Below are 113,578 nucleotides of genomic sequence, written 5' to 3'. Positions count from 1 at the left end.
TCGGTGTCCTGAAGTGCCACTTTCCAGGGCACGGGCCCGTGGTTGGCCATGGCGAACCATCCGTCATGATAGATGGAGCGGCGTCCGAACACCTCGAAGTACTGTGTATTGTGCCGTTCGGCAGCTTTGGGCGCATCGAACGTATAGCGAAGGCTCACGCCGTTCATCGGCTTTTGCGCAATGCCATCCACGCTCTTCGGCGCCTCGATTCCAACGATGTCGAGAAGCGTCGGGACCACATCGTTGATGTGCCCGAACTGACTGCGAAGCCCGCCTTTGTCCTTGATGCCGTTGGGCCAGGTAATGACCATCGGATTGCGAATGGCGCCAAGATGCCCCGCCATCGACTTACCCCACGGAAACGGTGTGTCCGTGGCCCAGGCCCAGGCTGCATTGACATGGGCATAGGCATTGCGCGTGCCGATATCTTCCAGCCGGGCATCGGTGACCGGCGGTGCGGGGAACCCGATCAGGCCGCGCAGATAGCTGAGCGATCCCGCCGTGCCCCCCTCCATGCTCGCGCCGTTGTCGCCCACGAGATAGACGATGACGGTGTTGTCGTACTGACCGCTGTCCTTCAATGCCTGAACCACCTTGCCGACTTGCGCGTCGGTATGGGCAAGATAGGCGGCATAGGCTTCCATCAACCGTGAGGAGAACGCCTTCTCCTCGGCGCTGAGGCTGTCCCATGCCGGAAGTTCGGCAGGACGCGGCGTCAGCCTGGCGTCTTTCGGAATGACGCCAAGACGCTTTTCGCGCGCGAAGATTTCCTCGCGCAGCTTGTCCCAGCCTTGATCGAACTGACCGCGATAACGATCGATCCATGGCTTCGGTACCTGGATCGGGGCATGAATGCCGCCCGTCGCCAGATAGAGGAAGAAGGGCTTGTCGGGCGTCACCGAATGCTCGCGGCGCAACCAGTCGATGGAATGCGCGGCGAGGTCTTCGCTCAGGTGATAGCCCGTGCCGGCCGGACGCATGGTGGGCGTCGTCCCGTTGAACAGCGTCGGCTCGAACTCGTTCGTCTCACCCCCGATGAAGCCATAGAAGGATTCGAATCCCTCGCCGGTCGGCCAGCGGTCGAACGGGCCCGAGGGTGACATTTCCCAGTCCGGCGTCTGGTGCCACTTGCCGAATGCCGCCGTACTGTAGCCGTTCTCGCGGAGGATTTCGGCGATCGTCGCGGTGTCCTTGCCATGATAGCCGCTATAGCCCGGCCGCCCGTCGGCCGTATTCATGACCGCGCCGATGCCTGTGGCATGGGGGTTTCGCCCCGTCAGCAGCGCTGCGCGGCTCGGCGAACAGATGCCTGCGGTATGGAAGCGATTGAACCGCAGGCCGTCGTGCGCAAGCGCATCGAGCGCAGCAGTCTGCGCCGGCCCGCCAAATGTCGAGGCCGCTCCGAATCCGACATCGTCCAGCAGCACAATCAGGATATTGGGCGCGCCCTTTGGTGCCGGCTTCTGGACAAGCGTCGGGGCTGTGACCGGAACAGACGAAGCAGGCACGGGCGTACCGGGAATTGGAGACGGCGCGGATTGCGCCCAGGCACCCGTCACGGGTGTCAGGCCCGCCACGGTTAGCGAAGCGGTTAGCAAGAGGCGGCGGCGAAGGATCATGGTTGCTCCCCTGAAGGCGTTCGCGGGTCCGGTGCGTGCCAAGGGCGCAAGCGACTACGGCTCACGCCGAGGCGCGGCCAAGCGCGACCGGATGCCAGACGAATGGCCGGATGCTGGAATGCGAGAAAAGGCGAACGCGTCTCCGGTGGACCGGTGTGCGGTGCCCCACAACTAGCAGAGCGGGATTCAATTTCTAATGCATAAGGAATGCCAAATTGATAACCCATGGTAATGGATATCGATCTGACCAAACTGCGCCATGTGATTGCCGTTGCCGATTGCCTCAGCTTTTCCAAGGCCGCCCGGGCATTGCGGCTGACGCAGCCTGCGCTCAGCCGCAGCATCGCCCGCACCGAGCAGCAATTCGGAGTGACGATATTCGAACGCGGGCGCAGCGGCGTATCGATAACCGGCCAGGGCACAACCATCCTTGCCGAGATGCGGGAGCTGATCGCGCATGCACGCGAATTGGAAAACAATCTTCGGATTTACGGGCGCGGCGAGGCAGGCAGGGTCAAGCTCGGCGTCGGCCCGCAGCCTGCCAGTATCTTTCTTGCGAAGCTGGCGGCATCTGTCCTGAATTCCCGGCCTCGGCTGGATTTACAGGTCGAGATCCGCTCATCCGAACAACTGCTGGAAGATGTCCGCGCCGATCGCGTGGACGCGGCGCTGATTACCGATTTCAACATGGATGCCGCCGACCTGATGGTGGAATCGTTGTGCAATCTTGATCGCGGCATCCTGGTGCGACGGGACCATCCATTGGCCAGGCAAGCGCTATGCGCTGAAGATATCTACCGCTTCACGGTTGCCTGTGGCTCGCGCATTCCCATGCCGTCCGGCCACGCAGGCCTGTTCGTCTGCAACAACGACCATATCGTCGGCGAAGTGGTAAAGCAGACGGACCTCGTCTGGTTCGCCTCACCCAAAGTTGTCGAAAGCGAAATCGCGCAAGGCCATATCGTCGCGCTCGAACTGGACGAGCAGGCGCACGAGCCTCTCTCGGCCGTACTCGTGCGGCGCAGTTATGGGGCCCCCTCACCTGCCCTCACGTTCGTGATTGGTGAAATCAAGCGCCTGTTCGAGACGGTCAAACCTGAGATCGCCACCAGTTGACGAAGATCCGACGAAGACAACTAGCCGCGCCGCCACACCCACATCGGTCCGTTCATTCAGCTTTTTTCAGCGAAATCACGCGATCAACAACAATCTCATTCCTGAACAATCCGAATTGGCCATACGCCCCCGGATACATGGTTTTTCGCCCAACGAACTCAATAAGCATTTCTCGGCGGCCATTTCTGTAGTCATGCCCAATTCCTGCATGCTCGACATCAATCCAGATCGAGGAGGCACGAACTCGCTCAAATTTCTCACGCCAACCTGGCGTCTCCGGGCCGGAACCCGGCCATTCGGGCGCTTTCTCCCCTTCTGGAATAAACGCCTGACCTTCAAATTCATCAATCCAAACGCCTCGATATCGGCGCGGCGCTTCCATCTTGAAGCATTGGTCGACCGGCAAGAGACCTATCGTCGAATCATCAATATGATAGGCACAAGGCGCTTCTCGAACTAAGCGATCGCTGGAACGGTAGCATCCGTGTCCGACATCGGCCTCTGTGCAAGGCGTACCCAACAATCTTGCGCGCTCCTGATCCTCTGGACGGGCAAACACTTCAGGACTCGGTGGATCGAGTGGTCCCGCTTTGGCGGAGCTGACGCAGAATATCATTGCCATAAGCGCCAATATAAGCCGGTCGCGATTCACGAATGCTCCTGCACGACGGTAAACCTCTCGCTTTTGCGGTCGGAAACCGATTCACACGCAACGTGCACTGGCTCTTTAACATGCACAACCCGTAAAGCTCTGAAATCAATAGAGTTCATCCGAGAATCGTGAAATCTCAATTCCCTTTCCGAAGACCACGCCGCACCAATTTTGTTTTCGCCCTGAGGTGTTGGAAACGGCCACGACGCTACGGTCACCCCGGAAGCAAGGCATACTGCCGGACGCAAGGCATGCTGCGGCGCGCAACAGGCGAAGGTCCGGCAGCACTTCTTCGACGATGTCGATCAGGAGGCCGAGGCGCTCGCTTCGACCAGATCGGCGATGCCGGCTTCTGTGGTGATCACCATTCCCGCGACCGAGGCAGCAACCTGAATGGCGCAGCGCGCGACCTTCGTGGGATCGATGACGCCAGCCTGGAACAGGTTCTCGTATGTCTCGGTCTGGGCGTTGAACCCCATATTTTCGTCACCGCCGTCAAGCAGCCGCCCGGCGACCACACCGCCATCGTAACCGGCATTTTCCGCAATCTGGCGAACCGGTGCCCGCAAGGCGCGACGAACGATTTCGATGCCGCGGGTCTGGTCGTCGTTCTCGCCCTTGAGGTCGTTCAACACCTTTGAGGCATAGAGCAGCGCCGTACCCCCGCCGGGAACGACACCTTCCTCCACAGCTGCCCGCGTCGCGTAGAGGGCGTCTTCCACGCGGTCCTTGCGCTCTTTCACTTCGAGTTCGCTCGATCCGCCGACCTTGATGATCGCAACGCCGCCAGCAAGCTTGGCCAGCCGTTCCTGCAGCTTCTCCTGATCGTATTCGCTGGTGGCAAGCGCGATCTGGGCCTGGATCGTCGCGATGCGCGCCTTGATCGCATCGGCCGTGCCCGCGCCGTCCACTATGGTTGTGGTATCCTTGTCGATCGTCACTTTCTTGGCACTGCCCAGCATGTCCAGCGTGACGTTTTCGAGCTTGGTCCCAAGGTCTTCGGAGACGATCTCGCCGCCCGTCAGAACCGCGATATCCTCAAGCATGGCCTTGCGGCGATCGCCGAAGCCCGGAGCTTTGACCGCCGCGACATGCAGACTGCCGCGCAGCCGGTTTACGACGAGCGTGGCCAGCGTTTCGCCCTCCACGTCTTCGGCAATGATCAGCAGTGGCCGTTGGGACTGGACGACCGCTTCCAGCAAGGGGAGGATCGAGGCCAGCCCCGCCAGCTTATTATCGCACAGGAGGATGTACGGGTCGCTCAGTTCCACCGTGAGCTTCTCGGCATTGGTGACGAAGTAGGGCGAAAGATAACCCCGGTCGAACTGCATGCCTTCGACGACGGCAAGCTCGAATTCGACGCCCGAGGCTTCCTCGATCGAGATGACGCCTTCCTTGCCGACTTTTTCCATGGCCTCGGCGATCTTGCGGCCGACCACGTCATCGCCATTGGCCGAGATGGTTCCGACCTGCTCGATCTCCTGCGTTCCCGCCACGGGCTTGGACCGCGCCTTCAGTTCGGCGACCACGGCTTTCACCGCACGGTCGATACCCCGCTTAAGGTCAATGGGATTGGCCTGCGCAGCCACGGACTTCATGCCTTCGAGAACGATCGCCTGCGCAAGGACAGTGGCCGTGGTCGTGCCGTCTCCGGCGTGGTCGTTCGTTCGCGAGGCGACGGTGCGCAGCAGCTGCGCGCCCATGTTCTCGAACTTGTCCGAAAGGTCGATTTCCTTGGCGACGGCAACGCCGTCCTTGGTGATGCGCGGCGCGCCGTAGCTCTTGTCCAGCAGGACGTTGCGCCCCTTGGGGCCCAGCGTCACTTTCACGGCATTGGCGAGCGTATCGACACCGCGGCTGAGAGCTTCACGGATATCGCGCGAGAATCTTACGTCTTTGGCTGGCATGCTCGGTATCCTTCAACATGGAGATGTTTGGCTTCGCCGGAAGCGCCGGCCCGCAAACAACTCAGTCCAGAATGCCAAGCACGTCGCTGTCCTTCATGATGATGAGATCCTCGCCTTCGATCTTGATCTCGGTGCCGGACCATTTGCCGAATAGAATTCTGTCACCGGCCTTGACGTCCAGAGCGATGACAGCGCCGTTTTCCGTGAGCGTGCCCGCGCCCACGGCGACGACTTCACCCTCCTGGGGCTTTTCCCGCGCATTGTCGGGAATGATGATGCCGCCGGAGGTCTTCTCGGGCGCTTCGAGCCGGCGCACGAGAACGCGGTCGTGCAAAGGGCGAAATGTCATGGGGAGCGATCCTGTCGCTGGGCCGCGACGAGGGCGTCGCTTTCACAAGTGGAGCCAGCGCTACGCCTTGCGATTGGCAGTCTTTACCAAAGAGTGCCAATGCCCGCATATGGGCAGTACCTGCGGCGATTCAAGGGCGCGCGCCCGCCAGTCCCGGTCGGAAGCGCAGATCGCACGGACGTTCTTATCGAACTACCAGGGCCCTCTGTCACGATAGAAGGGAAACCGCCGCACGGGCCCTGCCACGAGGTGGTTCTTGAATTTTACACGCATCAGTTCGGCGCCTTCCTCCCGAACGCACACCAGGTGCGTACCTCCGGTCGGAAGCGGTTCGGTCACGCTGATGGTAACGGCAAATTTCTCGCAAAGGGCCACTACTTCGGCTTCGTCGAGAGTCAGATTCATAGCTCGGCTCATAGCGGCAGTCCCAAAATTGTCACAGGATACGGGGGAAGGCACAAGCGGAGCATGGCGATGCCCCTCTTGGTAAGCGCAGGCCTGGCGAAACTCTCAATCGGAGACCGGCCCGCATACGCGATTGCCGATCTGCGCGGGAGGACGGCCTAGGATCGCTTTTCTGGCTGAAGCGATATGGGACCCTTTGCCGACGGATTGGATGCGTTCGGCTTAGGGGGAGCAGGCTTCTTGGGTTTGCGGATTTCCCTGCTGCTCTTTTTTTGGCTCTTTGCCATTTATTGATCCTTTGAGATCGGATTGGATGCATGTCCCGGGCGCGAATGAAGGAGCGCCGCGGCGCGCAGTGCAGTCCAACTGCACGCGGCGGCCGCACCGAGCCTGAGCTGGTAATCTTCGATTTGGTGTCCCCAGTTTTGAGCGAGTTGCCGGTGTTTCGTGCGCACTGCGGCATCGATGGCCGAATCCGCTCGCATCGATGCAAGCTGGTGCGCGAAGTATAGCCGATTGAGGTCCAAAAAAATGGCTCCACGTCGTAAGCGGGAGCGCAATCGGTCTCTCAGTCGCGGGTGCCTACAGAGAACCCATCCGCGATGAATGGTATATAGGCACGCATCCGGGATATAATAAGGGGGTCACGTGCGATGCCGAAAAAATACTTCGAATGACATACCAGAGCACGTATGCGCTCAAATTCGCCCCCATCAGCTATCTCCTGAGCCTAGAACACGAAGAAATACTGACTGCGATCCAATTACTGACCGAACAGAGCGTAGTGGTAGACGATATTTCGGCGCTCCTTTTCCCCAAGGCGTCGTCCACCTCGAAGAAATCCGGGCCAATCTCCTCGTGTGGCAGGCCTCCCGCTGCGGTCTCATTTCGTCACCGCTTATCGCGTTAAAAGAACCAATAATCCCACCGATAAGTATCCCATATTGCCGTCCCCGCGGTGGTAACGGTATCTTGCACGGTCGAGGGTGCGAATGTGGAGGTGGCACATGGCACGCGCCCTATTCCTTCAAGCGCCTTCCTTCGATGGTTTCGATGGCGGCGCAGGTTCGCGCTATCAGGCAAAGCGCGAAATTCGCAGCTTCTGGTATCCGACATGGCTGGCGCAACCGGCAGCGCTGGTCGATGACAGCAAGCTGATCGACGCGCCGCCCGCCCGGCTCAAGCTGGACAGCGTGCTGGCCGAAGCGCGCGGAGCGGACTTCGCCATCATCCATACCTCGGTGCCGAGCTTTGCGTCGGACGTGGCGACGGCGCGCGCGCTCAAGGATCTGGTGCCCTCGCTCAAAGTTGGCTTCATCGGTGCCAAAATGGCGGTGGAGGCGGAGAAGAGCCTGCGCGATGCCGGAGGTGCCGTCGATTTCGTCGCCCGCAACGAGTTCGATTTCACGATCAAGGAAGTTGCCGAAGGACGCGACTGGAACGCGATCAAGGGCCTGTCCTGGCTTCAGAACGGCACCATCGTCCACAACGAAGACCGCCCGATGCTGGAAACGATGGACGACCTTCCCTTCGTGACGCCAGTCTACAAACGCGACCTGCACATCGAAGATTACTTCATCGGCTACCTCAAGCACCCCTATATCTCACTCTATACCGGCCGCGGCTGCAAAAGCCGGTGCACCTTCTGCCTCTGGCCGCAGACCGTGGGCGGCCATCGCTATCGCACCCGCTCGGTCAGGCATGTGATCGAGGAAATACGCTGGGCGCAAAAGGCCTTCCCGCAAGTGAAAGAGTTCTTCTTCGACGACGACACCTTCACCGACGACGCACCGCGCGCAGAGGCAATCGCGCGCGAGCTGGGCAAGCTCGGTGTCACCTGGTCGTGCAATGCCAAGGCCAACGTTCCGTACGAAACACTGAAGATATTGAAGGACAATGGTCTGAGGCTGCTGCTCGTCGGCTATGAGAGCGGCAACCAGCAGATCCTCCATAATATCAAGAAAGGCATGCGGATCGAGGTCGCGGAGAAGTTTACGCGTGACTGCCACGCTCTCGGCATCACGATCCACGGCACTTTCATCCTGGGTCTGCCCGGCGAGACGCGGGAGACGATCCAGCAGACGATCGAGTGGGCCCGGCGGATCAATCCCCATACCATCCAGGTGAGCCTTGCGGCGCCCTATCCCGGCACTTTCCTGTACAACCAGGCATTGGAGAATGGTTGGCTCGACACCGACAATGCCGAGCTGGTGGATGCGCACGGCGTGCAGATCGCACCGCTGCACTATCCGCATCTGGAGCATCGGGAGATCTTTCACTCGGTCGAGGAGTTTTACAGGAAGTTCTATTTCCGCTCGGGCAAGATCGCCTCGCTGGTGGGCGAGATGGTGCGGGACTTCGACATGATGAAACGCCGCTTGCGCGAGGGGGTGGAATTCTTCGACTTCCTGCGCGAGCGCAAGAGGACGGCCTGAGCCATGGACGCTCCCGCCACCCTCTCGCCCGAGCCGGTCCGCCCCGGCGCGCGCTTCATTCCGGGAATCGTAGACCTGTCGGTAACCGACTATTGCAATGCCGATTGCAGCTTCTGCGGCTTTGCGCGCTCGAAGATGAAGCGGGTGCCGCGCCGGTTCGTCGATGCGGACGGCGTGCTGCGCGCCCTGCCAATCCTGAAGCGGCGCGGAATTGCCTATATCAACTTCCAGGGCGGCGAGCCGCTGCTTCACCCCCGCATGATCGAGATGGTCGCGGCGGCCCGCGCCATCGGCATGAAACCCAGCCTCATCACCAATGGCTGGAAACTACCCGAGAAGGCAGAAGCGCTGGCCAAGGCGGGACTGCAAAATCTGCTGGTCTCGATCGACAGCCATGATCTTGCAGCGCACGAGGCCAATCGGGGCCTGCGCAACCTGACCGACCGGATCGCGCGCGGTATCGCGCAGCTCAAGGCCAGGGGCGTGCCGGTGATGGCCTCGGTCACCGTCAACAAGCTGGTCGATTTCGCTGCGCTTCCCGACACCTTGCGCCAGTTGGGGTTCGATGCGGTCACGTTCTCCTATCCGCGCAAGGATCCGTTCGGTTCAAGCAGCCTAGTCTATGATGAAGACAGCGACCTGGTGGATTACAGCGAGGCGGAACTGCTCGCCGCGCTCGATGCGATCCTGGAGGTCAAGAAGCGCTTCCCCGTCCTCAATCCCACAGCGTCGGTCCGGGATATCCAGCGCCATGTAATGGGAAAGCCGGAAAGGTTCGCCTGCGTCGGCGGGTTCAAGTATTTCTACATGGACTGGAACCTCGACATCTGGCGGTGTGAGGCCTGGCATGCGCCGCTGGGATCGGTGTTCGAGTTCGATCACATGCCCGACGATCGCAGCCCTTGCACGGCCTGCATCATGTCCTGCTATCGCGATACGAGCACATTGATGCACGCCGGGGTGGCGGTCGATGCGGCGGGCAGAGCACTTGCGGAGTGGAAGCCCATGCAGGCGGCGCGAACTTTGTTGAACCGCGCCGTCGCGCAATCGCTCGGGACGACGATGGCGGAGGCAGGATTGATCGTTAAGCTCGGGCTGAGGAAGGGCAAGGCCGTGCGCACGCCGTGATCGCCGCTGTGTCGGCATCGCAAGGGCAGGCGGAGGCACAGAGCGATTGGTTGTGCCGATTTCCATCAGCCGTCTGTAGATCGGGTCAACTCCTCCCAATCCGCAATCTCGCGGTCCATCCTGTCCATGCGCTCGCGAACCAGTCGCAATGCATCGCTACCCAGCAGCAGTTGCGGCGGCGGAGCGTCCGACGCGACAAGCGCAAGCACTGCCGCAGCAAGCTTCGCGGGATCGCCCAGTTGCTTGCCATCTTTCTCGTGCCGCGCCGTCCTGATTGGGTCGAACAGCGCGTCGTAGTCGCCAATCGAGCGAACGGTCCTGACCATCGAGCGCCCGGCCCAGTCGGTACGAAACGAGCCGGGACACAGCGTCGTCACGTGCACCCCGAAAGGCGCCATTTCCGCACGCATGACTTCCGAAATACCCTGCAGCGCAAACTTGCTGCCGCAGTAGTAGCCTATGCCCGGCATCGTGATCATGCCGCCCATCGATGTCACGTTCACGATGAACCCGCGGCGGCGCTTGCGGAAGCGCGGCAGGAATGCCTTGGCGACAGCGACCGCACCGAAGACATTCACATCGAACTGGCGGCGCATTTCCTCTAGCGGCGATTCCTCCAGTATCCCTTCGTGTCCATAGCCGGCGTTGTTGATCAGCACGTCGACCGGGCCATGCTCTTCCTCGGCCTCCGCGACGATCGCGGGAATTCGCTCGAAATCGGTGACATCGCACAGGACCACGCGCGCGTCCGGCAAACGCTCCCGCAGCGATGCCCCGGCCTCGTGCGAGCGGACCGAGCCAATCACCCGGTGACCGGCCGCCAGCGCGGCTTGCGCAATGGCGAAACCGAAACCGGAGTTGGCGCCTGTGATGAAAAAAGTCTGCTCTGGCATAGCTGTTCTCTGCTTGATCGGATTTACGGCTTGTCAGATAGTATGTTGCCGGAGCAGCCCCAATTGCGCTTCCTCTGAGATCCTTGCCCAATCCTATGGAATCGCCGTCCACGCAGTCTACGTTACCCGCGCTTGCCGCCGAACTCGCGCCGCAGCACGGCTATAACGCCACGCCTTTGCCCGGCGTCCGCATTCTGCGGTCCGAAGCGATCCTCGAAGACGTGCCCGTACTCTACAGGCCCGGGGCGGTCTTCGTGCTGCAAGGGTCCAAGCAGGGCTTCGTCAATGGCGAGATCTACCGCTACGATGCCGACCATTACCTTGCCGTCTCGGTTCCCGTGCCGTTCCGGATGGCCTCGCAGGCCAGTCCCGAACGCCCCCTGCTCGCCATCTATCTCGATTTCGACCTGCATCTTGCCGCCGAGATCGTGACCGCGCTCGATGGAAAGGCTGGCCGCGAGGACAAAGTGCGGGCTCGCAGTCTTGTCTCAAGCCCGATGGCACCGCCGATCAGGGATGTCCTCGGTCGCTTGCTTCGCGCCCTTGGGGATGCGGAGGAACTCGCCATTCTCGGCCCGGGTCTGCTGCGCGAGTTGCATTACCGCGTGCTGGTGGGTCCTCAGGGCGGTTCGGTGATGGCAGCGCTTCGTCGCCATGACAAAGCAGACCGGATCGTTCAGAGCCTGACCCTCATTCGCGAACGCTACAACGAAGGGTTATCCGTGCCGCAGCTTGCCGCATCGGCCGGCATGAGCGTTCCGTCCTATCACGCCGATTTCAAGGCGCTCACCGGCAACACGCCGATCCAGTACATCAAGGCCCTGCGTCTGCATGAGGCCCGGCTGATGATTGCGCGGCGCAAAGGATCGATTGCCACGATTGCCGCTGAAGTCGGCTATGCCAGCCCGGCCCAGTTCAGCCGGGATTTCAAGCGCCATTTCCATCGCAGCGCGAGCGAGGAAGCGAAATGGATGCGTCTGCATCTCGGGGAGATGGATTAGGACAGGACGCTGGCTCACCCCCGAAAGCGATAGGGATCGAAACACCGCTCATCCCGATCCCGATTTCCGTCCAGCGCGGCTTCGAGCAGTTCGGCCGCGAGCGCCGCAAAGGCGATGCCATTGCCGCCGAAACCCGCGGCTATCCAGACGTGCTCCATCGATTGCACGGGACCGATTGCAGGCAGCCCATCCGGGGAACTGCCGAAGGTAGCCGTCCAGGCGCAATCCCAGTCGATCTGTTCGCATCCCAGCGTGGCGGCGAGCCGTGCCGCAATCTTGCCTGCCTTGGCGTCCAGCAGATCGTCCCGCGTTTCGGCCTGGGAAAAGTCCACGTCCTCGCCTCCGGCAATGATCCGGCCCTCGCTGCATGAGCGGACATAGAGATAGGGATCGTTCGCTTCCCAGATCATCGCATCTTCGGCCCATAGCGGCGCGACGCCGGGTCTTGTGGCGATGACGTAAGTGGAGAGCAGAGAGAAGGCCGGCGGCAGGAACAGCCTTGCTCGTTCGTATCCGGTGGCAAGGATCACGTCCCTTGCCGTGAACCTGTGACCTTCCGCCGTTTCCAATTCGACGCCCCGCATGGAGGGATGAAGGGCTACAATGTCCACGGGATAGCTCAACGTAGATCCATGCGCCTGCGCGCGTACCAGCAGGGCGTGACAGGTTCGAACCGGGTCGATGGCATAAGTGCCGGTCGAAACGATCCCCGCCCGCGGCGCTATGCCGAAACGTTCCGCCACCGCCTCCGCAGGGAGAAACTCGGACGGGAGGCCGTGCTGCCGGTGAAGCCCCGCCTCGGCTTCAAGGCCGCCGGAATCGAGCAGTCCGCCAGCCAGATATACGGTGGGGCCATCGATCTTCAGCGATGCGTCCAGCCCATCGAGATGCGTGCCGAAACGCTCGACTGCGGCGAATACGCGCCGCCAGCGAATTGCCGCTTCCTCTTCGCCCAGCTCGCGCGCAAGCGAGATCAGCGGCACGTCCATGGCCCACATGATCTGGGCGGTGGAAGCGGCGGTGCTGCCGGTCGCCGGCGGGCGCCGATCGCATAGGGCAACCGTTCGGCCGCCGCGCGCCAGCCTCTCGGCGAGGATGGAGCCCATGATCCCGCTGCCAAGGATCGCGATATCGACGTCCGAGGTGGGCAGCGGAGAAGCAGGTGGAGAGCGCCAGTCACTTTCGCGCCATGGCACTCTGCCGGTCCGCAGATCGCGCGCTTCGGTGAGGGGAATGGCAGCGCTCACGCCAGATCGCGCAGTTGCGCTTCGCGCGCCCAGTGCCGCTTCGCACCGACTTTGGCGAAATCCTCCACCGGCACGACGCCGTCATCCTTCTCGACGCCGGCCTTGTCCAGGATCACTTGCGTGCCGGGGCAATGGGCAATCGTCTTGCAGTGGCCGTAAGCGTCCATGAACCATTGCACGGCTGCGCCTTGCGCTGCCAATTTCTCTGCCGCCTCCGGCATCAGGATCGAGGCGACGGCATCGAACACGACCGATGGCGAACCGGCCAACTGGCCATCGGCCTTCAGCGTGCCGCCCTTTACGGCGATCCCGCCGACCTTCGGCGCGACTAGAAACGCCGTCCCGCCCGCTTTCTCTATTTGCGCCTTGAGAGCATCGATCGCGGCCTTGTCCGATCCTTCGGCGAACAGAATGCCGATCTTGCGCCCCTCCAGCGTATCGAGCGCTTTCTTCTGGATCGAAAGGGCGTCCGATGGTTTCATTGTCACCGGCTCGCGGGCCGCCTTGGCTTTTTTGGGCAGATCGATAGCCAATCCTGCGGCCACGCGCTTCGCCAGATCCTCGTCGACGTTGCGCAGGCGGGCGACCACGCGCTCGCGAATATGCGGGATAGCAACTTTCGACAGTTCGAAGACGATGGCCGAGGCGATGTGCGCCTGCTCATTTTCGGTCTGCGAGTGATAGAACAGCGCAGCCTGACTGTAATGATCGGCAAACAGCTCCGCGCGGATGCGCAGCTTTTCGGCCGGGTCGTTACGTTCGGCATTTTCGGGGAAGCTGACGAAACCAGTGTCCGGGCACGCGCGGGGGCCGGCATCCTCTCCCGCTTGCGCCAGACTGTTCGGCTCGTAATTGGCGCGGCCGGTGGGCACCAGGGTCTGCATCATGCCGTCGCGCTGGAAATTGTGGAACGGGCACTTGGGCGCGTTGATAGGAATCTGGTGGAAGTTGGTTGTACCCAGCCGCGATTTCTGGGTGTCCAGATAAGAGAACAGGCGGCCTTGCAACAGCGGATCGTTGGTGAAATCGATGCCGGGGATCACGTTGCTGGGCAAGAAGGCCACTTGCTCGGTTTCGGCGAAGAAATTGTCGACATTGCGGTCGAGCGTGAGCCTGCCGACCACTTGCAGCGGAATTTCCTCTTCAGGGATCAGCTTCGTCGCATCGAGCACGTCGTAAGGCTGCCTAGCGGCCCATTCCTCGTCGAAGACCTGCACGCCCAGATCCCACGCGGGGAACCCGCCACCGGCAATCGCTTCGAACAAGTCGCGCCGGTGGAAATCGGGATCGGCACCGGCGATCTTCACCGCCTCGTCCCAGACCAGCGATTCCATGCCCAGTACAGGCCGCCAATGAAACTTGACGAACTTGCCCTCTCCGCTTTCGTTGACGAAGCGGAAGGTGTGCACGCCGAAACCTTCCATCATTCGAAAGGAACGGGGAATCGCCCGGTCGGACATGGCCCACATGATCATGTGCAGCGATTCCGGCATCAGCGAGACGAAGTCCCAGAAGGTATCGTGCGCCGATGCGGCTTGCGGATAGCCGCGATCCGCCTCCATCTTCACCGAATGGACCAGATCCGGGAACTTGATGGCATCCTGGATGAAGAAGACCGGGATGTTGTTGCCCACCAAGTCCCAGTTGCCCGTCTCGGTGTAGAATTTGACCGCGAAACCACGCACATCGCGAGGCGTGTCGACCGACCCCGCGCCGCCGGCGACGGTCGAGAAACGGACGAAGACCGGGCATGTCGCGCCCTTCTTCTGGAAGATCGATGCCTTGGTGATTTCAGGAATGGCGCGCGTGCACTCGAACACGCCGTGCGCCCCGGACCCACGCGCGTGGACGATGCGTTCGGGAATACGCTCATGGTCGAAATGGAAGATCTTCTCGCGCAGAACGAAATCTTCCAGCAGCGACGGGCCACGCTCTCCCGCACGCAGGCTGTTCTGGTTATCCGCAATGCGATGCCCGAAATTGTCGGTCAGAAATGCCGCGGGATCGCTGCTTGCGCTGGCGACCTCCTGGTGCAGTTCGCCGCCATTTCCAGCACTCTCACGGGGTTCATTCCGACCGCTGCCGGGACGGATGGCTTCGCGTGCGTTATCGGCGGCTGGGGTGCGATCGTCCTTCGGGGAAGACATTGCGACAACTCCTGAGGAAAGGGCAGCCGAAGCCGAAACGGCCGGCGAACCTGTCTAATGAAGCGTTCCGCCTGCGTCGCCGTTCCCCTGCGCCCCCTCGCCTCGTCGTGCCCGAGCCCCAGAATGACGATACGTTCAAATGTGCTGACCGGCATGCACGCGCCTACGCTGGGCACATAGCATCGGCAGCTCGCCTCTCCGCGAAGCGAGCTGCCGTCAGACTGGAAGATGAATGCGCTATGTGGGCGCGACTGGGGCCGATCAGTACCGGGGCGTCAGTCCGTAGCGCACCCTCTCCTGCTCAACCTCTTCGGCCGAATAGGCAGGAGCATTCTCGTCGAAGCGGGTCCAACCGGACTCTCGGTAGCGGGCGCCGCGCGCCGCGATATCGACGGAACCCACCGTATCGACTGCGGCATTGGCCCGAGCGACCTCCGCGTCGTTCACCTTTGCACTCAGCAGTACCCCGCCGCGCCTTACGCCCTCGGAATATATCTGCGCTTCCTCATCCGAGTGTCCCGCATGCTTGAGCGCGCCGACAATGCCGCCCGCTGCCGCACCGCCAACCGCACCCACGCCTGCGCCGACAGCGGCAGCAGCCAACCAGCCCGCTGCGACGATCGGACCCAGCCCGGGAATGGCGAGCATTCCCAGACCTGCCAGGACGCCGCCGGCACCGCCCAGCACCGCACCGGCGGACGTGCCTGCGGCGACCGCCCCGCCCTCAGTCACGCCCTCATGGACATGTTCGCCATGGACATTGTTGGCAATGACACTGATGTCGTCACGGGGCACGCCAATGCTTTCAAGCTCACGGATTGCCTCTGCAGCATCCGCATAATTGTCGAAGAGACGAGTGATTGTCTTTGTCATGATCATTCTCCGCGCTGGTCAGGTTCAGTGAACGGTGACGTTACCCTTGTAATCAAGAGCGACCGTTACGGACTTGCCATGCTTCATGGCCTTGCCCTGCCAGATGCCATTTTCGTTTTTCGCAAGCTTGCCGATGTTCGTGTATCCGGCCTTGGCAATACGCCCACGAGCCTGGTCTTCTGTGAAGGAGTTGTGCCCCTTCGCAGCGTGGTTCGTGGTCGCGACGGTAGGATCCTTGACCGCCGGATTGTGCGATTGCGCATAGGCAACAGAAGACCCGAGCGCGGCAGCAAGCGCCGCGACAAATACGATTTTCATGGTTTTTCTCCTCTGTGCTGACCTAACGAATCCACTCATCGTTGGTTGCCCGGAGAAGTCGCTCCTTCACCCCGCGACGGTCCCGCGAAGCAGAAACAGGACGAAACGAACGATCGACATCGGCGCGTTATCGATCGGCAGCAGTATCGACCGGAATTCCCGCTTCCTTGCGCTCCGAGTACCGGTCGACAAGTTGCGCTGCGTGCGGGCGCATCAGCACCGTGAAGCGCACCAGTTCTTCCATCACATCGACGATGCGCTCGTAATAACTCGATGCGCGCATCCGCCCATCCTCGTCGAACTCCTTGTAGGCCATCGCCACCGAAGACTGGTTGGGGATCGTGAACATCCGCATCCAGCGCCCCAGCAGGCGCAACGAGTTCACGGCATTGAAGGATTGCGAGCCGCCGGACACCTGCATGACTGCAAGCGTGCGGCCCTGCGTTGGCCGCATCCCGCGTATCTGTAGCGGCAGATGATCGATCTGCGTCTTCATGATGCCGCTGATCTGGCCGTGACGCTCCGGGCTGCACCAGACCATGCCTTCCGACCAAAGCGCATGCTCGCGCAGTTCATGCACGGCCGGGTGGTCGTCTCCCGCTATCTGATCGGGCAGCGGCAGGTCGCTAGGATCGAAGATCCGCGTCTCGGCGCCGAAGAATTGCAGCAGGCGCGCCGCCTCTTCCACGGCGAGGCGCGAAAACGAGCGTTCCCGCAGCGAGCCGTAGAGCAGCAAGATGCGCGGCGGCGGTTGGTCCGGGCCAAGGCCGCTGGCGGGACGCGCCAGCGCGAAGGCCTTGTCCAAGGCAGGAAGATGATCGGGGGCGGTGAGTTCGCGTAGTCTCATGCAGGGATACCTTTCTCGTACCAGGGGCGGGTTCGCTTCACCAAGGCGACGATCGACGGGATCGCCGGCACTTCCACCAGCACGCCCCCGACCGTCGCCAGCACAGCGCCGGAATTGAAGCCAAAGAGGCTGATGGCGGCGGCCACAGCCCGTTCGAAGAAATTGGAGGAACCGATCAGGGCCGAAGGGCCGGCAACGCACCACGCCGCACCGAAACGGCAACTGAGCCAATAGGCGATGCTGGCAGGTCCTCAGTCCTTCCCGGAAGTGGCAGGCGCAGTCGCAGTGCCGCCGCCCAAGGCGATCTGCATGTAAACCGTGTCGAGCCAGCGTCCGGCCTTCCAACCCATACCGGTCAGGCGGCCGACATGCCCGAAACCGCAAGTATCGTGCAGAGCAACGGACATCGGTTCAGCACCGCCAATGACGGCGACCATTTGCCGGAAGCCATAGGCTTCGGCGGCCTCCAGCAAGGCCTTGAGCAGCAGCTTGCCGATGCCGCCGCCGCGCCGGTCGTGTGCCACGTAGATGCTGTTCTCGCAGGCATAGGCGTATGCGGGGCGATCGCGGAACTGGGTGGCGCAGGCATAGCCCACCAAATCCGGTCCATCGCAAGCGACGAGGAACGGCCAGTTCCGGCCGGTCACCATCCGTATCTTGTCTAAGGTCTCGGCCTCGGTCGGCGGTACCACTTCGTAAGTCGCCGTACCATGCAGGACATGGTACGCGTAGACGGCGGCAATCGCCCGGCCATCGTCGATCGTTGCGCTGCGAACCGAAAGAGTCATCGCCGGGTTCCTTCCACGACTTCGCCGTCTTCCTTGACGAAAGTACTGCGTTGCCCGGCCGGCAGCAAATCCAGCACTTCTTCGGACGGCCGGCAGAGCTTAACGCCCAACGGTGACACGACCAGCGGACGGTTGATGAGCACGGGATGCTCCATCATCGCATCGATCAGCACCTCATCGCTCAAGGCCTCATCGCCGAGGCCCAGTTCGGCATAAGGCGTGCCCTTCTCGCGCAGCAGGGCGCGCGAAGTGATACCGGCCCGCTCGATGAGTTCCACCAGCAGCGCGCGGCTTGGCGGCGTCTTCAGGTACTCGACGACATGAGGTTCGATGCCTGCATTGCGGATCATGGCCAGGGCATTGCGAGAGGTCCCGCAAAGCGGGTTATGGTAGATCACGATATCCGTCATCGTTGCCTCTTCAGCAGCAGGTAAGTTGGGCCAGAAGCGGCTCGCACAGTTCGGCGCGCCCCTGGCAGCAATCCTTGGCCAGATAGACCATCAGTCCGCGCAGCGCGTCCAGGTTGGCCCGCTGGATTTGTTGCCGACCACGCTTCTCGGAAAGCACCAGCCCGGCCTTCGCCATCACGGCCAGATGCGTCGAGAATGTGCTTTGCGTCAGTTCAGAAGCTTCGACCAGTGCGCCGGTCGTCAGACCTTCAGGCTCGTGCCGGATCAGCAGACGGAACGCTTCAAGGCGCGTCGGGTGCGCGAGGGCAGAGAGAATCGAGAGGGCATCACCGATATCCATTCATCGGAATTATCCGATGCAATTAATTTCGTCAACAAACCATCGTTAATTTCCGATGCATCCGACAGCCTTCCCGGTTGGGCCATCGGTCGGCCATGAAAATGGCTGAATCGAACACCGGACCCGGCAGCTATGCCCATGCTTTCGAAAGTCCCGCAGAGAGCCACAGCCAGGCGTAGTCTTCTCGCCTGATAACGATGCCTCCCCCTTACCTGCCAAGGGTCATGGCCTGCTCCTTCCATGGCGAAAGCCCCACTACTGAAATTGTCAGATCCCTACGCCCGGCAATGCTGCTCGACCTGTGTGTCTTGGCGTTCTACCTGCAAGGCCATGCTGCATATCGTCCATCATCCCGGTTACGTGGTCGAAGCCGAACGCACGGGCACTTTCCCGCATGACAAGTATGCGCTGGTGATGCGGGCGCTGGGCGAAAGCGGCGTAGCCATGACGGTCCATGCGCCCGAAGTCATGCCGCGCGAATGGCTCGAGGCTGTCCACGACCCGGCCTATGTCAATGAAGTCATCGATTGCGCGGTGCCGGTGGCCAAGCAGCGCCGGATCGGTTTTGCGATCGACGAGCGTATCTCCCGGCGATCGCAGCTCTCCCCCGGTGGAACATGGCTGGCCGCGAAGCTGGCGCTGCAGCACGGGTATGCGGCAAATTCCGCCGGCGGCAGCCACCACGCCCTGGCCGATACCGGCGCGGGCTATTGCGTGTTCAATGATCTGGCGCTCGCCGCCAACAGGCTGATCGAGGAGGGTAACGTCTCGCGCATCCTGATCCTCGATCTTGACGTGCATCAGGGCGATGGCACTGCGGCCCTGACCGCAGGGCGCAGCGACATCTTCACGCTTTCCATTCATGCCGAGAAGAACTTCCCGACACGCAAGGCGCGCTCTTCGTTGGATGTCGCACTACCCGATGCAACCGGCGATGCGGACTATCTGGAAGCTCTGGCCGGATCGCTGCCCATGGTCCTCGATCATTTCGTGCCGGAACTGGTCCTGCTGCAGGCAGGGGTCGATGCCCATAAGGACGACAAGCTTGGCCGACTGTCCCTGACCGACGAAGGCCTTGCGGACCGCGATCGCTTCGTGGCGGCAGAAGCGAAACGGCGCGGCATTCCATTGGCGAGTACGCTGGGCGGTGGTTATGGCGCGGACCGTGAAGCCGTGGCCTTGCGGCACGCGCGCACGATCCTCGCCCTGTCCGCCACGATTGGCGCGAGGGATACGGCCTGAACGCGCGCGCTTACTGGGCCGCCTTCCTCTCGGCATTGAGGCGCTCGACCAGTTTCTGGATCTCGTCGGGATTGAGAACCCAGGTGCGGGTCTTGCGGCCTTCACGAAACACGGGCCGCGTCAGCAGGATGCGCGCCTGCTCCTTGGCGAAAGGCTTGAAGAGCGCGAAGTGCATCACGCATTCGAGCATCGATCCGATCACCGGCGTCTTGCCGTCCAGATCGATCAGCGTTGCAGGCTGGTCCCAGGGAATGTTCATCATGCCGCGCGCCTATCGCGAGTTAGAACGAATGCAAAGGCTGAATGCTTTCACTCGCACTACCTCAAAATGCCACGAGCGCCTGACGGCCGTCGGCTAGGCCATCGTCTTGTGGACGCTGTGCACGATCTGCAATGAATCCTTAGACGGTGGCAGTCCAAAATAGCGCGAGTATTCCCGGCTGAACTGGGTGGGGCTTTCGTAGCCTACGCCAAACGCAATCAAGGTCGCGTTTCCCTCTCCAGCGATTAACAGCGATCGGGCGTGAAGCAGCCGGATCCGTTTCTGATACTGAAGCGGGCTGAGCGCCGTGACCGCCTTGAAGTGCCGGTGAAACGCAGAAACGCTGAGCGCTGCCATCGCAGCAAGAGCCTCGACTCTCAGTGGTTTGGTGAAATTCTCGCGGATCCATTGGATGGCGATGCTGACACGCGAGAGCGCCGTTCCGGGCGCAGCGATGTCGCGCAGCATCCAGCCATGGGGTCCCTGAAGGACGCGGTAGAGGATTTCGCGCTCATAAGCGGGAGCCAGCGCGGCGATGTCGCCAGGATGCTCCATCAGGCGTAACATTCGGACCCAGGCGTCGAGCAGTTCGTCCGTGACCGGCGCAATCGAGAAACCTGGGCTGTAGAGATCGCCTCCAGCAGGTTTGGGCAGATCCGTCAGCAGATTTGCGACAATCGTCGGCTCCAGAGTGAGGCTCACTGCCAGATAGGGCTCGCCGGTTTCTGCCGGATGAACCGAGCCCACGGCGGGCAGATCGACCGACATCACGAAATAGGTGGCCGGATCGTAGCGCAGTGTGCGGTCTCCGACTGTCATCGTCTTCGATCCAGTGAGAATGAGGTTGATCATCGGATCATAGACCGCTGCCAACTGATGTTCAGGGATCTCGCCCTGCACCATCGCCACCCGAGGGATGCCCGTGTCGGTACGCCGATTTTCGGCGTGCGCGGCCAGGCGTCGCAGTTCGGTCAGGTTCGTGTTCATGAGCACGATCATCTCACGCGCAGCGTACCGGGCCAACCCAAAAGCAGAAATAGGCATGGATCGAGGAGGATCCGGCAAGCGCCGTCCAGCCCATCGGCGTAGTTCAAGGCTCGACAACATCGTGAGGAGCTATCCAATGAAAATCGTCATCGTCACCGGTGGGAGCCGGGGCATCGGTGCCAGCGCTGCTCGCCTCTGCGCGAAGGAAGGCATGGGGGTCATCCTCACCTACAACAGCAACCCTGCTTGCGCCGAGGCGGTCGCGGCCGATATCGAGGCGGATGGCGGCAAGGCCGTCACGCTGAAACTTGACGTTGCAGACACGTCGGCATTTCCCGCCTTCCGTGATGCTGTCCAGGTGGCGCTGAAGGCTCGCTGGGACCGAGACGATTTCGACGGCCTCGTCAACAACGCCGGATATGGCGTCTTCAATCCGATAGCGACGGTCACGGAAGCGGAATTCGACGGCCTGTTCGCCGTCCATCTCAAAGGGCCATTCTTCCTGACGCAGACGTTGCTGCCGATCATGGCCGATGGCGGCCATATCGTGAATGTCGCAAGCGCAACCACGCGCATCGCAACCACCGGTGTCGCACCCTATGCCAGCTTCAAGGGCGGGCTAGAGGTTCTAACCCGCTACATGGCGAAGGAGTTCGGGCATCGCGGCATCCGCGCCAATTCGATCTCACCGGGCGCGATCCGCACCCAGCTCGGCGGCGGTCTCAACGACGAGTTTGAAGCCGTGCTGGCCGCGCAAACCGCGCTCGGCCGCGTTGGCGAACCGGATGATGTCGGCGGCGTCATCGCGGGGCTGTTCTCTGACCACAATCGTTGGGTCAATGCGCAGGCGATCGAAATCGCCGGCGGCTACATCATCTGAACGGGAGAGCCACATGCTCGATCACGTCTTCCTGTCGGTCAGCGATCTCGATCGCTCGATCGCCTTTTACACCGCCGCACTTGCGCCGCTGGGGATCACGCAGCGGGTCGACTACGACGGGAAGGATGGCCCTCCGGGCCACCCGGACCTCAAAGGTTTCGGCAAGGACAACCGGATGGCCTTCTGGCTTCGACGGGGCTCCGTCGAGGGCGGGGCCGCGCATGTCGGCTTCATCGCCAGTTCGCGCGCAGAGGTGGATGCGGCCTACGCCGCGGCCATCGCGGCGGGTGCGACCGACAACGGACCGCCCGGCCCCCGGCTCCATTACGATCCCCGCTATTACGCCGCAAACGTGCTGGACCCGGACGGATACAGCCTCGAATTCACCTACAAGAACTGGCAGCACTGATATGACGAAATTGATGATTTACGGCGCTGCCGGCTACACCGGTCGCATGGCGTCCATCAACGCCAGGGCACACGGCCTCGACTTCGTCATCGCCGGAAGAGTGAAGGACGAAAGCAGGCTCAACTTATTCGCCGCGGAACTGAACGTCGAATATCGGCTGTTCGCCGTCGATGACCGAGCCGCCGCTGAGGCAGCGATGGTGGATATCGGCGTGCTGCTGAACTGTGCGGGTCCCTTCATGCATACGGCCGAGCCAATGATGCGCGCTTGCCTGGCGGCCGAGGTCCACTATCTCGACATCGCGGCCGAAATGGACAGCTACCGCCTTGCCGAGACACTGGATGCGGAGGCCCAGGCGGCCGGCGTAATGCTGTTGCCCGGTAGCGGCGGAAGCGTGGCGATGCTCGGATCACTGGCGGGACACGCAGCGAAGCGCGTCGCCGCTCCCTCCAAGCTCAGCATCGCGCTGCACGTCACCGGCGGCTTTTCCCGTGGGTCGGCAATCAGTGCCAGCGAGAATGTGACGGCGCAGACACTCCAGCGCGTCGATGGCACGCTGGTCAGCCGCAATGCGGATGAGGTCCGCACCTTCGATTTCGGCAGGGGGCCGGCCACATCTTTCCCGGTAACGCTGCCCGATCTTATCACGATCTGGCGCGCCACGGGCATCCCGAACATCGAGACGTTCGTCCATGTGTCGGAGGGCGCCTTCCCCGAGGGCGATCTGGCGCAGATGCCTGATGGCCCCACGCTGGAACAGCGCGAAGCCAATCGCTATCAGGCGGCGGTGGAAGTGACCGGCGAGGACGGTACCGTGGTTCGTTCGCTGCTAGATACCGTAAACGGCTATACGTTCACGACGATCGCGGCAGCAGAAGCAGCGCGGCGGGTTGTGGGCGGCGAGGCGCGACCGGGCTTCCAGACCCCGGCCACGCTGTTCGGCATCGGCTTTGCCGAGACAATCGCCGACACCCGTATCGTCGATCAGTGACGCGGCAAGAGGGCCTGGCTATGGAGGACAAGCAGGATCGCGGCGAGGATTTCGCCACCCATTGCTGGTCCTTTACTTCGTGCAAGCCGATCGAAGGCAGGGTCACCGACACGCAGACCGCGCTGTCGGTGACCCTCGCGAAAGATCTGAAGGCACGAGGCTTCAAGTTCGTCGGGCCGACGATCGTCTATGCCTGGATGCAGGCCGTCGGCATCACCCACGACCACGTCCCGGTCTGCTTTCGCAGGGCGCAGATTTTGGAGCGGGGCCGGCCCTGACGCTTCAGACGCCGCGTGCGCCGCCGGTGGCCCTGATAGACTCGCCGCTGACCCAGTGGGCATCGTCCGATGCCAGGAACAGGACGGTGGGCGCAATGTCCTCCGGCTCGCCGAAGCGTCCGAGCGGCGTCTCGGCGAGCAGCCTTTCGCCAAGCTCGCCCGCGAAATTACCTTCGGTCGCCCGGGTGTTGGTATAGCCGGGCATGACGGCGTTCACGCGGATGCCGCGCGGGCCAAGTTCACGCGCCAGCGCATACGTCATGGTGTCGACCGCGCCTTTGGTCGCCGCATAGATGCTGGTGCCGGGAGATGGATGCGTGCTGAGGATCGAGCTGATGTTGACAATGCTGCCACCGTCCTCGCCGAAATGTCTGACCGCCTCGCGGATGGCGAGGAAGTAGCCAAGCACGTTCACATTGAACTGCTTGTGAAAGGCGTCTTCGGTCAGGCTCTCCGCCGTCTCGAACTTTGCAACGCCGGCGTTGTTGATGAGAATATCCAGCTTGCCGTGCCGCGCGATGACGTCGTTGAAAAGACGGACAACATCGCTCTCCTTCGACATATCAGCTTGGAGGGCAGTTGCTGCTCCGCCCTCAGCTTCGATCAATGCCACCACCGCGTCGGCGTCGTTCTTGCTGGTGGCGTAATTCACGATGACGCTCGCCCCCTCGGCGCCCAAAGCCCGGGCTATGCCCGCACCGATGCCGCTCGACGCGCCCGTGACGAGCGCGACTTTTCCCATTAATCTCATGAAATCTTCCCTCTCGGCGAAAGCCGGAATTTCGCATGGTTGCGATGGTATCGGTCGCTACCGCTCGGTCTTCAGATGACGGAGAGCACCGACGGATCGCCGGAACGCCAGACGTTATCGATCGTGACGCGTTGTATGACCCAAGCATCATCGCCGCGAACCAGTTCGACATCGTAGCGGTTCTTCATGAGATAGTGCCGCGAATGGTCGGCTGCTGGCACATGCTGCGCCTCCATCAGTGCATCAAGGCGAGCCCGGTCGCCATCGACGGTGACGCGCGGATTGCTCACCGAATGCGTGGTATCGAGGGACTTGAGCGATCCGGATAGGGCCGCGACGATATTCTCCCGCCCCTGCAGCACCGGATATTCGAAACCGGCCTTGGCCGCGGCAGGCCTGAAATCGGACACGGCGTCCGCCGCGAAGGCCGATGCGAGCAGATCGGAATTCTTGAGGTCGATGCCGGCGGCGAAGCGGTAGAGGGTTTCCGCCGCTGCAAGCTTATCTGCAGCATCGCTTGGCTGGATCGGCTGGTTGGTCTTCAACATGATACGGTCCTGATCTGGTTGGCGTCGTCTTGGCGACATCAGCCGGATCTAGGGCCCGCTCCTCCTGTGCAGTAGGCAGCAGAAGAGCATAGCAACCATTCCCTGCAAGAATGCTCAGGGTATCTGAAGGCCGGGCTGGCTAGCGAAGGTCGCCGCGAGAAAATCGATGAAGACGCGTACACGATATGGCATTTTGCGGCCGCCCGGCGTGACAAGATGGATCGGATCGGTACCCGCTTTATAGGCTTCGAGAATTCTGACGATCCTGCCTGCTTCCAGATCCGCATGAAACAGCGCGCCCGGCCCGTGCAGGATGCCGATTCCTGCGAGCACAGCGGCCCGCAAATCCTCGCCATCGTTCGAGCGAAACGCGCTTGTCGGCATGATCGCAACAGTCCCTTCCTCACCGCTGAACCGCCATTCGATGGCCCGCCCGCCGGTTTGGGCAGCGATGAGCTTATGGCGTGCCAGATCTCGCAGGTCCGCTGGAGTGCCATGCCTGGCGAGGTAGTCTGGAGAAGCAACAGTGATCATCTGCATCTCACCGATCTTGCGGGCAATCAGGCCCGAAGAACCAAGCTCGCCGACGCGCAGCGCCACATCGACTCCGTCCTTGACCAGATCGGCAAACGGTTGGCCGGCGGTGAACTCGACCTCGATCTGCGGGAACTGCGCAAGAAAGGAAGGCAGGCGCGGGATGATGTACATGCGACCAAGGACAGGAGGAGTGGCAACGCGGACGAGTCCACTTGGCGCAGTGGATCCGTCGCGGATACGCGCTTCGGTTTCCTCAAGGTCACTGATCAGGCGCAGCGCAGAATGATAGAGGTCCAGGCCTGCTGCAGTCGCCCTGAGTCCGCGAGATGTGCGCTCCAGCAACCGCGTTCCAAGATGCGCCTCAAGAGAGCCAATCTGCTTGCTGGCGGATGGTTGCCCCAAGCCGAGTTCGTGCGCGGCACGCGTGAAACTGCCCAGTTCGATAACACGCGTCAGCAATCGCAACGTCGATAATCGATCCAAATCGTCATTCCCTGTTGGAATGCCAACGTGGTCGCGCATTGGCTTTTGCACAATCCCACGCAGAGATTATTTCTCTGCGAACGTCAGGTTTCAGGAACGATGATTAGATCGTTCCAGGGACGTGCCGCTGACATACAACGCCAGCCTCGCGCGCATCGCGAAAGGGCATCGCCGAAAGCTGTACAGGATAAATACGTTCATGGTCGGTCTTGTTGCCAACGACGCAAGGTTGTTCCCGCAAGCCGGCATTGAGCCGCATAGAAGGCAATGCAAGCGTCAAGCACCCGGCCGACCAGCCTTTGACCGGCCGGCCAGCCGGGACGAATACAGCCGACGATTAAAGCTTTACGCGAGACATGCCCATTTCATTGTAGCGCGGGCCAGCCGTCTTGCCGCTGGGAGCGGCGGCCTCGATCGCGGCGAGGTCATCGCTCGACAAGTCCACATCGGGCGCACCGACGCTGTCCCGCAAGGTCTCGCTGCGCTTGAAGCCGGGGATCGGCACGATGTCCTCTCCCTGAGCCAGTAGCCAGGCGAGCGCGATCTGTGCATTGGACACGCCGTGACGCTGCGCGACTGACGCGATCGCATCGACGATCGCCAGGTTCCGGGGCATGTTCTCCGGCGAATACCGCGGATCGTTGCGCCGCCAGTCGTTCGCGGGCAGGTCGTCGAGACTACGGATGCCCCCAGCCAAAAAGCCGCGCCCCAGAGGGCTATAGGGAACGAACCCGATGCCGTTTTCGCGGCAGGCGGAAAGGATGTCGCCTTCGACATCGCGTTCCCAAATCGAATATTCGCTTTGCAAGGCGGCGATCGGATGAACTTTCGCGGCGCGGCGCACGGTGTCGGCCGCAGCCTCCGACAGGCCGATGTGGCGCACTTTGCCTTCCTTGACGAGGTCCGCCATGCCGCCGATCGTTTCTTCGATGGGGACCTGCGGATCAACGCGATGCTGATAGAACAGGTCGATCGTGTCGATGCCCAGCCGCTTCAATGATCCTTCGCAGGCACGCCGTGCGTTTTCGGGGCTGCCGTCCACGCCGACCGGCGTATCGCCATCCCAGCGCATCGCGAATTTCGTGGCGATGACCAGTCCTTCGCGGCGCCCCTTGATGGCCGCGCCGACCAGTTCCTCGTTACGGAACGGGCCATACATTTCGGCGGTGTCGAAGAAGGTGATGCCCAGATCGATCGCCTCGTGGATCGTTCGCGTGGAGACATCGTCGTCCGCAAGGCCATAGTTGATGTTGCCTTCGCGGATCATCGGCATGCAGCCCACGCCGATGGCGGAAACCTTCAGGTCTTGGCCCAATGTACGATACTTCATTGTATTTGCTCCCAGCTTGGCCAGACGGACGTCCTCAGAAAAGCTCGCCGACCAGTTCCTCACTCTTCGCCCAAAGCGCCTTCGCGGTTTCCGGATCGAGGGCATAGGGCTGCACGCCGCCACGCAGGCCTTCGCTCTCCTGCATTTCCGCGACATGGCAGTCCTCGCAATAGCGGCCGCCGATTTCGGAAGGTTCCGCGACGATCGCGCTCCAGACCGAGGTTGCCGCGCCTTGCGGGATCGACTTGTAGACGAGCGGCGGCTGGCCCGCAGCTTCAAGGCCGGCGCCGATCGTGGCAACCAGTGCCTCCTTGTCTTCCTCGGTCATGTACCGGGACAGTTCGGTTTCCCAGATGACGCCGGGATGCACGGCCGTGGCGCGAATGCCGCTATCCCGATGCCGCCGGTCGAACTCGACGGCGAAGAGGATATTGGCGGTCTTGGAGCGACCATAGGCGACCCACGGATCGTACGGGGTCTGTTCGAAGCCCGGATCGTCAAGGCTCACGTTGCCGTAGCGATGCCCGGCCGACGACAGGTTCACGAGCCGGCCACCCGGCTTCAGGAGCGAGGCGATACGGTTAACGAGCAGGAAATGGCCCAGATGGTTTGTGCCGAACTGGGTTTCGAAACCGTCCTGCGTATGTCCGAACGGCGCTGCCATGACCCCAGCATTGGCGATCACGATGTCGAACGGCCGACCATCCGCGTTCAGACGGTCCGCGCAGCTGCGCACGCTTGCGAGCGACGCGAGATCCAGTTCCACGAGTTCGAAGCTGCCCTGACTGCTTTCGGCCGCCGCGCGCATGCCTTGCGTCGCAGCTTCGGCTTTCTTCAGATCGCGCGCCGCGCCGACCACATCGGCGCCGTGGGCGACGAGGGTACGGCAGGTTTCGACACCGATGCCTGCCGATGCGCCGGTCACCAACACGCGCTTTCCGCTAAGGTCTATGCCTGCAAGCACGTCATCGGTCGTCGAAGTCGCGCCAAATTGCTGGGTCATGATGCTCTCCATTTGCGTGGCGGCAGCGGCCGGCGACATTTCCGGGCTGCAGGTCACGGCCGGCATATGGGCGCGGCATTGCCGATGCAGGTGCCCGATCGTCTCAACGCCTTGCCTGATCCTATCAGCATGGTTGAATCGCGCCACCGGCAGTACGATAGTAGGTGCCATGCAGGAGACGCTTGATCGCATGTGCCGGCGCGTGGAGCGCCATGTCGGCGGCCCGGTGCCGGAAACCGCCGTGCCGCGCCTGCGCATCCACGCGGCGCACGAGGTGGGCTCGGCCATGAGCAGCCGCTATGAACCGATGATCTGCCTGGTCCTGCGCGGCGCCAAGCAGGTCACGATCGGCAATCGCGTGCTGCGCTATGACGCGGCAACCTGCTTCGTGACTTCGGTGGAAGTTGCCGCAGTCGGCTGCGTGATCGAGGCATCGCGTGATCGGCCCTATCTGGTGACGAGCCTTGCGCTCAACCGGGAGGTTCTGGCGGAACTGCTCGCCGAACTGCCCCCGGGCGCAGCGAATGCGGATGATGCGGGCCCGCTTGCCGGGTTCGGCGTCGCACCGGTCACATCCGATATTCTTCTCGCCTGGGAGCAGCTTCTGGCCTTGCTGGATACTCCCGGCGACATTCCCATCCTGGGCCCCGCACGCGAGCGCGAGGTCCTCTATCGGCTCCTGCAAAGCGGTCACGGCTCGATGCTGCGACAGATCGGACGCGAGGATAGCCGTCTGTCCCGCATTCGCCGGGCGATTGAATGCGTCCGCCGGAATTTCGACCAGCAACTGAGGACGGAGTCTCTCGCGCAGATCGCGGGAATGAGCGTTCCTTCATTCCACCGCCACTTCAAGGCGGCAACAGGCATGAGCCCGCTGCAGTACCAGAAGAGCCTGCGATTGCAGACCGCACGCCGCCTGCTTACCGTCAGCCCCGACGCGGCGCGCGCGGCCTTTGCCGTCGGATACGAGAGCGCGTCGCAGTTCAGCCGCGAATATGCGCGGCATTTCGGCGAACCTCCGGTTCGTGACGTTGTCCGGCTGCGCGGTCATAAGTCCGACGCGTTCGAGGCCATCTAATAGTCGGAGCGGTGCACCAGACATCTGCCTTATGCAGAACCGCGTTCGTGCCGAAAGTCTTGTCGGTTTGTGCAATCGCCAAACTTAAGCAGTGCGCATCCTTGTAATTGCCTGAGTACCGTGCAGCTCGGGCTAGGTTCGATCTTCCGCACGGTGACGAGGGGATTCTGTCATTAATTGCCGGCGTTCGTGCAGCCGCTCCCGCCAACTTGGACGAACCCGCTCGCGCGGGAGGGCCGCGTGGGGCGAAGTCGCGGAGTAGAGTAGGCCTTTGAGTAAGACGCAGTCGCAGTCCCAGCATGGAGTTCCCTTCAAGGAGAGGAACCTGCCATGCCTATGCCCCATCGACTGAAGCCCCTGTCACTCCGCTACGTCAGCGCATGCTGCACGATATGATGATGCGAAGCCTACTGCCACGTACACAGGACCAGTACATCAGGCACGTGCGGCGTTTCGCGGCCTACTTCGGCCGCCCGCCCGATATGGCAACGGCGGAGGATCTGCGTAATTTCCAGATCCGCCGGCACGAGAGCGGCGCCAGTGCCGGCACCATCAATGCCGCCTCGACGCGCCTGCCGACGGCCCCGGGACGCCCGGAGATCATCCGCTCTTGCCTGCATCGCAGCGCGTGTGCGCACCCCGGCCACACCATCACGAAACACAATTCCCTATAGCTCAGCGCAAGTCGCCAGCGGATTCTTCCATGTCTCGATTTCGTACGCAAGCACCCGAAATCCTTCGACATAGCGGACCGTCTGGGCTCCGCGCCCCTTCCCCGAAACCAGCCCTTCGTTAATGCGTCAAATTACGCTCAACAGTCGTAAGGGACGATGTCGGACACCCCGTTGCTTGGAGCCAAAACCCGAGAAACGTTCCGTTGCCCATCTTCGCAAGTGAGCCGCACGACCCGACCCACCGCCGTGCGACTTAGCCGCACCAGATCCTTCCACTTCAAGTGGGCGTTTAACTGGAGGATGGCTTGCGCCAACCGATAGGCAGAACCGAAGCGTGCCCCGTGGAGATCGGCTCTGGCGATTACTTGTTTCCGATGGAAGGCCAACTGTTTCCGATGGAAGGCCAACGAGCGAGTGTATCGAGTTGCGACTGCCGCGCCGTTTGGTGGAGGCAGCATCTGTATTGGCCAATCCCTTATTCCAATTTGTGGTTGTATTTTCCACATAACGGGAGATAGATTGAAAGAAGTGCGCTTGGCAGCGATATTGGCATCAAAAGAGGCCTTACCAATTTTCGGGGAGAAAAAGATGTCGTTTCCTAGCCACGCCAGGCGTGCGGCCCTGCTTGCGATGTGCTCTTTCTGCGTTCCCGGTGCTTTCGGGCCGCTGGCGGCGCGCGAGGTCGTTCCGCTCGGTTCGGATTGGTCCTTCCACCTCGGCGATCTTCCTGCCGGCGCGGAGAGTGCAGATTTCGATGTTTCCGCATGGGACAAGGTTTCGCTGCCGCACAACTGGAACCGGATGGGCGGGACTGCGAAGCGGCGGGAAGACTACCAGAACGTCAAGGGCAGCGGCTGGTACAGGCGCGGTTTCCCTACGCCGGACAAACTCGGAAACAGACGCGTCTGGGTGCAATTCGATGCGGCCAGTGTCGTTGCCGATGTCTGGGTCAACGGCGTGCACCTCGGCCGCCATGCAGGCGCTTTTGCAGGCTTCCGGTTCGATGCGACGCCGGCGCTCAGGCCGAGCGGCGAGAACGTGCTGGTCGTTCGGGTCAACAACAGTTCTCCGCGGGAGAAGGGATCGCCGACGGCCGATGTGATCCCGATGAACGGCGATTGGCCGATGTACGGCGGCCTCTATCGGCCGGCGTCGCTGATTGTGACCGCCCCCTTGCGCATTGCGATGGAGGACTTCGGTGGCCCAGGGGTCTATGCGAGCACGACCTCACTGGAGAACGGCAAGGCAGGCCTGCGCGTTCTTACACGGCTTGAGAATGGCACCAAGAAAGCGGCTGCGGGCAAGCTCCAGATCCGCGTGCTCGACCGGGATGGCAGGGTCGCTGCGGCGTCATTCGTGCCGTATCGCACTGCGGCTGCGGGCGAGCGGGCGGGCCGCAGCGAGGTCGCAAGCGAACTCGTCCTTGCCAGTCCGCACTTGTGGGACGGACTGCGCGACCCTTACCTCTATCACGTAAACGTCCGCCTGCTCGATCATGCGGGGCGCGTGGTGGATGAAGTGGAGCAACCGCTCGGTATTCGCACCATGCGGATCGATCCGCAGAGCGGATTCTGGCTCAATGGCCGGCATATCGCGCTGCACGGTGTCTCCCGGCATCAGGACAGGCCGGGGAAAGGCTGGGCGATCACACCGGACGATATCGCGCAGGATACGGCGATGATCCGGGAAATCGGGGCCAATACGGTTCGCCTTGCGCACTACCAGCATGCCAACGAGACCTATCGGCAAATGGATGAGGCAGGCATGGTCGTCTGGGCCGAGATCCCGCTCGTCGATCGCTCGGCGCCCTGGTATTCGGAGACGACGACCGAAGCCTTCGCTGCCAATGCCGAGCAGCAACTGCGCGAACTGATCCGGCAGGAATACAACCATCCCTCGATCGCGGTCTGGTCGATCGCCAACGAGGTCAACCTGGAGGCGGCCAAGGGGCGGGGCACTTCGAATGCCAGGCCTCTACTTGAGCGTTTACAGGCAGTTGTCCATGCGGAAGATCCCTTGCGCCCTGCCACGCTGGCGGATTGCTGCGGCACCATCGCGGAAGATAACAAGCCGGGGCTCGACAGCGTCGCGGGGGTCACCGACGTGATCGGCTACAATCGCTATCACGGCTGGTATGGCAATACCGTCGATTTCCTGGGTCGCGATCTCGACCGGCTGCATGGCCGTTTTGCGCATCAGCCCATTTCGATCAGCGAGTACGGTGCAGGCGGCGCGCTGACCCAGCATACGGATGATCCGCTTGGCGGCCCGATCGCGGCTTTCGGAAGGCCTCATCCCGAGGAGTTCCAGAGCCACCTGCTGGAGGAAAGCTGGAAGCAGATCGCCGCGCGGCCTTATGTCTGGGCGAGCTGGGTATGGAACATGTTCGATTTCTCGAACGAGCTGAGGCTCGAAGGCGATCTTACCGATACCAATGACAAGGGCCTGGTCACGTTCGATCGCAAGACCCGCAAGGATGCTTTCTATTTCTACAAGGCAAACTGGTCGCAGGAGCCAACCCTCTATCTGGCCGAACGGCGCCACAGCTCGCGTCCCTATCCGGTGGTCGAGGTGAAAGCCTATGCGAATACCGAAACGGCTCAGCTGAGCCTCAACGGCCGCTCGCTGGGGGAGGCGCGCTGCGAGGCCGGAATTTGCCGTTGGCCCGAGGTTACTCTGGACCCGGGCGAGAACCGACTGGAGGCAACCGGAATGCTCGACGGGAAGCGGATTTCGGACGCCATTACCTGGACTTTCGAGGGAAGGCCCGGCCTCTATCATATCCGGGCGGGAACTCTGGAGGAGCAGCGCGCACCCAATGGCGTGCTTTGGGGATCGGATGTGTTTTCAAGAGGCGGGGAGGCGCATTTCCGCGACCGCCCCCCGATGTCGCGCGGGGGAGAGCCGGGCCCGGTGCGGCCGGTGCTGGGCACACGGAACCAGGCGGCCTATGGCAGTTGGCGGGAGGGCGATTTCCGTTATGCGATCCCGGTGCCGAACGGGCGCTATACGGTCCGAATGCACTTCTTCGAACCGGACGAGAAGGCGGGCGTTGGTACGCGGCAGTTCCAGGTTCTGGCAGAAGGCCGCAAGGCGGCCCGCGTCGACGTTCGCCGTGAAGCGAAGGCCGCCTGGACGGCGCTGACCCGCGAAATCGCGGTCAATGTCGCGGACGGCACACTCGATCTGGTGTTTCAGCCCATCAACGGTCCCGCAATCGTCTCGGGCATCGAAGTAATTCCGAAATGAAAAAGGAGGCCGGTTCGTTTAGGGCCGGCCCATGTCCGCCGAAGCTTCCGCCTCACCGGATAGTGCCGCGGCTCCGGGAGTAATGGTGATTGCGCGCTGGATGTCGCTGCCCAATGCGCCGCCGCCAATGGCATCGAAGGCGATCGTCGCGCCGGTCTCCCGGATTGCAGCGGTGAGCTCTTGCGCAAATCGCGACTACTTCACCCTGACGATGAGTTTACCTGCACGCTTGCTCCACTCGGCGAGGCAAAATACCCAAGCACGAAAGGACTTCGATGTGGAGATTTTCGTGGCCGGGCATGCACAAATCGCCGTTCAACGCGTCATTCATACCATTCACGCCACTTACGATCTTCATGCATGCCGTCTCCTCTATCAGGACGCTTTGGGCGGCCTCGTATTTGCCGAAAACTACTTTCCAGCAGAAGATCGGGACTGTGCGCTCCTCTACGTCACCAATCATTCGATCGAACCCATGGCACCGCGAACGCGCGATGACATGAGCAAGGGGTTTGCCCGGATGACGAGCAAAATTGGCGAGAGTTTTCATTCGTTCGAACTCAAGGTCGAGGATGGTCCGGCAGCCAGCCAGGCCATTCGGGACGCCGGCGGCGTAGTTGCAAGCGACTATGGTTTCTTTTTCTTCGTAAAGCCGGAATCCACGGGCGGTGTTCTGCTGGAGGTTTGCTCCTCCACGATGCCGAACGACCCGTACGATCGTCTGGGAGGTTGGGGCCCCTCCGTCGGAACCGGGCATGCGTCGTCAGTGCTGCAGCTTGACCATATCGCATGCGTGACCAGCGAAATCGAAAAGGCGATTCACTTCTTCACGTCGGTCCTGGATGGCCGCGTCATCGAGGACGGAGTGACCGCACTCCCCCAAGATGGCCGCCGCGTGCTGCTGAGCGTTGGCGACATCCAGGTTGCCTTCATCCAACCTGACGACACCGAACAAGGCCCGCTCGGAGCCTTCCTCAACAAGCCACAGAACGGCATTTACGCGTTGGTTTGGCGGGTGAAGGACGAGGAAACTGCGCGCGATCATTTTGAGAAGCGGAACCTTCGAGTGACGAAATCTGCGTGCATTTCGTCCGGCTTTGCGATTGATCCTGAGGACTTCTTTGGAGCGCGACACGAGTTCGTCCGCTGAAAATGAGGCATGAAACGGGACATTCATCTCCTCATCATCTGAGTTACGCTAGAGTATTTACAGGTTATCTGAACTCGGCGCTGCCCCGAAGTGCCATGGAAGAACGGTGGCGGAACGATCCGCTCCTTCCTTGTCATGCAGGATCTGCAAAGTTCCCCAATTGCAGCGCTGGACTGCGCACTGGGCTAAACCATGAGGGGAAGGAGCAGCGGCGAGACACCCTCGATATGCCATTTCATAGCAATGATTGCGGCAGTGGCGGCGCCGGCGTTTGCGACGGCCCTCCAGCTTCCAGCTTGCGGTTCTTCGGCATGGCGCCACAGCTCCAATGCAGCCGCGATCATCCAGAATGTAAGGATCTGGTAGCGCGTCTCCACCAGCTGGAAAGTGTAACGGCCGGCGGCGCCGCAAAGCGCAAACAGGACCGGAGGCCCGATGGCAAGAAGCGCCTTGGAGGAATATTGCATTGCAGCAATGTGACGTGAACGGCGGAATAAGCCAACCCATTGCCGACAGTTTGAGCGGTTCGTGCGGCAATGCGGGCGCAGTAACACGACTGATTTAAGGGACGGCGGCGGCTCAGGGTCGCGAAAGCCTGCCGCCCTTGCTGGGATCGCTATGAACTAATGGAGCACCCACTCCATCCTGAAAAGGCTTAAAGCCAGCCCGCAGCCGCCTGGATGACGCCGCAGACAATGCCGGGCGGCCCAATCAGGATGGTATCAATGAATGGTGGTCCAACCTTCACCATCATCGTCGAGAAAAGTACTTATCCCCTCGATCTCCACCGCGCGCTTGAACGCCTCGAAGGCTGACGCATCGCTATCGAACGGGTCCTCCCAGACTGTTGAAGTGCCGGTTTCGTTGATCACCTCCAACGTCCAGCCTTCGTCCGCTTCGAGTTTGAATATCTCCACTCGAACCGTAATGCCATCCTCGCTGACCATCCGGGAAAGTGGAGAGACCATGATGGGGGGATCGTTGTCAGCCATGTCGCTCTCCAAAGGGGGCAGTGCTCGCCGTCTTATACCAAGATCCAGGTAGACCGAACCGCCACCGACCTGCAACGCTCGGTGCGCAATCAGGTTCGAGCTGCGCCGTCAGTTCTACGCACGCGCCGCCCGGGTTGGCGGCGACCGTAGCTCCCGCCCCATAGACTTTCACGGGTTCCAGGCTGGTCAGGGTGTCGTACGCCTGGAACATCGAACAGTGAACGTAGACGTTTTTTGCATTATTGCATTTGCAAATCATTCGCATTAGACGCCAGCGGGCATAAGGACGCCGGTTTCTCCGGTGCGCTGCATCAGGGGGCCCACAATGACAATCACAACCAGAAGCCGAATACGCTATTGCGTCGCATCTGCATTAGCTATCGGGTTGATGAGCTTTGGCAGCGCCCGCGCCGAAACCGCGACTGAGGATCCGGAGGAGAACCCGATCGTGGTTACGGGTGAGACAGGAACCACCGGCCTCAGTCTCTCATCGCGCGAGACCCCGCAATCGGTGACCGTCCTGGACAGCGTGCGTATGCAGGAACAGGGGCTTTACGACATTTCCGGCGTGATGGCGCAGATCGTCGGCATACAGTCCAATCAATCCAGCGCGCTTGGGACCGACGGCACAAACTACACAGCCCGCGGCTTCGCGATCGAAAACTATCTCGTGGACGGCATCGCCCGGCCCACCAAGATCTACGGCTTCACCGAAGATACGGCGGACATGATCGCCTACGACCGGATCGAAGTCATCCGGGGATCGGCCGGGATGATGACGGGCACTGGACAGCCCTCCGCGGCAATCAACATGATCCGCAAGCGTCCCGGCACGGATCTCACGGCCACCGCGGCCGCAACTGTCGGTTCCTGGGATATGTACCGCCTGGAAGGTGACCTGGGTGGGGCCGTAACGGCCGACGGCCACATCCGCGCCCGCGTCTCTGGCGCCTGGCAGGACAATGACACTTACATCGATCGCGAGCACGTCAAGCGCCAGGCGCTCTACGGCATCGTCGAGGCTGATCTGGCGCCGTCCACTTTGCTGACCGTCGGCGTGGAATACCAGAACTTCGGCAACAAGGGTGCCTCTCGCGGAGGCGTACCGCTGTTTTTCACAGACGGAACCACGACTGATTTTGCACGATCGACCAACGGCGGCGCAAACTGGTCCGATTTCAAGCGCGAAAGCGTCAACATCTTCGCGTCACTGGCGCACGATTTCGACAAGAACTGGCACTTGCAGATCGACGCCGAGCACAAGTCCGGTTCCTATGACGAAACTATCGGCTATTTTTTCGGGAGCGCGATAGACAAGGATACCGGGGATGGCGGCACCCTGTATTCGACGCGCTGGGCCTCGGACCTCACGCTCAATGCCATTTATGCCAACTTGCGCGGGACCTTCGAAGTTCTGGGCCAGGAGCAGCACATCGGCCTGACGCTTAGCCACGCGCGGTCCGACGATGACCAGACGCTTTACCCCGGCTGGTGGTCGGGGAGCGATTACGCGAAACCGATCAATGCTTACGCATTCTTCCCCAATGGCGACACGCCCAAACCCGATTTGACGGCAACGGGCGATCTCGGCGGCAATCGCGTCGAGACGAGCGGGATCGCCGGCGTGGCGCGCCTCAAGCCCATCAGCCCCTTGTCGGTGATCGCGGGCGGACGCCTGACATGGTGGAAGCAGGACAGCTATTCGCAGCCCGCGGGCGGCGTGCGCACGTGGTCATCGGTAACCGACGAGAAAGCCGTGTTCACGCCCTACGCCGGCATCGTCCTCGATTTCAGCAAGGCCATCTCGGCCTATATCAGCTACGCCAGCGTCTTCGACCCGCAGACGGAACGCACCGTGGACGGCGATACGATTGCTCCGCTTGAAGGTGACACGTACGAGGCAGGCCTGAAGGCGGATTTCCTTAACGGCAAGCTGAGCGCCAGCACGGCGGTCTTCCGGATGAAGCAGAACAACTATGCCCTGGCAGACGGCCCCGGCATCTTCGCGCCGGACGGCAGCTCCGCCTATCACGCGGTATCGGGCATGAAATCATCGGGCTTCGAACTTGAAGTCAACGGCGAAGTCCTGCCCGGATGGCGCGTGGCGGGCGGCTTCGCGAACGCCCGGGCCGAGGATCGCGATGGGGTTCGCCAGCTTCCGCAGATCCCCAAGAACACCTTCAAGATGTTCACCACCTACCGGCTGCCCGGCGCGCTCGACGCCTTGATGGTGGGCGGAAACCTCAAGTGGCAGAGCAAGACCACGGCCGACGGTACCGGCCCCAATGGCGAAATTTACACGCAGGGCAGCCTTGCGACGCTGGACCTTCTGGCCAACTACCGTTTCTCGGAACATTTCTCGCTTACCGCGCACCTCGATAACGTCTTCGACAAGAAGTATTACTCGGGCCTCTATATCGGCAGCGCACGCTTCGCGACGCCCCGCGCCTTCACATTGACGCTTCGCGGCACGCTGTGAGAACCAGGCGGTAAGCAAGCACCCCCTCACCCTTCACCGCGCGTGAACCCGCCGCCTTTCCTCTGCCGCTTGCGCCGTTCCAACCAAGAGGGTGGAAACGGCGCATCGGTGCGCGCGGCCGCCGTTGCCATTACGGCCGGGGTTCACGTGGCGGCAGCCGCCGTTGCCGCCATCACGTTCGGCTGGCTGCAAGCAGGCGCGCCGAATCACGCGGTGCCTGCCACGCTGGTGACATTCAACGTCCATTCGCCCGCGCCCGTGCACGACAAGCCGAACGCCCAAGCGGTGCGTCCGCGACATATCCCGGCATCGGCCCCGCCCCATGTCGCTACGCCCCTGCCCGTTCGCACCGCAGAAGTACTCGCGACAAACGCCCCTGAACCGCCCGCCGCTGCTGCCACCGGCGGCCTGTCGGACAATCTGCCGGACCTTGCCCTATCCTATCGCCGGGCCCTGATCGCGCGGCTGGAAAGCCAGCGCCGCTATCCGGCGGGATCGCTTCAACATCATGCGCAGGGGACAGGCTCCCTCCTCTTCCGCATCGATCGCGACGGGTATTTGCTGGATGCGGTGATCGTTTCCAGCACGGGACATTCCGCCCTCGATCAAGCCGCGCTGGCCATCGTCTCAAGGGCGGCACCCTTCCCCCCGATCCCAAGCGGGCTTCCGGACGAACTTGCCGTCTCCCTACCCATCGTCTTCCTGATCGATGACGGGGCGACGTCGGCGGCCACACCGTGAACGGGGGCGATGCCGCCATCGTCGGTTCCCATCAGGCCGCGCTGTTCGCCTATGTCCGTTCGCTCGTGGATTCGCCGCCGGTTGCCGCCGATATCGTGCAGGAAACCTGGGCCCGGGCCATTCCGTCGCTTCGCGCGGGCCGGGTGGAGAACCCCCGCGCCTTTCTCTACCGCGTGGCCCGCAATCTGGTGAACGACAGGGCGCGGGACAGCGGCAAGTGGCGGCCTTGGCTGGCAGACGAAGAGGCCGGCATCACCGTCGCCGATGAAAGCCCGGATGCCGAGCGGCAAGTCCTTGCGGCAGATCGCCTGCGCATGGTGCGCGAACTGGTGGCAGATCTACCTCCCCGATGCCGGGAAATCTTCATTTTGCGCAAGTTCGATGGCCTCGACCAAGCCGTCATCGCCGACCGCCTCGGCATCACCCGGGGCGCGGTCGAAAAGCAATTACGGATCGCCCTGCTGACGCTGGCCACCCGGCTCGGCGAAATCGAAGGGGAGGCGTGATGCCCAGTGCGATCCACAACAGTCGCCCAGCTTTGCCTGACGGCATCTCGTCTGGCCGCGTCGTGTTTGGCGGGACAATTCCGTCATGGTTGATGAGAAAGCCGACCGAAGGGACGGAACCGTGACCGAAAACGCACCTCGCGCCACCATTCCGGCCGCCATTGCAGAATCCGCCGCAGACTGGATCGTCCGCCGGGACGGAGGAGAATTGTCGGCTGAAGATGAGCGGTCCTTTCGGGAATGGTTGTCCGAGCCGGACCATCGCCGCGCCCTTGAACGACTGGAAGAGCTTTGGTGCCTGATGGACAGCGATCCGGCATCCGTTGCTACCCAACCCACCGGTTTGCCGCCAATCGCGCTCAAACGCCGGAGTATATTCGGCCGCAACCGCAGCTCCTCCACCCCTCCCGCCCGCAAGCCGCGACGGTGGGCCGGAGCGGCAGTCGCCGCATCGATAGCGCTGGCGGCATTCGCCTCGTTCGGCGACTGGCCGACCCGCCTGCGCGCGGATTATGCCACTGGGGTAGGCGAACGCCGTTTGCTGACGCTGGAAGACGGCTCACACGTGACGCTGGGCAGCAGTTCGGCCATCGTTCACGACTTTTCCGCCACCCGCCGCCAGGTGCGCCTGCTTGAAGGAAGCGCGCTGTTCGAAGTGACGCCGGACCGCAGCCGCCCGTTCACTGTCGAAGCCGCGGGCGGCAGCGCCACCGCTCTTGGCACGGCTTTCGCAGTGCGCGAGCGGGACGGGATCGCCGAACTCGTGGTGACCCAACATCGGGTCCGGGTTATCGGCGGTGGTCGCTCCGCAATCGTCGACGAAGGCCGGCGCGTCGATTTCGATGCCGAGACACTGGGCGCTGTCGAAGCCGCCGGCAATGGGGTCACCGCCTGGACGCGAGGCCGGCTCGTCGTGGTCAACCGCCCCTTGCGCGAAGTCGTCGCCGAAATCGCGCGCTATCGACACGGCTATCTTTCCGTCACGGGAACAGCGGCGGACGTGAAGGTCAGCGGCGTCTACGATCTCGACCACCCGCTTGAGGCGGTCGACAGCATCGAGCGCAGCCTGAATCTCAGGTCTTTCCGGTTTTCGGATCGCCTGATCGTGCTCCACCGCTGAACCGCAAAAAATTTGCAGCCCTTAGTCGTCTTTTCCCGCCCCGCCCCGTCTCCATTATTGAGAATGCGTCGCAACAGCGTGATTGCGCCATCTCGCAACCATATTGGGGTCAATTCGATGTACGAGAAAATGGGTCATGGCGGCGCACGCCTGCTGGTAGCCGCACTGCTAGCCGGCACCACCATGACCGGGGGTATGACTGCGTTCGCTTCCGGCGCGATGGCGCAAGAGAACGGCAGCGTGAACGCCTATGCCATTCCCGCTGGCTCGCTGAGCGACGCGTTGAACAACTTTGCGCAGCAGAGCGGATTGCAGCTGAACTACGACGCCTCGCTCACGCAAGGACGTCATTCGGCGGGCCTCAACGCAAAGCTGCCGTGGCGCGATGCACTGGCGCGGCTGCTGTCCGGCACCGGCCTTGTGGCGCGTGCCAATGGCCCGGCGGCCGTGACCATTGCGCGTGCCACCACCGGGGCGATGACGCTCGATACACTGCTCGTCTCGGCCAGCGCAGAGCCTTCCACGACAGCCATGCTCAGCGATGAGGATCGGTTTGACCCAGCGGATGACGCGCGGCGTGGCGATTCCATCGTGGTCACGGGCCGCAACGTCAAGATCGACACCCGCTCGGCCTCCGGCCCCTGGGGCGACAAGCTCGTCATCAACACCCCCTATGCGATCAGCGTCCTTTCGCAGGACCTGATCGAAAGCGTCGTCGCCGGCGACATGGACCAGATGTTCAAGATGAACCCGGTGGTCCAGAACTCCGCCCCATCGACCGTCTACGGAACGCCCTATGTCACCATCCGCGGCTTCGATTCCCAGAAGGGCGTGGTGGACGGGGTCCGGCTATCCTCCACGCTGACCGGCATTTCCATGGAAGAACTCGCCAATGTCGAGATCATGAACGGCCTGTCCGGCTTCATGTACGGCGTCGGCAATCCGGGCGGTGTGACCAACTACGTGCTCAAGCGGCCGACCTACACGCCCACGCGCGACATCACTGTGGGCGACTATGGCAACCGGCAGTTCTTCGTCCATGCCGATCTGGGCGGCAAGATCGACCGGGACGGTGTGTTCGCCTACCGGCTGAACCTCTCCTATCAGGACGGTGAGACCGCGAAGAAGAACCAGAACATCGCCCGCAGCCTGTTCAGCGGCGCGGTGGACTGGAACGTCTCGCCGGACCTGCTGCTGCAAGTCGAAGCGGCGCATACCTATTACCGGATCGACGGCATCGATTCCCGCTTCTACGCCTATGCCGATACCAGTTATGCGGCGATCGATCACTGGATCGAACCGCTGGACGCCAGCAAGACCTGGACGCCGGACTGGACTTACCTCCAGATCAAGACCGACCGCATCGGCACCAATGCCAAGTGGAAGCTGAACGACACTTTCAGCCTGCGCGCCGCCTACCTCTACAAGCGCGATGCGCAGGAATCGATCAACGTCTATCCCGCCTATTTCGAGGATGTGGGCTGGAAAGTCGGTTGGGCCTCGCGCAGCGCGCCGTCCTACAACATTGCGCAGGGCGCCTATGCCTATCTCGACAGCGAATTCGAGACGCTGGGCATCAAGCACCGCCTGACCGTGGGCGCTTCGGGCGACATCCTGCGTGTGAAGCGGCACGTCACCAACTCGGTCAGCGCCGGTTTTTCGCCGGCCTTCACCGACCCCAACGACATGAACAGCTGGGCCATGCCCGATACGCTGAACACCTATTCGTGGGGCGCACTCTACAAGTCCAGCCAGTCGCAGAACACCAACGTGATCCTGGGCGACGACATCCAGTTTACCGAGCAGCTCAGCGCGATGGTGGGCGTGAACCGCAGCACCGTGAAGGCCCGCAACTTCGGGGCGACCGGCACGCGCACGTCCAGCTACAACGAAAGCGCCTATACGCCCACGGTCTCGCTGGTGTTCAAGCCGGCAGCGCGGGTGACGACGTACGCGACGTACATGGAAGGTCTGGAACAGGGCTCGACGGTCCCCGACGACGCCGCGCTCTACAACAATCCGGGCGAGATCATGAAGCCCTACGTCTCCAAGCAGTACGAGGTGGGCGCCAAGTACGCTCCGATCGACGCGCTCATGATCACCGGCGCGCTCTACCGGATCGAGAAGGCCAATTCCTACGACGAAACGGTAAACGGCAAGATCACCCGCACGCAGGACGGCGTGGAGGTCCATCAGGGTGTCGAACTGACGGTGACCGGCCACGTCACGCCCCGGCTCAACGTGATGCTGGGCGGCACCGTGATGGACCTGAAAGTCACCAAGACCAGCACGGCCTCGCTGCTGGGCAAGAAGCCCACCGGCGTCAGCGACATGCTGGCGAAAGTCTACGCCGATTACGAGATTCCGGGGCTGGACGGCTTCTCCATCAGCGGCGGCGTCTACCACGCCGGCAAGATGTACAAGGACAGCGCCAATCTCCAGAAGATCGACGGCTACACGATCGTCGACCTTGGCATGCACTACAAGACCCAGATCGACGGCCACCCGATCCGCTTCGACCTCAACGTCGCCAATCTGGGCGCCCTCGATTACTGGGCGACCTCGTCCCAGCTCGGCGGCCCCCGCAACGTGGCCTTCGCGGTCAAGTACGGGTTCTGAGCGATGACGGATCGAGATCGACACGCGGTGGCCGCGTCATGAAGCAGAGCCTGCGCCAATCGATGGCATGGCTGCACACCTGGGCCGGGCTGGTGCCAGGCTGGGTGCTCTACGTCATCTTCGTGTTCGGATCGGCCGCGTTCTTCCAGCACGAGATCGACGCCTGGATGCGGCCCGAGCTGCCTTCCGAAACGCGCGTATCCCCGCGCGCCTTCGCCTCTGCCGATGCGGTGCTGCGGGCCCGGGCGGCGGGGGCGGAGAGCTGGTCTGTCTCGCTGCCCGCTGCGCGCGGCGGTAGCGGGTTGGATGTTTCCTGGCAGATGCCCGGCCAAGGCCGCCGCGAAGCAACGCGGATCACACTGGATCCCGCGACCGGCGCCGAAATCCCGGTGCGCGAGACGCGGGGCGGCTTCTTCCTCTACCGCTTCCACTTCGATCTCCATTTCATCTCGGTCATGTGGGCGCGCTATCTGGTCTGCGTGGCGGCCATGGCGATGCTCGTCGCGATCCTGTCCGGCGTGGTGACTCACAAGAAGATTTTCACCGACTTCTTCATGCTGCGCTTCCGCAAGGGGCAGCGCAGCTGGCTGGACGCGCACAACGTGACGGCCGTGCTGGCCCTGCCCTTCTATCTGATGATCACCTACACCGGCCTCGCGACGCTGCTGTTCACGCTGATGCCCTGGGCGATTTCGGCGAACTTCCCGGACCGGCAGGCCTTTTACGCCACCACCTATCCGCAAGGGCCCGAGCGCGAGGCCAGCGGAGAGGCCGCACCCGTCGCCCCGATCGGGCAAATGATGGCCAAGGCCCAAGACCAATGGGGCGGCGCCATGCCCACCTATCTCTCGATCGAGAACCCCGGCGACAAGGCCGCCATGGCCACGCTCTATACCGCCAAGTCCGATTGGGGGAATGGCCGGTCGGACACGGTCTACCTCGATGCCACGAACGCAGCGCTGCTGCCGTCCACACCGGCAACGCCCGGCGGCGCCACCGCGACGCACCGCGTGATGGTGGACCTGCACACGGCCTGGTTTGCCGGCTATGGCCTGCGCTGGCTTTACTTCTTCTCCGGCCTTGGCGGCGTGGCCATGGCCGCGACCGGGCTGTGCCTGTGGTGCGTGAAACGGCGGTTGAAACTGCCCGATCCCAGCCACCCGCATTTCGGCTTCCGTCTGGTGGAACGGCTCAACATCGGCTTCATCACCGGCGCGCCGATCGGGATCGCGGTCTATTTCCTCGCCAACCGACTGCTCCCAGTCGCCATGGCCGACCATGCGGACTGGGAGATCAACGCGCTGTTCATTGCCTGGGGCGGCACGCTGGTCTGGGCCTTCCTGCGCCAGCCGCGCCGGGCATGGCTGGAGACGCTGACGGCAGCTGCCACGCTCTACGCCGCAATCCCCCTCATCAACGCGGTCACCACCCCGCGCGGCCTTGCCCCCAGCCTGATGGCGGGCGACTGGACTTTTGCTGGCTTCGACCTTGTGATGCTGGCGCTGGCAGCCGGCTTTGCCTTTACAGGCTGGACGCTTGCCCGCCACAAACCGCGACAAATACCCGCGCGCAAACGCCGCAGCGGGGAGGAGGCGACGGCATGATCCATTCCATCGTCGCCGTCATGACGATCGCCGGCTTCGCGCTCCTGCTCATGGCCATGACCCGCCATCAGCAGGACTGGCTCCGCCGCAAGCTACCGGCTCGCATCAGCCGCTGGCTGCGCTTGGGCGGCTTGGGCATTCTGACCGGCGCGTTCGCCGTTGCATGCGCAGGTTTCGGCTGGGCCTACGGTGCCGTCGCCTGGTTCGGCTGGCTGTCCTTTGGCGCCGCCCTTACGCTTACCGCCCAAACCAATCGCGAACGCATCCTCGCCCGCCTGCGTCGATGAAAACCCCGAGAACCCCGCGCATGATCAAGCCGCTTTCCATCATCTTCTCCCCTCGGGATAAAAACCGCCATCGCTGGTCGGTCGCCTCGCGCACTATTGCCGGAACGCTCGGTGCTTATGCAGTGACTGCGCTTGGTACCGTGGCAGTGTCGCTGGTCCTCGCCGCACTCGGCGTGACCCGCTCCGAGGCGGTCACCGCCGCAACGCTGGCGAGCTATGCGGTATTCGCGGTCGTGGCGATGGCGGTATTCCACGCCGCCAGTCCCATGCGGGCCTGGGCCTTGCTGATCGGCGCGGCCGTGCCTCTGAGCTTGATTGTCTGGTTTCTGGCGCCCGCGCGATGAACCCGTTCTCCCTGCTCATCGCGGCGCAGCCGCAATGACGTCCGGTACGCCTGGCCAAGAGCCGACACGGTCTGGACGGGGCTGAAACGGCGCTCGACACCCCGTATTGTTAGCGTTACCAATTCTCCAGCCGCGCAGCATAAGTGTGGCAACACAAGGAGAGATGGAATCGTGACGCACCGGACCTCGCGCTTTACCGCCCTGCCCATTGCGCTGCTGTCGCTTTCCGCACTCTTGCAGGCCAATACTGCCGCCTATGCCGCGCCGGCGCGGTTCGATCGTTTCACATACAAGGGGTATTCGACCGAAGAGATCGCCATCAAGCCCGGTGAATATCGCAATCCGATCCTGACAGGCTATTACCCGGACCCCTCTGTCATGCGGGTCGCCGATGACTATTATCTGGTCAACAGCTCCTTCGCTCACTACCCGGGACTGCCTGTCTTCAAATCCAAGGACCTGGTGCACTGGACCCAGATCGGTAATGCGATCGACCGTCCCGGGCAACTCGACTTCAAGGGCCGCCGCACATCGCAGGCCGTCTTTGCACCAGACATCAGCTGGCACGATGGCACCTTCTACATCGTCAACACTTGCGTCGAATGCAGGGGAAATTTCATTATCACTGCCAAGGATCCGGCCGGCCCCTGGTCCAACCCGATCTGGCTGCCCTTTGAAGGTATCGATCCTTCTCTCTACTGGGAAGGAGACAAGGCCTACATCGTCAACAACCGCGCCCCCGACGAGCCTCCCCGCTATGAAGGCCACCGCGCAATCTGGATCCAGGAATACGACTGGCGCGCGGGCAAGATGGTGGGAAAAAGTACCCAACTCATCAACGGCGGCGTCGACATCGGCAAGAAGCCGGTCTGGATCGAAGGGCCGCATATCTTCCGCAAGGACGGCTACTATTATCTAACCGCGGCGGAAGGCGGCACGAGCGTCAACCATTCGCAGGTCGTGTTCCGCTCCAGGGATCTACTCGGCCCCTACATACCATTCGCGGATAACCCGATCCTGACCCAGCGCGATCTCGATCCGGCAAGGCCTGATCCGATCGGATCGGCCGGCCATGCCGAACTGGTCCAGACCCGGAACGGAGACTGGTGGGCGACCTTCCTCGCTGTGCGGCCCTATGCTGACGATTATTATAATATCGGCCGCGAAACATTCCTTCTGCCGGTCACATGGAAGGATGGCTGGCCGATCATCCTGCCGCGCGGGCAGGCAATCCCGCACGCCCTGAATGCGCCAGACCTGCCTGCCCAGCCCAAATCGCCAATTCCGACAAGCGGCAACTTCGAATATGTCGAGGAATTCGACGGCAAGACGTTGCCCATGCAGTGGATCGGCATCCGAACGCCGCAAAAGCCCTTCTACCATCTCAAGGGCGGCGCGCTGGAACTGGATAGCGCAAGCCCTATCGGCGACCTCAACGGTGCTCCTGCCTTCATCGGCCGGCGGCAACAGCATGCCAATGCCACCGTCTCCACAACGATCCGCTATGCCCCGGTCAAGGATGGCGACCGCGCAGGCCTGGCAGCCGTGCAGAGCGACCGAAGCAACCTCTTCTTCGGCCTGACCCGGATTGCCGGAAACACCGTGATCGCGCTCTACACCCGCGACGCTGCCGATGCCGACACGCTGATCGCCTCCGCGCCGATCTCGGCCGCCGGGCCAGTCACGCTCACTATCCGCACGCACGGCGCAACGATGGGCTTCGACTTTGAAGTCGATGGCCGGACGCAGACCCTGAAAGATGGGCTTGACGCGACGCTGCTCAGTACCAAAAAGGCGGGCGGTTTCGTCGGCACGGTCTTTGGTCTCTACCACTACACCCCGGCCGCGTGAGTGCGCGCGCCATGATCCGCACAAAAGGCACAGGAAAGCGCTTGCTTCTATGGATCAGCCGCAAGTTCAACGCATTGGAGGTCTCGCATCCGATTGCCTGCGGATGAGCCGGTAATCGAGTTGCAGGCTAACGTGCCTGGAATTGGACTCGCTTGCTTTGCCGCCTTGCTCAAGTTCCTGACACAAAGCTCTGATGGCCTTGGTGGACATTTCCCGCACGGGAAGCCGGATCGTTGTGAGTGCGGGCCAAATAGAACTCGCCAGAGGCGCATCATCGAAGCCACAAATCGAAAGTTCGCCAGGGACGTCGATCTTTCGCTGGTGCGCGATCGTGACCGCCGCTGCCGCCATGTCGTCGTTGCACGCCAGGATCGCTGTGGGAACCGTCGGCAAGTTCAGCAGGCGTTCCGCGGCGAGGAGGCCGGAGCGATAGGAAAAGTCTCCTGGAACGATTAATTCCTCTCCAGGATGAATTCCATTTTCGCCCAGCCCTTGCACAAATCCTTCCAGGCGCCGGCTACTACCGCGGTGTTGCAGATTACCTTGAATGAAGCCGATCCTGCGATGGCCCATATCCACGAGGTGTTTGGTAATCTCGTAGGACGCTTGCCGGTCATCGACAGAGACAGCCGTCACGCCGTCCGTGTACCGATCAGGGGTGATGGCTACGACGGCAATATTTTCCGCCAAAAGACCCTCGACCAATTCCTGCCAATCGCACAGCGGAGGAGGAAGGATTACACCAGCGGCGCGCCCGTCGACTATCTGGTTGACAAGCCGGGCCGAGGGACGGCCCTGAACATATTGCTCCACGGTCAGGTGGATGTGACGCGCTGCAGCCTCCGCCAAGGCGCCCAGCAAGAGTTCTCCGAGATATGCGGACGTCATGCTGTCGCTGTGCACCAGGGCGATTGTTCGCGTTCCCCCGCCAGCCAGCAACTGCGCGGTGCTGTTCAGCACGTACCCCAGTTCCTGGACCGCCTTCTCGACCGCACTGGTTGCAGCTTCGCTGACGTAGGCGCTCCTGTTCACGACACGCGAGGCAGTCATCAACGATACGCCTGCAAGGGTCGCAACGTTTTGAAGAGTAGGTGGCCGGCGTTTAGGGGCGGGCTTCTTTGCCATGATCTAACAGTTACCTTGGGCTTCCAGACGGACAGGCTATTCGCACTGCAACAACCCTTGTTCACGTTCCGCGTTTGCGTGGCAACCGCAAGCACCCGCAGCTTCAGACCTTGAAGCAGCCAGCGCCTTAAGTTGGATCTCACTTATCTCGACGAAAGTCAGCGCCAAATCAACGTGGCGGCCGCGTTCCCAAGGCCTTCGCCCAAAATATTATGAGCCGCTGTCGATCCCGCCAGTGCTTCGCGGGATCATTCGTTTCGCTGCTAGTGACCGATCTGGCCATTCTCCGCATCCAGATCCCGCAGGTCGCGGCCACGGGTTTCCCGTCCGAACCACGCCACCAGTACCAACGCCAATGTGGTCGGCAGCATCACCAGCGCTGACGACAGACCCATGGACAGGACAATCCCGCTGATCGTCAGTCCCTGAGCCAGCAGCCCGCCCCCCTTGGTACAGGCCGCGACCCAGCCCGTTGCACGACCGCGAACGCGCAGCGGAAAACTCTCGGCCGTATAGGGGAGAACGATAGCGATAATGCCATTCGTGCCGACAATCAGCAAAGCAACCGGAAGCACCGGACTGCCGCTACCGGCCAGTTCCAGGCGGAGCACGAGTAGCAGTCCCGCAAGCGTCAGCGCGATCATCGTCGCGAGCGACCATTTGGTACTCCATCGGCTGTACATCAGCGCAGCGACGAAAACGGTGGGAAAGGCTATCAGCGCGCTTTCGGCCAGCAAGCGGCTCGAGATGCCCACCGAGTAACCTTTTGCGACCAGATCGGCAGGTAGCCAGAGCAACAAACCAAAATTGATGAGGCCCCAGGACAGCGCGCAAATGCTCAACGCCGCCAGCTTGCCGTAGAGGCCGATCCCGGTCAGCGCGTGTGATGTACGCCCCTCTGCGAGCCTTCCCGAACTCGCCCGTGTCGCCCGCGCACCGAAACGGCGCATCACTGCCTCCGCCTCCGAGACCCGTCCGCGCGCGAGCAGAAACTTGGCGGATTCGGGGATAAACGCGCCAAGCACCACGAGAGTGAGGCCGGTCGGCAAGTTGGCGAGCCACAATATCCGCCAGCCGAAAACCGGCTGCAGAATTGCAGAAAGGCCGCTCGCTGCGAAATAGCCGCCGACCGCGCCCAATCCGCCAACCAGAACGAGACTCCAACCACGGTGCCGGCTCGGCATCATCTCGGCCAGCAGTGCATAAGTGACCGGCAGCATGCCTCCCGCGGCTGCGCCCATCATGAAGCACATCGCGATATTCCACGCGAGGCTGGGCATGGCACCGCAGATTGATGTCCCGACGAACATGACCGCCGACAAAAGGATCGAAGCCTTGCGCCCATAGACGTCGGCAATCCATCCCCATAAGACCGATCCCGTCACGGTACCGGCCAGAGCGAAGAAGGGCACCAGCGAAACTGTCCTCTTCGGAACGCCATATTCGCTGATCATGCCAGGCACGGTAAAGCCGAGCGAAGCAGGCTTCATGACGTCGATGATCAGCGCGATGACCAGCACCGCCATCAGCCCCCAGTGCGCAGGCCCGAGCGGCGCATCCTCGGGCGCCGCGACCACGATTTCGGATGCGGCGGTGCGCTGCGCCCCGATATTACGCGGGAGCAGGCCGTAAGCGGCAACCATTGTCCCGACGATGATCAGCGCCATTCCGCCCAGCATCATGCCGTCCATCGGCATGCCCGCCAGACGATATTGCATCGAACGGGCCATCGCGAACATGGGGAGATGGGCACAGACGCCGAGGGTGACGGCAATACAACCGAGGATGAAAGCCCAGACTACCTGCCGATCCGACAGCGTGCTTTTGATCGAATCCATTGTTGAACGCCCCCTCCGGCACTGCGATAGCTACCGGCTGCGGCGAAATGAAGAGCCGTGGCTGCCTGAAGCTGGGCAAAACAAGGCGGATTGTGTTTTACTGCGGATTGCGACCGTCAAACGGGTGAAAATGGGCTTTCGGCTTGGTGAGGATGACGTCATCATCAAACCTTCACTGGCCAATTCATGTGTTGACCCCGGCCAAACTTCCCCGGCGTCGTCTAGGCTGCCGTTGATCGAACTGCCCTCCGATAACAGGCATTCATTGACGCGCCTTCCGACGGGTATTTTCTATCCGATATGCGCTCTGCGCAGGTAATTTCGCCTCTGTTCAGTGAAGGGACCGGAGGATCATTTCAGACTGACGGGCTGCATCCCGCCCCCGAGCCGAGGGCGAGATGCAGCACGCGACCAAAATGATCGGTCCCTTTACCCCGTCAGAGACGAGCGCGGACCCCGAAGAAGAACGAACGACCCGAATATTCGTAGAAATTGGGCAGATTACGATAATCGTTGAACCGCTTGATCGCCGAACCCAGCAAGTTCGAGCCCTGCACGTAGACCGAGAAATTATCGGTCAGGTCGTAAGACAGGCTCGCCGACATCTCATGATAGGGCTCTTCCTTCACGGGCAGGTAGGCAAGGCTGCCGGCCTGGGCATACGTGAAGCGCGACTGATAGCTATACGAAACCTGCGCGCTGATGCCGTGATTTTCGTAGAACAGCTTGGCATTGGCGGAGAAGGGAATCGCACCCGGAAGATCGGTGGTAATGCCGCCGGTCTTCGCGCGCGAGCGATTGTAGGTGAGGTTCGCCTGAAGACCGAACCCGTTATCCAGGAAGTATTGCCCCCCCACTTCGAGGCCGTAGACGTTCGCACTGTCGCCGTTCATCACTTGATATTCGACGAACGAGTAGCCCTGCGGCTGATTGGCGGGCTGGTTGGTCGGCGTGATCTGCACATCCACCGGCACTGTCGAGACGAAGTTGGTGATATGCTTGTAGAAGGCCGCCGCCGTGAGTGCGAGACGGTTGGTCGGATAATATTCCAGGCTGATGTCGAGCTGGTTGGCCTCGGTCGGCTTGAGGTTCGGGTTGCCGGCATCATAGATGATGTAAGTGCCGGACTGCGCCGAAGTGGCGTCCTTCGCCGGCGAGAGCTCTCCGAAGCTGGGGCGCGAGATCGCCTGCGAGGCGGCAAGGCGCAGACGCAGCCCATCGGCCAGATCATAGGAGAAGTTCGCCGCCGGCAGCAGGCGCATATAGTCGCCGCCCCCCTCGATGGGCTCGACCGGATTGAAGGTCACTGCGTTGTCCTGCGTACCGGCGCGCGGGATGATGCTGGCGATGCTGGCACCGTAGCCGACCGAGGACACCTTGGTGGCCACCAGACGCGCGCCGATGTCGGCGCGCCAGCGATCACCCTCAAGGTTGAACATCACGTAGCCCGCCCAGGTCCGCTCCTTGATGCGATAAGAGGCGGGCAGGTCTTCCTCGATGACCTGCGTCGAATAACCCGAAGGATATTGGGAAAGCGTGCAGCCCGGGATGGTCGCGCCGGTATCGTCAAGGCAGCTGTTGGGATTGAGGATCGCCGGGTTGTTCTCGGCACGGGACAGCGCCGAGAGGTAGGTGTCGATATCGAAGCGCGGGAAATTGCGCGGGAAATCGCCCTCAAGCTTGCCAAGGATCGAGCCACTGCCCGGCTGCACGACGTCCGCGCCCAGTTGCCCGAATGTGAAGGGGTAGCCGCAGAAGTTGCACGAGCTGGTATACTGGTTGTCGATCGTGGCGACGGTCTTCTTGCGATTGGTATAGGCGACGCCGAACTGGATCGACTTGAACACGCCGTTGTCGACGTCATAGGAGCCGTCGCCCTTCAGACCCTGCGTGCGGTCGGAGATGTTCTGGCCCTGAATACCGATATAGTGGGCCCGGAAATCGTCGTTCGTGGCCTCGTCCAGCGTACGCCCGCCGGGGATGGTGATGTCGAGATCCGGCAATCCGCCATTTCGCGTCGCGAAATCGGCCGAGGCACCGGTGATGCCCGCCACCACGAAGCGGTTCTGGCCGCCGGTATTGTCGCGCGCCTCACCGACGTAGCCATCGAAGCCGAATTTCAGGCGGTCACTCGCCTTCCAGTCGATGTGGCCACCGATCTGCCAGGTCTGGCTCTTGCGCGGTTCGTCGGTGGTGAGAACTTCGGCAGTATAGTCGTTGATGGAGAAGCCGGTGACGACGTGGTTGGCATCGACACTGATCGAATCCGGATCCCAGCGCGGCGAACCATCGTCGCCCAGCGGGTTGAGGTAGTTCGACGAGCGATAGTTATGCTGCTTGACGTCGAAACGGCTGTAGAGACCGTCGATGGTCAGTTCGAACGCGCTTGACGGTTTCCACTGGAACGATCCGGCCGAGCCGATGCGCTCGCGCTGGCCCACCACGGTGCCGACGCTGTAGTAGTCCGGCCAAATGTAGGCGGGGCCGTTCTCATCGGGATCGACGCGGCCGTCGCGATTGAAATCGATGCCGTATGCCGCCTCGGTGCCGTCCGCCAGCGAGTATTCGCCCAGATTGTCGGTCCGGAACTTGTACTTGTTATAGCTAACGCCCAGCATCAGGCCCATCGTGTCGTCGGCGAACGTGGTGCTGACGACGCCGCTGACCTTGTAGCCCCCCTTGTCCGCCAGATCGTTGTACTGGCCCTCGACCGCGCCCGAGGCGTGGAGGCCGGGACGATCGAGCGGGCGCGCGGTGCGCAGATCGACATTGCCGCCGATGCTGCCTTCCAGTTCGGACGCGCGGACCGCCTTCTGCACTTCGGCGCCCGAGATGATCTCGGAAGGAAGAACGTCAAAGGCAAAAGAGCGGTCCGGCCCGTCGGTCGGGAGGATTCGACCGTTGAGGGTGGTGATCGCGAAATTCTCGCCAAGGCCGCGAATGGTGATCGAGCGGCCCTCGCCGCGCCCGTCGCGGCCGACGGTGACGCCGGGGATGTTGGCAAGCGCCTCGGCAACGTTGCGATTGGGAAACTTGCCCAGTTCTTCGGACGAGATCGCGTCGACGATAGTGTCGGCGCTGCGCTTGGCCTGGATCGAGCGGAGCAGGCTGCCGCGCACGCCGCGGACGACGATGGCCTCGGCAGTGGCGGCGTCGGCGGCGGTCTGCGCGCTGTCGGCGGAAACCGTCGTATCGGCGGCAACGGCATCGGCGGAGGCGGGGGCGGTGGCGGTGGCGGCATTCGGGCCGTTATCCTGCGCGGCCTGGGCCTGAGAAGCGGCGAGCAGCGCCATGGTGCTGGCCCCGGCAAGCGCTGCGTGGCGCCAGGTGATACGTCCCGTCATGTTTCCATACCCCTTGTCACGTCGCCGTAGTCCGTTGCGGGATTTCGCGTGATTCCCGTCGCCATGGCGTACTATATTTCGTTTTGGTAACTTGGATGTCCGATATCTGTCAAACAGAAACGAAACGAAACATCGCTTAATGTTTGTCGCAGCGCGTCGGCGCTGATAATGCAGTGCTTCGCAGGAGAATCTGATGGTCATCACCCGGGACACGAGCCGCAGACGGCAGGAAATCAGCACACTCGTGCGTGAGCGCGGCAGTGTGCAGGTCACCGACCTGTCCGAACGCTATGGCGTTTCGATGCAGACGATTCGCAAGGACCTTCATTTCCTTGCGAAGAAGGGCGTGGCCGAACGCTCTTACGGCGGCGCCATCTCGGCCGACGCCGTCAACGTCGTTGCCGAGCCGCCGCTGGAAACCAAGCGGGCGGCCAATCCGGACGCCAAGGCGCGCATTGGCGCGTTGGCGGCGGCTATGGTCAGGCCGGGGGATTCAGTGGTGCTCGATTCCGGCACAACCACGCTGCAAATCGCGCATCATCTGCCGGATGACGAGGAAATCACCGTCCTCACCAACGATCTCGACATCCTCTGCGCACTGGCCCGCAAGGAGCATATCCGCGTGGTCATGCTGGGCGGCGCCCTGCGGCGGCGCAACCGCGCCTTCTACGGGGCGCAGACCGAAAGCGCGCTCAGCGATCTGCACGTGGACAAGCTGTTCCTCGGCGTCGACGGTTTCGATTTCGAGCGCGGCATCACCACGCATTACGAACCCGAAGCGATGCTGAACCGAAAGATGGCGAAAGCGGCGCAACAGGTCATCGCAGTGACCGACCGCTCTAAATTCGGCAAGGTCTGCCTGCACCGCATCCTCAATGTGGAGGAGATCGACGATCTCGTCACCGATGCAACCGAGGAAGACGCGGTTCAGTCTGCCGCCGACCGACTGGGCTTCCGCCTCCACCGCGCCTGACGGCTTTGGTGCACTTCAGGTAGCGTTAGGGTACGCTTAGGTGCCTTCAACGCCGCCCCCTCGCAATGACGGGGCGGCGTCACTGTCTGCGGCCGTTATGCCTTGATCTGGAAGAACTTTCTGGCGTTCTTCCAGTAGATCTTGTCGATCACGTCGCTGGGCAGATTGAGACCCACCGCATCAGCGTTGATCGCATCGACACGCTGGCTGAGCGGCGTTGCCAGATAGCGCCAGTCGGCCCGCCAGACTTTGTCCGCCTCGCCCGGAAAATCATCGGTTGCGGGCGGATTCTGGGCGCGCGCCGCCGGGTCTGGCGGGCTGTCGGTCAGGTCCGTTCCATAGAGGATGCGGTCCTGGTACTTGATGAAAAAGGCGCGGACTTTGGCGACATCGGCGTTGGACTGGACCTGAAGATTGGACAGCCGCGCGGCCAGATCCACCACTGCCTTGGGATGGGCATCGAAGAAGCGCGCCAGTTCATCGATGCTCCATTCCAGACTGGCCATGTGCGCCCCGTCGAACGCCAGCTTCGGATGCCGCGTCACGAACCGATCACGCGCCGCCATCAGCGCCTCGTAGCTCGGCTCCTCGGGATGGAGGTACATGTAGTACTCGGGGTGCTCACGGAAGTAGCTGCGGTCGTTGTCGGTGGTCATCTGATCGAGCGGAAGCCAGCAGTTCTTGGGCTCAGCCTGATGCGCGATCAGCGGAATTCCGCGCTCTTCCAGATGCGCGATGACCCCATCGAAGCGCGGATCGTCAAGGAATACCCGCTTGCCATCGGCATCCCGGGCAACCATGCCGATGTTCTTCCAGACCTTCACCGCCAAGGCCCCGCGCGCCACGGCCGCATCGATCAGGGCATTGGTGCGCTCGGTCCAACCCGGCGTTCCGAAGCCCTCCATCGGAAATGTCGTGGCGAAATGGAAAACCTTCGGATCTTCCTTGCGCATCGCCCCGGAAATCGAAGCCTGCAGAAGCAGCGGCGGGAAATCGGGATAGTCGACATTGATCGACAACACCTCGAAACCATCGCGGCGCGCGAGGTCGATGAAGCGCGGATCGTCGACGTTGGCGTGGACATGCGCATCGAACTTGGCGACCCGCGCGAAGTCGGCCTCGCTGTAATGCCGGTCAGCTGCAGCAGATGCGGCGCCTTCGCTTGCCAGCGCTATGCCTGCAAGAAGCGCCCATTTGACCATTTTATGCAAGATTGAGCCCTTTTCACACGAAAACGAAAGAAAACGCATTCATAAATTGCGTTTTTGGTTTGCATGCGGGGTTGCGCTGGTGCAAGCTTTTTCTCGAGGGGCGGTTCCGGCTCGAACCGGACGTGCGCACCATCAGGAGAGAGAGGATATGCAGTTGAGCCCCGTTACCCGCCGCGCGGCCCTTGCCCGGCTGATGGCCGGCGCCACGTTTGCCGCCGCGAGCGGGCCGATGCTGTCGGGGCAAGTCTGGGCGGCGACTGCCTCCACCGTGAAGCTGACCGATGGCACCCTGACCATCGAGTTCGACGCGGCCATGCGTTCGCGCCTGCTGTTTCGTGACCGTGAGATTGCGCCCTGGGCGGCCGCTGATGCGCTTTTCTCGCTGGAAGGCGCCGCTTTCGACCGCTTCGTGCGGCTCGACCAAAGCGAAGCCGCTGTGCCCGGAGGCCGCCGCCACGTCCTGCGCGCCACGGCGGGCGGTACGCTGGAGCAGGAGATCGCGATCACGTTCCTCGATCGCTTCCCCGGCCTTGCGATCTATGACGTGCGCTACCGCAACACCGGCGACGAGCCGCTGCCCTTGTCCGCCTGGCGTCTGGCCATGCACGACCTGCAAAATCACCCCGATGGCGCCTGGAGCTTTGCGGGCGCATCCTATCCCGATCGCCGCGACTGGGTGCAGAAAGTCGGCCCCGGCTTCGAACAGCGCAACTTCATGGGCATGAATGGCTCCGACTATGGCGGCGGGACGCCGGTCGCGGTTGCTTGGCGGCGTGATGTCGGGCTGGCGGTGGGACATCTCGAAACCGTGCCCCGCCTCGTCGCGCTGCCCGTTTCGGCGCAGCCCGGCGGCACGCGCATCGGCATGACCGGTGACGCACGTGAGGTCCTGTCCCCCGGCGCCTCGCTGGCGCTGCCGAGCGCTTTCGTGATGGCGCATGAAGGCGACCATTTCCGCCCGCTCGACGCCTATCGCCAGCTGATGGCCGATCGCGGCCTGAAGGCACCGGCGATCCCGGAATCGAGCTACGGCCCAATCTGGTGCGCCTGGGGCTATGAGCGCAAATTCACCCCCGAACAGATCTATGGCGCGCTGCCCAAAGCGAAGGAAATCGGCTTCGAATGGGCGGTGATCGACGACGGCTGGCAGGTCGCGGATGGCGACTGGCGCGTCGATCGCACCCGCTTCCCGCGCGGCGACGCCGACATGAAGGCCTTCGCCGGTCGCATCAAGGCCGACGGTATGCGCCCCCGCCTCTGGCTGGCGCCGCTGGCGGCCGATCCCGGCACCCCGCTGCTGCGCGACCATTCCGACATGCTGCTGCTTGACCGCGACGGCGCCGCGCAGAACGTGACCTGGTGGAACGCCTTTACGCTGTGTCCGGCCTACCAGCCCACGATCGATTATTTCCGCGGTGTCGTCCGCACGATCATCGGCGAATGGGGCTTTGAGGGTCTCAAGCTCGACGGCCAGCACCTCAACGGCGTCGCGCCCTGCCACAACCCGGCCCACAACCACGCGCGGCCCGAGGAATCGTACGAGAAGCTGCAGGATTTCTGGAAAGCGATCTACGACGAGGTCATGGCAATCAACCCGCAGGCGGTTGTCGAGATCTGCCCCTGCGGAGACAGCTTTGCCTTCCACAATATCCCGGCGATGAACAACACGCCCGCCTCGGACCCGACCTCTTCCTGGCAGGTGCGATCGAAGGGTAAGACCTTCAAGGCGCTGATGGGGCCATCCGCACCCTATTCGGGCGACCATGTCGAACTGACCGAGACCGGCAACGATTTCGCATCGACCTACGGCATCGGCGCTATCCCCTCGACCAAGTTCACCTGGCCGGAGGACACGCCCACACCGTCCGAGCCGCTGCCACCCGGCGGGTTCAAGCTTACGGCCGAGAAGGAAAAACTCTGGCGCAAGTGGATCGACCTCTACCGTGAAAACATGCTGGCCAAGGGCACCTACCTTGGCGGGCTGTACGACATCGGCTTCGACAAGCCCGAGGCCCATGCGATCGCGAAGAACGGTGAACTGCACTACGCCTTCTATGCCGAAAAGTGGGACGGGCCGATAAGCCTGCGCGGGCTGGAATCGGGACGATACAGCCTGACCGACGGCTTCACGGGGCAGCCGCTGGGCAGTGCCACGGCAAAACAGAACACGATCGCCGCAAAGTTCGAGCGGTTCCTGCTCGTCCGCGCCACTCCGGCCAAGGAAGCCAAGGCATGAACACTCTTACCGCACCGTCGAACCGGGCCTGGCTGGTCAACGCCCTCGTCACCGTGGTGCTCTGGGGTATCTGGGGGGCCTTCTCCGGCCTGTCTCCCCAGCACGGGTTTCCCGAGACGCTGGTCTATTGCGTCTGGGCGCTGACGATGATCCCGCCCGCTCTGGTAGTTTTGGCGCAGGTACGCTGGGCGCTGGACGTTACGCCGCGCGCCATTGCCTTTGGCCTTGCGGTGGGTCTGCTGGGGGCCGGCGGACAGATGGTGCTGTTCTACGCCGTCGCGCGCGGGCCAGCCTATCTGATCTTCCCGATCATCTCGCTCTCTCCGGTGGTGACCATCGCGCTGTCCTTCCTGCTGATGCGGGAGCGGACCGGCAGGCTGGGCGCGCTGGGCATTGTACTGGCCCTGCTGGCCCTGCCCACGTTCGACTTCGCGCCCGGCGGCAGCGGCGCCGCTTCTGCTGCGTGGCTGATCCCGGCGATGGTGGTGATGCTGTGCTGGGGCGTGCAGGCCTACTTCATGAAGGCCGCCAACAATGTGATGTCGGCAGAAAGCATCTTCGTCTACATGACGATTTCCGCCCTCGTGCTCATGCCCGCAGCCTGGGCGATGACCGATTTCACGCACCCGGTGAACTGGGGCTGGGACGGTCCGGGTCTGGCGGCGGTCATCCAGGTCCTCAACGCAGTCGGCGCGCTCACGCTGGTTTTCGCCTTCCGCTACGGCAAGGCGATTATCGTCGCGCCGCTCTCGAATGCGGGGGCGCCGCTGGCGACTGCACTGCTGTCGCTCGCGGTGCTGGGCGTCATGCCCGGCCCGCTCAAGAGCCTGGGCATCGGCCTCGCGCTGCTCGCCTCTCTGCTTCTCGCCATCGAACCCGACGCTGAAGCCGAAGACGCCATTCCTGCGGAATGATGGTTTCGATTAGTTTCGATTAGTTGCGTTTTAGATTTCGCTACGCTAGCCGTGATTGCGAAAGGAAGCGATGTGAAAGCGATTCGAGATATCGTGCTGCGGCACAAGGCGGGCGAACGCATCGGCGTGACTTCGGTATGTTGCGCGCATCCGCTGGCGATCGAGGCGGCGCTCCGCCACGCTCTGGGAACCGGTCAGGAAGTTCTCCTTGTCGAGGCGACCTGTAACCAGGTGAACCAGGAGGGTGGCTACACCGGAATGACCCCCGCCGATTACCGCGACTTCGTGCGCGAAATTGCCCGACGCGTGGGTTTCCCGCTTGATCGTCTGGCACTGGGCGGCGACCACCTCGGCCCCAATCCCTGGACTGCGCTTCCCGCTGCCGAGGCCATGGAGCGTGCCGAGGTCATGGTTGCGGCTTACGTCCGTGCCGGGTTCGGCAAGATCCATCTCGACTGCTCGATGAGCTGCGCGGACGATCCCGTGCCGCTGCCCGAACGCACTATCGCCGAGCGCGCCGCACGTCTGTGCCGCGCAGCGGAAGACGCCTTCCAGCCCGGCAGCGAGAACGGGGCGGACGACGCGCCGGTCTATGTCATCGGCACCGAAGTTCCCGTCCCGGGCGGCGCTGCCGAGGATCTTGAGGAACTGGCCGTCACCGATCCGGCAGACGCCATTGCCACCGTCGCGATGCACCGCGACCTGTTCGCGGAAGCTGGTCTGTCCGCCGCGTGGGACCGCGTGATCGCCACCGTCGTCCAGCCCGGGGTCGAATTCGATCACGACAAGGTGGTCGACTATCGCCCCGAGTGCGCCGCCAACCTCAGCCGCGCGATCGAGCCGATTGCCGGGCTCGTCTACGAGGCGCACTCAACCGATTATCAGACCGCCGATGCGCTCTCGGCGCTGGTGCGCGATCATTTCGCGGTGCTCAAGGTCGGACCCGGCGTGACCTTCGCGCTGCGTGAAGCGCTCTGGGCGCTCGATGCCATCGAGGCGGAAACAATCCCCGCGTCCGGCCGCGCCGCCTTGCGCGAAGTCGCGCTCGATCGCATGCATGCAGAGCCCGGCAACTGGCGCAAGTATTACCATGCAGAAGGCGCGGCGCTGAACCTGCAATTGCAGTACAGCCTCTCGGACCGCATTCGCTACTACTGGCCGGACGAAGAGATCCTTGCCGCGCAAGAACAGCTGTTCGCCAACTTGCGCGCTACGCCGCCTTCCCTGCCCTTGGTCAGTCAACACCTGCCACTCGCTTACGCAGCCGTGCGCAGCGGCGACGCCACACTCGACCCAGCCGATCTTGTTCTGGCGCACATAGCCGCCACTCTCGATGCCTATCATGGAGCTTGTCACCCCAATGCCTGACGCACCGCTGGCTCCCGAAATGCCGGGTCACGACGCCGAACCCTGGACTCGCCGCGAAATCGCGCAGCAGCCGGAAACGCTGCGCGCCACGCAGGCGATCCTGAACGCCGAAAAAGCCGCAATCGAGGCCTTCGTTGCGCCGCTCCTCGCCAAATTCGGTGTCAGGATCGTGCTGACCGGTGCGGGCACCTCGGCCTTCATTGGCGAGTGCCTCGCGCCGTGGCTCTCCGGCCTTCTGGGCCGATCGGTGGAAGCGATCGCGACGACCGACATCGTCAGTTCGCCCGCGCTGTACCTGCGCCGCCACGAGCCAACGCTGCTAGTCTCGTTCGGCCGTTCGGGCAGCAGCCCGGAAAGCGTGGCCGCTGCCGATCTGGTCGACGCGCATGTCGATGATGCCTACCACCTCGTCATCACTTGCAACGCCGAAGGTGAACTGGCGCGCCGCGTTGGAAGCAACATGCACGTCGTCGTGCTGCCCGAGGCGACGCACGATCGCGGTTTCGCGATGACGTCGAGCTTCAGCGCGATGATGTTCGCTGCGCTTTCGATCCTGAGTGGTATCGATATCCTCGACGACCGTATCGATGCCATCGCATCCGCCGTGGCCGAAACGCACGCCCGGAGCCTGCCGGTGGTCACGGACCTGGCCGCGCGCGGTTTCCGCCGTGTGGTCTATCTCGGCAGCGGACCGTTCAAGGGGCTGGCGCGCGAGGCCGCACTGAAGCTGATGGAATTGAGCGACGGCGCAGTGGTGACCGCGTTCGACACCGCGCTCGGCTTCCGACACGGCCCGAAGACGATCATCGATGCGCAGACGCTGGTGGTGGTCTTCGTCTCGAACGACCCGCTTACACGCCTCTACGATCTCGACATCATCGCCGAACTGCGCGCGGATGGCCGCAGCGGTGCAGTCATGGTGGTCTCCGCCAATCCGGACGACAACGCCGAGGTCGCAGTGCCCGGTCTGTCCCGGGCAGCGGACGCGGATTTGCTGTTCCCGTTCATCGTTCCCGCACAATTGTTCGGGCTGGCAGTTTCGCTGGAGCTGGGACTGACGCCGGATCGCCCGAACGCCAGCGGCACCGTCAATCGCGTGGTGCAGGGCGTGCGGATTCACGCGCAGCCCGCATGAGCCAGAGCCTTTTCCTTGGCGTCGACGGCGGTGGGACCAAGACCGAGTTCGTTTGCATCGATGCAGCAGGGCAGGTCCTTGCCACTGCATTGACGGGGACGACCTATCATCTGCAGGTCGGCTTCGACGAAGTCGTGCGGCGCTTGGAATCCGGCCTCTCGCAGGTCTGCACAGCGATCGGCACGCCGCGCGAGGCCATCGGCCATGCCTTCTTCGGCCTGCCAGCCTATGGCGAGGATCGCGCCATCGACCCGCGCCTTCATGCGGCATGCGGAGAGGTGCTCGGTCATAGCCGCTATGTGGTCGGCAACGACATGATCTGCGGCTGGGCCGGTTCGTTCGGCGGCGAGGACGGTATCAACATCGTCGCCGGAACCGGCTCGATCGGATATGGCGAGCGTCAGGGCCGAACGGCCCGGGTCGGCGGTTGGGGCGAAGTATTCAGCGACGAGGGATCGGCCTACTGGATCGCCATTCAGGGTCTTTCGCTGTTCACGCGCATGAGCGACGGGCGCACCCCTCGCGGTTCGCTGCACGAGAGGATCGTCGCGGCGCTCTCGCTTGAAGACGACTTGGACCTTTGCGGGCGGATCATGGGACCCGAAGGGATGGGTCGCAGTGAAATCGCCGGTCTTGCGGGGCTGGTCTCCGAGGCGGCTGTTGCCGGCGACCATGCGGCGCAGGCTATCCTCGACAAGGCGGCACGGGAACTGGCCGACATGGCGACGGCGCTTCGCACGGAACTGCGATTCCCCGAAGGCGAGGCTGTTCCGCTTTCGTGGTCGGGCGGTGTGCTGAGCCGGGAAGCCCGGGTCCGGGACGAGTTTTTGCGTATCGTCCGCGAACGGGGGTTTTCACCTAGCGAGCCTCGGTTCGCGCCAGGATATGGGGCGGCGCTGTATGCACGGAAACTGGCTGAGCGGAAGTAAGAACCTGACCTGTTTGTCGGCCACCTGATCACTGCGGCAAAATTTGGGGTTCGATCCAGCGCGCTGCCCTGCTGGAGTTCCACCGCCCAAGCTCTGAGATAGTTGGAATGCCGCATCGATGCGGCATTCCCAACCAAACGGCAGCTAAGAGCAGGCCGATGCCTTGGGGCAGTTGCGCAGGTGTGCGAACAGGCCGTTTTGCCGCCAGCTGGCTTCTGCTTGTTCTGCGCCCCCTTGGACGAGCGCCCGCGTTGCGTCATTCGTAAAGCTGAGCAGATGGCACGTCTGTCGCCGTATTTCCCCAAGAGCCTTGGAAAGCCAAGGGTTGATGACAGACGAGTGCGGAACGGGAGCGGGATCATCCTCGTCAACCGGAACAGCCTGCGCTGGCGGGATGCACTCAGGGAATACAGACCGCTCAAGACACTGTAGGCCACCGCACGGCTTCCATCCTCGGGGGGCAAAGAGGATCTCGGACGACTGATCGGAAGGACCGAGGGCGGCACCGCGCTCTTCCGGCTGTGATCAAAGAGGCCAGAGCCTGACACAGGAAGGCTTGCAAAAATCCAGAGCAAAGTTACCAACTGTTCAGTATGTCAATTGCGGCAGGCAAGATGCTGCATTTGGGAGTAGATGGATGGTTGCTTCGCCCTTTTGGAACGCCAGTCGCGTTCGCACGCGCGAGACCTTGGCATGATTGTGCAATATGTCCTGCGCGGCATCGCAGGCCGCCTGCTTAAGCTACCTCCCAGAACGAACACCATCCGAAGGGAGAAGGCGCTAGGGATCCCCATGCGCGATGGCACGACACTGGTTGCCGACCGCTATTTTCCGGCCAAAGGGAAGGCCCGCGCGACTGTCCTCATGAGGAGCCCCTACGGGCGCGGCTTCATTATCGGATTTTCGGCAGCCTTGCTCGCTGAACGGGGGCTCAATGTTGTCGTCCAGAGTGTTCGGGCCACTGACGGATCGGGTGGAGAATTCGATCCGGTCCGACAGGAACGCGATGACGGCGTAGACACAGCGCTCTGGGTTCGAGACCAGCCCTGGTTCGGGGGCAAGCTTTACCTTTTTGGTGGCAGTTACCTCGGCTTCGTTGCCTGGGCCCTTGCAAGCGAACGCCCCGACCTCGTGGACGGTGCGGCGCTCACCGTGACCTCTTCTAACTTTGCGCAAGCGCTGCGTGAAGGAGGCGGGCTCGCACTCTTCACCGCACTCAATTGGACCAGGCAGATGCATGACAGCATCAGTACGGGCAAGTCCCCCTTCTTCGGCGGCAAGATGCTTGCCGCGTCGGCCTTTTCGCACCTGCCACTGGGTTCGATCGACAAGAACGCATTTCAGGTGACGAACCGCTGGTGGCAGGACTGGGTTGTACATGATCCCGATGACCGTTGGTGGGAGGCGATGGACTTCTCAAGCGGCGTGACACTTCTCGACACGCCCGTCCTGCTTGTCGCCGGTTGGCAGGATCTATTCCTGCCATACCAACTCGACGACTTTGCGGCACGCCAATCCGCCGGCCTGCCAACCTGGATCACGATCGGCCCTTGGGAACACGGCGGGCCATCCGGATTGTTCGAGGGGCAACGCCAGTCAATCGAATTCCTGACCAGCCTTGCACAAGGAACATCCGCAATCCCGCTAGAGCGGGCACCGGTAAGGCTTTACGTCCAGGGCGCTGGCGAGTGGCGGGAATACGAGCAATGGCCACCCCATTCAGGCGCGCCGCTTCGAATGCATCTTCATGCAGACGGCGGTCTTTCACACAATGCCGCTGACGCGCACGAGGGGTTGACGCACTACAGGTACGACCCCTCCGATCCTACGCCTTCGCTCTACGGTCCCGTCACGGTCCCGGCAAAATCGCGCGACTTATCCGCTTATGACACGCGCAGTGACCGGGCGAAATTCACCTCGCCGTCGCTCCGGAAGGATTTCGAGATCATCGGCACGGTGGACGCCGAACTTTATGTCCGCACGAGCAGCCCTTGGGCGGACTTCTACGTCGCATTTTGCCAAGTGCACGAAAACGGTTCGGCCATCCATATCTGCGACGGTTACGTTCGCCTGGACGAACATGATTCACCCGCGGACGCAGATTGCGTGCGCAAGGTCACCGTTCGGTGCTGGCCGACCGCATGGTTGTTACCTGCAGGCGCCCGCTTGCGGATCTACGTCACCAGCGCCTGTTTCCCGCGCTATGCGCGCAACTGTGGCACGGGCGAACCTCTCGCGACAGCTACGCAGATGGCAGCAAACGACGTCGAAATCCTGCATACGCAGGATCACCCCTCGTGCCTCGTACTCCAACCATCTGACGGGATGCCGCCGGTCTTTGCAGACTGAAAAGCTCGCAGCCGCTCGCGGCGGGAGAAGACTGATTTAACAACCTGAGCGGAGCAGGCGATCGAGTCGCGGTTTCTAAAACAATAGTACTTCAGGGAGCGGAAATGATTAAAAGACTGATATTAGCAGTATCGCTGCTGGCTCTTGGCGGGCATCTATATGCGGCATCAAGTGTTCCGATGGTTAGCACACCCGACAACCTTGAGAGAGGCAAGCAGGGCGAACTCCTTGCTGGAGAAGCCAAGATCCTGCCGCAGCCCTATTCCATGGGCGTGAACGTCATCGGTCACAATTCGCTCGATAACCGGATCGGCAATCTCAACATGACCTGGTCAGGACGATGCGCCTATATATCGAGTGGCGGGATTCTGGAGCCATCCGGCGTTCTCAAATTCCTGCCGCACGATTCCACATCCGGGATCGCTGTCATCGACGTGGCCAATCCCGCCGCGCCCAGGCTGGTGCGCTACCTGCAGGACAAAGGATCGATCGATGCGACCGAAACCACGGACGCTGTGACGCTTAAGGGGCGCGCCGTGCTTGCGGCAAGCAACTACGGCGGCGTCGCAGGGATCAATGGGCCCAAGGAGGGCTGGCTCGCCCTTCATGATATTTCCGATTGCGCCAACCCCCGCCTCCTGTCGGAGACGAAATGGCCCGAACCCGTGCACATGCTCACCCTGTCGCCGGACGGCCGCTATGTCTACGGAACTGTCCTCAATCCGTTCACCGGTACTGGCGGCGTCGAGATCATGGATATCTCGGATCTATCCAAACCGCGTTTCATCGGAAAGTTCGAGGTCACGCGCCAGGACGGCACCAGCTTTGAATTTGCACCGCACGGCCTGGCCTTCAGCGCCGATGGACGGCGTCTCTATGCCGGTACTACGACATCGCAAGGCGGCGATCTGGTGCCCGACATCGTGAAAGCCAAGTCGCCCATGGCCTTCCTCAATGGCGGGAATGACGCCGGCGGGATCTACGTCCTCGACAACAGCGATTTCGTGGATCACAAACCCGATCCGAAGCTGCGGTTGATCGGCACCGTGCTTCATGCCGGCTGGCATAGCCCTGTTCGCGCAACGATCGGCGGCAAGCCCTATCTGGTAAGCGCGAATGAACTGGGCGCCTGCCCGGGAGCCTGGCCGCGCATCACTTCCATCGCAGATGAGAAGAGACCGCACATCGTCGGCGAATTCCGCCTTGCAATGAACCGGAAGGAAAACTGCCCGAGCGAGGCTGCACGCGCTCCGGGCGTGCCTCCAAGGCCCGCCGATGCGGCAAGCCATTTCCAGGATGTCGACAGTGCGACCAACACGCGGCTCGGTCTGTTTTCATTCACATTCGCCGGATTGCGCATCGCTGATTTGCGCAATCCCGCCGAGCCGAGGGAAGTCGCCTATTTCAAGCCGGGCGACCCGTGCATGTCCCACGTACGGTATGTTCCGCAGACCGGACACATCTGGTTCGCATGTGCCTCAAGCGGCTTCTATGTACTGGCGTTGAAGCCCGAGCTGCGCAAGAAACTGGGCCTTCCTGTGATAAAATATAATTAATAACAGCGTGTTAAAGGAAATCCCTATCTGATATTGCGTTACAGCGGATTCGTTCCACTCGGTCTGCTGTGGCTCTACGCTGCGCATCACGATGCGCACGCAATTTGGTCGTTGAGCTGTTCGCCTAGCTGGCAAGCGTCCGCCACTTGGCCAAAGCGGCCGAGTGGCGGATCTTGTATGTCTGCCTGACAGCGACACGACGGTCCCGATTATGGCTAGGATTGCGGGCTTTCTGCTGGACAGCATCAGACGAAAAGTGGACGAAGATTCCGTTCCAGAGCGCGAAGCCGCCCTTCACCCAAGCCGTGGATCTATAAGGAACTTCTCTCCGGTTGCCTTGCGCTCGTAGCGGCACAGGACGTCCGGTTGCAACGCCTGCGCCAGGCCGATGACCTGGGTATACCGGCTGGCGAACGTCGTCGTGAGTTCGGCCAATACGCGCGCTCGCAGCCGGGCAGCGACGTCCGCCCCCGCCTTTTGCAGGAACGGAAAGAGCAGCCAGCCGCCGGCAGACCATTGAAAGCCGAACGTCATGCGGTTGAGTGTCGTCGGTGCAAGGTCGAGCGCGCCATAGATGTAGAGCTGCTTGAACGTGTCCGAGCCATAGCGACTATAGCTGCTCGAATTATCCACCGCGGCGCGTTCCATCGCGCTCAGGATGTCGCTGCCCAATGCGCCGCCGCCAATGGCATCGAAGGCGATCGTTGCGCCGGTTTCCCGGATCGCAGCGGTGAGCTCCGCGGTGAAGTCCTCGTCCCGGCTATTGACGACATGCTGCGCGCCGATATCGCGCAGGATCTGTGCCTGCTCCGGGGAGCGCACCACATTGACGAGCGCAATTCCGTCCGCAAGGCAGATCTTCTGGAGCATTTGGCCAAGGTTCGAGGCGGCGGCAGTGTGGACCATGGCTTTGTGACCTTCCCGGTGGGCCGTCTCGACAAAGCCGAGAGCCGTCAACGGATTCACGAACATAGCCGCGCCGTCAGCGGCGCTGGCACCTTCCGGAAGCACGACGACATCGCGCGCGGCGATCCGGCGATAGTCGGCGTACATTCCCCCGCCGATCATGCCGACAAGCTTTCCCTCCAGAGCCTTGGCATTACGGCCGGCGGCGATCACTGTCCCGGCGCCTTCGTTGCCAATCGGCAACGACTGACCGATCCTTCCGCTCACGCTGGGAAGGCGACTCTCCGGCACTTGTAAACGAAGGCTGCCGCGATCTGCGGGCTCCAAGGTGGTGATATCGGCCGGGCCGAGCAGAAGGCCGAGATCGCTGGGATTGATGGGAGCCGCTTCTATCCGTACGATCACTTCGTCGTCTCCCGGCTCACCGAGAGCGACACTTTCCAGCGAAAGCGCCAAGGTTCCGTCCTGATCGATACGGCTCCGCATTTCGCGATTGGTCAGCGTCATCGTGCTCTTCCTTGGTTAGTTTTCGAAACTAGCCGAGCGCAACGGGCTTGCAACTGCTTCCAGACAGACCGCTCGCCCGGCAGGTCAGACGCCGCGAGGCAATCCGCCGCCAAGCAGCTATTCACCTATTTGTCGCGGCCCGATCGAATTTTTGGTCACGCTTGGAAGCGGGCGTTCTGGCGGGAGAGCGGTTATAGCAGTGCTATTTTCCGCCTTACCGAAAACCGCTTTGCAGCCAAGAACAGCGCCCAAACGGCAGTCGCCCAGCCAAGGTCACGGAGTAGGTCTGCCGCAATCGGCAACATCAGGTGTTCGCCCACCGGTTCAATTGAAAGCAGACCCTTGGGATCAGGAATGCCGGGACTGCAACCCAAATTCGAAACCACGGCCGCGCTATGGCCTGCTGAAACATAGAATAAATCGGACACAAAGAACGCGGTATGACCGGCGTCATATTCTCCGGCATGGCGGAGGCGATCAAAGGTCACAACGGAGCGTCTGCCCGAATTACCGATAATCTCTACCTGAAAATTGCAGTGAATCGACGGCCGATCTGGCATGCCGATACCTGTTCCGGGCTCAACTTTCTGTTCGAGGTTCAATTCGAACCGATCATGGAAGCGGAGGCTTGGGCCTTTGTTGACGAGATGAAGGATGCTTGACCGGCCGCGTTGCGGCATTGGCTGAACGTCACTTCCGCCCGTGCCGGGATATACCGCATAAGAGGCAACGAATAAGGCTACGGCAAGAGCGGGTGGGCCCAACCCAACAAGTCCCAATTGGCGTATCTGCATGACCGATAACGTATCGCACCACGCCATGTCAGCAACAGCGGCGCACGCCGCCAAAGCGGTTCTGGGTTAAATCTCCGTAAGGCTGACCGTCCAGTTGGTCCGGCCATGGTGCCGAACACCCGCCCCGCCGTGCGGATACGCGCTGTCACTTTGTCGCTCTCAGATCCACGGTGCCTTCCTTCAGCCCCTCGGCCGTGGCGGTGACGGTGAAATGGCCCTTGCCCGTTCCCCGCACCAGGGCGACGGCGAGACCGTCCTGCGCTGCGCGGTCGGGCGAAGGGAAAGGGGTATGATCGACCGAGGATCCATTGTCGGTCGCGATCAACTGCCCGGTGCCCTTGACCGCGAAATGCAGGCGATTGTTCGCGGAAGGCACGGTGACGCCGTTCGCATCAACCACCCGCGCGCGGACATAGACCATGTCGTCGAATGCGGAGCCGACGGTCGGCGTATCCGGCTTCAATTCGATGCGGACGGGTTTCCCCGCCGTTCGCAGGCTGTCTGAAACGGTCTCGCTACCGGGATCGCGGCAGGTGGCGCGCACCTCCCCCGGCACATAGCGCACGGCCCAGCGCCGAGGAGAGGCATCCGCGTCGATCGGCAGCGTACCCAGCGAGCGACCATTGAGGAAGGCCTCGACCTGTCGGCAATTGCTATAAACCTCGATCGTCTCTTCGTGCGGACTGCGGTCCTGCGGCGTCCAGTCGTCGAACAAGGCTACCTTGGGCTTGGGCGTCGCCACGGCGATCATGGTCGGCAGGACGGGCTGGTTCGGACCGCCCGCGCCATCGGTCGACGGGCCAGCCGCAGCAGGATCGGCATTGCGCACGACATGGACCACGGGTCGATCCGACCACCAGCTTTCGCGCTCCATCCCGCTGATCTTCTGGCGCCCGGTGCGATCGAGGAGTCCGGCCGGATTCTGGATATTGGGCCAGCCGGATCGGTTTGCCTCGCCCAGATAATCGACGCCGGTCCACAGGAACATGCCCGAAAAGGGCGCATAGTCGCGCACCGGCACCCAGTTGCTGCGGTTAAGCGCATTTTCGGTGCCGATGATGCTGCGTTTCGGGTTCTGCTTGCTCGCCGCGATCAGTTCATTCTCGCGGTAATTCTGGCCGACCACGTCCAACATGTCGGCCAGCCCGTTGTCGTAATCCTTGGTCACGTTCGGCCGGAACAGCGCCATCGTTACCGGCCGTGACGGATCGGCGGCATGGACGATGTCCAGGATGCTGCGCAGCGCGGCCTTGGCCTGGACCGGATAGGCGGTGTCATGGATTTCGTTGCCCGCGCTCCACAACACTATGCTGGGATGGTTGCGGTCTCTGCGCACCATGTCCAGCGTGTCGCGCTTGTGCCAATCGCCGAAGAAAAGGTGATAATCTTCCGGCGTCTTGGCGACATTCCATTGGTCGAACAGTTCGTCCATTACGATCAGCCCCAACTCGTCGGCCAGGTCGAGAAATTCGGGGCTGGGGACATTGTGCGCGGTGCGGACTGCGTTGACGCCTTGCGCCTTGAGCGTGGTCAGCCGCTGGCGCCAGACGGCCAGCGGGACGGCGGCTCCCACCGCGCCGCCATCGTGATGAAGCGCCACGCCCTTCAGCTTGAAGTTGCGGCCGTTCAGCCAGAAGCCGGTCGCCGGATCGAACCGGGCTTCGCGCACGCCGAACCGGACATCCTCATTGTCAAGCAGCGTGCCGTTGGCGGCCAGCACGCGAACGGAGGCACGATAGAGCGCCGGGTCGTTTACATCCCAGCGGCGCGGGCGAGGCAGTGCAACTTCGACCGGCAGGATCGTGGTCCGTCCGGCCGCGATGCTGGTGGCCGGCGACACCGTGTGCGCGACTTCGCGCCCATCCGGATCGGTCAGCCGGAGTTCGATCTTCACGTGGGTGGCGGCGGCGGTGTCATTTTGCACATCCGTGGTGACCGCGATTGTCGCTCGATCGTCGCTGATCGCTGTCGCCCGCAGATAGGCGCCGCCTTGCGGGATATGGACATCGTCTGTCTCGATCAGGCGGACGTGCCGATAGATGCCCGATCCGGTGTACCAGCGTGACGAGGGCGCGGCGGAGGTATCGGCGCGGACGGCGATCACATTGTGGCCGTCCGTGCGCAGATGGCGCGTCATGTCATAGCGCTGGCTGACATAGCCCATCGGGCGATAGCCGATATGATGGCCGTTCACCCAGACGCCACTGCGCTCCATGATGCCGTCAAATTCGATGAAATAGCGCCGTCCCGGCTGCGGCGTCAGGTCCAGCCTCTTGCGATACCAGGCAACTCCGCTGGGCAGAAAGCCATTCTCTCCTGCGGCCTTGGCATTGGGGTCGAACGGGCCCGCAATGGCCCAGTCATGCGGAACGGAGACAACCTGCCAGGCTGCATCATCCAGCGTTGGCGTTTCGGCGCCTTCAGGATCTGACTGGATGAAGCGCCAGCCGTCCGGTAACGGCGTAACCTCACGTGGAGCAGCCTCGGCCACGCCGATCGATGCCAGGGTTGTTGCAAGCGCATAGAATATCGACTTGATGCCTCTCTTGCGCACCCGCGTTTCCTCTCCTGACACTCTCCTGTCGACTGGGTACTGAAGTTCCCGCTATTTGCAATACAGTTTCATTATACGGTCTATCAGCACTTCGGCCTGGTGAGCGGAAAGGCGAGGATTGACCCTTTGCCCCTAATCCAAAATGTGAACGTCTTGCCGCGGCCGGTTCCCAGCGCCTCGGCACCGATCCGGCCAGAGGCAGAGCTGGAACAGCGTCAACGCGCTTCAGGGTCGAGGCCGGCGTCGGCTGTGGCCGGGGTGAAGCGGATCGGCAGCGTCTCCAGCCCCCATACTCCGGGAAAACGCCGCCAAGTCGGCTCGCCGGCCAGCTGCGGATTCTTGAGCCGCTGGGCGATCAGGTGAAGGCCTTCTTCCAGCTGGAACCGCGCGAGATGAAGGCCTAGGCAGATGTGCGCCCCCTTGCCGAAGGCGAGGTGATGCTTTGCCGCTTCTCGCCCCGGGCGGTATTGCATCGGGTGGTCGAAGGCTCGCGGATCGCGCCCCGAGATATTGAGCAGGAACATCAGATGCGTGCCCTTGGGGATCAGCACATCCTGGTAGACGATGTCCTCGAGCGCGATCCTCGGCGGACTGCTGGGGCTCGAATGGCGCAGCCCCTCCTCAATTGCGAGCGTGCAGAAGTCCCGGTCACGCGCGCAGCGCTCCCAGAGACCGGGTTGCTGAAACAGAAGCAGCGCGGTCATGCCTAGCTGGTTCTTGGAAGTGTCGTAACCCGCCGCGAATAGGAAGAAGAGCTGCTCGCAGACCTCCTGGTGCGATAGCACGCCGGCATCCTCGGCCCGGATCAGTTCCTGCAAGAGGTCGTCGCGAAGCTCGCCGCTGGCGCGGCGCTTGGCAACCAGATCGGAATTGAATGCCATCATCATGGCATGGGCCTTTTCCATCTCGGGCAGCAGCGAGCGATCGAGACTATAGCTGAGCCCTTGCACCTCCAACGCCCACTTGATCTTGGGAAGATCGGCAAGGTCGGCGCCGATCAGGCCGAACATCACCGCCACCGGAAAGTTGGAGGCGAATTCGGTGAAATCGAATTCTCCCTTGAGCGCCCAGTCATCGAGCAGCGTCGTCACCACCTCGCGGATGAGATCGACGTGATCGGCGATCCGGCGCGGCTTGAAGAAAGGCTTGAGCGCATCGCGCATGCGCTTGTGGTCGGCGCCGTGGCGGGCGATGAGCAGCGCCTTCATGAAATCGCCCCACGGTGTGTCGGTGGCGCCCATGATCTCCACAACGTCGTCGGTGGCGATATGCAGCTGGTCGTCCATCTGCATGAGGTCGCGAATCTCGCGGTGCCCGTGAACGATATAGCCGTGCGTGAACTTCGCGAGCCACGGATGCTGCTCGCGCGCTTGGGCGAACCAAGGCTCGGGATCGGCACCGAACGCGCGATCCTCGATCGGCAGGTTCGTCAGCGACAGTTCGTGGATGCTCGCAGTCACGCTCTCTCCTCGGTCGCCGGTGCCTGGGCCCATGCTGACCAGTTGCTTAGCATTGCCGACCATTTGATTAGCAGTAATGGTCTTGTCAATCTGTAGGCGGTGGTGCGTTCTTGATTTTGACGTGGCCAAGAATACGCATCGGATCGGAGATAAGGGAAAATGGCGATAAACCGACGGATCGGCGCCGAATCTTCTGCAACAAGAGCGTCGCTCATGGATGCGGTGGAAGCCGTCATGCGCCAAGATGGCTATGCCGCGCTGACCGCGCGGCGCGTTGCCGAGCGCGCTGGCCTGAAGCACCAGCTCGTCTTCTATTATTTCGAGAATATGGATGAGCTGGTGCTCGCCACCTACCGCCGGCACATCGATCGTTACCGACATGTCATGGATCAGGCCCTGCGCTCGGACCGGCCGCTGCACGCCTTCTGGGCGGCGAATTCGAATTCACACGATGCCGTGCTCAACATCGAATTCATGGCGATGTCGAACCACAACGAAGTGGTACGTGCGGAGACGGTTCGCTTTGGCGAGGAATTTCGCAGGTCCAGCCTCAATCAGGTCGTCCCATCGCTTGCGGTTCCAGGGCAAGGGACGACGGATCTGCCTGCCGCCGCCGTGATGATGGTGATCAACTACATCGGCAACTTGCTTGGGTTGGAAACCGCGATCGGAATTTCAGGCGCCCACGACGAAATCCGGACATTGGTGGACTGGTGCGTCAATGAGCTGGAACCGCATCATGACGCTCACTAGGGGACGCGCAACTACAGCCATTCGGCCTTGCTCGAGTTGATCGCGTGCTGCCCGCAACGCTGAGAGCTGGCTCGCGTTCAAAATAACTGCCGTTGGATTCGGGCGAGCTGAATGAATGACCGCTTCGCCCGATCAAGCGTTGGTAGCGGATTCACCAGATCGCCCGACGCCACGGCCGCTACGGTCCTAGAAAGTCATATGATGAATGTGGGGCATCCTGGCCATTTCCCGCCCGGAACGAGACTAGCCGAAGTTTCGATTTAGCAGGCTTCAATCATCGTGCAAGGCACGTTGCATTCGACTTGAAGCGACAAGATTACGTAAACTTGAAGCGATGACAACGGTGGATCTACCGACCTTGGCCACTTCCAAATCGCCATCGGAGATCAGTTGGTATATTCTTGTTTTGCTCAGTCCTGTCAACCGAACGGCGTCGGAAATTCCGACACTGATCTGCTCCATCCCGGCGGAAGGAGCGCGGGTGTCGAAATCTCGATCCATCATCACTTGCCCTTCTTCTTCTGCTGTTGAAATCCGCGATCCGCGTCCAAAAATGCGCTCAAGATCGCCGGTATGAGTTCCGGCACCGGAACCTGCATCCCATAAGTCGACGCATAGGCGGCCGCGTAATCCTGCAGGCTCTGATGGAGATCCGGCGTCACCAATACTGCAAGCTTCACCGGCGTCTTGTCCGGGAGCTTCGCCAGCTTGATCGTGTTCATCGCCCGTCCTCTCCTCTCCATGGCACCAGGACCAGGTCTCGCCGCACCACAAGCCGTACAGGCGCGCCTGGCCGTATCTCGATGGTGGGCTGAACCTCTAGATTGCGCTGGGTAATCTGATCCCCAGCCCGGGAGACATTGGTCTGGGCGGACTCTCGGATCGCCTGCACCAGATCGCTCTCGCCGGTGATCGATAGCTGTGTGCCGACACCCAGAAGCGTTGCGATTGCCACGCCCTTGAGCAATCTCGCGGTGTGGGTGTTAACCCGATCAGCGAGCCCCGCATATCCAGAGGGATCTGCCGCCGGCATATTGTCTAGCCGCATCGATCTTCCGTCGGGCATCACCAATCGCTGCCAGATGACGAGCGCCCGGCTCTGTCCATAGGCCACCACGCTGTCGTATTTACCGACCAGCCTTGCGCCCTGCGGAATGAGCAGGATTTGGCCGGTGGCACTGTCGAACACATTCTGCGTGACCTGCGCGACAACCATCCCCGGAACATCGGAGTTCACGCCGGTGACCAAGCTAGCGGCAATGACGCTACCGGCCATCAGCATATAGGGGGAAGCTGGAGCCGCCAGACTGTGCGGGTTTACGTCGCCCCGTTCATCAAGCTTCTCGGCAAATTGGCTCTTGCGATCCTCCTCAGTCGAGGTTGAGCCCGCCTGTCCTACGTCGATTGGAGTGTTTGGGACTGTCGGTGAAGCTGTAGCGGCCGCGCCAGCCGAGCGCGGCCCCTGTACGAGGAGCGAGGATTGCCTGGCTGCTTTGAGTTCGGCTGCCTGCCGCTGCCGCGCGTCGGTAATTCCGGGAGCGCCAACCGGCGCCATGCCATCGGCTGCCATTTGTCGCTGCTGCGCGTTCAGGATCGGCCGCCCCAGGTCGCCAGGAAGTGGCGGGCCAAGTTTGGGCACGTCCCCATAGCTTTTGGGCAGCCCAGCCAGCGCATCGTCCGAAGGCTTCCGATCGGGCTGGGACATTGCGCTATCAGTCATAATGTGCCCGGCGATCCGTGGCTTGAGCGCGATCCACGCCACGCCAATCAAAGCGATCGCAGCCAGAGCGGTCCCGCCGATGACCACTTCCTTGCGAAAGCGCGTGACGCGCGGCGTACGAGCGCGAATAGCCAGCGTCTCAGGATCGACCTTCGGCGATGGCGCCGGGCTACTGGTAGCCTCAGCCCCCATCTCGGACGCAATCGCCATGGGGTCCGGAACCTGCAGGGCCTCTGCTTCTCCCAGCTCATCGCTCATCGCCGTGCCCTCCCCTCGCCGCCGCGCGTGATCCGCACGACCTGTTGCTTCTTCGTTCCGAGCCGAAGCTCAGCGACATTGAAGATCCGATCGACCACGTAGAAGCGGCCTTTCATGCGGTAATTCACCAGTTCGGCCGCCCCGTCTGGCCCGATCAGGAACAGAGGCGGGGCTTCATCGACGCCGATCGTGGTGGGGAATTCGATGAAGGTCTGCCGGCCGTCATCGAAGGCACGGACAGGTCGCCAGGCCGGTGTGTCGCCGGTGATTGCGTAACCAAAGTAGAGCTGCTCCACGCCCAGCCCCGCGGCGACCGGCTTCACTGCCTCGGCGGCCGCTTGCGCTGCGTTGACCGCGACCAGTTCGTCGAGCGGATAATTCCATGAGAGCGCAGACATGCCGGCGTCGGGCCGACTGGTGAGGAGCAGATGATAGGTGCGCCGATCGGTGGTGATGACGAGGTTGGTCGCGAGCCCGGTGCTGAACGGTTTCACCAGAACATGCGTGCGCTTGTCCTCGCCGCTCCCGCTCGAAGTATCGCCGATGACCCAGCGCGCGGTGTCGCCGGCAGCGACCGCAATCAGGCCCTCACCCGCCTGCAGCGCGATATCGGTGATCATGCCCGGCTGAGTATAGGCATGGTAGACGGTGCCGTCGGACCAGAGGTAGACCTGCCTCGCGTTGACCCAGGAACTGGGGGACGGCTCGGCGCTGGCGGGCTCCAGCGCACCGGTCAATATTTTCGCGGACGCCGGCGTACCTGCCGAATGGACGCCCACGGCAAAAGCGGCCGCAGCCAGCAGCGAAGTCTTCATGGCAGAACCTCCTTGGCTTTTTCAGGATTGGGATTGGGATCGCGGAGTGCGGGCGTGGCCGGTGCCGCGACTGCGGCGCCGTCTGTGCTCCCGAGCGGAGCAGTGGCGGGCGGTGCCGGCGCCTCCAGCTCACGGCTCCAGTCGATGGCATCGACGTAGATCCCGAGCGGGTTCTTGCGCAGTGTTTCGCTGCCCGGCGGCGCCTGCTGAACGATGGTCAGGATCGCGGTCCAATGACTGGCCCCCGCAGCACTACCGCGCTCGAATGCGTTTTCGATCCACTTGATCTGGAAGCTCTTGTCCGAGGCCCGCACCACGCTGGTGACCTGGACCGAGACAGTCCGCTCTCCGAGCACCGTCAGCGCACCCGAGGCCCGGGCATATTCGCTGAGGAACCGGCTGCCGCGCTGGGTCGAGAAGTCGTAGGCCTCGAGCCAACCCTCACGCATGATGACGGGATCGAGCGAGATGCCGCGCACGTGTCCGATGAACTTGGACAGGGCCCAGGCGATCTGTGGATCCGTGGGCTGATAGCCAGCCTCCGCCTCGCTGACCGCGCGCGGCTCACCCAGCCTGTCGACCGCAACGACATAGGGAACCACCCGGCTCTGCAACGACTGCCAGATGAGGCCTCCTGCCATGCTGCAGGATAGTCCGAGGCAGCCGAAGGCCATGATCCGCCAGCTGCGCGCCTGGACGCGGGCGGAGCCGATCCGCTCGTCCCAAAGCTGTGCGGCGCGTTGGAAGGGCGTCTCGGGAAAGCGCGCGCGCCAGCCGGCAGTCAGTTGCCAGTTCTCGCCCTTGATGTCGTGGATAACGGCGGAACCCGACCAGCCTAGCAGGGTCGGAATGACGAGACCGATGCCCTTGCCCGAACGCGTCGGCGCAAAGGCCATCACATGTTCGGGCCCATCGTGGCGCAAATAGTCGGCGCCGACCCGCCCGAGGAACACGCCCTCGTCGGCCAGAAGCCCCGCCTTTTGGATATCCTTGCGGCTCGCCCAGCGCGCCGATCCGTACGTGGTGACATTTCTGCGCTGGCGCGCGCGCCAGACCGAACCGACGATGGCCGCCGCGCAGCCGACGAGCCCGCTCGATGCCGCAATGCCGCCAGCCTCGTCAAACACGACCGGCGCGTAGGCATCGAACTCGAACCACCAGGGGAAGATCGCCCAGGGCGCATAGATCCTACGGTCCAGCAGCACGAACCAAGGGCTGCCCAGTTCGGGCTGGTAGGCAAGCTGCGCCGCTGCCCACTGGGTTGCCAGCCAGACACCGGCAAGGACGATCGCGAACACGACCATCATCTGTCCGATGAGGAGTTTCGTCGGTGTCATGAAAGCCTCCGCGCGCCGCGGATCACATCCGCTGGCGTCAGGCAGAGAGTCCCGCAAATCGGCGACCGGTCACAGTGCCTGTCTGGTGCACCGAACGGCCTTTCCGCTGCATTTCAGATTGCGGAACACGGCTTTTGGTTATGAGAGCCATGCAAAAGACAGATGAGAACGATCAAATTCAAACCACGTCGGACGGTCCGAAAATCCGCTGATTGATTACTCGATTTAAATCATGACAATGCCGACCTCAGAAGGCATGCGGCACGTCATGACGAGTGATACTCAGAAGCTTACGAAGTACTGGCGCAATTCGCTGGCCATCTGCGCCCTCTTCCGAACTGCCGGCTGAACAGAGCCCTTACGCAGCCAAGGTCCGAGAATATTTGAGGCGGCCTTTCCGAATTTTCTTGGGCAAAACATCCGGTGTTTTTTTGGGCTGCCATGTTCGGATGGCTTCTCATCACGGCGGTCATGACACGGGCCTCAATCAGGGGAACTAAGCGCTTCCTTTGGCTCATTCGGCATCGCTGATCGTTTCGTTTTCCGATGGCTGCACTGTCGGCGTGTCCGGAGTGGCCGGTTTCGGATTAACACTCTGAAAATCCGCCATTCCGCTTTGTTGGGGTTTGCGGGCAACTAAGGGCGAAGCTCCAAATATGCGACGGCCCCCGATACCCTTCGACCTTCCTCGAACATTTGAGCCGTCTTCAACAAGGTCGCTTTGAGAGAGACCGGCAGATTGCTGGCGCCATAGACGACAATGCGGAACGGCGGATCCACTTTGTTGATCTCGCCCGCGAAAATGCTGTCCTCTAAGGCGTCGAGGTTATGTCCATGCCAATCGGGCGCTCCCAGAACGGGCAGCAGCGCCTGATAAAAATCATCCGAGGACTTCCAGGCAGCGGCGTGAAGCTCAAACTCGATCATCGCATCAGGTTAGCTCGATCTGGCGTGCTGACAATCACTGCAATGTCGGCGGGTCCGGAACATCGGGTTTCCGGTTAAAACTCTGAAAATCCGCAATTCCGCTTTGGGGCAAGCGGGCGTTGATGATCACCCATCCCGGTGGCAGTGTGTATCGATGGATCAAAAGACCTTTGTCGATGGACTGAGTGCGGTTGTGCTCGACGGCCTTTCAGCTGAACTTGCTAGTAGCTGGCACAATCCGCCTGGACGGATGCGCTCCGAAACGCGGTCGCGACGCTCCGATTGGCTCAAGGCCATGAGCGCGAATGACCGCGAATTGGTCGAAGCGTTCGGCTCCGAAGCAGCGCGATCTGCGCTATTTGGATTGCTTGCTGTCCTTGACGGCTCTCGCAAGATTGAAGAACCAAACGAGGGTCATTTGGAGCTACGGCACATCCGCGACGGCAACTCGGAAATACTGGCATGCAGTGCACCGGATTCGAACGCTTTACCGTTGCACGAGCTACTGCCTTAGGCCTCCGCCTTGTCGGCGTGTCGGGAACGGCAGGTACCAGATTAAAATCCTGAAAATCGGCCATTCCGCTTTGCCTGGGCGAGCGGACATCGCTGAACTTGCGTTCGGTAATTCAATTTGGGACGACAACACATGCCAATCGCACAGATCGCATGGAGTATGGGCCTGCTCGCTCTGCCGCTGGCAGTGCTATTTGTCTTCATGCGAAAGCGGAGACGCACAATGGATTTTGCCGAAAGCAGAGCTTTCAAAAGCAATCTCCCTTGGTGGGTAAAAAATATTGAAACTCTAATGATGATGTTGTTTGGGTACTTGTGGACGATAGCAGTTCTGAAGCTTTTCGCTCAGTTCACAGGAGGCAATTCGAAAATAATATCGTCCTCGGTCGGGGCGACAGCAGTTTACACTGTCGTTGGATTTGGAGCTATCGTGCTTCCACTTGCCATGCTGTCGGCAAACGTAACAAGCTGGATTGTTCCCTTTCTCCGAAAGGCCAACAATGACGCGTTTCTGGGAACACAAGCTTCTTTCCGATCGATGAACGCAGGGCTCATTAGATTCGCCTCGATATCAGTGCCTTTCGGCATAATGGTAATCTTGATCGCAGCCTTCGAACCGTGGAGCCGCTGATCCCCGCATTGTCGGCGTGTCCGGAACGGCCGGTTTCCGACTAAAACGCTGAAATCCTGCCATTCTGCTTGGTTGGGGGAAGCGGACAAAGCCAGCGCCCCTACAACTCGAGCTATCCGGTGGCGGGCGCAGTCAGCTATTGTTCGGGTTGTCCGAATTTGAAGCGCGCCGTTGCCATAGGCCGTGCGCAAACCCAGCTAAATTTATCAATCCAAGCAATCCGCCCACTGGGACTACCCATGACGGAAGTTCCACGCTCTTGGCGAGGCCAAACATCCACCATCCGAAGAGGACCCAAAAGCCAGCCTGCATGACGAGAATGACTGAGTTCTTCGCGTCTGCACTCACTGATCACACTCCCCCAACGCCGCGACATTTGCGCCGAGGATGACGGTCTTGGGGAATGTGCGCAATGTCGGCGGGTCCGGAATGTCGGGTTTCCCGGGTGGGTTCAACGGGTGGCGGCCGAATGGAGGGCTAGTGCGCGATCAATGCGTGCTTGCCAGTCTTCTGGCTTACCGACGAACACAGATGGTAATTCTGTAAATCCAATTTCGGAGCTTATATGAAAAGTCGACAAAGGTTTCGGTATTTCCCATGCATCATTGTCCTGCGCCATTGGCGACAGAGCACCAGCTATTTCTAGACGAAAACACCTATCCTGTTTGTCAGCAGTGGCCTCCAGTCTAAATTGCGAAACTGCGTGCTGTCCGAAGCCCCCATATTCATAAGCCTCCAACCCATTTTGTTCTTGGAGGTGCCCCACATACGGACCTTCAAAGTTAAACACTGATGTACGGCGCTCTAAGCAACGAAATAAAGCAGTGTTGGGGATCAAGAGCGACATGTGCGCGCCGGATTTGGAAAATTGCGTGCCGTTTGGGAGCAGCCGAGTAATGTAGATGCCAAAACCGAAGAAGCGGATGGAGCCACAGGTATGACTAAGGCCGGGCCGATCCGTGATCGCTACGCTGAGATTTTCCATACGTGTAAAGCACTCCTGCCATGAAGACCTAAGCGACTCAAATCACGTCCGCAATGTTGGCGTGTCCGGAACGGCAGGTACCATATTAAAATCCTGAAAATCCGCCATTCCGAAGCTTTCATTCGTCTCCGGCGTGAACGCCCCACATAATCGACCGCCACGAGCGCCTATTGACATACCTCTGGTAGAAAATAACACCTGCCAAAACCACGATTAGCACCACCATTATGGTGTTGAAGTCGAACCATACACTTGCGACCATAATCATCGCCATCAGCGGAACCCAAAGTGCAAGCCACCGAAGCCAAGCGTTCCTTATCAATGTGCGGCTCTGACGTTCAATGTTCGACATCTAACTCTCCTATTCCGAAGGGCTTGCCGACATTCTCGAGCGTCCGCAATGTTGGCGCGTCCGGAAGGGCAGGTTTCCGGTTAAAACTCTGAAAATCCGCCATTCCGCTTTGTTGGGGGAAGCGGACGCCGACATCAATCGGCCTTCTAAAGGTCGAACATTAGCGATCAAGGATGAGCCGGTTTCCCTCGAGCCTCATGACTAAGACCTTTGCCTTAGCGTCTGCGGAAATTCCCGTAGCGACAGCGATAAATCCAGAGTCGCTAAAGCACCCCATACTAATATTCTCAACCACTTGAAAACCATCGAGCGCTTGATCCACAATAAATCTATCATTGACCGTCAATGTGTATTTATTTGATTTAATTTTATATATCTTCCAGACATATTTATTCTGCTTTATGCTGACCGATGCCTCTCCAATCTTTGGGCACGAAACAGCAGCAGAGCGCAAAGACCAGATTGGTACGATTGGGGTCGCGTGTATATGACCTGGGGGAATTAGAGGCAGCTCGGCAGACGCTTGTGATCCAACGGAAGCAATCATTGCACTGCCTACAGAGGCAAGAGTTACTAATAATTTCATCACTACTCCGCTCGGGAAACCCGTACTCCGAGATGTCTCCAATTTTGACAGCTCCGAACAGACAGCATTCGGGTTAAAATCCTGAAAAGGCGCATTCGATTGATCGAACGGCCGCTCGTGGCATCCGGTTGCGGCGCTTCCATAGTCGGAAATGTCAGGGGGAAGCTGCCCTTTAGCGCGGCCTGCATCAGATCTAGTGGCCGCTACGTCGGCGTGTCCGGAATGGCAGATTTCCGATTAAAACGCTGAAAGCCTGCCATTCAGCTTTGCTGGGGATTCGGGACCGTCCGCTTAATCGCGATCAGTGTGTCATAGCTGCCTACCAGTTTACGGTCTGGCAACACGGCTAAGGCACAAGCTGCTACTATGCGAACGATATTTGTAACCCTAGCTACCCTCGTCCTAGCCGCCTGCGGTACAAAAAGCGCAACCTTTGACAGAATGGCTGACGGTAAGTGGGCCAACAGCCTAAGCGAGTGCGGGAAGCGCTTCACCACTTTCAGTGGCAAGACAATTCGCTGGCACCTGCCAGACGGGACGTTTGATTTTGGCCACATTGCTCTTGTTGGGGATGCTTCCCCGACTGACGTCATCCTAACTGTTGAGCCGTCCGAGGCGATCAAGCAGGCAGCGAAAAAACCGGGCGCCAAGAGCTTACCCCGCGCGATCACGATGGGGTTCAATTTGGAGGGCGATCATCTACAACTTCGGGCGATCCTGGGGGATGGTGATCGGGGTGGCGCGGTCGATGCGGATGCGGTGGAGACGCGCATGTTTAACCTAGTGAGATGTCCCGACTGAACAAGCAGGCCGACAAGTAACAACGGCAGCTAATCGGCGGGAAGCGGGCGGTCCGCTTATGGGGGAGCAAAACCCGATAGCGGCCATTTTCACGGTGACGCCCCCCTTGGAGGTTGCCGGGTACGTTTCCAATCCGGCAGTGTTTTTCGTGCACTAAGAGGGAGGCGGTGCGGCGTCTCATCAGGCTGCAAGACTATGAACGACGATCATGTGATTGCCGTCATGCGTCGTTCTCTCAAGCTACGAAGAACCGGAGCCTGTCAGACTTTCATCAGTTTAGCACCGACTACGCAGGCCATTGCTAGAAAAACTAGACCGGCAATCATCAAGTTGGGATGTGGCTTAACTAGGAGCTGAATAGCAAGCACAAGGCAAGCCACGGCGGCGGCAGCGCAAATTCCGAACATTGCGATCGTGACCCAGTGATACCCTCCAAGCATCAAAAGTAACGCTGTCATGGCGGAACCCGCGGCGTATGTTGCCGCCGCTGTTAACAGAAGAACCACTTCAATTATGGCAAGAAGGCGCATCATAGATGCGGGCATAGTGTGGCGGGGTTAAAATCGTGTACGGTCAGGCAGGTTTCGGATTAAAATACTGCAACTCTGCCATTCCGGTTTGTTTGGGGAAGCGGACCGGCCACCTTATAAGGCAATTGTGAAACGCAACCTCCTCGTCAAAGATGACGGACAATTGGGCACGGAGATTTAGATGGCAGGATCAAGGCCGCGCTTTATCCTACTATGTGTTGCGCAAATTGCTATGTTACTGGCGGGATGTCGGCAATCCCCTGAAAAGCAGAATGAAAGGGCCACTGAACACCACCTTCAGCATAGAGCGGCGTCATTGGCCGGTGACATGCGCTGCATGGCTGACTTGCCGCAGGAAAACCCCGAACAAGCAGCGATGGCGGCCGTCCGCCGTGAAGATACCCGCCTGTTTCGGTATGGCCAGAACGGTTATTCCTATCAAGAACTCGTGGCAGGGTATGAAGAGTGTCGTGGCGACGGTTTGGAAGTGCCCGGTCATTCTCCAACTCGGAATCCTGGCGCGCCATGGTCGGATGAAGACTTTAAACAGGACTCGATTTATCTCAGTGATATTCGCGATAAAACTCACCACCTTAATTGCATGGATTGTGACTATCCTCTGAGCAAATGCGGTACGCAAAAAGTTGCTTATGCAGGGCGCTATAATCGTGAATTGTTCCGCCTAAAGGCAAGAAGACCTCGTCCATACTGTCCCCTTGAGGATCGAACAATTACACGTTCGTCCAAGAGCACGATGCCGCCGTCATCGTCGCAATGAGGGGACGTCTGGTTTGTTGGCGTCTCCGGAATGGTCGGTTTCAGATTAAAACTCTGAAAATCCGCCATTCCCCTTTGTTGGGGAGAGCGGACAATCTAACCCGCCATGGTCCAGCGCCGCACTTTCGGTGGAAAGCAAACCTAGATCGTGTCATTCCGCGCCTCCGAACAAGGGGAAGCTAGTGTGACTAAGAGATCGTTTTTGGCGGGGCTCCTTGGCCTCGTTGGCGTTGGAAGTGTTGAGGCGACGCCGCCGACCAACGCGGGCCTTCCTCCCGTTCCAGCTTGGCATCCCTCGTTCGCTCAACCCATTGAACATGTTGTAGACCGGCTTTCCTATTATACTGATGGAAAGCGCGACTTCGTGGTTTTCAGGAACGGAACATGTGTAGTTTTGGAAGAAGGCACCTCTGATGCGGCCGCGGAAGCGTTTGCCCGCAAAGTCTTAGCCGACATTCTAAGCTACCACCCGGACATGAATCCCAGCCCCATGGACGATGGAAACATTCTTGTCCGTTACAACCATCCCGCCGTGAATGTCGTTATTAGAGAGGTTGTTCGTGAACACCAAAGAGAGGTTGAAGATCGATACTTAGATGGCTTGACGGAAGCAGAGGTTCTGATCACGCCGCTTGGCCCGAACAAGTTTGATGATTTCGGCAAGCAGGCGCTTCTCGGACGTGCATACATGTTTATGGATGCACAGAACCCGGAGATTGTTCGAATCTATCGGCATCACTGATGGCAGCTATGTTGGCGGGTCCGGTCAGGCAGGTTTCGGATTAAAACCCTGCAACTCTGCCATTCCGGTTTGTTGGGGTTGTCTGGCCGTCAGCTTTTATCCTGGCGGTCTGCAAAGCGGACATGGCCAATTGCTTTGCGGGCTATTCCACGAGCGGGATACGGGGCTGTCTAAGCCAGTACGACTCTGTTTCTTGGGAACACCAAAACCCCTCGAACATGCTGGCGATTTTCAGGTCTTGGAACGCCTCTGTTTTTCCAAGAATCAGTGTGTAGAAGCTATCCCAGTGGACCCACGCCAGAAGTGAGTGATCGGGGGCGATCAAGCGTTTCACGCCATATCGTGGAAGTTCAGCCATTTCGTCCCACAATTCACCATGTTCCAACAGACTAATGTCTACTAGGCGCTCGTCATCGCCAAATTCATCTCCCACGATCAACCGGTTATAACCGGCTCGTCTGAAAACGGTGGCGAGGTTGGTTTGCATCAGAGGTTCGAGACGCCCCTGGTTTGGCGGGAATATGCCATGCTGAAAGCAGCATGAGGCGAGCCGATCGGATTTCGCTTCGTCCGCAAGGTCATGTTTGAGGCCGCCGATGCTCGTTCGAAGAGCCTGATCCAATTCGCAATGGTCGGCAAAATCGGCCTGCTGACAGATCGTTCGCCAGCTGACCTGTCGCCCATATCGCTTTGCCGCGCCATCGACCCCTTCGAGATTTATCTCCTTACCAACGCGTCGATTGGCCGCCTCTTCGTCCGCCCACTCCAATAAACCAAGCGCAGCAGGGGCCTCTGAACCTGAAAGGACAAGCGTCCCGTGTTCGCACGTCTTAGGGTCTAGCCCTTCTATAGTGAAAAATGGATGGAGGGCCACAAAGCCATGTGCGTATGCGCCACTAAACCAAGGTAAGATTGGAGTGTCGTCCGGTGGTCCGAACTTATCACGATCATGCATATCCATGCCTCGCTCTAATTGCAAACCACTGCAATGTCAGCTTCCGAGCTAGGGCGCCTCTAGGACGAACTGCAACATTGATGGCGGCTTGCAGGGCGGCAGCCGACAGACTGCTAGGCCGGTGATGCGCAAGTTGAGGGAATTTTCGGAGGTGCCATCCGACCGAACCCGATCGGCATAGGGAACCACGTATCCCGCATCTTCTCGCCGGGCGCTGCTACCGGCCAATGCAACTGACGCACCCAAGCGATCATATCATTATCTGCCTGCCTGTCCCCGGTGCTCGTCAAAATGTAAGCTCCATTGACGTCACCTTGCTTAGATATGCTGATGCACACTGCACCGGAAGCATTCAGCAAGGTCGATGGAACCGGTGGCAACTCTTGCGCATCTGCAATGCCTGCCATGGCGATTGCGAAAGAAATAGAAAAGGCTGCAGCACGTATGACCATCTTCGGGATGATCGCATGATAATATGAACTACCGCAATGTTGGCGTGTCCGGAACGGCAGTTTTCCGATTAAAACGCTGAAATCCTGCCATTCTGCTTGGTTGGGGCTAGCTGCCGCTCTTCCGCATGAACGAAAACGCTTTGCCACTGCCATCGTCGAGCAACTCTATTCGGTGCGGTTGGGTGGGATCGTCGAGCGCCAATTTTAGGGCAAACGCGCCTGGCTTAAGGACAAAGCCTGCGGCCGAAGCTCCGACAAAGGTCTTTGGCAGTACATACGGGCCTGTCTTATCCTGTTCGATTACGTATTCAATTCGTTGATTTGCCACAGTCATTGTGCCGTCGTTGAGGACGATCGTGCCACAGCAGTTGTTCGCATATACTCCGTTTGCTACGTTAACCTGCAAACGCGGCTCACCAACCAGCGTGATGTAGGTCCACACACATAGGACGGTGATAAGGCCGGTGATCCCGACAAGTTTATTCGCGCTCATAGTGGCTATTTGAACCGGGCTGCGAATGTCCGCAACGTCGGCGGCACCGGCCCTCTCCTCCACCCTACCGCCCGCAGGATACTACCAATGGGTGGTAGGCCCCCTCAGCGAAAAGGTCTCCCGGACCTTTTCGTGTTCTTCGGAACGGGAGAGGGCCGGTGCAGCAAAATTCGCATTTCGCGAATTTTCAAACGGTCTCTCAGCAGGCCGCCTTCGCCGGCTTGGGCGGCAATGTCAGCCTGGCCGGATGGTCGTAGAACGCGTCCGCCGCAATCCGGTGGCTGGGCGAATAGACTTCCGCCAGCACGGCATAGAGCAGCGGATCATAGTCCTGCAGGTCGGCCGACGCGACGATGACCCTGCCGTCGGTGCGATAGGCCTTGTTGGAATTGAACCAGAACTGCGTTCCTTCGGCCCAGTATTCCTGCACCGTGACGGAGGCGTAGTCGTCCTTCCACAAGCCATGGTCCTGCGCATGGCGATAGGCAGCCTCAACCCGCGCATAGAGCGGCGGATCGACGTGCTCGATCGCGGAAAGTATGTTGTGCGAGAACTCGTGAACCAGGATGTTCTCGCCGAAATAGCGCGTTCCCGGCACCGCCAGCAGGTTCTCGGCCGCGCCGGTGGTATAAAGCCCGCCCATTCCGCGTGCCCGGCTATTCCAGTATTCGGCGTCCGTCATGGCGGCGATCCGTGCGTAGTTCTGTCGCTCGCAGGGGGTAAGCCGTTCGTCGTCGATGGCCGGCTTCTTCCAGTCCCGCTGCTCGGGCAGGTCCATCGTGCCTTCGTCGATCGCCATCACGCCGACGCGCGCGCCGCTGCGGACCAGTTCGCGGCGGATGTCCGGACGTTCGTTGGTTTCGGCCAGCACGATGTCGCGCGCGATCAGCAAGGCCTTGTCAGGCACTTTCGCGGAGGAGACGACCGGGATGCCCCCGGCGTCGACAAACTTGCGATAGAACGGATCGAGCCCCAGCGAAGCCGGAACCGGGCCGACCGCTTCGCCGCGAACCGCGTCGCCGGTTTCGGCCGGAGCGGCGGCTGTGCACAGAACCCAGATGGAAAGCGCCAGGGCAAGCTGCCGCGCGGGCTTGACGGTCATGAGGGGAACTCTCGATGAAAGCAGAGCCCCGGACCCGACAAGGCGGATCCGGGGCTAGATCGATGCTTCCGACCGCGATCAGCGGTGGAAGCGCAGGCTGAGGAAGAAGGTGCGCCCGATCACGTCGTAAACGCCGGACTGATAGCTCAGCTCGAAGTTCGCGCCGCCGGCTTCCGCGCCCGGAATGCGCGGCGGCTTGCGGTCGAACGCGTTGTTGAGGCCGCCCGACAGTTCCAGGAAGTCGGTCAGCGGGACGGAGGCCGAGAAGTCGTTGTAGAAGACGTTCGGCGTCCAGACCTTGCTGTACTTGTCGGCGGTGATCGAAGTGCTGGCCTTCATCGGCGAGAAGTGGCGCAGCGTCCACGTGAAGTTGAACCCTTCACGCGAATAGTTCGTGCGGACCACGCCCTTCCACTTGGGCGAGCCGAACACGCCGGCATATTCGGTGATCGAGTTCGGATCGGTGGGATCCAGCGTGTAGCGGCGGTTGAGCAGGCGCGTGTAGTTCGCGTCGATGGACAGCGTGCCCGCATTGGCGCCAAGGCCGATGCGTTCCAGCGGCAACGCGTAGCCCAGGCCGAAGTCGATGCCGCGCGTCAGGTATTGCGCCAAGTTCAGCTTCTGCGTGTTCACCGATTCCAGATTGCCATTGGCATCGCGCTGGATCAGCGGGCAGAAGATGTTGTCCAGCGTCGGCTGGTCCACGCACTTCTCGATCAACGTCTGCGCGCCGAAGGCGTCGATCGCGTTGCGCAGGTCGATATTGTAGTAGTCGACCGTGAACGAGAAGCCCGGGATGAAGCGTGGCTGCAGCACCGCGCCCACCGTCAGCGTCTTGGCGGTTTCCGGCTTCAGGTCGAGGTTGCCGCTCGAAATGATGTCGCGATAGAGCCAGTAGCTGGCGGTATCGGCCGGGTTGATCGCCGCGCAGTTGGCGGCCGTGTACTGGGTGCGCGTCGCGCGGTTCGCCAGATTGTAGGCGTTGCACGGGTCGGTGATCCACAGGCCCGAGATGCTGTTGGCGGTATAAAGCTCGCCGATGTTCGGTGCGCGCACCGCCTGGCCATATGTGGCGCGGAAGCGGATGTCGCGAATGGGGGCCCATTCGCCGCCGAACTTCCAGGTCGTGGTCGATCCGGCCGTGCTGTAGTCCGACAGACGTAGCGCGCCGTCGACCGACAGCGTTTCGAAGAACGGCACGGCCTTCAGGATCGGCACGTGGAGTTCGCCGTAGACTTCCTTGACCGAGTACTTGCCCACCAGCGTGCCGGCGGTGGTGCCGATCGAGGGATCGTAGAGCGGGCTGTCGGGATTGTATTCGGGGATCGCGCCGATGTCGTTGCGTTCCTTGCGGTATTCCGCGCCCAGCACCATCTGCACCGCGCCGCCCGGCAGATCGAACAGCCCGCCCGAGACGTAGCCCGAAAGCACCTGCTGGGTCAGCGTCGATTTCGACCAGTGCGAGGGATAGGTCACGTAGTCGATCATTTCCGGGGTCAGCGTGACCAGCGGATTGATCGGCACGCAGCCGTTGCCCGGATCGTCCAGCGTGCTGCGGCAGATCGCATTGCCGTTGGCGTCGGTCGTGCTGTCCAGCCCCATGTACCAGCGGTCGTAGGCGGTGGAATTCACGTCGCGCACGCGCTGCGTGGTCTTGCCGTAAGAGTAGTAGGTCGAATAGTTCCACGGCTTGTTGAACAGCGTGAAATCGCCGTCGGCGCCGGCCACGGCCTGGAACAGCGTGCGGTCGTAATCGGTGCGCGGCGCCGGCAGTTCCATGAAACGGCGGGCGAACTGGACGCCGCCGTCGGGCACGGTGCCGCCGCTGGCCGCGCGGATCGCGTCGGTGATGTAGGGGCTGTCCGCCGGCACGACATCGGTGCCGAAGGCGGTCATCTGCAGGAAGCCCGCCTGCGACGTGTTGTGCGCGTACGTCGCGTTGGCATAGAGCTTGAGCGCGTCGCTCACCTCGAAACTGGCCGAGGCGCGGGTGTTGATGCGCTGCGAGGGGACGGAGAGGAACCAGCCGTCGTAGCGGCCATTGTACTCGCCGCCGTCGGTCAGCAAGGTGCCGAGCGGATCGGTGGCGGTATTGAGATTGGTGGGCACGGCGTTGACGAAGCCGCCGGGGCCAAGGATCGGATCGCGCAGCGCGCCGGTGGTGCGATCGACCGAGTAGAGCTTGCCGCCCAGCACCAGCTGCGCCGAGTCCGACGAGTTGATGTTGCGGACGTGGTCCTGAATGAAATAGGGCGTCGAACTGCTGGTGCGCGCATAGATCGGATAGCCGTCCGCCGTCCACGGGCGGTCCGAACCGCTGACGGTGCCGGGCGTGTTCTCGAAGAAGCCGTAGACGGTCACATTGCCGCGATTGTCCGCGAAATTGGCGCCGGCGAGAAGGTCGAAGCCGTACGTATCCATGTCGCCGCGCGTCGATGCGCTGTAGCGGGTATTCGCCTCGATCCCCGAAAAGTCTTTCTTGAGGATGAAGTTGGCGACGCCGGCCACGGCATCCGCGCCGTAAAGCGCCGAAGCGCCGCCGGTGATCACTTCCACCCGCTGGACGAGGCTGGAGGGAATGTTGCTGAGGTCAACCGCCGATGTGCCCGGAATGGCCGCGACCTGGCGGCGACCGTCGACGAGGACCAGCGTCCGCTGCGTGCCCATGCCGCGCAAGTCGAGTGCGTTGACGCCGGCATTGCCGGCCAGGTTGCTGGTCTGGTTGGTCTGGGTGATGGAAAGCGCGGGCAGCTGGTTGACGACGTCCGCGATGTTCTGCGTGCCGGCGGCCTTGATCTGACCGGCATCGACCACGGCGATCGGCGCGGGGCTGTCAGTGGCGGCGCGGCGGATGCGCGAACCGGTGACGACGATGTCGTCGGCCTTCGCTGCAGCGGGGGTTTCGTCCGCATCGGCGGGACGTGTCTGGGCGAATGCTGCCGAACTGATGCCGAAACTGCCCAGCATCAGCAGAGTCCGCAGCCGCGCTGCGGAGGACCTCTGATAAGCCATTGATAATGCTCCCTGTTCCACGCGCCTCTCCGCGTAGTACACGGTATACGATATCTTAAATCACAATGTGTCAAGCATGTTTCGCGCTTGCAGCGATCGTGTCGATGTTGTGCAAAGGATTGCAATCTTGTTGCGCGGGTATGGGATCGCCTTGGCGGGGGCGTAAGAGTCTGCTTGGAAAATCAGGGGTGAGCGTTTCGGCGTAGGAGATTCCCGCCCATGGCGACGAGGATCATGGCCTGCGAGACGTCGATGCGCTTCTCGTAATCACGGACCAATCGGCGCCATCGGATCATCCAGCCAAAGGTCCGCTCAACGACCCATCGCCGGGGCAGGACCTTGAAGCCCCGCTGCTGATCGCTGCGCCGGATTACCTCGACGACGAAATCCAGATAGCTGGCCTTGTCCATGAGTTTCAGGCGGTCATAGGCGCCATCGGCGAAGAGATGTTTGATCCAGGGCCAGCGTTTGCGGATTCCATCCAGGATAGTCTGGGCACCCGCGCTGTCCGAGATGTCTGCAGTGGTCAGGTTGACCATTAGCAACCGTCCATCGGTATCGACGGCTATGTGTCGTTTGCGTCCGACAACCTTCTTGCCTGCGTCGAACCCACGCTTTTCTGCCGATGGTGCTTTGACCGACTGGCTGTCGATCACTGCTGCGCTCGGACTGGCCTCCCGCCCCTGGCGCTCGCGATCGAGCATCAGTTCGATGTCGTGGATTGTCTGGAACAGGAACCTGCGAGCCAATTCCCGGAACCAGCCATAGACAGTCTGCCATGCCCCGAAGTGGATCGGCAGCATTCGCCAGCCACAGCCCGAACGAACAAGGTAGCGCACGGCGTTGATCACCTCGCGAAAATCCACTTCGCGTGGACGTCCCCGGCGGCCCGGCCTGGGCATCAGGGGCGCTAGGCGATCCCATTTCCTCATCGGTCAGATCACTGGGATAATGCTTCGTCTTCTTGGCAATCTGGGCCATTCGCCCTCGGCTATGCTGGGTCCACATGCGCAGCCTGAATCAGACACAGATCCACTCGGCAACCCCTGTCACCGATTTTCCAAACAGCCACTAAGGTCGAAGCTCCAAATATGCGTCAGCCCCCGATACCCTTCGACCTTCCTCGAATATTTGAGCCGTCTTCAACAAGGTCGCTTTGAGAGAGACCGGCAGATTGCTGGCACCATCGACGACAATGCGGAACGGCGGATCCACTTTGTTGATCTCGCCCGCGAAAATGCTGTCCTCTAAGGCGTCGAGGTTATGTCCATGCCAATCGGGCGCTCCCAGAACGGGCAGCAGCGCCTGATAAAAATCATCCGAGGACTTCCAGGCAGCGGCGTGAAGCTCAAACTCGATCATCGCATCAGGTTAGCTCGATCTGGCGCGCTGACAATGACTGCAATGTTGGCGTGTCCGGTCAGGCAGGTTTCGGGCTAAAACCCTGCAACTTTGCCATTCCGGCTTGTTGGGGGGAAGCGGCGTGACCGCTTTTCGCGAATGGCTTAGTGCGCGCAGTTTGGGCATCGCGATGCGTCAGCCCAAGCTTTTCACTTTTCGCTAAGGTGAATCTGAGATGCCCTTTTTCTGATCGGGAAAGAACGAGGGAATCCATGCTCACCTTGATGCGCCGAGTTATGGGCCTTGTCATGACACTGGTATCGTTAGCGTGCCTGGCATCACTCCCGCCCTTGGGCGTGGTATTGCTGTGCATGGGACCCACAGCCACTCATGTCGATCCGATTTCCCTGATTCCTAAGCTTATAATTTTGGCCATTATGGGATTAATTGTGGTCCTTAGCGCGTGGGCGGCGCTGGCGCTGCTCGGCAGACCAATCCGAAGGGAGGCTTTGGAGCGAACACCTTCACCCGCCCGTCCGGCCAATCCTACTTTCTACACGAAAGAGAACACTCAATCGATAAAGGCCACCGCATCATGGCTTGATGACTGGCGGGTTCGATGGTTGGCCGCACCCCTCGCCATGGGAATATTCACGGCGCTGGCGTTGAACTCGACGCAAAAGCAAGAATTTTACAAAGCGGCACAGGCTGCTCCTACCCAGAGCTTTTCTGGTAGTATGTCTTACGTCGGAATTGGCCGAATTCAGCCATCGATTTTGACTAAAAAAGGCGCCGTCACCATCAGCTGCGATATAGGTAAAGACCGGAGTTGGTGCCTACCTGCCCTCGATGCACAAAAGAGACTCAATGGAACGGTAAATACCTTTTCCTACAAAGGACGATATTACATTAAATCCGTTAAACTAAATGATGGCTCAGAAGTTTTGTCTTGGCAAAATCAAAACCGGAGGCTCTATAAAAAAGCCCAATTTGAACACGATCACGGCTTCTGGACCCACTTTATTCTGGGCGCACTCTTCGCACTTGGACTGGTCGCATTACACAGCCCATTACGCAATTTTATCGAGAGAATTATGAGTGTACCTCCACAGGCCATCTCATAAGTCGCGCCACAAGATACGTTGAAATCGGCAGCGGTGTTGGCGAATCCGGAACGACGCCTTCCAGATTAAAATGTTGAAATGCTGCCGTTCGCTCGCGGTCAAGCTGGGCTGACGGGATACGCTGACACAGCTGCCCGCCGTGGCGCCTTGCCGTCACCCGCCGATCGTAAAATGCAGGCGTACCGGCTCCTCGAGACATTCGCGGAGCCGGTACGCAGCTCAGATTTCGGTACGCTCGAATAAAGTGAGAGCATCGTCGATATCCACGCCGAGATAACGCACGGTGTTCTCGATGTTATTGTGGCCGAGAAGGATCTGCACCGCTCGTAGATTTCCGGTCGCCTTGTAAATGAGCGAGACCTTTGTACGTCGCATCGAGTGCGTGCCATATTCCCGCTTGTCCAGGCCAATCGTAGTAACCCATTCATCGATAAGGCGTGCGTACTGTCGCGTGCTAAGGTGACCCAGATAATCGACACGGCTCGGGAAAACAAAGTTGTCTACGTTCCAACCTCGCCTGTCGAGCTATGCCGTCAAGCTCTTTCGCGCCTCAGTCATGATCTCGAACTGGACGGGCCTTCCGGTCTTTTGCTGGATGACGGTTGAGCGGTTGCGGATGCTCCCGCGACTGACAACATCACCGATCTTAATTTTCACGAGGTCGCATCCGCGCAGCTTGCTGTCGATGGCAAGGTCAAATAGCGCTCGGTCGCGTAGTCGCCTGTGCTCGTCCAGATAAAACCGGATAGCCCAGATATCGCGTAGTTTCAGGGGGCGTTTTGGCCCCACATTCTGGCCTGCATTCCAAGGGCGCCGGTCATGCACGGCGGGGTCTAAGTCTGAATGTCCCATGACGTTTCTCCGTTGGCCTCAAGGGCCAACCGGAGCTTACTCCGCTGAAACGCCGCTCACGGGCAAAAGCATTTATGCGTCATTGACGCATACGTCGTTGACGTATACACGTATCACCATGGCTAACTTGCAGACCGTGGTGGAGCTGCCCGAATTTCTGCGGCGAGCCAAGGCGATCATGTCCAATGAAGATCGCATTGCCCTGGTGAATTATATCGCCGCCACGCCGGAAGCCGGTATCTCGCTGGGGGGTGGCCTTCGCAAGATACGTATCGCCCGCGAGGGCAGCGGCAAAAGCGGCGGTTACCGTACCATCTATGTGTTCGGAGGCGCGCACATCCCGATCTTCCTCGTGACAGTGTTCGCCAAGAACGAAAAGGATAACCTGACCAAGGCCGAGCAGGCGGAACTGATCGCTCTGAGCAAAGCTTTGATCGCACGTTATGGAGACCGAACATGAGCGCCTATGACAGCATCAGGCAAGGTTTGAACGAAGCGCTTGCATTTGCGGAAGGCAACGAAGCCGGAGCGCGCATTCATAAGGTCGACGTGCCCACCGTCGATGTCGCCGCGATCCGGGCCAGCACTGGCCTCTCGCAAGGCGCTTTCGCACGCAGTATAGGCGTTGCCAAGGGCACTCTGCTCAATTGGGAGCATGGCCGCCGCCGTCCCACCGGACCAGCCCAAGTGCTACTTGCGATGATCGCCAAGAAGCCTTCATTGGTGAGTGAATTGCTGCGCTAGCGCCGACAAAGCGGACGTTCTGCGACCAAAGTAGCCTCCTTAGAACGAGACCTCCGTTAAGCAGACATTTGGGCAGGTGTTGCCCCGACAGCGTTCGGATTGAATCCTTGCTTGGCATTCTCATTCGATCCCAAGGGCATCTGGAAGGTCATAGTCCTTCAGGTAGATGGACTCCGCTTGGGATGCGAATGGTCGTCGTGAACATTCGCAGCTTGGAATCGGGGACGGGGCTGGTGATCGTCATAAGGTTCATCAGGTAGGGATTTCCTTTGCTATCCCGCCTGAAAAATGCACGACGTTCTATAGCGCCACGCGTTGCGGTCATGCTGGGGATCGGCTTCCAGTCGGTCCGCGAAAGCTGCCAAGAGACGGCATCGGTGATGTTCACTGCGGGCTCAGACAGCAAGATCACACGACAACCGGGCTGGCGACCACCAACTGCTAAAACGACGTCGCCTTGATCGAATGACTTTGACCCCATCGTTGCTTGCGAAATGAGTGTAAGGCCGGGTCTACCCAGTCCCTTCATCATGCTGTCGTTCACACCGTAGTTCAGCCCTATATGCTCCATGGCTTTCACCGATTTATCGACTGTATCGGGGGCAACGTCGGTAGGCATCGCGATCGTACCGGCAGCAATACCGTAACAACTCTGCCCGCTTAAATCAGCGATCGAACGAGCCAAGCTCTCATCGGATGACTGTGCAGCCAGAATAGGTCCACTGCCGACCACGGCGATAAGCGAGAGGCAAAACGCGAGGCGCATACGAACTCCTAATTCTTACCTTGCTTGCTTGACTTGCCTACGATCAAATTCTTTCCGAAAACCGAAGGATACGCATGCACCTGTCCGCCAAACAGGTGTTCCGTCCGCTTCGGAAAGCGTCAAAACTCTAGCGAAGCGACCCCTATGGCAGCGTCCGCCCTCTGACTCTGGATTAAACCTTTGAAAGGCGATCGGTCCGCTTACCTCAGCCAAGGCCGCCGACGAAGCGGTCGTTCAAAAGCCAACGCGGCCTCTTAAAACGAGACCTTCGTTCAGCAGACATTCCAGGCGTCACGTCTCCGATGAATCCGGCGCGATTTAATGCAGAAGCACCGCTCGAGGCCCATTTCGACGCAACTTGAGCAACCGTCTCTTAACCTGCTTTTGCTTTAGATCAGCTTGTTGGCGGTTGGGGGCGATATGCAGACGATACATTATGATCGATCCAGATTGGCGATGAGCTCACTCTTCCTTCTGGTGGCGTGCCCGGTAATGGGATTACTTTTGTGTAAAACTGCCGGATTCCGACTGTTTCTTGGGCTTTTTATACTCATTTTCGGTCCGATTGCAGGCATCGGCACGATGCGGATGCTCCTCGGCGGCGCCGTGGCAATTCGCTATGATCAAATGTCCGCAAGAGTATTCACGATGTGGAAGGTTCACAGCCTGTCATGGGCTGAAGTGGTCGATGTCCAGATAGTGACCCAGACCTTCCGGCTCTATGGATTCATCCCCGTAAATCGGAATTACTTTGTAGATTTTCGAGTGAAGGGCGGGATTTGGGGACCAAAGAAGCTCAGGCTGCCTTTCCGCCTCCTTGGCATAAGTAAGGAAGCGGGAGTCTCGCTGGTAGCGGAGTTGAACAGTGTAAGAGTGGCAGCTAAAGCTCGCGAGGGCATCTTCGACGTCAATACTCACGGGCGGGCGCCAAGCGGACCAAGAGGCGCCTCCTTGCCTAGCCGTGCCGGCTGGCTGGAGGATGCGCCACAATCGGATGTTTTTGACCCCGATGCCGTGATCGCCCGCCACATCGCCAATCGATCCCAACTCGAAACGTCCGCCGCAGTCCGCGCACCCGCCACAGACAGCTCATCTACACCCCCCCAATCGCGTGTCGGAGGGTTTGGGCGCAAAGGGCTAACCCCTTCGGTTGTGCCACCTCTGCTGGATGCTGACCGCTAATCGATTCGATTTTGCCTCGGTAGATACGAACTAAGTTTCGCCCTGGTCAGCGATAATCCCATCACCATGCTCTCGGCAATTCAAGAGCATGAACGGCCAAGTTGGCGGCTAAGTGACGGGTCCCCGACCTCAGTCAGCATGCAGCAGGACACGATCAGCAGAGAGGATCTGCTGGCATAGTTTCACCAGGTGTTACAAGGTGCCTCCACAATGACGCTTGCGAACAATGGAAAATACGCCGTCTTCGCCGGGTGCATATCAATTTGCATGGTAAGTGCTGCGTGTAGCTCTGAACGGGCGGACAGGGCATCAGCGATAAGAGAACTTGGTGCCCATTGCCACCTTCAATACACCGATGACGATATTGCGCGAATTGAACGGCTCAGACGAACCTTCCCTGAAGTTCATAAGAAAGTTATCTTTCTGCAAATTTATGGCGGGGGCCCACCTCCATATTCTGCGTGCATCGATTCCTTCATTTCCACATCAGGCTATCGATTTACATACGGTATAAACAAATTTTCTCTATAGACGAACAATTGAAGGCGGAACGCGATGCACGTCTGACTATATTGTTGACACCCATCCTTCTTGACCGTCGAATAAGTCCAAAAAAAGCGGCTTCAAGGATCCAGACGGTCCCGAACGCACACAGCAAGAATGTCACCACCACAGCTCTGCAATTACAGATCTACGCGCTAAAACAGATTCTGGCCGGACGGCAGGTGGCGCAGTGCGAGACAGGGCACAAAGCCTTCAGGATTACGCAACAGAGCGCGGTATTCAGCCAGTTCGACGGCATTGTGCCGGGCGGTGAAGACCGGATCCTTCAGGCGTTCACCCAGCCGTGCCACCATTTGCTGGTGAGGCTCAGTGAGATAGCCTGCCTGCAGCGATCTCAGGCCCGGTAGGCCGTACATGTTGTAGGCGACGGCGGTCAGAAGAAGCATGCGCTGCGATATATAGGCCTCAACAAGATTGTCCTCGCTGATCGACGATCCCTTGATAAACGGTCGATTGGCAGTGCCGGCCGCCTGGACCTCGGCGTCCTCAAGCGATGACATCCCCCCGCCGGTATAGTGCTGACCTATCCGGTATTTGCCTTCGGGCACATCGTGCAAAGGCGAAATGCCGCTGAAGCAACCTACATCGTCCGCTTCGGCGATCCGGACGCGGTTTCTGGTAGCATCGTCCCATTGGAAACCGGACCGCTGAAGAATCCGGATGGGCTTCGCGCGGCCGCTGATCCCCCGGGTATCTTGCCATTCGCGATTGGCGTCACCCAGGTTCGCCAGAGTCAGGTCGCCATTGACGAAACCAGCAGCGCGCCGCTTGCGGCTTGCATCGGCAAGCCAGCCGGCCAGCGTGTTCTTCTGGCCTTCGAAATCGCGGTAGGCGCCACCGCCCATGCGTTGGCGGCACGCCTCGCTGCGATCGATTGTGCAGGCCATCGGGCTCCCAAGCATCGCCGCGATCGGACGTACATCGAACTTGGCGAGTATCGCGCGCGGCTGATCGATCTCCGACCAGTGGAGCGTTGCCAGGCCTGCCACGGTCAGTCCCAACATGATCGTGCCGCTGCGTGTCAGGCCGATCATGTTCTCGACCGAACCGGCGCGGACTCGGGGCAGAACGGAGGATTGTGGCAACTGGCGCAGCAGCGCCGCCGCCCGCGCTTCGCTAAGCGACTTTGACGACTCCCAGACTTCATCCGGCAATGCGCCCGGGGCATTGAAGACCATCGATCCGGTCGTGCGAACGAGCGCTGCGATGCGTAGAGCGACGGTGGGGTGCGTGGCGTTCTCGCCTTCCGTATCGCCCGCAATCATCATCGCATCATCACCTCGGCGCGAACCGTCGACCTGCCAGTGATGCTCTACCTTCACGAGCGCCGAAGCCATCGCTGCCGGGTTCTGCGTCAATTGCACGGCCTCTGCGTCGGCAATGAATTCCCGAGCCGAAGCGATCATCAGGCGAGAAACCTGTCCAGCGCGCATGGCGAGATGGCCGATGAAACTTCCGGCCAGCGTCAGCGGCAAAATCGCCGGAACCGCTATAGCCAGCACCACGTGGATCGGCGTGAACTTCAACGGGTTGTTCTTATGCAGCCGGCCAAGCGCATCCATAAAGATGTTGGCCGCTGCCATCAGGCGGATGTCACCGTTCCTGATGTGGCTCAGTTCATGTCCGAGGACGCAGGCGAGCTCTGCATTCGAAAGATCATCAAGCAGTCCTCGGGTTACGACGACGACCGCCTTCTTGCGCGCTATGCCGCAGGCGAAGGCATTGCGGGCATCGGATTCGATAACGCCGACGAAGGGGACCGGCAGCCCCATCGTCAGGATCAGCGGCTCGATGATTTTGCACAGACGTGGTTCGTCCCGGTCATCGACGAACTGGAAGCCCACAGCGCGTTTGACGGCCTCTATGTGCCAGAACATCTGCCAGCCGAACCAGGCAATCGATGCCACGAACACGATTGGGGCATAGCGCGCGAGATATCCAGCCCAACCGAGAAACGGCGCGTGTTCGGCGTCGATCACCGTCAACGGCAGGAACAGGACCATGGCCGCGATCGCCTGTACGGCAACGAGGAAGCCCACGAACAGCGTCGTGGAGCGCCCGTCATTGCTCCTGATCCAGCCATAGAGGCCGGTTGGCGTTTCCGACATTATCGGCCCTCCCACGCGGACTAGATCACAAGGCTATGGCGACCGGCTCGTCGATGAGCACGCGCTCGACGCCCAAGTCGTAGGGCTGGCGGCTGTTGAGGCGCAGCTTTTGCGCGATCATGCTGCCGGGGAACTGGCGCAGGGCCGTATTGTATTCCTCGATCGCCAGATTGTAGAATCGCCGCGCCGCGGTGATCCGATTTTCGCAGTCGGTCAGCTCGCGGCGAAGGTTCCCGAATTCGGGCAGCGCCTTGATGTCAGGGAATTTGTCGATCGACGAGATCAGCGTGCTCAACTGCGCGGTCAGATTGCCTTCGGCTCTGAGCTTGATCTCCACGCCGACGCAGCGCAGCGCCTCGGTGCGCGCCTCCATCACACCCAGCACCATCTCCTTTTCGTGCGCGGTGGTCCCCTTGAGAACACCGACCAGGCCGGGAATCAGGTTGTGCCGATGCTTCAAATGGACATCGATATCTGCGAATGCCGTATCGCAGCGCTGGTCGAGCGCAACAAGCAGGTTGTGGGTCGCCTTGAATCGCAAATAAAGCCAGAGCACCGCCAGCACGACCGCGCCGACGATCCCGACCAGTATCCACAGAACAGTTTCCATTGCAGCCCCTCGCAACCAAATCTAAAATCGCGATAGGCCGCGCGGGATTAATATTTTTCTACTCTTTGCTTGTTCTGGTTGTTTTACGCATCCTTAAACAAGATCGGCGAGATGTCTTCCATCTCAACAAGGGGGTGCTCCCATGGCCGAATCCGTGTTTACTCGCGTCCGCCGTCTGCTTTCCGCCCGCATCGAAGACAGTGTCGATGCGATGGAACGCGCCAATTCCGACGGAACCATGCGCGAGGCGATCCGCGAGGTGGACCGCGCAATCGATGAAGTCCGCATGGATCAGGAAAAAGCCATGACCCGCCGCCTGCAGGCCGCACGGCAGCAGGAAATGATCGGGAAGAAGGTGGAGGAACTGACCGGCAAAGCGCGCTTCGCCCTGCAGGAAGGCCGTGAGGATCTGGCCGAGGGGGCGCTCAAGCGACAGGTCGATCTGGAGGAGCAATCCGCCGGCCTCGAACAAGTGCAGGCCGTCGCCCGGGAAGAAGAGGCCAAACTCGAGGAAAGTCTGACGGCCCTGCGGGCGCGCAAGAAGCAGATGGAAGAAGCGCTGGCCGCCTACGCGATCGCCAGAAGCGACGCTTCGATGGGGGGTGACGGCGGCTTCGCCAACGCCCGCAAGGTCGAACGCAAGGTGGAAAGCGCCGAGGCGGCCTTTGACCGGGCGATGACCGGCGCCGGCGGCGTCGGCTTCTCGCGCGGCGATGCAGAGGCCATCAACCAGGTGGCCGAGCTCGATGCGCTCGCCAAGCGCGCATCTGTCGCCGAACGGCTCGCTGCTCTCAAGCAGGAAACCATCAAGGCTGCCTGACCATGATCCGCAAGCCGACAGAACAGGACTTTCAGGAGAGCGCGGTCGTTACGGTACTGCGCGAATCCAAGCGCGTCGCGGCAGCAAGCCGCGACGGTGCACAGCTTGGCGCGCGCAATGTCAGCCGGTTCTATCTCTACGGGATGTTCTGGTTCGGCATCCTGACCACGGCAATTCCCGCGATGATCTCAGGCCATGTCCTTCCGGCACTGCTGCTCATCGCTGGCGCCTTTGGCGTGCAGCAGCTTTTGCGCAAGTTATTCCGGAATGGCATGCCGGCACTGGCCGTGGGAAAGCAATCTCCACCGCAACCAGCCGATCCGCATGAGGTCGTCTTACAGGCGCATCAAGGCGCACCGCAGCAGGCAGGAGGCGCCCGCGGAACGCTACGCCAGTCCGCCAACCTCGAGCTGAAACCCGCGGTCGCGGTGCGCCAGGCGATGTCCCTGCTGATCCCCGGGGTGCTTTTGTTTCTCTTGAGCACGGGGCTGATTGTGGCGCTTGTTCCCGCCTTCGCGCTTCTGCTGACCGCCTTGCTGATCCTGTTCAAGGCCGCCTTCGATCGCGAGCTGCTTCAGTTTGATCACCGCACGGTCAGGGTGAATGCCCTGCTATCGAAGCGGACGGTCCCCTGGTCGGACGTGGTTGACGTCTCGGCGAGGGTCCTGCCCTGGTACAATGCCAAGGCGCTGCTGACTATCGGCAGCCGGCGGACAATAGTCCTTATCTTTCGCCGCGCGCACGGCGGCGTTGGAGAGGTGAACGTGCCGCTCGACCTGCTCGGCCTGGACAAGGAGGGCCTGACAAGCCTTGTGGCCGACATGATCGGCTGCCGTGCGGCGGCGGGCGTGGCGGTCCCGGCCTGGCAAGGAGCGCCTCCCCCCGAGCACAAACCGACGCCTTCGTCGGATCCCAACGAAAGCTTCGATCCCGACGCGATCATGGCGCGCTATCTGGCCGAACGCTCCCAGGTGATCGATACGATACGGCCGGATCTGACGGACAGTTTGGCCACGTCCCAGCCACTTGAACGCAAGACTTTCGGCCGGAAAAGGGCGTGAGATGATCGAGAAACCATACGGCAACGCTGACCGCGCCCCAGTTACGAAACCCGGCATGGCGCATCAGGCCGGATCTGCGGTGAGCGGCACGGTTCGCGGCGTTGGCCGGCTTTTGCTCTGGATCGTCCTGCTGTGGGTAGGGCTTCTCGCTCTGCTCATGGGGCTGGGTACATTCACCCGTCTGTTCCACCAAAACGGGGTACTCGGTCTGCTGATAAGCGCGGCGTTGGGATTTGGCCTATGGAGATGGCGGTCCTCCAGCCGCAAACGCAATCTGGTGATCGACGAGCTGGCTCGCCAACTCAATTCTCAGGGCAGCCTGCAGCCCGCTCCGCGACCGACCCAGGCCGAATATGGGCGATCGGCCGCCCGCGAGCGCATTGATGACAGCAGGCCCAGCCGTGAAACGGTAGTAGAAAGACCGAAGGACATGGCCCGGTTCGATCAACTTCTGATCGCTGCTATCGCGCTCAACCTTATCCAGCTTTTCATGACCTTCCCGGTCCTCCGCGAAATTGTCGAAAAGGAACCCGTCTTCAGTCAGCTCGGCATTGGATTTGGCGAAATCTTCGCCAGGTTGGTCGGGGGATTCCTGTTCACCCTCGGCCTCTGGTTCTTCACGTCGCGTTTGCGCAGCAATATCGCGCGCTGGTTGCTAACCCTCACTTGCGCCGGCACCTTGTGGTCCAACATCATGCAGTTGGTGGTCACTCCACAGTTACAGGTCGCATTGCCCGTTTACATCCGGGTTATTGCCCTCATTGGCGCGATTCTGGGGGCCGCAGGCGTTGGGTTTGCGCATACGGCAAAATCGCGTGCATGGTTCGAGCGACCTCGAGAAGACCGGAAGCCGTCCGGGAGCCAGTCACGGGACTTGTGAATTTGATAGCTGCCCATCGGCAGCACACACGCCCGTCAAACAGGATATTTCTGATAGTCCGGCCGGACGGGGTGCGCCCTCATTGCCACGGTGCGTCAGATCGCAGGCGAACGCTCTTTCTCTCTGAGGTCTTTCAACCACCGGCCTAACAACTGCATCGCATCTACGACAGTTGCGAGCGGTTTGCCGGCTTCAATAAGTAAACGCATATTCGACCGCAATAGGCACTGCGGCGAAGACAGTACGGTTAACGAGACTGACGCCTTCCAACACCCGAAGATCGAGCGTCAGCATGCGCTGTGAAATGCCGGAAACAACCTACGCCGGATGTATCGGGGGCATGATGCCTGGAAAGTTTGCCGAGCACGGCCATGCCCGCCGACAGAGCCGCCGTTAAGCCCCTCATATGAGCGCCTCCGAAGCGGCCATTCGTTCACCGAGAGATCAGCTACGCTGAACGACCGGCGATGGGACTATCCGGTCCGTCGGCTTCGTGGCAGCCGCCCTGGGAAAGCCGTCGTTCGTTCCGCGACGGCGCACTCTGAAATCGGCGGACTGGGGGTTCAAGCGGTCAGGATTTGACGTTGTAGTGGAACTTGCGTCGACCAGCGAAGTCGATCTGCAAGCGTCTCAGAACATCGCAGAGCAAATCCTCGACAATGACGGCGACGGATATGACCTTGCTATCCACCCCCACATCAGACTAGCGACGATGCGATTGACTATTACGACATGCTGATTTTGACGCTTCACGAGTGAAGCATAAGGGGCGAGGGGCATGCTGCAAGAGCTGCGAATTTCGAATTGCGCTACCTATACGGGGGATGAACAGTGTTTCGGGCCGTTAAAGGAAGCTAATTTCGTCTTCGGTACGAATGGTTCAGGCAAAACCACCGTGTCGCGGGTTATCGCCGCGCCGGGTGAATATCCGTTATGTAAAGCATCATGGACCGCAAATCGCAGCCTACAGGCGCTAGTGCTGAACTCCGACTTTGCGAAAAACAATTACGGTTCTGATATACCGGGCATCTTTACGCTCGGGGACAAAAGCAAGGAGCTGTTGGCCAAAGTAGATGAGCTCCGCGACAAGTCAGCAAAACTCCGCGACGAAATTGATGGCCTCAAGAAAACTCTTGGATCGGAGGATCAGGCTGATGGTAAAGTAGGTGAGCTTGGTGTGCACCGTACCGAGGTCGAAGCATTCTGCTGGACCATAAAGGGTAAGCACGACGAGTTTTTCCAAGACGCATTCACCGGTCTTCGAAATTCAAAACGACAGTTCGCAGATCGTGTCATGTCTGAAGCCGTATCCAACGCAGCAGACTTGACCACGCTTGACGACCTCACATCAAGGGCAAAGAGCCTCTTCCGCCAGATTTCAGTGATACCCCAGATCGCGCCGCCGGAATTCGAGGGCCTACTCCAAGCGGAGCAATATCCTATCCTTGCCAAGCACATTGTTGGTAAGGAAGACATTGAGGTTGCTGCATTGATCCGACATCTAGAAAATAGCGACTGGGTTCGGCATGGATTGCGCTATATACCGCATAGTGACGGTAGATGCCCTTTTTGCCAACAGGGCTTGCCGCACGATCTCGCAGACAACTTGAATTCGTACTTCGATGAGACCTATAACAATGACGTTTCACAACTTCGGCGCATCCATACTGAATACGATGGCAACACCAAGCACACTTTGCAGGTTCTCGCTACAATTCAGCAAAACGAATACGAGTACCTCGATAGGTCCGAGATAGCGCGTACGGTTGACCGCCTCGACAAGCTGCTAGGGCAAAACCTCGATCTTTTGGTCAAGAAGTTGAGCGAACCTAGCGCCTCGATCCAGCTTAAACCTATCAAAGATGCGTCGAATGCAGTTCTGGAACTGATCCGTCAGGCCAATGCCAAGATAGCTGCTCACAACGAACTGATCGCAAACCAAGCGCAGGAGCAGACAAAGCTCAAGGCTCAGATATGGAAGTACATTGTCGAGGAATCCCGCAAGGAAATCGAAAAGCTCAAGGGTAAAGAAACGGGACTCAAGAAAGCCATCGAGAGCCTATCCACTCAGATTAAGGCGAAGGAAAATCAGGAGGCTGAGCTCCGCGGAGAACTGCGAGAACTTGAAAAAAGCATAACAAGCGTTGAGCCTACCGTTAGTGCGATCAACAGAACCTTAGCGTCATTTGGCTTTAGTAGCTTCGAACTCGCGACCGCAGGCGAAAAAGGCAGTCGATACAAAATTGTACGCAAGGATGGAAGCGACGCGGCTTTAACCCTGAGTGAGGGCGAAAAGTCCTTCATCATCTTTCTCTACTTCTATCACAGAATCCGTGGCTCCTTGACAGAATCAGGGATCACCGGAGATCGAATCGTCATATTCGATGATCCGATTTCCAGCCTTGATAGCGATGTACTTTTCATTGTGAGCACTCTGATTAAGGAGTTTGTCAGGGAGGCTAAGGACAGGAATGGGCAAGTTAAGCAAATCATTGTCCTGACGCACAACATCTACTTTCATAAGGAGGTCTCCTTCTCAAACAATGAGAAAGGGCCAGCGCCCACGTTCTGGGTTGTTAAGAAGGTGGGAGGGCATTCACGGATCGTTGGCTTCCCCAAGAATCCCATCCGAACATCGTATCAAATGCTTTGGGATCAGGTGAAGCCAGAGCAGCGCTCGAATTCCACAATTCAGAATGTCCTGAGGCGTATTCTAGAGAATTATTTCACCATTCTTGGCAGCAAGGACAAAGATGGCATAATTGCAATGTTCGATGGGCAGGAGAAGATGATTGCCGCTTCACTTCTCTCCTGGCTGCATGACGGCTCGCATAGCGTTCTTGATGATATTTCAATATCGGCAGATGATGACCTTGTTGATCGGTATCTTGATGTCTTCAAGAAGGTGTTTGTCAAGTCGAACCACGAAGCTCACTACGATATGATGATGGGGATCGAGAGCAGTGACAACACTGCGCTAACAGAGGGGGATAACGACACTGGTCCAGCAGAGCAGGTGGTATAGTCTGTAGCTCAAAAGCGGCAGTAGTGTCTGGCATTGCCTCGGAATGGCTTTCTGAAGCTGACACGAGCCCACCAAAGGCGCCTTTGCCGTTGGATGGGAATGCCGGTTTCCATCTTGCTGACGCAAGTTGCGATGGCTCGGCCATGACGGTTCTGGCCGAAATTTCACCATAATATTCAGCATCCCGGGATATGACCTGGAGCTTGGGCGTCGCATGCCCGCTGGAAAAGAAGACAGGCGGCCGATTTCGTTTGGGATGGCGGCTGTTACTGTCACGAGGGCCGTCTTTCGGCGCAATCTCTGGGAACTTTACAGCCAGTGACCCCGGGCCATTACCGAGGACAGCATCAGGGGGCGCGATGACAGCAAGCTCGATCGGCTCAGTCGGTTCCTGTAAGCAAGGCATTTCACACAAGAGCCCATTTTCTCCGGAAAAATTCATTGCCTCAATCACTCAGCTGCTGTTGAAGTCGGTGCCATGTCGTTCAAACAGACCCCCTTATGGAAGGCCGCTTTCGAATATGCGCGCGATGACGCCGCACGCGATGAACAGGCGCGGCTAGCGAATTGTTATGAGGCGATGCGCGCGCGGGCGAGCGCGTTGGTAGCCAAGATCTCCGGCGACCTGCCTTACATGACGGTACATGACGTCACGCATCTCGACGCACTGTGGGAAATGGCCTCGATTGCCGCGGGCGAGAACTTCGACCTTAACCCAGCTGAAGCGTTCGTGTTCGGCGGTGCCATTCTGCTTCATGATGCCGCGATGACGCTGGCAGCCTTTCCTGGCGGAATAGCGCAGCTGCGCGAAGAAACGGAATGGCGCGACTTGCACGCGCGACATGTCGCATCCGTTCCCTCAGGCGATGCGGCGGCGGCAAAGGAGGCCGAAAACCGGGCGACAGAGGATGCGTTGCGCCTGCTCCACGCCAAGCAGGCCGAGAACCTGCCGATGATATCCTGGATGGGCCCTCACAAGCAGCCAATGTTTCTTATCGAGGACCAACAGGTTCGCAACTTCTATGGTCAGAAGATCGGGAAAGTTGCTTACAGTCACTGGTGGAACATAGCCAGAGTCGAGGAGGAGTTGTCCGGGACACTGGGCGCCCTGCCTGGCGTTACCAGTTGCACCGTCGATCTGCTGAAGGTTGCCTGTTTGCTTCGTGTCGCCGATGCCATGCATCTTGACCAGCGCCGAGCGCCGGCCTTCGAGTTCGCCCTCGTTCAGCCTGCAGGGACTTCGGCGGACCATTGGAAATTTCAGGAACGCATGGCTAGGCCCTATGTCCAGGCCGATGCACTGGTATACACCGCTCAGCCTCCCTTCGAGGCCGATATCGCGGACGCATGGTGGACAGCGTTTGACGCGCTGCAAATGGTCGACCGGGAACTGCGCGATGTCGACCGTGTGCTGCGAGATCGTCAAAAAAACCCGCTGGTCGTGCGCAGAGTCGAGGGCGTTCATTCGCCCGGGGATCTTGCGCGCACCGTCGAAACCCACGGCTGGGTGCCGGTGGACAGTACCGTTAGGGTAAGCGATGTACCAAAGATCGTCGGTACGCTCGGCGGGAGCAAACTTTATGGCGAAAGCACCGCTGCGCCCATCCGCGAGCTGATCCAGAATGGCCTCGACGCGATTACCGCCCGTCGGCGGCTACAGGGACGAGCGCCAAAATGGGGTGAACTTAAGATCGCGCTGGAAAAGCGGGATGACGGGTTCTGGCTGAGCTTCGAGGACAACGGTGTTGGGATGTCGCAAACCGTCCTTACCGGTCCCCTCATCGACTTCGGCAACTCGTTCTGGCGATCGTCCCTGGCGATTCAGGAGTTTCCAGGCCTGGCCGCTGCAGGAATGAAATCGCGCGGCAAATACGGGATCGGTTTCTTCTCGATCTTCATGCTCGGTGATGTGGTTCGGGTTATCAGTCGCAGGTACGATCGCGACCTGCAATCAGCTCGCGTTCTGGAATTTCGCCATGGCCTCGGATCGCGGCCGAACCTGCGCAACGCCGATCCCGGCGAGGTGCCGCTGGATGGCGGAACTCGGATCGAGGTCAAGCTTGGCGTTAACCCGTTTGAGCCCGATGGTCTGCTTTACCGTAAAAATCCCTTCTCGAAGGGTGAAGTAGTCAAGCTCAGCCGCGTCATCGCTGCGATAGCTCCGGCATGCGACGTCGCCATCAATGTCACGCAGGATGATGAAATCCAAGGTGAAACCGCGGCAGGTGACTGGCTTGGACTCAAATCGGGCTCATTGTTGAACCGGATTATGGGTGGCGATGACGACGATGACGACGAACCGTCGACGCCTGCGAACGCCTGGGATGAACTGAGGGAATTGCGCGATGAGGACGGCAAGCTGTACGGGCGCGCCCGTCTTGATACCGGCAGTCAGTGGAGAAAGCGCGGTCTGGTCACAGTCGATGGGCTCGCTGCCAGCAAGATCGGAGCGATCGCTGGCATTTTGATCGGCGTCGAGACAACAGCGTCGCGAAACTCCGCAACCCCGATCATTCCAGCTCCGGTGCTTGCTTCTTGGTCGTCCGAGCAGGCAACCATTCTGACCGCTGCGGAAATACCGGATGAGGACAAGGCCCGGGCAGCTGCGATTGTTCTGGGGTGCGGCGGCGATGTTGCAGGGCTGCCGGTCGTCCTGTGGCAGGACGCATGGATGACCGCCTCGCAGTTTGCTAATGCCCTGAGGACACTCGATCGGCTTGAGGTCCACGATGGATCGATCAGCCACGATGACGACGATGATGTTACGAGACGGGAATTCGGTTCATCTTTCAGGGCGAGCGCCAGAATCGCTCAGACCGTGGATGACAAGTTCGGTCGCCTGCGCGACACCGACTGGATTTCAGTGGTGACGCAAGGAAACGGCTCAACCCCGGCGGACGTGATCGAGGAACTGCTTTGCCACGCATGGGGCAGGATCGAAAGCGAAGAGGAGACGGTCATCGTCGGCGACGTAAACGGCGCGGCCATCTATCGGATTGTTTCGATCTACACACGGGTAGCTGACGCGGATGCCGTCCAAACCGCTACCTGAAAGTTTTTCAGCGTTGAGGTTGCCTGGCTAGGATCAACGCAGGAAACGGGGCGCACCGGCTTCGCGCGAGCCTGTCCGCCCCGTCGCGGGCAACACAACAATGCGAGCTCGTCGCTCATGTGCACAGTTGGATGACCTAAATTGACTGACGTGTGCCGGGAAAGCGGACCGTCGGCAGCTAGGGATCGAAAATTTTGCTCTGAGCGGCCGGGAAGGGTCGGGAAGCGAAGCCGGGCGAAGCGCCTATTTTCCGCTCCACCCACGGCATTCTCCTTTCCGGAAATTTTGTGAGCACGCTTTATAGGGCCCAGTTATACCGCGTTAGCGCCATCATGAAGGCGAACAGGAAAGCATAGCCAAAGCGGTCGAGGCGGACGAGCTCCTGACCTCTCTTCGCCCGAAAACGGCCAAGCATCATCATCATCCCGCCCGCCAGAACAGGCGTCACGGCGAGGTTGACTAGCCGGAGAGCAGGCTCATGGATTGCCGAATGCGGTAAGATCAGCAAGCTGATCCCGCCTGCGGCGACACCGCTCAGCGTGATCCACGCGGCCGCGATCGGTGGTGAAGGCAACCATCGGAGAACCCGTGCCAAACCACGCAGGCCCAACTCGCAGCAAACATTGATGATGAGTTGGAGCAAGATCTCACTGATGAATTGGAAAAGGATTTCAAAAAGAAATTCCATCAACAGGAAGTCCGTTTACGAATGTGACGTAGCCCTCATGGTCACAATGTCGATGCATTGCAAATTGGCTAAATCTCTAAAGTCGGATGTCGAAAGCTGCCAGTTCATTCTCGACCAGCTTGGAACCGAGGAATGGAGAAGGAGACCGTCTGCACTTAAGCATCCGAATTTGAAGACCGAGCGGCCACAAAGGGTCGCTAGCGTAACACCCGTTTGACGGCCGCCAGCGCCTGATCTGGACTTGCTACGAGCGCAATACGCGGAACCGGATTCGCACTGGCGATGATGTTCAGTACCGTCTCAAGCAGTTCCATATTCTTGGGAGGTCGGGTTACGCCGCCGCCGATCGTCACGCAATCCACCGCATCGCGGGCAAAGCCCTCTGCAAGCGCGTCCAGCTTGGCCGCATCTGCCGAGACGAAGACTACGGATGCCTCATGGCCCGCTGCCTTCAACTGATCGAGGCTAAGAGTAATACCCGCGAGAATTTTATTTGCGTCCAGGCCTGGCGGGAGAGCTGGATCCGAAAAGTCGACTTCGTCGGGGTGGATGCCGATCATCATCACATTCGCCACGGTCTATTCCCTTATAGATTCATGATCAGGATTTTGATCAGTTCATAATGACACTCGTCATGACTGCGTGTGAAGCCCAGATTAAAGTCGCGCAATGAATGAAGGGCAGCTCTAAGCATTTCGCTTCCGATAGGAGCCGTTCCGGTTCGTCCGACCGAGCGGACAGCACTGCAGCTGAGGTCGCTAGGCCATGACGTGAAGCTGACCGCACCACAATTATCCAAGTCCTACGCTAAACGGGGAAAGAACGATGCAGCAGCGCTGAGGCACTCTGCGAGGGCATGAGCCGCCCAGCAATGCGCTTCGTGCCGGCAAAAACGCTGAGCGGCAAACGTCGTTCATGTTGATCAGGGTGCGCGAAAGGCTGGTTCAGAACAAGGCCCAACTTGCCAGCGCGGATAGAGGTTACGCGGCCGTATTCGGCCTTCCCGCGACCAAGGGGATTTGCAAGATCCAGCCACGGCTCGACCGCCCCGCCGTCGATTTAACCGTCCCGACGCTTGCACAGAACTCTTCGCTACCTAAGCCGCGGAATACCGGAAACTGAATCAGCGCCTCACCGACATCGATGAGAAGTTGATGACGTCGCACCGCGGCAACGAGTGCAGCCGTCGGCGGGCTAGAAAGCTGCATGCGCGAAACACGCGCCGACCTCCCGCGCTACGACGGTGTGACCAAGGCGATCAATTACTTCCTGAACGACTGGGAGTGCTGCACCATCTTCCTCGCCCAACGCCCGGATCTGCTTGATCAAAAACTCCACCGAGCGCAAGCTTCGCGCCGTGGCGTAGGCGGGAAGGCGCTGCCCCCCCGTCGAGCGCGAGGCGGTGAGCGCCCGCCAATGATCTTCTGCTTCTTCCTACCGCACGCCTCAACGAACTCCTCACGTGCAAATGGAAAGCTAGCGGGCAGCAAACCTCAACACAGGACTCGCGGCCTGAACATCATGATACAGGATCCTTGAAAGGCGTACAAAACAGCTGACGGAACAACTGCTCGCAGCGCTCCTGTCCGGCAGGCGAAAGCACTACTGACTTCGCCTTACCCACGGGATTGTGGATCCATCCCTGGTCATGCAGCCGCCCGAGCGCGGCCCAATCGAACGACTTCCAAGCTCGGATTGTGCCCGAAATCCTGTCCGCGTCGTGCAGCGTCAGGAACATCAATCCTAGGATTGCCGCATCAATGCGGCCCGTGTCGATATTCTGCTCTTCCATAAAGCGGCTCCTCGCAGCGCCGCCTACGGTCTCATCTTAAGGCCCTGACAGCCACCGCGGCGCTATATCGGATGCGAACCCATTTTGGGCCCAAAACATCAAATGGAGCAGGTTCAGTGTATCATCAAGTGATCCAAGTTGTAATGGCTTCAAAGCGCCACCCGCCATCGTCAAGCCAGAACAATATTGTCCGCCGGCCCAATCGCTCGGCCAGATCGCGTAACCGCGCGACCTCTCGCGTTTCATGACCACTGCAGGCAGTTCGATTAGACTGAAATCGGGCGAGCGGCACTGAAGCCGCCTCTTCGCCTTTTGCGTCGTAGACCATTCAGTTTCTTAGTCTTGCTTCCAACCAGTGGCAGGCCAGTAGGCCGGCGTCAGAATTTTCACGGCCGCCTAACGAGTTGTACTCACCGCCATTATCGCCTTCAAATACGCAGCCCCTGATGAGGCGAAGGACTGCACCGCACAATGTCGATCTCGCCTGATTCAACATGGCCTTGGCGTAAGGATTCCCGTCTGTTATCCTGCCAGGGCGCTGCGCAAAGGGCAGCGCCGGGACTGGTAATCCCGCACACGAAGCAAGCTCGGAAAACACGGTTTTCCGGGGTGCCGTCGCGCATGTCCAAGCCTTCGGGTGAAAGGCGGCGGCGCATGACGTGTGCATGTTACCAGCTCCGGCGGCTCCCGCGCGTTAGCGTGCGGGAGTTCGGGACTGGTCCGCAGGTTGTCTCGAAGCCTTCCGCCAACCCGCCTAGATGCGGACCCGGAGGTGCTAATGGACGCTCTTGTTCGTGCTGCTTCACCCGATGAAATCGCCGCTGTCTCTGCGGCGCTGAACTCCTTGCCCAATGACCATTCCGCGCTCGCGGCGCTCTGGAAAATCTATCGCGCGGAGCCGGTGCGATTGCTGCGCACTCAGCAGGGTCGTAGTCTCAGCCGCGCACGCGCCAGACGAGCCGAAGAGTTCATGGGCTCGCTTTCGCCCGATGTGCCGTTCGATTGGCACTATTTCCTCTACACGTCCGGGATCGTTGCCCAGCTGGCACTATCGGCCCACCTGCTCGATGTCGGCTTTCCCGACAGCTGGTGTGCGCGGCATGTCGGCCTCCAGGTCGACAGGTCGCTGGCCTACGCCAACGTCACCGGTTTCGGCTACGATTGCCCGGAGACCGCGCGGCTGCTGCAGGTGCTGTCGCCCTACTGGAAATGGAACCGGTCCCATCTGTTCGACGACAAGGTTCTCGACGACGGCGGCTTCACGCCGGACCAGATCAGAGTGATAGTTTGCGCACTGGTCGATCACGTCTGCCAGGTGACCGGCCATGCGCGGTTGCGCCAGCGGGCAATGCGCCCGTGATCAGACGGCCGAGGTGCTGATATTCCGGATCGCGAAGCGGTGCGAGCGCCGCCGAGCTCTGGCGCAATTCGGAGTTCCGCGATTGTGGGAATTCGCGTGCGTTGCGTGCGCAAAGACGGCGTGAGACCGAACCGGTCATCGTGACGGGGCGGCGAAAATTTTATGGGGCCGTTCCGGTATCATGCGATGTCTTCCGGGATGTTTGCGGTTTTCTCGCCCATTGATCGTGTCCCGGGAGGTGGTGTCGCTGAGCGTTGAGGTGGTCACCGTGATTTTCGGATAGATTTGGGTTGCGACACTCGAACCTGCCGGAAGTAATCACGATGACCGATCCGATGATGCACCTGCGTTCGCTGGTAGAGAAGCCCCCCGACGCGGATATTCTACGCGAGATGATCTCGTTTGTCGCCGAGCGGCTGATGGAGATGGAAGTCGGCGAACTGGTGCGCGCCTTGGAAGTGCACCCTGAAGGAAATTCCGGTTTCGGACAGAAGCGTCGGAAAAGGAGTCTTGCAGGTCGCGGCGCAAGTTCGGGCAGTCGCGCCGGGACTGTCTACGGATTCGGGGCTTATCGCGCGCGCCCTTCCGAATTGATGGTGTGCAGCGTTCCGAGCATTATTCGCGCAGTATTCCGAGATGATCGCGCGCAGTTTGGGATGCCCGAAGCCTGATCGTGGGTAACCGTCCGGTTGTTACCGCGACGAATGGGCCTTGACGATTTCGAGGGTTTCCGGATCGCAGATGACGTGCTCGAGGAAGAGCTCCCACTCTTCCGGTGAGTGTCGGTTATCGGCAATGAGAGCGCGCAACTCGTCGATGGCGTCTGCCGCGATCGCGGTGCGGTAGTCATCCGGGCCGGAAGAGATGGTGATGATTGATCCGAATGTGAGATTGTCATCGTTGCTTACGATGGCGTCGATTAGGTCAGGGTGTTCCCCCAGGATGCTGGCGACGTAATCGAGCGTGAAGACATGGGACACGACAGCCATCAGACAGCTTTCGTAAGCGGCGTCAGGGGCGCCCAATTCCAGGGAAGCAATTCGGCGAGCTGGTTGATCTTGTGATCGTGGATACGGCCGAGCACGTCGGCGAGATAAGCCTGCGGATCCAGACCGTTCATCTTGGCGCTTTCGATAAGCGTCATAGCACGTGCCAGGGTTTCAGCGCCTGCTTCGGAGCCGGCGAAGAGCCAGTTGCGTCTTCCCAGACCAATAGGTCTCACGGCTCGCTCAGCGGCATTGTTATCAATGGCGACACGCCCATCCTCGGTGAACAATGAGAAGGCTTGCCAGCGCCCCAAGCCATACCGAATGGCGCTGGCCAGGTCGCCCTTGACGGGGATTCGGGTGAGTTGCTGCTCGGCCCAGGCGCGCAACGCCTCGAGTTTGGGTTTGCTATGCTCCTGGCGGACGGCACGCCGAACATCGGCAGGTTTCCCGGCGATTTCGCGTTCGATGTCGTACAACTGGCCGATGCGATCGAGGGCTTCTCGCGCTATTGGGGATTTGTTCGCTTTCCAGATGTCGTGGAAGTCACGTCGCCAATGGGCGAAGCAGGCAGCTTCCCGGAAGCGCGGTTCGCCGTCTGCGCCGGGCTCATATAGCTTCGCATATCCCTTGTAGGCGTCGGCCTGGAGAATGCCGCTCGCATTGCAAAGGTGGTTTTGCACGTGCTCCGCCTTCCAGTTGGGGGCAAAGCGATAGACCACACCCGGCGGTGCCGGCCCGTTCCACGGGCGCTGATCGCAGACATAACCCCAGATCCTGCCTTGCTTCACGCCCTTACCGAGCCCCTTGGCC

The 113,578-nt window shown here is 60.7% G+C and carries 103 protein-coding genes and 5 pseudogenes (2 of these 108 cut by a window edge); 51 read left to right on the top strand and 57 right to left on the bottom strand.

Annotated elements, in window-relative coordinates; all coding sequences use genetic code 11:
- A protein-coding gene (locus tag AC1VVM_RS25590) for an arylsulfatase (RefSeq protein WP_482956952.1) crosses the window boundary here: on the bottom strand, positions 1-1,619 show its 5' portion. Its footprint begins 706 nt before the window's first position; 1,619 of the gene's 2,325 nt are visible here — the first part of the coding sequence; it begins with the start codon at positions 1,617-1,619; its stop codon lies off the left edge, out of view.
- A 231-nt stretch (positions 1,620-1,850) separates the two neighbouring features.
- Between AC1VVM_RS25590 and AC1VVM_RS25585 the strand changes: the two genes are divergently transcribed.
- Positions 1,851-2,735, top strand: coding sequence for a LysR family transcriptional regulator (locus AC1VVM_RS25585; RefSeq protein WP_482906518.1), 885 nt, complete (start codon positions 1,851-1,853; stop codon positions 2,733-2,735).
- A 52-nt stretch (positions 2,736-2,787) separates the two neighbouring features.
- On the opposite strand, the gene AC1VVM_RS25580 is transcribed toward AC1VVM_RS25585, so the two are convergent.
- The 3 genes from AC1VVM_RS25580 to groES all read right to left on the bottom strand — a co-directional run bounded on the left by AC1VVM_RS25580 (position 2,788) and on the right by groES (position 5,643).
- Positions 2,788-3,387, bottom strand: coding sequence for a hypothetical protein (locus AC1VVM_RS25580; protein ID WP_482906517.1), 600 nt, complete (start codon positions 3,385-3,387; stop codon positions 2,788-2,790).
- A 305-nt stretch (positions 3,388-3,692) separates the two neighbouring features.
- Positions 3,693-5,294, bottom strand: a complete 1,602-nt coding sequence (groL, locus tag AC1VVM_RS25575; RefSeq protein ID WP_482956951.1) for a chaperonin GroEL — start codon at positions 5,292-5,294, stop codon at positions 3,693-3,695.
- A 61-nt stretch (positions 5,295-5,355) separates the two neighbouring features.
- On the bottom strand, positions 5,356-5,643 hold the full coding sequence (gene groES / locus AC1VVM_RS25570; protein WP_482906515.1) for a co-chaperone GroES: 288 nt from the start codon (positions 5,641-5,643) through the stop codon (positions 5,356-5,358).
- A 1,412-nt stretch (positions 5,644-7,055) separates the two neighbouring features.
- Here groES and hpnJ point away from each other — a divergent pair.
- Together hpnJ and AC1VVM_RS25560 are read left to right on the top strand one after the other, a co-directional pair.
- On the top strand, positions 7,056-8,483 hold the full coding sequence (gene hpnJ / locus AC1VVM_RS25565) for a hopanoid biosynthesis associated radical SAM protein HpnJ (RefSeq protein ID WP_482956950.1): 1,428 nt from the start codon (positions 7,056-7,058) through the stop codon (positions 8,481-8,483).
- A gap of 3 nt (positions 8,484-8,486) precedes the next feature.
- Complete coding sequence (locus tag AC1VVM_RS25560) at positions 8,487-9,611, top strand: radical SAM protein (protein WP_482906513.1); 1,125 nt, start codon at positions 8,487-8,489, stop codon at positions 9,609-9,611.
- A 65-nt stretch (positions 9,612-9,676) separates the two neighbouring features.
- Here the strand turns inward: AC1VVM_RS25560 and AC1VVM_RS25555 are convergent, their stop codons facing one another.
- The gene (locus tag AC1VVM_RS25555) at positions 9,677-10,504 is read right to left on the bottom strand and encodes an oxidoreductase (RefSeq protein WP_482906512.1); all 828 of its coding nucleotides are present in this window, start codon (positions 10,502-10,504) and stop codon (positions 9,677-9,679) included.
- A 95-nt stretch (positions 10,505-10,599) separates the two neighbouring features.
- On the opposite strand from AC1VVM_RS25555, the gene AC1VVM_RS25550 reads away from it, so the two are divergent.
- Positions 10,600-11,505: an AraC family transcriptional regulator gene (locus AC1VVM_RS25550; protein WP_482906511.1), complete on the top strand. Its 906-nt coding sequence runs from the start codon at positions 10,600-10,602 to the stop codon at positions 11,503-11,505.
- Between the two features lie 14 nt (positions 11,506-11,519).
- On the opposite strand, the gene AC1VVM_RS25545 is transcribed toward AC1VVM_RS25550, so the two are convergent.
- From AC1VVM_RS25545 to AC1VVM_RS25505, 9 genes and pseudogenes are all read right to left on the bottom strand, one after another.
- Complete coding sequence (locus AC1VVM_RS25545; RefSeq protein ID WP_482956949.1) at positions 11,520-12,752, bottom strand: NAD(P)/FAD-dependent oxidoreductase; 1,233 nt, start codon at positions 12,750-12,752, stop codon at positions 11,520-11,522.
- Positions 12,749-14,899, bottom strand: coding sequence for a catalase (locus tag AC1VVM_RS25540; RefSeq protein WP_482956948.1), 2,151 nt, complete (start codon positions 14,897-14,899; stop codon positions 12,749-12,751). Before AC1VVM_RS25540 ends, AC1VVM_RS25545 begins: the two co-directional genes overlap by 4 nt.
- Before the next feature lie 261 nt (positions 14,900-15,160).
- Positions 15,161-15,772: a general stress protein gene (locus AC1VVM_RS25535; RefSeq protein ID WP_482906508.1), complete on the bottom strand. Its 612-nt coding sequence runs from the start codon at positions 15,770-15,772 to the stop codon at positions 15,161-15,163.
- A gap of 24 nt (positions 15,773-15,796) precedes the next feature.
- Positions 15,797-16,090, bottom strand: coding sequence for a hypothetical protein (locus AC1VVM_RS25530; RefSeq protein WP_482956947.1), 294 nt, complete (start codon positions 16,088-16,090; stop codon positions 15,797-15,799).
- 127 nt (positions 16,091-16,217) lie between these two features.
- Positions 16,218-16,937 carry an arsenical resistance protein ArsH gene (gene arsH / locus AC1VVM_RS25525; RefSeq protein ID WP_482956946.1) on the bottom strand — a complete coding sequence of 240 codons (720 nt, stop codon included), beginning with the start codon at positions 16,935-16,937 and terminating at the stop codon, positions 16,218-16,220.
- A pseudogene (locus AC1VVM_RS25520) lies at positions 16,934-17,182 on the bottom strand (arsenic resistance protein); the annotation flags it as partial. The gene arsH and the pseudogene AC1VVM_RS25520, both read right to left, overlap by 4 nt.
- A 6-nt stretch (positions 17,183-17,188) precedes the next feature.
- A complete protein-coding gene (locus AC1VVM_RS25515; RefSeq protein WP_482956945.1) occupies positions 17,189-17,725 on the bottom strand; it encodes a GNAT family N-acetyltransferase in 537 nt (178 codons plus the stop codon).
- Entirely contained in the window at positions 17,722-18,135 is a 414-nt protein-coding gene (gene arsC, locus AC1VVM_RS25510; RefSeq protein ID WP_482906505.1) for an arsenate reductase (glutaredoxin), read from the bottom strand. The genes AC1VVM_RS25515 and arsC overlap by 4 nt, the downstream gene beginning before the upstream one ends.
- Positions 18,136-18,145: 10 nt before the next feature.
- Positions 18,146-18,475, bottom strand: a complete 330-nt coding sequence (locus AC1VVM_RS25505) for an ArsR/SmtB family transcription factor (RefSeq protein ID WP_482906504.1) — start codon at positions 18,473-18,475, stop codon at positions 18,146-18,148.
- 330 nt (positions 18,476-18,805) lie between these two features.
- Between AC1VVM_RS25505 and AC1VVM_RS25500 the strand changes: the two genes are divergently transcribed.
- Positions 18,806-19,717 carry a histone deacetylase family protein gene (locus AC1VVM_RS25500; RefSeq protein ID WP_482906503.1) on the top strand — a complete coding sequence of 304 codons (912 nt, stop codon included), beginning with the start codon at positions 18,806-18,808 and terminating at the stop codon, positions 19,715-19,717.
- Positions 19,718-19,727: 10 nt separating this feature from the next.
- Here AC1VVM_RS25500 and AC1VVM_RS25495 read toward each other — a convergent pair whose 3' ends face one another.
- The gene (locus AC1VVM_RS25495) at positions 19,728-19,979 is read right to left on the bottom strand and encodes a hypothetical protein (protein ID WP_132385828.1); all 252 of its coding nucleotides are present in this window, start codon (positions 19,977-19,979) and stop codon (positions 19,728-19,730) included.
- 93 nt (positions 19,980-20,072) lie between these two features.
- Positions 20,073-20,966, bottom strand: coding sequence for an AraC family transcriptional regulator (locus AC1VVM_RS25490; protein WP_482906502.1), 894 nt, complete (start codon positions 20,964-20,966; stop codon positions 20,073-20,075).
- Positions 20,967-21,102: 136 nt separating this feature from the next.
- Between AC1VVM_RS25490 and AC1VVM_RS25485 the strand changes: the two genes are divergently transcribed.
- The 4 genes from AC1VVM_RS25485 to AC1VVM_RS25470 are packed head-to-tail and all read left to right on the top strand — an operon-like array spanning position 21,103 to position 23,524.
- Positions 21,103-21,846, top strand: coding sequence for an SDR family NAD(P)-dependent oxidoreductase (locus AC1VVM_RS25485; RefSeq protein WP_482906501.1), 744 nt, complete (start codon positions 21,103-21,105; stop codon positions 21,844-21,846).
- A 13-nt stretch (positions 21,847-21,859) separates the two neighbouring features.
- Positions 21,860-22,255, top strand: coding sequence for a VOC family protein (locus AC1VVM_RS25480; protein ID WP_482906500.1), 396 nt, complete (start codon positions 21,860-21,862; stop codon positions 22,253-22,255).
- A gap of 1 nt (position 22,256) precedes the next feature.
- The gene (locus AC1VVM_RS25475; protein ID WP_482956944.1) at positions 22,257-23,246 is read left to right on the top strand and encodes a saccharopine dehydrogenase family protein; all 990 of its coding nucleotides are present in this window, start codon (positions 22,257-22,259) and stop codon (positions 23,244-23,246) included.
- 20 nt (positions 23,247-23,266) lie between these two features.
- The gene (locus AC1VVM_RS25470) at positions 23,267-23,524 is read left to right on the top strand and encodes a DNA-3-methyladenine glycosylase I (protein WP_482906498.1); all 258 of its coding nucleotides are present in this window, start codon (positions 23,267-23,269) and stop codon (positions 23,522-23,524) included.
- 4 nt (positions 23,525-23,528) lie between these two features.
- Here AC1VVM_RS25470 and AC1VVM_RS25465 read toward each other — a convergent pair whose 3' ends face one another.
- From AC1VVM_RS25465 to AC1VVM_RS25440, 6 genes and pseudogenes are all read right to left on the bottom strand, one after another.
- On the bottom strand, positions 23,529-24,266 hold the full coding sequence (locus AC1VVM_RS25465) for an SDR family NAD(P)-dependent oxidoreductase (protein WP_482906497.1): 738 nt from the start codon (positions 24,264-24,266) through the stop codon (positions 23,529-23,531).
- An 80-nt stretch (positions 24,267-24,346) separates the two neighbouring features.
- Positions 24,347-24,823 carry a nuclear transport factor 2 family protein gene (locus AC1VVM_RS25460; protein WP_482906496.1) on the bottom strand — a complete coding sequence of 159 codons (477 nt, stop codon included), beginning with the start codon at positions 24,821-24,823 and terminating at the stop codon, positions 24,347-24,349.
- A 114-nt stretch (positions 24,824-24,937) separates the two neighbouring features.
- A complete protein-coding gene (locus AC1VVM_RS25455) occupies positions 24,938-25,882 on the bottom strand; it encodes a LysR family transcriptional regulator (RefSeq protein WP_482906495.1) in 945 nt (314 codons plus the stop codon).
- A gap of 72 nt (positions 25,883-25,954) precedes the next feature.
- A pseudogene (locus AC1VVM_RS25450) lies at positions 25,955-26,044 on the bottom strand (thioredoxin domain-containing protein); the annotation flags it as partial.
- Positions 26,045-26,180: 136 nt separating this feature from the next.
- The gene (locus tag AC1VVM_RS25445; RefSeq protein WP_482906494.1) at positions 26,181-27,173 is read right to left on the bottom strand and encodes an aldo/keto reductase; all 993 of its coding nucleotides are present in this window, start codon (positions 27,171-27,173) and stop codon (positions 26,181-26,183) included.
- A gap of 34 nt (positions 27,174-27,207) precedes the next feature.
- Positions 27,208-28,176 (bottom strand): SDR family NAD(P)-dependent oxidoreductase, encoded by a 969-nt coding sequence (locus tag AC1VVM_RS25440; protein ID WP_482906493.1) that lies wholly within the window; start codon positions 28,174-28,176, stop codon positions 27,208-27,210.
- 169 nt (positions 28,177-28,345) lie between these two features.
- On the opposite strand from AC1VVM_RS25440, the gene AC1VVM_RS25435 reads away from it, so the two are divergent.
- The 4 genes from AC1VVM_RS25435 to AC1VVM_RS25420 all read left to right on the top strand — a co-directional run bounded on the left by AC1VVM_RS25435 (position 28,346) and on the right by AC1VVM_RS25420 (position 34,327).
- A complete protein-coding gene (locus AC1VVM_RS25435) occupies positions 28,346-29,254 on the top strand; it encodes an AraC family transcriptional regulator (protein WP_482906492.1) in 909 nt (302 codons plus the stop codon).
- Positions 29,255-29,553: 299 nt separating this feature from the next.
- The gene (locus tag AC1VVM_RS25430; protein WP_482956943.1) at positions 29,554-29,928 is read left to right on the top strand and encodes a phage integrase N-terminal SAM-like domain-containing protein; all 375 of its coding nucleotides are present in this window, start codon (positions 29,554-29,556) and stop codon (positions 29,926-29,928) included.
- Positions 29,929-30,516: 588 nt separating this feature from the next.
- Positions 30,517-33,177 (top strand): glycoside hydrolase family 2 TIM barrel-domain containing protein, encoded by a 2,661-nt coding sequence (locus AC1VVM_RS25425; protein WP_482956942.1) that lies wholly within the window; start codon positions 30,517-30,519, stop codon positions 33,175-33,177.
- A 31-nt stretch (positions 33,178-33,208) separates the two neighbouring features.
- Positions 33,209-34,327, top strand: coding sequence for a VOC family protein (locus tag AC1VVM_RS25420; RefSeq protein ID WP_482956941.1), 1,119 nt, complete (start codon positions 33,209-33,211; stop codon positions 34,325-34,327).
- A gap of 185 nt (positions 34,328-34,512) precedes the next feature.
- Here the strand turns inward: AC1VVM_RS25420 and AC1VVM_RS25415 are convergent, their stop codons facing one another.
- Both AC1VVM_RS25415 and AC1VVM_RS25410 read right to left on the bottom strand, forming a co-directional pair.
- Positions 34,513-34,794: a hypothetical protein gene (locus tag AC1VVM_RS25415; RefSeq protein WP_482956940.1), complete on the bottom strand. Its 282-nt coding sequence runs from the start codon at positions 34,792-34,794 to the stop codon at positions 34,513-34,515.
- A gap of 255 nt (positions 34,795-35,049) precedes the next feature.
- Positions 35,050-35,319 (bottom strand): hypothetical protein, encoded by a 270-nt coding sequence (locus AC1VVM_RS25410; protein WP_482956939.1) that lies wholly within the window; start codon positions 35,317-35,319, stop codon positions 35,050-35,052.
- Positions 35,320-35,707: 388 nt separating this feature from the next.
- On the opposite strand from AC1VVM_RS25410, the gene AC1VVM_RS25405 reads away from it, so the two are divergent.
- The 9 genes from AC1VVM_RS25405 (at position 35,708) to AC1VVM_RS25365 (ending at position 46,870) form a co-directional block, all read left to right on the top strand.
- Positions 35,708-37,798, top strand: coding sequence for a TonB-dependent siderophore receptor (locus AC1VVM_RS25405; RefSeq protein ID WP_482956938.1), 2,091 nt, complete (start codon positions 35,708-35,710; stop codon positions 37,796-37,798).
- A gap of 108 nt (positions 37,799-37,906) precedes the next feature.
- Positions 37,907-38,539: an energy transducer TonB gene (locus AC1VVM_RS25400; RefSeq protein WP_482906485.1), complete on the top strand. Its 633-nt coding sequence runs from the start codon at positions 37,907-37,909 to the stop codon at positions 38,537-38,539.
- Positions 38,536-39,045, top strand: a complete 510-nt coding sequence (locus tag AC1VVM_RS25395) for an RNA polymerase sigma factor (RefSeq protein WP_482906484.1) — start codon at positions 38,536-38,538, stop codon at positions 39,043-39,045. Before AC1VVM_RS25400 ends, AC1VVM_RS25395 begins: the two co-directional genes overlap by 4 nt.
- 85 nt (positions 39,046-39,130) lie before the next feature.
- Positions 39,131-40,165 (top strand): FecR family protein, encoded by a 1,035-nt coding sequence (locus AC1VVM_RS25390; protein WP_482956937.1) that lies wholly within the window; start codon positions 39,131-39,133, stop codon positions 40,163-40,165.
- A gap of 117 nt (positions 40,166-40,282) precedes the next feature.
- Complete coding sequence (locus AC1VVM_RS25385) at positions 40,283-42,784, top strand: TonB-dependent siderophore receptor (protein ID WP_482956936.1); 2,502 nt, start codon at positions 40,283-40,285, stop codon at positions 42,782-42,784.
- 38 nt (positions 42,785-42,822) lie between these two features.
- On the top strand, positions 42,823-44,388 hold the full coding sequence (locus AC1VVM_RS25380; RefSeq protein ID WP_482956935.1) for a PepSY-associated TM helix domain-containing protein: 1,566 nt from the start codon (positions 42,823-42,825) through the stop codon (positions 44,386-44,388).
- Positions 44,385-44,675, top strand: a complete 291-nt coding sequence (locus tag AC1VVM_RS25375; protein WP_132390784.1) for a DUF3325 domain-containing protein — start codon at positions 44,385-44,387, stop codon at positions 44,673-44,675. The genes AC1VVM_RS25380 and AC1VVM_RS25375 overlap by 4 nt, the downstream gene beginning before the upstream one ends.
- A 20-nt stretch (positions 44,676-44,695) precedes the next feature.
- Positions 44,696-45,019, top strand: a complete 324-nt coding sequence (locus AC1VVM_RS25370) for a hypothetical protein (RefSeq protein WP_482906480.1) — start codon at positions 44,696-44,698, stop codon at positions 45,017-45,019.
- 171 nt (positions 45,020-45,190) lie between these two features.
- Positions 45,191-46,870, top strand: coding sequence for a glycoside hydrolase family 43 protein (locus tag AC1VVM_RS25365; RefSeq protein ID WP_482906479.1), 1,680 nt, complete (start codon positions 45,191-45,193; stop codon positions 46,868-46,870).
- A gap of 66 nt (positions 46,871-46,936) precedes the next feature.
- Here AC1VVM_RS25365 and AC1VVM_RS25360 read toward each other — a convergent pair whose 3' ends face one another.
- Positions 46,937-47,995 (bottom strand): LacI family DNA-binding transcriptional regulator, encoded by a 1,059-nt coding sequence (locus AC1VVM_RS25360; RefSeq protein ID WP_482956934.1) that lies wholly within the window; start codon positions 47,993-47,995, stop codon positions 46,937-46,939.
- A 263-nt stretch (positions 47,996-48,258) separates the two neighbouring features.
- Positions 48,259-49,662, bottom strand: coding sequence for an MFS transporter (locus AC1VVM_RS25355; RefSeq protein ID WP_482956933.1), 1,404 nt, complete (start codon positions 49,660-49,662; stop codon positions 48,259-48,261).
- Here AC1VVM_RS25355 and AC1VVM_RS25350 point away from each other — a divergent pair.
- Positions 49,649-50,152, top strand: coding sequence for a hypothetical protein (locus AC1VVM_RS25350; RefSeq protein ID WP_482956932.1), 504 nt, complete (start codon positions 49,649-49,651; stop codon positions 50,150-50,152). The genes AC1VVM_RS25355 and AC1VVM_RS25350 overlap by 14 nt on opposite strands.
- A gap of 118 nt (positions 50,153-50,270) precedes the next feature.
- Here AC1VVM_RS25350 and AC1VVM_RS25345 read toward each other — a convergent pair whose 3' ends face one another.
- The gene (locus tag AC1VVM_RS25345; protein WP_482956931.1) at positions 50,271-53,177 is read right to left on the bottom strand and encodes a TonB-dependent receptor; all 2,907 of its coding nucleotides are present in this window, start codon (positions 53,175-53,177) and stop codon (positions 50,271-50,273) included.
- Positions 53,178-53,370: 193 nt separating this feature from the next.
- Here AC1VVM_RS25345 and agaR point away from each other — a divergent pair, with 193 nt between their 5' ends.
- Positions 53,371-54,150: a transcriptional repressor AgaR gene (gene agaR / locus AC1VVM_RS25340; RefSeq protein WP_132390794.1), complete on the top strand. Its 780-nt coding sequence runs from the start codon at positions 53,371-53,373 to the stop codon at positions 54,148-54,150.
- A 95-nt stretch (positions 54,151-54,245) separates the two neighbouring features.
- On the opposite strand, the gene AC1VVM_RS25335 is transcribed toward agaR, so the two are convergent.
- The gene (locus AC1VVM_RS25335) at positions 54,246-55,352 is read right to left on the bottom strand and encodes an amidohydrolase family protein (protein ID WP_482957377.1); all 1,107 of its coding nucleotides are present in this window, start codon (positions 55,350-55,352) and stop codon (positions 54,246-54,248) included.
- Positions 55,353-55,509: 157 nt separating this feature from the next.
- Here AC1VVM_RS25335 and AC1VVM_RS25330 point away from each other — a divergent pair, with 157 nt between their 5' ends.
- The 8 genes and pseudogenes from AC1VVM_RS25330 to AC1VVM_RS25295 all read left to right on the top strand — a co-directional run bounded on the left by AC1VVM_RS25330 (position 55,510) and on the right by AC1VVM_RS25295 (position 65,848).
- The gene (locus AC1VVM_RS25330) at positions 55,510-57,597 is read left to right on the top strand and encodes a glycoside hydrolase family 36 protein (protein ID WP_482956930.1); all 2,088 of its coding nucleotides are present in this window, start codon (positions 55,510-55,512) and stop codon (positions 57,595-57,597) included.
- A complete protein-coding gene (locus tag AC1VVM_RS25325; RefSeq protein WP_482956929.1) occupies positions 57,594-58,511 on the top strand; it encodes an EamA family transporter in 918 nt (305 codons plus the stop codon). Before AC1VVM_RS25330 ends, AC1VVM_RS25325 begins: the two co-directional genes overlap by 4 nt.
- Before the next feature lie 72 nt (positions 58,512-58,583).
- Complete coding sequence (locus AC1VVM_RS25320) at positions 58,584-59,879, top strand: D-tagatose-bisphosphate aldolase, class II, non-catalytic subunit (protein WP_482956928.1); 1,296 nt, start codon at positions 58,584-58,586, stop codon at positions 59,877-59,879.
- Positions 59,872-61,014 carry an SIS domain-containing protein gene (locus AC1VVM_RS25315; protein WP_482956927.1) on the top strand — a complete coding sequence of 381 codons (1,143 nt, stop codon included), beginning with the start codon at positions 59,872-59,874 and terminating at the stop codon, positions 61,012-61,014. The genes AC1VVM_RS25320 and AC1VVM_RS25315 overlap by 8 nt, the downstream gene beginning before the upstream one ends.
- Complete coding sequence (locus AC1VVM_RS25310; RefSeq protein WP_482956926.1) at positions 61,011-61,943, top strand: N-acetylglucosamine kinase; 933 nt, start codon at positions 61,011-61,013, stop codon at positions 61,941-61,943. The genes AC1VVM_RS25315 and AC1VVM_RS25310 overlap by 4 nt, the downstream gene beginning before the upstream one ends.
- A 276-nt stretch (positions 61,944-62,219) precedes the next feature.
- Positions 62,220-62,372 (top strand): annotated as a pseudogene (locus AC1VVM_RS25305) (IS5/IS1182 family transposase); the annotation flags it as partial.
- Positions 62,373-62,576: 204 nt separating this feature from the next.
- Entirely contained in the window at positions 62,577-64,292 is a 1,716-nt protein-coding gene (locus tag AC1VVM_RS25300; protein ID WP_482956925.1) for a CocE/NonD family hydrolase, read from the top strand.
- 104 nt (positions 64,293-64,396) lie between these two features.
- A complete protein-coding gene (locus AC1VVM_RS25295) occupies positions 64,397-65,848 on the top strand; it encodes an LVIVD repeat-containing protein (protein WP_482956924.1) in 1,452 nt (483 codons plus the stop codon).
- A 294-nt stretch (positions 65,849-66,142) separates the two neighbouring features.
- Here AC1VVM_RS25295 and AC1VVM_RS25290 read toward each other — a convergent pair whose 3' ends face one another.
- A complete protein-coding gene (locus tag AC1VVM_RS25290) occupies positions 66,143-67,261 on the bottom strand; it encodes a zinc-binding dehydrogenase (RefSeq protein ID WP_482906467.1) in 1,119 nt (372 codons plus the stop codon).
- A gap of 440 nt (positions 67,262-67,701) precedes the next feature.
- Between AC1VVM_RS25290 and AC1VVM_RS25285 the strand changes: the two genes are divergently transcribed.
- Positions 67,702-67,923, top strand: coding sequence for a hypothetical protein (locus tag AC1VVM_RS25285; protein ID WP_482956923.1), 222 nt, complete (start codon positions 67,702-67,704; stop codon positions 67,921-67,923).
- Between the two features lie 277 nt (positions 67,924-68,200).
- On the opposite strand, the gene AC1VVM_RS25280 is transcribed toward AC1VVM_RS25285, so the two are convergent.
- Positions 68,201-70,609 (bottom strand): glycoside hydrolase family 2 TIM barrel-domain containing protein, encoded by a 2,409-nt coding sequence (locus AC1VVM_RS25280; protein WP_482956922.1) that lies wholly within the window; start codon positions 70,607-70,609, stop codon positions 68,201-68,203.
- Between the two features lie 215 nt (positions 70,610-70,824).
- Complete coding sequence (locus AC1VVM_RS25275) at positions 70,825-72,312, bottom strand: cytochrome P450 (protein WP_482956921.1); 1,488 nt, start codon at positions 72,310-72,312, stop codon at positions 70,825-70,827.
- On the opposite strand from AC1VVM_RS25275, the gene AC1VVM_RS25270 reads away from it, so the two are divergent.
- Positions 72,283-72,822 carry a TetR/AcrR family transcriptional regulator gene (locus AC1VVM_RS25270; RefSeq protein WP_482956920.1) on the top strand — a complete coding sequence of 180 codons (540 nt, stop codon included), beginning with the start codon at positions 72,283-72,285 and terminating at the stop codon, positions 72,820-72,822. The genes AC1VVM_RS25275 and AC1VVM_RS25270 overlap by 30 nt on opposite strands.
- 270 nt (positions 72,823-73,092) lie before the next feature.
- Here AC1VVM_RS25270 and AC1VVM_RS25265 read toward each other — a convergent pair whose 3' ends face one another.
- From AC1VVM_RS25265 to AC1VVM_RS25235, 7 genes and pseudogenes are all read right to left on the bottom strand, one after another.
- Complete coding sequence (locus tag AC1VVM_RS25265) at positions 73,093-73,326, bottom strand: helix-turn-helix domain-containing protein (RefSeq protein ID WP_482956919.1); 234 nt, start codon at positions 73,324-73,326, stop codon at positions 73,093-73,095.
- Positions 73,326-73,544 (bottom strand): DUF2274 domain-containing protein, encoded by a 219-nt coding sequence (locus AC1VVM_RS25260; protein ID WP_482906462.1) that lies wholly within the window; start codon positions 73,542-73,544, stop codon positions 73,326-73,328. The genes AC1VVM_RS25265 and AC1VVM_RS25260 overlap by 1 nt, the downstream gene beginning before the upstream one ends.
- On the bottom strand, positions 73,541-74,800 hold the full coding sequence (locus AC1VVM_RS25255) for a TraB/TrbI/VirB10 family type IV secretion system protein (RefSeq protein ID WP_482906461.1): 1,260 nt from the start codon (positions 74,798-74,800) through the stop codon (positions 73,541-73,543). Before AC1VVM_RS25255 ends, AC1VVM_RS25260 begins: the two co-directional genes overlap by 4 nt.
- The gene (gene trbG, locus AC1VVM_RS25250; protein ID WP_482906460.1) at positions 74,797-75,615 is read right to left on the bottom strand and encodes a P-type conjugative transfer protein TrbG; all 819 of its coding nucleotides are present in this window, start codon (positions 75,613-75,615) and stop codon (positions 74,797-74,799) included. The genes AC1VVM_RS25255 and trbG overlap by 4 nt, the downstream gene beginning before the upstream one ends.
- Entirely contained in the window at positions 75,612-76,400 is a 789-nt protein-coding gene (gene trbF, locus AC1VVM_RS25245) for a conjugal transfer protein TrbF (protein ID WP_482957376.1), read from the bottom strand. Before trbF ends, trbG begins: the two co-directional genes overlap by 4 nt.
- Positions 76,374-76,952: pseudogene (locus tag AC1VVM_RS25240) on the bottom strand (type IV secretory system conjugative DNA transfer family protein); the annotation flags it as partial. The gene trbF and the pseudogene AC1VVM_RS25240, both read right to left, overlap by 27 nt.
- A gap of 636 nt (positions 76,953-77,588) precedes the next feature.
- The gene (locus tag AC1VVM_RS25235) at positions 77,589-77,879 is read right to left on the bottom strand and encodes a barstar family protein (RefSeq protein ID WP_482956918.1); all 291 of its coding nucleotides are present in this window, start codon (positions 77,877-77,879) and stop codon (positions 77,589-77,591) included.
- Between the two features lie 154 nt (positions 77,880-78,033).
- Here AC1VVM_RS25235 and AC1VVM_RS25230 point away from each other — a divergent pair, with 154 nt between their 5' ends.
- Together AC1VVM_RS25230 and AC1VVM_RS25225 are read left to right on the top strand one after the other, a co-directional pair.
- Entirely contained in the window at positions 78,034-78,393 is a 360-nt protein-coding gene (locus AC1VVM_RS25230) for a hypothetical protein (protein WP_482956917.1), read from the top strand.
- A 222-nt stretch (positions 78,394-78,615) separates the two neighbouring features.
- Positions 78,616-79,023: a hypothetical protein gene (locus AC1VVM_RS25225; RefSeq protein ID WP_482956916.1), complete on the top strand. Its 408-nt coding sequence runs from the start codon at positions 78,616-78,618 to the stop codon at positions 79,021-79,023.
- Between the two features lie 451 nt (positions 79,024-79,474).
- On the opposite strand, the gene AC1VVM_RS25220 is transcribed toward AC1VVM_RS25225, so the two are convergent.
- The gene (locus AC1VVM_RS25220; RefSeq protein WP_482956915.1) at positions 79,475-80,008 is read right to left on the bottom strand and encodes a hypothetical protein; all 534 of its coding nucleotides are present in this window, start codon (positions 80,006-80,008) and stop codon (positions 79,475-79,477) included.
- Between the two features lie 512 nt (positions 80,009-80,520).
- Positions 80,521-80,946 (bottom strand): hypothetical protein, encoded by a 426-nt coding sequence (locus AC1VVM_RS25215; protein ID WP_482956914.1) that lies wholly within the window; start codon positions 80,944-80,946, stop codon positions 80,521-80,523.
- 441 nt (positions 80,947-81,387) lie between these two features.
- On the opposite strand from AC1VVM_RS25215, the gene AC1VVM_RS25210 reads away from it, so the two are divergent.
- A complete protein-coding gene (locus AC1VVM_RS25210; protein WP_482956913.1) occupies positions 81,388-81,747 on the top strand; it encodes a hypothetical protein in 360 nt (119 codons plus the stop codon).
- Between the two features lie 260 nt (positions 81,748-82,007).
- Here AC1VVM_RS25210 and AC1VVM_RS25205 read toward each other — a convergent pair whose 3' ends face one another.
- Positions 82,008-82,280, bottom strand: coding sequence for a hypothetical protein (locus AC1VVM_RS25205; RefSeq protein ID WP_482956912.1), 273 nt, complete (start codon positions 82,278-82,280; stop codon positions 82,008-82,010).
- Positions 82,281-82,614: 334 nt separating this feature from the next.
- Between AC1VVM_RS25205 and AC1VVM_RS25200 the strand changes: the two genes are divergently transcribed.
- The gene (locus AC1VVM_RS25200) at positions 82,615-83,055 is read left to right on the top strand and encodes a hypothetical protein (protein WP_482956911.1); all 441 of its coding nucleotides are present in this window, start codon (positions 82,615-82,617) and stop codon (positions 83,053-83,055) included.
- Between the two features lie 183 nt (positions 83,056-83,238).
- On the top strand, positions 83,239-83,796 hold the full coding sequence (locus tag AC1VVM_RS25195; RefSeq protein ID WP_482956910.1) for a hypothetical protein: 558 nt from the start codon (positions 83,239-83,241) through the stop codon (positions 83,794-83,796).
- A gap of 142 nt (positions 83,797-83,938) precedes the next feature.
- On the opposite strand, the gene AC1VVM_RS25190 is transcribed toward AC1VVM_RS25195, so the two are convergent.
- Positions 83,939-84,757, bottom strand: a complete 819-nt coding sequence (locus tag AC1VVM_RS25190) for a DUF2711 family protein (RefSeq protein ID WP_482956909.1) — start codon at positions 84,755-84,757, stop codon at positions 83,939-83,941.
- A 324-nt stretch (positions 84,758-85,081) separates the two neighbouring features.
- Here AC1VVM_RS25190 and AC1VVM_RS25185 point away from each other — a divergent pair, with 324 nt between their 5' ends.
- Positions 85,082-85,222: a hypothetical protein gene (locus tag AC1VVM_RS25185; protein WP_482956908.1), complete on the top strand. Its 141-nt coding sequence runs from the start codon at positions 85,082-85,084 to the stop codon at positions 85,220-85,222.
- 87 nt (positions 85,223-85,309) lie between these two features.
- On the opposite strand, the gene AC1VVM_RS25180 is transcribed toward AC1VVM_RS25185, so the two are convergent.
- From AC1VVM_RS25180 to AC1VVM_RS25160, 5 genes are all read right to left on the bottom strand, one after another.
- Positions 85,310-85,696 (bottom strand): hypothetical protein, encoded by a 387-nt coding sequence (locus AC1VVM_RS25180; RefSeq protein WP_482956907.1) that lies wholly within the window; start codon positions 85,694-85,696, stop codon positions 85,310-85,312.
- Between the two features lie 199 nt (positions 85,697-85,895).
- Positions 85,896-86,798 (bottom strand): glycoside hydrolase, encoded by a 903-nt coding sequence (locus AC1VVM_RS25175; protein WP_482956906.1) that lies wholly within the window; start codon positions 86,796-86,798, stop codon positions 85,896-85,898.
- A 78-nt stretch (positions 86,799-86,876) separates the two neighbouring features.
- Positions 86,877-89,810, bottom strand: a complete 2,934-nt coding sequence (locus tag AC1VVM_RS25170) for a TonB-dependent receptor plug domain-containing protein (RefSeq protein WP_482956905.1) — start codon at positions 89,808-89,810, stop codon at positions 86,877-86,879.
- Between the two features lie 182 nt (positions 89,811-89,992).
- Positions 89,993-90,818 (bottom strand): IS5 family transposase gene (locus tag AC1VVM_RS25165; RefSeq protein ID WP_482956904.1). Its coding sequence is split into 2 segments (ribosomal slippage): positions 89,993-90,733 and positions 90,735-90,818, totalling 825 coding nucleotides; the frame shifts between segments, so codons are not numbered across the junction.
- A 63-nt stretch (positions 90,819-90,881) separates the two neighbouring features.
- Complete coding sequence (locus AC1VVM_RS25160; RefSeq protein ID WP_482906436.1) at positions 90,882-91,172, bottom strand: barstar family protein; 291 nt, start codon at positions 91,170-91,172, stop codon at positions 90,882-90,884.
- A 251-nt stretch (positions 91,173-91,423) separates the two neighbouring features.
- Here AC1VVM_RS25160 and AC1VVM_RS25155 point away from each other — a divergent pair, with 251 nt between their 5' ends.
- Positions 91,424-92,275 carry a hypothetical protein gene (locus AC1VVM_RS25155; protein ID WP_482906435.1) on the top strand — a complete coding sequence of 284 codons (852 nt, stop codon included), beginning with the start codon at positions 91,424-91,426 and terminating at the stop codon, positions 92,273-92,275.
- Between the two features lie 219 nt (positions 92,276-92,494).
- Here the strand turns inward: AC1VVM_RS25155 and AC1VVM_RS25150 are convergent.
- Positions 92,495-93,127 (bottom strand): annotated as a pseudogene (locus tag AC1VVM_RS25150) (tyrosine-type recombinase/integrase).
- Here AC1VVM_RS25150 and AC1VVM_RS25145 point away from each other — a divergent pair.
- Positions 93,126-93,587, top strand: coding sequence for a type II toxin-antitoxin system RelE/ParE family toxin (locus tag AC1VVM_RS25145; protein WP_482906434.1), 462 nt, complete (start codon positions 93,126-93,128; stop codon positions 93,585-93,587). The pseudogene AC1VVM_RS25150 and the gene AC1VVM_RS25145 overlap by 2 nt on opposite strands.
- Positions 93,584-93,871, top strand: coding sequence for a helix-turn-helix domain-containing protein (locus AC1VVM_RS25140; RefSeq protein WP_482906433.1), 288 nt, complete (start codon positions 93,584-93,586; stop codon positions 93,869-93,871). The genes AC1VVM_RS25145 and AC1VVM_RS25140 overlap by 4 nt, the downstream gene beginning before the upstream one ends.
- A gap of 148 nt (positions 93,872-94,019) precedes the next feature.
- Here AC1VVM_RS25140 and AC1VVM_RS25135 read toward each other — a convergent pair whose 3' ends face one another.
- A complete protein-coding gene (locus tag AC1VVM_RS25135; protein ID WP_482906430.1) occupies positions 94,020-94,637 on the bottom strand; it encodes a hypothetical protein in 618 nt (205 codons plus the stop codon).
- A 456-nt stretch (positions 94,638-95,093) separates the two neighbouring features.
- Between AC1VVM_RS25135 and AC1VVM_RS25130 the strand changes: the two genes are divergently transcribed.
- Positions 95,094-95,819, top strand: coding sequence for a hypothetical protein (locus AC1VVM_RS25130; protein ID WP_482956903.1), 726 nt, complete (start codon positions 95,094-95,096; stop codon positions 95,817-95,819).
- A 698-nt stretch (positions 95,820-96,517) separates the two neighbouring features.
- Here AC1VVM_RS25130 and AC1VVM_RS25125 read toward each other — a convergent pair.
- Both AC1VVM_RS25125 and AC1VVM_RS25120 read right to left on the bottom strand, forming a co-directional pair.
- Complete coding sequence (locus tag AC1VVM_RS25125; RefSeq protein WP_482906428.1) at positions 96,518-98,491, bottom strand: M48 family metalloprotease; 1,974 nt, start codon at positions 98,489-98,491, stop codon at positions 96,518-96,520.
- Positions 98,492-98,516: 25 nt separating this feature from the next.
- Positions 98,517-99,056: a LemA family protein gene (locus AC1VVM_RS25120; RefSeq protein ID WP_482906427.1), complete on the bottom strand. Its 540-nt coding sequence runs from the start codon at positions 99,054-99,056 to the stop codon at positions 98,517-98,519.
- A 187-nt stretch (positions 99,057-99,243) separates the two neighbouring features.
- Between AC1VVM_RS25120 and AC1VVM_RS25115 the strand changes: the two genes are divergently transcribed.
- Genes AC1VVM_RS25115 through AC1VVM_RS25105 form a run of 3 tightly spaced genes read left to right on the top strand, consistent with a single transcriptional unit; the run spans position 99,244 to position 101,862 of the window.
- Entirely contained in the window at positions 99,244-99,921 is a 678-nt protein-coding gene (locus AC1VVM_RS25115) for a PspA/IM30 family protein (RefSeq protein WP_482906426.1), read from the top strand.
- A 2-nt stretch (positions 99,922-99,923) separates the two neighbouring features.
- Positions 99,924-100,982 (top strand): hypothetical protein, encoded by a 1,059-nt coding sequence (locus AC1VVM_RS25110; RefSeq protein WP_482906425.1) that lies wholly within the window; start codon positions 99,924-99,926, stop codon positions 100,980-100,982.
- Between the two features lies 1 nt (position 100,983).
- Positions 100,984-101,862, top strand: coding sequence for a hypothetical protein (locus AC1VVM_RS25105; protein ID WP_482906424.1), 879 nt, complete (start codon positions 100,984-100,986; stop codon positions 101,860-101,862).
- 192 nt (positions 101,863-102,054) lie between these two features.
- On the opposite strand, the gene AC1VVM_RS25100 is transcribed toward AC1VVM_RS25105, so the two are convergent.
- Positions 102,055-102,168, bottom strand: coding sequence for a winged helix-turn-helix transcriptional regulator (locus tag AC1VVM_RS25100; protein ID WP_482957375.1), 114 nt, complete (start codon positions 102,166-102,168; stop codon positions 102,055-102,057).
- 472 nt (positions 102,169-102,640) lie between these two features.
- Between AC1VVM_RS25100 and AC1VVM_RS25095 the strand changes: the two genes are divergently transcribed.
- A complete protein-coding gene (locus AC1VVM_RS25095; protein ID WP_482956902.1) occupies positions 102,641-104,887 on the top strand; it encodes an AAA family ATPase in 2,247 nt (748 codons plus the stop codon).
- Between the two features lie 478 nt (positions 104,888-105,365).
- A complete protein-coding gene (locus tag AC1VVM_RS25090; RefSeq protein WP_482956901.1) occupies positions 105,366-107,939 on the top strand; it encodes an HD domain-containing protein in 2,574 nt (857 codons plus the stop codon).
- Positions 107,940-108,237: 298 nt separating this feature from the next.
- On the opposite strand, the gene AC1VVM_RS25085 is transcribed toward AC1VVM_RS25090, so the two are convergent.
- The 3 genes from AC1VVM_RS25085 to AC1VVM_RS25075 form a co-directional block, all read right to left on the bottom strand.
- Positions 108,238-108,627: a hypothetical protein gene (locus AC1VVM_RS25085; RefSeq protein WP_482956900.1), complete on the bottom strand. Its 390-nt coding sequence runs from the start codon at positions 108,625-108,627 to the stop codon at positions 108,238-108,240.
- 197 nt (positions 108,628-108,824) lie between these two features.
- Positions 108,825-109,190, bottom strand: coding sequence for a hypothetical protein (locus AC1VVM_RS25080; RefSeq protein WP_482956899.1), 366 nt, complete (start codon positions 109,188-109,190; stop codon positions 108,825-108,827).
- A 956-nt stretch (positions 109,191-110,146) separates the two neighbouring features.
- Positions 110,147-110,419, bottom strand: a complete 273-nt coding sequence (locus tag AC1VVM_RS25075; RefSeq protein WP_482906400.1) for a DUF6429 family protein — start codon at positions 110,417-110,419, stop codon at positions 110,147-110,149.
- A gap of 778 nt (positions 110,420-111,197) precedes the next feature.
- Here AC1VVM_RS25075 and AC1VVM_RS25070 point away from each other — a divergent pair.
- Positions 111,198-111,779 carry a hypothetical protein gene (locus tag AC1VVM_RS25070; protein ID WP_482906399.1) on the top strand — a complete coding sequence of 194 codons (582 nt, stop codon included), beginning with the start codon at positions 111,198-111,200 and terminating at the stop codon, positions 111,777-111,779.
- 323 nt (positions 111,780-112,102) lie between these two features.
- A complete protein-coding gene (locus AC1VVM_RS25065; protein WP_482957378.1) occupies positions 112,103-112,450 on the top strand; it encodes a hypothetical protein in 348 nt (115 codons plus the stop codon).
- 21 nt (positions 112,451-112,471) lie between these two features.
- Here AC1VVM_RS25065 and AC1VVM_RS25060 read toward each other — a convergent pair whose 3' ends face one another.
- Positions 112,472-112,768 (bottom strand): hypothetical protein, encoded by a 297-nt coding sequence (locus AC1VVM_RS25060; RefSeq protein ID WP_482955962.1) that lies wholly within the window; start codon positions 112,766-112,768, stop codon positions 112,472-112,474.
- A protein-coding gene (tnpC, locus tag AC1VVM_RS25055) for an IS66 family transposase (RefSeq protein ID WP_482955963.1) crosses the window boundary here: on the bottom strand, positions 112,768-113,578 show its 3' portion. The gene runs 800 nt beyond the window's last position; only the last 811 of its 1,611 coding nucleotides appear in the window; the start codon falls outside the window, past its right edge — the gene reads right to left on this strand; the stop codon is at positions 112,768-112,770. The genes AC1VVM_RS25060 and tnpC overlap by 1 nt, the downstream gene beginning before the upstream one ends.

This window comes from Novosphingobium sp. BL-S-33, from assembly GCF_056857025.1.
Note: the sequence above shows the minus strand (reverse complement) of the source record. Positions and strands in the feature narration are given on the sequence as shown.

What these genes read in the sequence shown, in the direction of transcription:
- AC1VVM_RS25585 (WP_482906518.1), top strand. Translation starts at nt 1,851, where the DNA reads ATGGATATCGATCTGACCAAACTGCGCCATGTGATTGCCGTTGCCGAT.
- groL (WP_482956951.1), bottom strand. Translation starts at nt 5,294, where the DNA reads ATGCCAGCCAAAGACGTAAGATTCTCGCGCGATATCCGTGAAGCTCTC.
- groES (WP_482906515.1), bottom strand. Translation starts at nt 5,643, where the DNA reads ATGACATTTCGCCCTTTGCACGACCGCGTTCTCGTGCGCCGGCTCGAA.
- hpnJ (WP_482956950.1), top strand. Translation starts at nt 7,056, where the DNA reads ATGGCACGCGCCCTATTCCTTCAAGCGCCTTCCTTCGATGGTTTCGAT.
- AC1VVM_RS25560 (WP_482906513.1), top strand. Translation starts at nt 8,487, where the DNA reads ATGGACGCTCCCGCCACCCTCTCGCCCGAGCCGGTCCGCCCCGGCGCG.
- AC1VVM_RS25555 (WP_482906512.1), bottom strand. Translation starts at nt 10,504, where the DNA reads ATGCCAGAGCAGACTTTTTTCATCACAGGCGCCAACTCCGGTTTCGGT.
- AC1VVM_RS25550 (WP_482906511.1), top strand. Translation starts at nt 10,600, where the DNA reads ATGGAATCGCCGTCCACGCAGTCTACGTTACCCGCGCTTGCCGCCGAA.
- AC1VVM_RS25540 (WP_482956948.1), bottom strand. Translation starts at nt 14,899, where the DNA reads ATGTCTTCCCCGAAGGACGATCGCACCCCAGCCGCCGATAACGCACGC.
- AC1VVM_RS25535 (WP_482906508.1), bottom strand. Translation starts at nt 15,772, where the DNA reads ATGACAAAGACAATCACTCGTCTCTTCGACAATTATGCGGATGCTGCA.
- AC1VVM_RS25530 (WP_482956947.1), bottom strand. Translation starts at nt 16,090, where the DNA reads ATGAAAATCGTATTTGTCGCGGCGCTTGCTGCCGCGCTCGGGTCTTCT.
- arsH (WP_482956946.1), bottom strand. Translation starts at nt 16,937, where the DNA reads ATGAGACTACGCGAACTCACCGCCCCCGATCATCTTCCTGCCTTGGAC.
- AC1VVM_RS25515 (WP_482956945.1), bottom strand. Translation starts at nt 17,725, where the DNA reads ATGACTCTTTCGGTTCGCAGCGCAACGATCGACGATGGCCGGGCGATT.
- arsC (WP_482906505.1), bottom strand. Translation starts at nt 18,135, where the DNA reads ATGACGGATATCGTGATCTACCATAACCCGCTTTGCGGGACCTCTCGC.
- AC1VVM_RS25505 (WP_482906504.1), bottom strand. Translation starts at nt 18,475, where the DNA reads ATGGATATCGGTGATGCCCTCTCGATTCTCTCTGCCCTCGCGCACCCG.
- AC1VVM_RS25500 (WP_482906503.1), top strand. Translation starts at nt 18,806, where the DNA reads ATGCTGCATATCGTCCATCATCCCGGTTACGTGGTCGAAGCCGAACGC.
- AC1VVM_RS25495 (WP_132385828.1), bottom strand. Translation starts at nt 19,979, where the DNA reads ATGATGAACATTCCCTGGGACCAGCCTGCAACGCTGATCGATCTGGAC.
- AC1VVM_RS25490 (WP_482906502.1), bottom strand. Translation starts at nt 20,966, where the DNA reads ATGAACACGAACCTGACCGAACTGCGACGCCTGGCCGCGCACGCCGAA.
- AC1VVM_RS25485 (WP_482906501.1), top strand. Translation starts at nt 21,103, where the DNA reads ATGAAAATCGTCATCGTCACCGGTGGGAGCCGGGGCATCGGTGCCAGC.
- AC1VVM_RS25480 (WP_482906500.1), top strand. Translation starts at nt 21,860, where the DNA reads ATGCTCGATCACGTCTTCCTGTCGGTCAGCGATCTCGATCGCTCGATC.
- AC1VVM_RS25475 (WP_482956944.1), top strand. Translation starts at nt 22,257, where the DNA reads ATGACGAAATTGATGATTTACGGCGCTGCCGGCTACACCGGTCGCATG.
- AC1VVM_RS25470 (WP_482906498.1), top strand. Translation starts at nt 23,267, where the DNA reads ATGGAGGACAAGCAGGATCGCGGCGAGGATTTCGCCACCCATTGCTGG.
- AC1VVM_RS25465 (WP_482906497.1), bottom strand. Translation starts at nt 24,266, where the DNA reads ATGGGAAAAGTCGCGCTCGTCACGGGCGCGTCGAGCGGCATCGGTGCG.
- AC1VVM_RS25460 (WP_482906496.1), bottom strand. Translation starts at nt 24,823, where the DNA reads ATGTTGAAGACCAACCAGCCGATCCAGCCAAGCGATGCTGCAGATAAG.
- AC1VVM_RS25455 (WP_482906495.1), bottom strand. Translation starts at nt 25,882, where the DNA reads ATGCGCGACCACGTTGGCATTCCAACAGGGAATGACGATTTGGATCGA.
- AC1VVM_RS25445 (WP_482906494.1), bottom strand. Translation starts at nt 27,173, where the DNA reads ATGAAGTATCGTACATTGGGCCAAGACCTGAAGGTTTCCGCCATCGGC.
- AC1VVM_RS25440 (WP_482906493.1), bottom strand. Translation starts at nt 28,176, where the DNA reads ATGACCCAGCAATTTGGCGCGACTTCGACGACCGATGACGTGCTTGCA.
- AC1VVM_RS25435 (WP_482906492.1), top strand. Translation starts at nt 28,346, where the DNA reads ATGCAGGAGACGCTTGATCGCATGTGCCGGCGCGTGGAGCGCCATGTC.
- AC1VVM_RS25430 (WP_482956943.1), top strand. Translation starts at nt 29,554, where the DNA reads ATGGAGTTCCCTTCAAGGAGAGGAACCTGCCATGCCTATGCCCCATCG.
- AC1VVM_RS25425 (WP_482956942.1), top strand. Translation starts at nt 30,517, where the DNA reads ATGTCGTTTCCTAGCCACGCCAGGCGTGCGGCCCTGCTTGCGATGTGC.
- AC1VVM_RS25420 (WP_482956941.1), top strand. Translation starts at nt 33,209, where the DNA reads ATGTCCGCCGAAGCTTCCGCCTCACCGGATAGTGCCGCGGCTCCGGGA.
- AC1VVM_RS25415 (WP_482956940.1), bottom strand. Translation starts at nt 34,794, where the DNA reads ATGCAATATTCCTCCAAGGCGCTTCTTGCCATCGGGCCTCCGGTCCTG.
- AC1VVM_RS25410 (WP_482956939.1), bottom strand. Translation starts at nt 35,319, where the DNA reads ATGGCTGACAACGATCCCCCCATCATGGTCTCTCCACTTTCCCGGATG.
- AC1VVM_RS25405 (WP_482956938.1), top strand. Translation starts at nt 35,708, where the DNA reads ATGAGCTTTGGCAGCGCCCGCGCCGAAACCGCGACTGAGGATCCGGAG.
- AC1VVM_RS25390 (WP_482956937.1), top strand. Translation starts at nt 39,131, where the DNA reads ATGGTTGATGAGAAAGCCGACCGAAGGGACGGAACCGTGACCGAAAAC.
- AC1VVM_RS25385 (WP_482956936.1), top strand. Translation starts at nt 40,283, where the DNA reads ATGTACGAGAAAATGGGTCATGGCGGCGCACGCCTGCTGGTAGCCGCA.
- AC1VVM_RS25380 (WP_482956935.1), top strand. Translation starts at nt 42,823, where the DNA reads ATGAAGCAGAGCCTGCGCCAATCGATGGCATGGCTGCACACCTGGGCC.
- AC1VVM_RS25375 (WP_132390784.1), top strand. Translation starts at nt 44,385, where the DNA reads ATGATCCATTCCATCGTCGCCGTCATGACGATCGCCGGCTTCGCGCTC.
- AC1VVM_RS25370 (WP_482906480.1), top strand. Translation starts at nt 44,696, where the DNA reads ATGATCAAGCCGCTTTCCATCATCTTCTCCCCTCGGGATAAAAACCGC.
- AC1VVM_RS25360 (WP_482956934.1), bottom strand. Translation starts at nt 47,995, where the DNA reads ATGGCAAAGAAGCCCGCCCCTAAACGCCGGCCACCTACTCTTCAAAAC.
- AC1VVM_RS25350 (WP_482956932.1), top strand. Translation starts at nt 49,649, where the DNA reads ATGATCAGCGCCATTCCGCCCAGCATCATGCCGTCCATCGGCATGCCC.
- AC1VVM_RS25355 (WP_482956933.1), bottom strand. Translation starts at nt 49,662, where the DNA reads ATGGCGCTGATCATCGTCGGGACAATGGTTGCCGCTTACGGCCTGCTC.
- AC1VVM_RS25345 (WP_482956931.1), bottom strand. Translation starts at nt 53,177, where the DNA reads ATGACGGGACGTATCACCTGGCGCCACGCAGCGCTTGCCGGGGCCAGC.
- agaR (WP_132390794.1), top strand. Translation starts at nt 53,371, where the DNA reads ATGGTCATCACCCGGGACACGAGCCGCAGACGGCAGGAAATCAGCACA.
- AC1VVM_RS25335 (WP_482957377.1), bottom strand. Translation starts at nt 55,352, where the DNA reads ATGGTCAAATGGGCGCTTCTTGCAGGCATAGCGCTGGCAAGCGAAGGC.
- AC1VVM_RS25330 (WP_482956930.1), top strand. Translation starts at nt 55,510, where the DNA reads ATGCAGTTGAGCCCCGTTACCCGCCGCGCGGCCCTTGCCCGGCTGATG.
- AC1VVM_RS25325 (WP_482956929.1), top strand. Translation starts at nt 57,594, where the DNA reads ATGAACACTCTTACCGCACCGTCGAACCGGGCCTGGCTGGTCAACGCC.
- AC1VVM_RS25315 (WP_482956927.1), top strand. Translation starts at nt 59,872, where the DNA reads ATGCCTGACGCACCGCTGGCTCCCGAAATGCCGGGTCACGACGCCGAA.
- AC1VVM_RS25310 (WP_482956926.1), top strand. Translation starts at nt 61,011, where the DNA reads ATGAGCCAGAGCCTTTTCCTTGGCGTCGACGGCGGTGGGACCAAGACC.
- AC1VVM_RS25300 (WP_482956925.1), top strand. Translation starts at nt 62,577, where the DNA reads ATGGATGGTTGCTTCGCCCTTTTGGAACGCCAGTCGCGTTCGCACGCG.
- AC1VVM_RS25295 (WP_482956924.1), top strand. Translation starts at nt 64,397, where the DNA reads ATGATTAAAAGACTGATATTAGCAGTATCGCTGCTGGCTCTTGGCGGG.
- AC1VVM_RS25290 (WP_482906467.1), bottom strand. Translation starts at nt 67,261, where the DNA reads ATGACGCTGACCAATCGCGAAATGCGGAGCCGTATCGATCAGGACGGA.
- AC1VVM_RS25285 (WP_482956923.1), top strand. Translation starts at nt 67,702, where the DNA reads ATGACCGGCGTCATATTCTCCGGCATGGCGGAGGCGATCAAAGGTCAC.
- AC1VVM_RS25270 (WP_482956920.1), top strand. Translation starts at nt 72,283, where the DNA reads ATGGATGCGGTGGAAGCCGTCATGCGCCAAGATGGCTATGCCGCGCTG.
- AC1VVM_RS25265 (WP_482956919.1), bottom strand. Translation starts at nt 73,326, where the DNA reads ATGATGGATCGAGATTTCGACACCCGCGCTCCTTCCGCCGGGATGGAG.
- AC1VVM_RS25260 (WP_482906462.1), bottom strand. Translation starts at nt 73,544, where the DNA reads ATGAACACGATCAAGCTGGCGAAGCTCCCGGACAAGACGCCGGTGAAG.
- AC1VVM_RS25255 (WP_482906461.1), bottom strand. Translation starts at nt 74,800, where the DNA reads ATGAGCGATGAGCTGGGAGAAGCAGAGGCCCTGCAGGTTCCGGACCCC.
- trbG (WP_482906460.1), bottom strand. Translation starts at nt 75,615, where the DNA reads ATGAAGACTTCGCTGCTGGCTGCGGCCGCTTTTGCCGTGGGCGTCCAT.
- AC1VVM_RS25235 (WP_482956918.1), bottom strand. Translation starts at nt 77,879, where the DNA reads ATGATCGAGTTTGAGCTTCACGCCGCTGCCTGGAAGTCCTCGGATGAT.
- AC1VVM_RS25230 (WP_482956917.1), top strand. Translation starts at nt 78,034, where the DNA reads ATGGATCAAAAGACCTTTGTCGATGGACTGAGTGCGGTTGTGCTCGAC.
- AC1VVM_RS25225 (WP_482956916.1), top strand. Translation starts at nt 78,616, where the DNA reads ATGGATTTTGCCGAAAGCAGAGCTTTCAAAAGCAATCTCCCTTGGTGG.
- AC1VVM_RS25220 (WP_482956915.1), bottom strand. Translation starts at nt 80,008, where the DNA reads ATGGAAAATCTCAGCGTAGCGATCACGGATCGGCCCGGCCTTAGTCAT.
- AC1VVM_RS25215 (WP_482956914.1), bottom strand. Translation starts at nt 80,946, where the DNA reads ATGAAATTATTAGTAACTCTTGCCTCTGTAGGCAGTGCAATGATTGCT.
- AC1VVM_RS25210 (WP_482956913.1), top strand. Translation starts at nt 81,388, where the DNA reads ATGGCTGACGGTAAGTGGGCCAACAGCCTAAGCGAGTGCGGGAAGCGC.
- AC1VVM_RS25205 (WP_482956912.1), bottom strand. Translation starts at nt 82,280, where the DNA reads ATGATGCGCCTTCTTGCCATAATTGAAGTGGTTCTTCTGTTAACAGCG.
- AC1VVM_RS25200 (WP_482956911.1), top strand. Translation starts at nt 82,615, where the DNA reads ATGGCTGACTTGCCGCAGGAAAACCCCGAACAAGCAGCGATGGCGGCC.
- AC1VVM_RS25190 (WP_482956909.1), bottom strand. Translation starts at nt 84,757, where the DNA reads ATGGATATGCATGATCGTGATAAGTTCGGACCACCGGACGACACTCCA.
- AC1VVM_RS25185 (WP_482956908.1), top strand. Translation starts at nt 85,082, where the DNA reads ATGCACACTGCACCGGAAGCATTCAGCAAGGTCGATGGAACCGGTGGC.
- AC1VVM_RS25180 (WP_482956907.1), bottom strand. Translation starts at nt 85,696, where the DNA reads ATGAGCGCGAATAAACTTGTCGGGATCACCGGCCTTATCACCGTCCTA.
- AC1VVM_RS25175 (WP_482956906.1), bottom strand. Translation starts at nt 86,798, where the DNA reads ATGACCGTCAAGCCCGCGCGGCAGCTTGCCCTGGCGCTTTCCATCTGG.
- AC1VVM_RS25170 (WP_482956905.1), bottom strand. Translation starts at nt 89,810, where the DNA reads ATGGCTTATCAGAGGTCCTCCGCAGCGCGGCTGCGGACTCTGCTGATG.
- AC1VVM_RS25160 (WP_482906436.1), bottom strand. Translation starts at nt 91,172, where the DNA reads ATGATCGAGTTTGAGCTTCACGCCGCTGCCTGGAAGTCCTCGGATGAT.
- AC1VVM_RS25155 (WP_482906435.1), top strand. Translation starts at nt 91,424, where the DNA reads ATGCTCACCTTGATGCGCCGAGTTATGGGCCTTGTCATGACACTGGTA.
- AC1VVM_RS25145 (WP_482906434.1), top strand. Translation starts at nt 93,126, where the DNA reads ATGACGTTTCTCCGTTGGCCTCAAGGGCCAACCGGAGCTTACTCCGCT.
- AC1VVM_RS25140 (WP_482906433.1), top strand. Translation starts at nt 93,584, where the DNA reads ATGAGCGCCTATGACAGCATCAGGCAAGGTTTGAACGAAGCGCTTGCA.
- AC1VVM_RS25135 (WP_482906430.1), bottom strand. Translation starts at nt 94,637, where the DNA reads ATGCGCCTCGCGTTTTGCCTCTCGCTTATCGCCGTGGTCGGCAGTGGA.
- AC1VVM_RS25130 (WP_482956903.1), top strand. Translation starts at nt 95,094, where the DNA reads ATGAGCTCACTCTTCCTTCTGGTGGCGTGCCCGGTAATGGGATTACTT.
- AC1VVM_RS25125 (WP_482906428.1), bottom strand. Translation starts at nt 98,491, where the DNA reads ATGTCGGAAACGCCAACCGGCCTCTATGGCTGGATCAGGAGCAATGAC.
- AC1VVM_RS25115 (WP_482906426.1), top strand. Translation starts at nt 99,244, where the DNA reads ATGGCCGAATCCGTGTTTACTCGCGTCCGCCGTCTGCTTTCCGCCCGC.
- AC1VVM_RS25110 (WP_482906425.1), top strand. Translation starts at nt 99,924, where the DNA reads ATGATCCGCAAGCCGACAGAACAGGACTTTCAGGAGAGCGCGGTCGTT.
- AC1VVM_RS25105 (WP_482906424.1), top strand. Translation starts at nt 100,984, where the DNA reads ATGATCGAGAAACCATACGGCAACGCTGACCGCGCCCCAGTTACGAAA.
- AC1VVM_RS25095 (WP_482956902.1), top strand. Translation starts at nt 102,641, where the DNA reads ATGCTGCAAGAGCTGCGAATTTCGAATTGCGCTACCTATACGGGGGAT.
- AC1VVM_RS25090 (WP_482956901.1), top strand. Translation starts at nt 105,366, where the DNA reads ATGTCGTTCAAACAGACCCCCTTATGGAAGGCCGCTTTCGAATATGCG.
- AC1VVM_RS25085 (WP_482956900.1), bottom strand. Translation starts at nt 108,627, where the DNA reads ATGGAATTTCTTTTTGAAATCCTTTTCCAATTCATCAGTGAGATCTTG.
- AC1VVM_RS25080 (WP_482956899.1), bottom strand. Translation starts at nt 109,190, where the DNA reads ATGATGATCGGCATCCACCCCGACGAAGTCGACTTTTCGGATCCAGCT.
- AC1VVM_RS25075 (WP_482906400.1), bottom strand. Translation starts at nt 110,419, where the DNA reads ATGGAAGAGCAGAATATCGACACGGGCCGCATTGATGCGGCAATCCTA.
- AC1VVM_RS25070 (WP_482906399.1), top strand. Translation starts at nt 111,198, where the DNA reads ATGGACGCTCTTGTTCGTGCTGCTTCACCCGATGAAATCGCCGCTGTC.
- AC1VVM_RS25065 (WP_482957378.1), top strand. Translation starts at nt 112,103, where the DNA reads ATGACCGATCCGATGATGCACCTGCGTTCGCTGGTAGAGAAGCCCCCC.
- AC1VVM_RS25060 (WP_482955962.1), bottom strand. Translation starts at nt 112,768, where the DNA reads ATGGCTGTCGTGTCCCATGTCTTCACGCTCGATTACGTCGCCAGCATC.